This window comes from Bradyrhizobium sp. BWC-3-1, from assembly GCF_032917965.1.
Classification (GTDB): domain Bacteria; phylum Pseudomonadota; class Alphaproteobacteria; order Rhizobiales; family Xanthobacteraceae; genus Bradyrhizobium; species Bradyrhizobium canariense_D.
Map to the genome: position 1 here is coordinate 6,880,652 of NZ_CP136625.1, position 112,539 is coordinate 6,993,190.

Sequence of the window (112,539 nt, forward strand, 5' to 3'; positions counted from 1 at the left end):
GTCTTCGTCGTCGGTGACGACCACGAGCTCACCCCGGGCAAAGGCCTGCAAGACTTCCTGGACGTTATCCGGCATTTCCCAATCTCTATCGGTTATGGCCCGGAGGCTTAGCCGGACTTGAGCCGGGGCGCTAGTGTCCCCGGCGCAACCGCATATGCCGGACCGCAGCCCTGCCCGACGGGCGGCTCGCGTCGGGCCTAAGCCCGGTGAGAAGCCGGCCGGGAGCGGTCAGGGCAGCACTTCGCGCCGCTCGCCGAGCCGCTGATCGAGCTCGGCCCGCTTGTCGGCCAACAGGCCGGCCTGGGCGGCCTCGATCACCGTGAACAGCTCATGGGCGTCGCTGAGCCGGGTCACGGTGACATAGCTGGCGCCAGCCGCGTAGAGTTCGTCTACATCCGACAACAGATCGGCCGTGGCAATGATCATGGCGGTCGGGTTGAGGGTGCGGACGTGGCGGACCAGCTTCTCGTTGCTGGCACCCTTCAGAAGCGCATCCGGGACGCTGAGGATGATCATCTCGGATTTGCCGACGCCGGCATGGAGCAGCGTGTCGGCGCTGCTGATATCGCCATAGATCACGTGCAGGCCGCGCGACAGCAGCGTCTGGTACACATTGGGATTGAAGTCGATCACGGTGATCTGCTCGAGCAGCACCGGTGCCTGCCGCTCGATCTCGGCCAGCAGCGCGCTCGCCGCACGGAAAAAGCCGAGGATGACGATGCGGCGCGCCTCGCCATGGCCCTCGTGTCCTTCCTCGCCGTGGCCATTGCCGTGGTCGAGATCGCGCAGGCCGATCCGCTTCAGGGGACCGATCGCCCAGCGGGTGATCTCGTCGCTGCGGGTCATCACGAAGGTCGAGAGCACCGCCAGCACCACGAAGGCGAAGGAGGCCGCGTTCGCCGTCTGGGCTGCGATGTGGTGGTCGGCAACGCCGGTCTGGATCACCACCAGCGAGAACTCGGAGATCTGCGCGAGATTCAGGGCCGGCAACAGGCTGGCGCGCAGGCCCTGCTTCATCAGATAGAGCGGGACGAAGGTGGTCACGAGGCGGCTCACCACCGTGAACGCCGCGATCATCAGGGCAAGTCCGATCACGGAGAGGCCGGGCACGGGAATGGTCATGCCGAGCGCGACGAAGAACAGCGTGATGAAGAAATCGCGAAGCGTGGTGACCTTGGCCGTGACATCGAGCGCATAGGGAAAGGTCGAGAGCGAGACGCCGGCGATCAGGGCGCCCATCTCGCGCGACAGCGACAGCCGCTCGGCGGTCTCGGCGACCAGGAAGCACCAGGCGAGCGCGCCGAGCAGGATCAACTCGGGGCGGCGGGCGATCTGGTGAAACAGGCGCGGCAGCACGTAGCGGCTCACCAGCAGTGCCGCGGCGACCAGCACTGCGACCCGCCCGATCGAGAGCAGGATCACGCTGATTTCCAGATTGGCAAGGCTCGGCTGCACCGCCAGAAACAGGATGGCGAAGATGTCCTGGAGCACCAGCACGCCGAGGGTGATGCGGCCGGGCAGCGTGTCGAGCTCGCGCTTCTCGTAGAGCACCTTGACGATGATGACGGTGCTCGACAGCGCGCAGGCGACACAGAGGTAAACCGCATCGAACTGTCCGCCCCCGAGCGACAGGCCGATGCCGACGAAGAACAGCACCCCGAGCAGGCAGCCGCCGAGGAGCTGGCCGCCCGCCGCGAACAGGATGACCTTTCCGGCCCGCACGATCTTCTTCAGGTCGATCTCCAGGCCGATCATGAACAGCATGAAGATCAGGCCAAGCTCGGAGATGACGCTGATCGATTCCTGCGACTTGACCCAGCCGGCGCCAAATGGACCAATGCAGAAGCCGGCGATAAGATAGGCAAGGATCAGCGGTTGCCTGGAGAAGTGGGCAAGCAGGCCCAGCATCCAGGCAAACAGGATACAGAGAGTGATGTCGCGAATGAGCTCGTGCATGCCAGATTGGTCCGTTTTGCCGCACCCTAGTGATCGAGTGCGGTGCGGCAAGCAAGCAATTCGTCACATGCGGATGGGGCTCGCCACTGCACTGCTGCTATGCCCCCTCGCCTGCTCCGTGCCCGCAGCCGCTCAATCCAAGGTCAATATCGAACAAAACTTTGCAGATTCCCTCACCGCGCTGCCGAAAGAAGAACTCGCCGTCGCCGGCGGGTTCTACGTGCCCGCCTATTCCAGTGTCGCGATGAGCCAGGGCAAGCTGCGCGTCGACTTCTCGGTGACCTTGAGCGTGCACAACGCCTCCGAGACCCAGCCGCTGGTCGTCAAACGCATCGCCTATTTCGACACCGCAGGCAAGCAGGTCGAGAGCTATCTGAAGGCGCCCGTCGCGTTGAAGCCCCTCGCCACCGTCTCGATCTTCATTCCGACCGACGACGTACGCGGCGGGACCGGAGCCAATTTCCTGGTCGATTGGGCCGCAGCAAGCGAGATCGCCGAGCCTGCTGTCGAGGCCTTGATGGTTGGCGGCGTCGCCAATGCGCATTACGCTTTCATCAGCCAAGGCCGTCCGACCCGGACGGCCGGCAAGAACTAAGGCCGTCTGTCCGCCGGATGCGGGCAAAAGAAATAGGCATGGCCGACGCAACGCCGGCCGGCTCAAAAAGAAAACAACGAGGAACGCTCCCATGACGTCCAGCTTCGATTTTGCGCCCCTGTTTCCCGCAGGGCTGCCGGCCCCCTCTGCGCGCTGGACGGGCCTCGCCAAATACAGTTTTGTCGGCGGCAACAACGACTCCGAGCAGGTGCCGCTCGATGATCTGATCGAGGCGGCCAATCTGGCTCTGCAACGCGAAGGCCGCTCGCTCGCCACTTACGGGCTGGCACATGGTCCCCAGGGCTATCTGCCCTTGCGCGAATTCCTGGTGGCAAAACTCAAGCGCGATGCCGGCATCAACTGCACGGTCGACGATCTCCTGATCGTGTCCGGCTCGCTGCAGGCGCTCGACCTCGTCAACGCCACGCTGCTGACGCGCGGCGACACCGTGATCTTCGAGCAGGATAGCTATCAGGGCTCGCTGACCCGCCTGGCACGGCTCGGAGTCAACGTGATTGGCATTCCCCTCGACAACGACGGCATGCGCATGGACGTGCTGGCCACGACGCTGGCCGACCTCAAGGGCCGCGGCATCCGTCCGAAATACATCTACACCATTCCGACCGTGCAGAACCCGACCGGCAGCATCATGCCGGAGGGCCGCCGCACCGAGCTGTTGCGGCTGTCGGCAGACTACGGCGTGCCTGTTTTCGAGGACGATTGCTATGCCGATCTGGTCTGGTCGGGACAGCGGCCGCCGGCGATCCATGCGATGAGCCCGAACGGCGGCGTGATCCATATCGGCTCGTTCTCCAAGTCGATCGCGCCGGCGCTGCGCGTGGGCTTCATCGTCGCGCCCTGGGATCTGATGTCGCGGATGCTGGCGCTGAAGACGGACGCCGGCTCAGGCGCGCTGGAGCAGATGGTGCTCGCTGCCTATTGCAAGCCGCATTTTTCGACCCACGTGCCGGCACTGACGAAGGCGCTACGGACCAAGCTTGATACGCTGATGGAGGCCGTCAACGAGCAGTTCGGGACGGCCGCCGAGTTCGAGGAGCCCAAGGGCGGCATCTTCCTGTGGGTGAAGCTGCCCGATCAGGTGGATACGCTGAAGCTGTATCAGGCCGCGCTTGCCGCCGGCGTATCGATCAATCCCGGGCCGGAATGGTCGACTGACAAAAACCACTCCAGATCGCGACTGCGGCTGTGCTTTGCGAGCCCCTCGCATCAGCAGATCCGCGAGGGCGTCGCCGTGCTGGCCGAGGTCTGCCGCAGGGAGTTCGGCGTCCCGGCCCGCAGCGCCAATGTGGAGAAGCGAGCCTGAGCCTTCAGACGATCTGGGGCTGGCTGCCGTGGATCGCGGAGGCCAGCCGCAGCAGCAGCACGATCGAGACGTTGCCTTTGCCGGCCTCGATCTGGGCGATGTAGCGCTCGGATATCCCGGAGCGGCGGGCGAGCTCCCGCCGCGACAGGACGCAGCGCATGCGCGAGGACTTCAAGCGGTCGCCCAGCTCGGCCAGAAACGCGCTCTCGGAATAAGGCGGCACGGCGCAGCTCCCCGGCAGCACCTCGCCTGCGAAATCCCTGACTTGATTCAGCATCGGTTTATCCAATTTCCCTTCGGGAGCGCCATCCTACCGGGGAAACGGGCTGCCTCATTGACGCGGATCAAATTCGCGCGCGAATGGCGGTCAGCGTGGACGATGGCGCGCGGGATGCTACACTTCGGAATTCTTTGCAGGTGGGGCCTTTCAGGACATGAGACGTTGTTTGTGCCGCTCTATCGCGGCAGCAGTGCTGTGAGTTGCGTTCACGCCCGCGGCCGGTGCCGAGTCGCTTGCGGCGACCGTCGAGCAATGGGGCCTGCTCGGCTCATGGGCGGTCGATTGCGCCGGCCGGCCCGACCGCGAGAAGGGCGCGCTCTTGACTTACGAGATCCGGAAGGACGGAAGGGTGATGTACCGGCGCAATTTCGGCGAGGCCAAGGACGAAAACGAAGTGGTATCGGCGATGGTCAGCGCCGACGGCCTGCTCAATGTGATGGTGTACTTCCCCTTGCTGCAGCAGACCCGCGAGTTCGGCCTCCTACTCTCGAAGCAAGGCAGCTTGCGCGCAATCTACAATCGCAGTGAGCGCGGCGAATACACGATCAGGGACGGCAAATACGTCGCCACCGGCGCGCCAACACCTGCACAACAGCGCTGCGATTAACTCACCTGAACAGGCGTTCAGAATTCTCCTGCGATTCCTCCGGAACGTTCCCGCGAATGCGCCGTTTAGATTTGCATTCCATTGGAGGAGGACATCATGAAGAAGATTGGTTATGTGCTTGCCGCTGTCGGCGCGCTCGCGGTTGCAATGCCGACGCTCGCCAGCGCGGAGACGGTAGTGATCAAGCGCGGTGGTCATCATCACGGCATGTATGGCGCCCGCGCCGAATACGGCATGCATCGCGATCACGGCTGGCATCGCGGCTGGCGCCATCGCGACCGCGTCGTCGTGATCAAGCGTGGTCACCGTCATCATTGGGACTAATGCGCAACGCAATATGGAAATGGCCCTTCACGGGGCCATTTTCTTTGCGTGCCTTCTTCCTTCTCCCCTTGTGGGAGAAGGTGGCGCGAAGCGCCGGATGAGGGGTATCCCTCGGCGAATTCAAACTGACAAATGTGCGCGCGGAGAGAGACCCCTCACCCGTCTCGCCGCTGCGCGGCGAGCCACCCTCTCCCACAAGGGGAGAGGGTCCGGCGGTGCGGCCCAGCGTCGACTCTCAGTCCCATGCCGGCGCGAAGCCGGGATTGACGCAGCGCCTGTCCTTCGGCAGCGCGGCGATCTTGTTGCGGTCGGCATCGTCGAGCGTGATCTTCAGCGCGTCGAGATTGGCCTGCTGGCTCTCTCGGCGCGAGGCTTTCGGGATCGCGGCGACACCGTCCTGGTCCAGCAGCCGTTTTAGCGCGACCTGCGCCGCAGTTGCATTATGCTTGGCGCCGATCTCGGCCAGCACCGCATCTGACGCGATGCGTCCCTGCGCCAGCGGGCAATAGGCGACCAGCGGGATCGACTTGGCGTTGAGATAGGCCAGCACCTTCGATTGATCGAGCATGGCGTGGTATTCGATCTGATTGCATGCGATCGGCGCTTTGATGTCCTCGACCGCGATCTTCAGCAGCGCCGTGGTGAAATTGGCGACGCCGATCGCCCGCGTCCGCCCCTCCTGCTTCAGCGTCATCAAGGTCTCGAACACAGCACCCCAGTTCGCCGCCTTGGACGGCCAGTGCACGAGATAGAGGTCGACATGATCGAGCCCGAGCTTGGTCAGGCTGGCGTCGAAAGAGCGACGGATGGCGTCGGGGCTGAGGTTCTCGTGCCAGACTTTCGTCGTGACGTGCAGCTCGCCCCGCGGCAGCCGGGCCGCGGCGAGCGCCGCGCCGATCGGTTCTTCGTTGCCGTACATCTCGGCGGTATCGATATGGCGATAGCCGATCGACAGTGCGCTCTCGACCGCCGCGCGGCAGGTATCGCCCTGCATGCGGAAGGTCCCGAGGCCGAGCTTGGGCATGCTGATGCCCTGTGTCTTGAGATTATCCATGAACAAGTTCCTGACATCGTTCGGCCCGCCGGAGGCCAGCAGCGATGCTGCGTGAGCAGACTCTTCGGGGATGGAAAAGAGGTGGCGGGAGCGGACAGCATAGTGCGGCAGACGCACGGCGGCCAATCAAGATCGGGTTAGGTGCTTCCTCACCGTCCCCCGGCTTACGGTTTCTTGACCGCGGGCCTACGGTTTTGCAACGTGCCGGATGACGGCTCGGAGCTGACCTAGTGCTTCCAGTTGCAGATGCCGCCGCTGCGGCACGGCCAGGTCTGGATGCGGGTGTCCATCGCCTGCGCGTCGAGCGGATTGCCGTGGCGATGCGCGAGCTTGGTGCGTGCCGCGCCGCGTGGCTGCGCGGGCTTGACGTGCGCGACCTTCGGCTCCGACACGCGCACGCGTTCGGCGGCGACCTTCTTCGGCACGTCGACCGGCTCGGCGCGCGCCTGCGCCTCGTTGCCACCGCGCGCCTCCAGCGCGACAGGCGCGAACCGGGTTTCGGGCCCGAGCCGCTTGGGCGACAACACCGCCTTCGAAAGATCGAGGCCGAGATAGTCGTCGGGCTTGTAGTCGTCAGCGCGCGCGACGCCGCCCCATGCGAGCACGAGGGCAACGGCCATTGCAAAAGGAGCGCTCTTCAGAATCACGGACGCCTCCTGAAATTGATTGTTAAGAGGTAATTTACCTCTATTTAGGAGGCGTCGCGCGCAATTCCAGCGGTCAGCTGCCGCCGTGGTTAAGAAGTTTGGCGGTGTCAGGCGACCTTTCGCGGTGCACCCGTCTCTTCAAGAAACCCCATTAGACGAGTACGGATGATGGTTTCCGCCTCAGCCATGATCCTGTCGACGAGTTCCTTGCAGGTGGGGATGTCGTGGATGAGGCCTGCGACCATTCCGCAGCTCCAGGCGCCGGCGTCCATCTGCCCGTCCAGCATGATCCTGGGATAGACGCCCGCGACCTGGTCGTGGATGTCGTCGATCTTCAGCTTGTCGCCCTTCTCGCGTTCAATCTCGAGCAGGCGGTCGACATTGGCGTTCTTCAGCACGCGCTCGGTGTTGCGCAGGCTCCGCATGATGAGGCGGGTGTCGAGCTCGGTCGCGGCGACCAGTGCATTCTTGACGTTCTGATGCACCGGCGCTTCCTTGGTGGCGATGAAGCGCGTGCCCATGTTCATGCCGGCCGCACCCAGCGACAGCGCCGCGACGAGGCTGCGGCCGTCGGCCATGCCGCCGGATGCGACGAACGGAATCTTCAATTCCTCCGCCGCGCGCGGCAGCAGAATCATGTTGGGAATGTCGTCCTCGCCGGGATGGCCGCCGCACTCAAAGCCGTCGACGCTGACCGCGTCGCATCCGATGCGCTCGGCCTTCAAGGAGTGGCGCACCGAGGTGCATTTGTGGATGACCTTGATCCCGGCAGCTTTCAGCGCCGGCATGTAGGCTTCCGGGCTGCGGCCGGCGGTCTCCACGGACTTGATGCCGCCTTCGACGATGGCGGCGATGTATTCCGGATAAGGCGGCGCGGCGAAGGTCGGCAGGAAAGTGAGGTTCACGCCGAACGGCTTGTCGGTCATATCGCGGCAGCGTGCGATCTCTTTTGCCAGCAGCTCCGGCGTCTTCTGCGTGAGACCGGTGATGATGCCGAGTCCGCCGGCATTGGAGACGGCAGCCGCCAGCTCGGCAAAGCTGACGAAATGCATGCCGCCCTGGATGATGGGGTGCTCGATGCCGAACAGTTCGGTGATCGCGGTCTTCACTTAAATTACCTCCCGGGCTTTTGCTTGACGTTCGCGCCAGTCTAGCCGGACTTTTGCGCCGCGGTCATCCTTTCTCTCTCGCCATTTCTCTCAGAACGGCCGTAGGCTCAATGCCCCCGCGCGGGAGCGCCCAGCTTGATCGGGCGCAGCGCCGCGGCGGTCGGGATCATCAGCACCGCGATGATCGCGAGCGTCCAGAACACGTCGATATAAGCGAGCAAATCGACCTGCTGCTGCAAGGTGCGCCCAACCCAGGCGACCGCCTGCGAGGCTGCATCACTCGCGTTCGAGCCCTGAGCCTGGAAGAAGCGGGTCATCATCTCGATGGTCTGCTGATAGCCGAGGTCCGATGGCGCGGCGTGCTCGATCAGGCGGCTCTGGTGGAATTGCTGGCGCTGCGCCAGAATTGTCTGCGCCAGCGCGACGCCCATGGAGCCGCCGATATTGCGGGCGACGTTGATCAGCGCCGACGCCTGGTTGGTCTTGTCGGGCGGCACACCGTCATAGGACGCGGTCGTGACCGGCAGGAACAGGAAAGGAAGACCGAGCGCGAGGAAGATCCGCGACATCGCGGCATAGCCGTAGGTGATATCGCCGGTAAGGCCCGTGAGATGCCACATCGAGAAGGCGACGATGGCGGCACCGAACATGATGAGATATTTCGGCTGCACGCTGCTGACGAGGCGGCCGACCACTGGCATCAGCACCAGGGTCGCGACGCCGCCGGGCGACAAAGCGAGACCGGCCAGCATGGCGGTGTAGTTCAAATCGCTCTGGAGCAGTTGCGGCAAAAGCTGTGTCGTCGAGATCAGCACCGCGCCGGTCGCAAGCATGACCAGGAAGCAGGCGGCGAACTGGCGACGGCCCAGCAGGCGGAGATCGACGATGGGATCCTCCCGCGTCAGCTCCCACGGGATCAGCGCAAGCAGTGACATGGCCGAAAGTACCGCGAAGAACACGATCATGTTCGAGCCGAACCAGTCGTTGCGCTGGCCCTCGTCCAGCACGTATTCGAGCGAGCCGAGCCCGATCGCGACCAGCAGGAAGCCGACATAGTCGACGCGCAGGCCCTTGCTCAGCAGCTTCTCCCTCTCCTCCTCCGCGCCCGAGGGCTCCTTGACCAGCGTGCCGACCAGGAACAGCGACAGCAATCCCATGGGGACGTTGATCAGGAACACCCAGTGCCAGGTGTAGGTGTCGGTGATCCAGCCGCCGAGCGTCGGACCGATCACGGGTGCGACCACGACGGCGACGCCGTAGATCGCGAAGGCCTGGCCGCGTTTGTGCGGCGGAAAGGAGTCGGCAAGAATCGCCTGCTCGCTGGTCGCCATGCCGCCGCCGCCAAGGCCCTGAAGGATGCGGAACAGCACCAGCGCCTGCAAATTCCAGGCGAAGCCGCACAAAAGCGAGGAGACCGTGAAGATCGCAACGCACATCATGTAGAAGCGCTTGCGGCCGATCACGGTCGACAGCCAGCCCGAGATCGACAGCACGATGGCGTTGGCGACGAGATAGCTGGTGATGACGTAGGTGCTCTCGTCGATGCCGACGGCAAGCCCACCGGCGATGTGGCGCAAGGCAACGTTGGCAATGGTGGTGTCGAGCACCTCCATGAAGGTCGCGATCGAGACGACGAACGCGATGAGATAGGGATTATGACCGCCCGCCGCCGAGCGCTCCGGCGACCAGCCGCCCGCGGATGCACTGCCCTGCGCCGTGTCGGTCATCGCACCCTGGTCCAGGGCACGACCGACATGCCGGGACCAACGGGCAGATCGGCCGGCCAGCTGTCGACCACGATCTTCACCGGCACGCGCTGCACCACCTTGACGTAATTTCCGGTGGCGTTCTCCGCCGGCAACAGGCTGAACGCGGTGCCGGAGCCCGGCTGCACGGAGTCGACATGGCCGGTGAGCTTGCGCGCGGGATAGGCATCGATGCGGATCTCGACCGGCTGACCCGGCCGCATGTCGTTGAGCTGCGTCTCCTTGTAGTTGGCGACGATCCAGACCTCGTCAGGCACGAACATCATCAGGCTCTGTCCGGCTGTCACGAAAGTGCCCTTGGCGCCGCTGAGCTTGACGACGCGGCCGGACTGCGCCGCAACCACGCTGGTATATTGGAGGTTCAGCTTGGCCTGATCGAGCTGCGCCTGCGACTGGTGGAGCTGCGCCCGGGCGCCCTCGAGCTGCGCCTGCAGCGTCTTGATGCCGACCTGCGCGGCCGTCACAGCGGTCTTCGCGCGTTCCGTGTTGGCCTGCTGCGCCTGAAGATCGGAGCGGGTCTGCTGCTGGCGCTGCACGGTGCCGGCGCCCTTCTCGACCAGATCCTGGGCGCGCGCGAATTCCTCCTGCGAGAACTGAAGCTGGGCCTGGGCCTGTTCGAGCTGCGCCTCCGCCTGCTTGATCTGCTCCTGCTGGGAGACGATCTGCGCCTCGACATTGGCGATGTTCGCCCTGGCGACCGCGACCTGCGCATTGGCCTGATCGATGGCGATGCGATAGTCGCGCTCGTCGATCTTGGCGAGAAGGTCCCCGGCTTTGACATGCTGGTTGTCCGTCACGGGTATGTCGGTCACGTAGCCGCCAACCTTGGAGGCCACGGAAAAGCTGCGCGCGGCGACGAAGGCATCGTCGGTGGATTCATAGTGGCGCACCTGGAGCCAATAGAGCACTCCGCCGATAAGGGCCGCGAGCAAGACGATGGTGCCAACGCTTGCCAGCAACCAATGCTCGCGAATCCGCTCTCGCAGCGACGGCGCCTTGGCCGGCTTCGAGTCCGTGGCGTCACGGGCCTGATCAGGAGATATCTTCGGAGCTTCCTTCGCCCTCTGCGGCTGCTCCGCGGACGGTCCACGCTCCCGTGTTTGAGCATCCACGGTGAACACCTTTCTCGGGGATCAAACTGGCGGCAGAGCCGCCAAGGCCGGCACACGCGCCGCGAGCCCAACTGCAACTCCTGATCATGGTTCCGCTTGTTGCGAGCACCATCGCGTTCGTGAACGCCTGCCCAAAAAGCGAGCGCGGCACACTGGGTGCCGCGCCCGCCTCGATATCTCATGGGAAGCGCACCCGGTCTCAGTGCGTTTTCGTCGCGTGCCATTTCTCGAGATCGGGTTTCACCTCGTCCGATCCCTGCTCCTTTTCCGGAGTGCCCTTCCAGGGCTTGTCCGTCTGCTTGTGCGAACCCCAGTCGCTCTGCTGCCGGGGATCGTCGTTAGGCCGTTCCTTGCTCATCGAGCTTCCTTTCGGTGGAAACGCTTACGCGAAGGGGACACCGTAATAGGAGTTGATCCCGCGAACCGCGGCGTCATCACCCCAGTTCCAATCACTCCGTTCGCCGTATTTGGGCGCGCCTTCCAGTTCCTTGGTGGTGATGCCGGTGACGTAACCGCCGAGCTCCGTGTCGTATTTCAGCGACTGCCACGGCAGCGGATAGTGGTCGTTGCCGAGGCCCAGAAATCCGCCGAAGCCGAGCACGGCGTAGGACACCTTGCCGCTGATCTTGTCGATCATCACGCGTTCGATCGAGCCGATTTTGTTGCGATCGGCACCGTAGACCGATGTTCCCTCGACCTTGTCGCTGCCGATCAACCGACCCATCTCGTTTTGGTCCAGTTCACCCTGATTCAACATCTCAATTCTCCGCTCAGCCAGTTGTGGAGACAACCCGAAGAGGTGCGCGATCGTTCCGGCATGTTCCGTCAGACTTGAGGAACATCGCCGGAAACGGGTGGTTCTCTCAACTTCAAATCCCGGAAACCAAATACCGGAAAACGAAGGGCCGCCCTTGATGTCCCAGACCGTCTCCGACTTCATCGTTCAACGTCTGCATCAATGGGGCGTGCGCCACCTCTTTGGCTATCCTGGCGATGGCATCAACGGCGTGTTCGGAGCCCTTCAGCGTGCTGAGGGCAAGATCGGCTTTGTTCAGACCCGGCATGAGGAGATGGCCGCTTTCATGGCGAGCGCCTATGCGAAGTTCTCTGGCCAACTCGGGGTCTGTATCGCAACTTCGGGCCCCGGCGCCTCGCATCTGATCACCGGGCTCTACGATGCCCTGCTGGATCACCAGCCCGTGCTCGCGATCGTCGGCCAGCAGGCACGCAATGCGCTGGGCGGGCAATATCAGCAGGAACTCGATCTCGTCTCGATGTTCAAGGATGTGGCTGGCGCCTACGTCATGCAGGCCTCCTCGCCGGCGCAGATCCGGCATCTGATCGATCGATCGATCCGGATCGCGCTGGCCCGGCGGACGCCAACGGTGATCATCCTGCCCAACGATATCCAGGAGGAGCCCTACGAGGACCCGCCGCGCGCTCACGGCACTCTGCACTCCGGCATTGGCTATAGCGCTCCAAGCATCAAGCCTCGTGACGCTGACCTCGACCGTGCCGCCGAGGTGCTCAATGCCGGCAAGAAGGTCGCGATGCTCATCGGCGCCGGCGCGCTCCACGCCACCGAGGAGGTGATCGCGGTCGCCGGCCGCTTGTCCGCCGGCTGCGCCAAGGCGCTGCTCGGCAAGGCGGCGCTCCCCGACGATCTGCCGTGGGTCACCGGCTCGATCGGCCTGCTCGGCACCGAACCGAGCTACAACATGATGATGGAATGCGACACACTGCTGATGGTCGGCTCCGCCTTTCCCTATGCCGAATTCCTGCCGAAGGAAGGCGCGGCGCGCGGCGTGCAGATCGACATCGACGCCAGCATGATGTCGATCCGCTTTCCCATGGAGGTCGGCCTCGTCGGCGATGCCGCCGAGACGCTGCGCGCCCTGCTGCCGCGACTGAAACCCAAGAGCGATGGCGCCTGGCGCCAGGGTATCCAGGACGACGTCGCGAAATGGTGGAAGACGCTCGATGATCGGGCACATCAGCCCGCAGCACCGGTCAATCCGCAGCTCGTCGCCTGGGAGCTGTCTCCGCGCCTGCCCGACCGCGCCATCGTCACCAGCGATTCCGGCTCCTGCGCCAACTGGTTCGCGCGCGACCTGAAGATGCGCCGCGGCATGACGGCCTCGCTCTCAGGCGGGCTCGCCTCGATGGGTGCCGCGGTGCCCTATGCGCTCGCCGCGAAATACGCCCATTCCGACCGCCCGGTGATCGCACTCGTCGGCGACGGCGCGATGCAGATGAACAACATGGCCGAGCTGATCACCGCCGCCAAGTATTGGCGCGACTGGAAGGATCCGCGCTTCATCGTCTGCGTCTTCAACAACGAAGACCTCAACCAGGTGACCTGGGAGCAGCGCGTCATCAACGGCGATCCGAAATTCGAGGCGTCGCAGCGCATACCAAACGTGTCCTATTCGCGCTTTGCCGAACTGATCGGCCTCTCCGGCATCTATGTCGACAGCCCGCGGCTGCTGGGCTCGGCCTGGGAGCAGGCGCTGGCGAGCGAGATGCCGGTGGTGCTGGAGGTGAAGACCGATCCCGAAGTGCCGCCGCTGCCGCCGCACATCACCTTGCAGCAGGCCAAGAACTTCTCGCTTGCGCTGCTGAAGGGCGATCCCAACGAGAGCGGAGTGATCAAGGGGGCGGCGCGGCAGGTGCTGGAAAAGATCCTACCTGGAAACGAATGAGGTGAAGCATGAGCGATTTCCGCGATATCCAGCACGGCGTCAACGATCCCGTGGATGGCCTCGACGTGAAGCGGCAGATCAACGACAACCGGACGCCGCATGAACGGGCACAACGCCATGCAGACGTGCGTGCCGAGGCCACTGCCACGCCGAGCGAGCCGTTTCTGCCCGAACGGCTTCGGCGCAAGCCTACCGATCCAATCAACCCGCGGAGCGGGCGGAGACCGACGGATTAGCCGTTAGGAACTCCGGCCGCTGCAGTGTGTTGGTGGGCGCAACGTCGCGCGGCGAGAGGCTGCGCGCCCATTCGGAGGGATCGGACCATGAAACGAATGATTATCGCAGCTGCTTGCGTGCTGCTCGCAGGCCCCGCACTCGCCCAGTCGCTCGGCGAGAAAACCGGCGTCAACTCGGCGCTCGGCGTCGCGCCCACCACCGCCGACTTCGTCAAGGAAGTCGCCATCAGCGATATGTTCGAGATCGAGTCGAGCAAGCTCGCCGAGCAGAAAGGCAACGCGCAGGAGAAGACCTTTGCGCAACAGATGGTGACCGACCACACCAAGACCAGCAGCGAACTTAAGGGCCTTGTCAGCGGCGGCAAGGTGCAGGCAACCCTGCCGACAGCACTCGACAGCTCGCATCAGAGCAAACTCGACAAGCTCAAGAGCGCGAATGGCAAGGACTTCAGTTCGGATTACAATTCGTACCAGGTCAGCGCCCATGAGGACGCGGTCTCGCTGTTCGAGCGTTACGCCAAGGGCGGCGACAATTCCGACCTGAAGGATTGGGCCGGCAAGACGCTGCCGGCGCTCAAGCACCATCTCGACATGGCCAAGGAGCTCGGCAAGGCGCCGAGCGTCGGTCAGACCAAGTAAACATCTTACGAGGACGCCGGCCCTACCGGCGTCCTCTCGTTTTGCAACGATGCCTGTCTCCGCGCAGTGAGATCGAAGATCGCGGAGATCGTCATGACACATCACGACAAGACTTCAGTATCCCGCCGGCACGTCGTCCAAGCGGCGAGCGCAACCCTCGCTGCTGCTTCGCTGGCCTCTTCGACAGCGGAGGCATGACGCCGCTCGGCCGTTCCGGCCAGCCCGCCGAACTGGCCTCGATTTATGTGCAGCGTGCCGCGGCCGACGCGAGCAATGCGACCGGCTAGGTGTATGGGTCCGCTGGTGGATCGGGACAGCCGTAGTCGGCGCGGCAGACTTATGCCACGAGGCAGAGCCCAGGAACCTTCTTTGTCTCCGGGCTTTACAAAACTGTCATGAAGGACATCACGCTTGCAGACCGATGGCATTAGTAGAGGTTAAACCTAGCCGGATCGACACCGCGATCGCGGATACGATCGCTGATCACACCAATTCAGGCATCGAGCACACGGCGCAGACATTGACCTGGGCTGCCGACGAGCACGTGCTGCTCGCGCTGGCCGCGGCAGGGTGGCTCTACACTCATATTTGGCAGCCCCAACAGCGCCCCGTTGCAAATCACGTTGTGGCCGTGTCGCTGGCGACTGCCGTCCTCCCGCATGTCCTGAAATCCATATTCGATCAGACCAGGCCAGACCGGCTGACCATACGCGGACACCGACATGGAGTACCCATCTCAGGACAGGCGCGCGACGCCTTCCCGTCCGGTCACGCGGTCCATATGGGCGCACTTGCCTCGGCGGCGGGCCTGCTGCCGAAAACGCCGCGTCGGTTGGTGCGTGCGATTGCGGTCGCACTTTCGCTGACACGGATTGCGGTACTCGCGCATTGGGCAAGCGACGTCGTCGCAGGCTTTGCGCTGGGCGCGGCTGTAGAGAGACTCTTGCGGCCATGGACACTGACGCAATCGTTGCGCAAGCAGCTCACTTGGCGGAAACGGCCATGACCGAATATGTCGTGCGCTTCATCGCCGGTGGCATCATCGTCTCCGCTTTTGCGATCTTGGGCGATATGCTCACACCCAAAAGCTTTGCGGGGTTGCTCGGCGCAGCACCGTCAGTTGCACTGGCGACGCTCGGCATCGCCGTCGTCCAGCACGGCCCGCAATATGCCGCGGCAGAAAGCTGGACGATGATCTATGGCGCGGTCGCGCTCGGCTGCTACAGCGTCGTCGTCTGCCATCTGCTGATCAGATACTGTGTGTCCGCGCTGCCGGCGACCGTCCTTGCTGGTATCGTGTGGCTTGCGGTCGCCTTCGGCCTGCTCGCCGGCTTTGGAGGTGCGGCCTGATGCCGGTCAAGCTGTCGCTCTCCGCGCTGAAGCAGACGCGCTGGTACGAATACGGCATTCGTTTCCTGCTCGGTGGCCTGGCGACCGTGCTCACGGGGGTTCTGGGAGCGCGCTTCGGTGTTTCCGTCGGCGGACTTTTCCTTGCGCTTCCCGCCATCTTCTGCGCGAGCGCAACGCTGGTCGAAAGCCATGAACGCCGCACCAAGGAGAAGGCCGGCCTCAGCGGCACGCGCCGCGGACAAGAGGCCGCCGGGCTCGACGCGGCTGGTGCCGCCTGGGGAAGCATCGGTCTCCTGGCATTCGCCGCCGTCTTTCATGTTACCGTGGCCGCAAGCGTTCCGGGCGCTTTCGCCGCCGCGTTGATAGCTTGGGCCGTGGTTTCGGTGTTGGCCTGGGGGCTCAGGCGCAAGCTGCGCATCGTCTCCCGCAAACCGCCCCGGTCAGCCCATTCGCCATCAGCAAAGGGTTCTCCCCTTACGAAGCGTTAGCCCGCTTTGGCATGCATTGACGGCTGCAATCTCGGCGGTTGAAGGCCCGGGCTGTTGGCCCAGCGCTCGACCTGCTCGATGACCTTCTGGTGGCTGGGGCGCACCGGCCTGGGTGCTTCGCTCTCTTCGACATGTGTGCGAGGCAATCTGACTTCGTTCGTCATGACGTCTCTCCCATTTGCCGGGAGTATACACCTGTCAAAGGATCCTTGCATCACATAAGTTATTGATTTCATTATATTTTCTGGCTAACTTGGCGTCATAGCCGCATCTTGTGGAACCGCGGCCGAATGAGTTCGTTGAGTAAACTACTCAACTTGCTCATTTTGGGTGATTGATCATGAACGACCTTCGCGCCGAGCGGCTCCAGGTCATGCTGTCACCGGAAGAACTGGCCGCGGTGGACGACTTCCGGTTCAAACATCGCATGCCGACGCGAGCCGCGGCCGTGCGCGAGCTCCTGAAGCTCGGACTGGCCACCGCCGCAGTCGATGCAGGGGCGAATGTCAAATCGAGCAGGTTCGGAGTTTTCGGGCGCGGCCCGGACGGCCATACGCAACCGCATCCCGAGCGCGGCTCCGAGGATTAGTCCAGCCTGATGCTCAAGCAAACGGCCCCGGCACGGGGTGCCAGGGCCGTCCTTGGAGATTACTTCCGGATCACCGGGGGCATGACAACCGGAAGCAATCCCTCGACTCTTCGCGTGCGAATTCGTTCCTGAAGGAATTAGCCGCTCGGCGCGTCGCCGGAATCATCGGGCGCCATGCCGGAACCGGGCGTCTTGCTGTTGTCGTTCAGCTTGGGATCGCGCGTGGCCTCACGAGAGGGCGAGCCCTTTGGCTCCGACTTGTGCACGGTCTGCGCACGCTGCTTGTCCCGCGGCTGCTGTTCACCGCGCTGATCTCTGATGATGCCTTGGTCGGAATGGGCCATGATAGCTCTCGCCTCTTTGCTGTCTCGAAGCGCTTACGCGCCGGAGCGTCGAAGGTTCCGACCCGCGAGATCAGACTGCTAACTGTGCGCTGAGTGCACCGGGGTCGATGCATTTTCGTGATGCACCTGCCGCACTGTCGTCACGGTGGCGAACGCGACCGACACGCCAAAGGCGAGGATGAGCGAAAGAAGAGCCAGACGTGGAGCCATTGCAAAAACCTCCTGAAATAGGAAATCAACGCGATCGACTGTTACGAATGATCCTGCTTGTTGTCCGTGCGCAGTCTCACACGCAGATCCACGAACACGACAGAATTACGCATCCTGCTTTTGAGGCCTGCGCGTTGGAACGGGCGGCACCTCGCCGTCGAGCCAATCCTGCTCGTCGGCAAGTGCCGTCCACGCATTCGCCATGCGCAGAAAACGATTGTGTGCCGGCTGTGCTTCGGCCCTCTCGGCGAGCTGGAGGCAGTTGTCGGCGTTATCCCTGAAGATCTCGGACTGTTTCATCAACATGAATTGGGGACGGAACCGACGCGTCGCAACCGCCCTTACCGGATCGTAACATCTGCGGAACTTTCGACCGCCGTCCGCCATTGGACGTCCATGCGGATTCTTCTCGCGATGGTTTTGGCGTTCATCAGCACTGCACCGCTTGCCGACAGCACCGGAGAGCGACGGCCGACCGGCCGCACGCCGACCGCAACCGAGACCATCAGCGACCTCTACACTTTCAGCCGCTTTCAGCAGGGCTTGCTGGAGAGCACCGACCTGAAGGGCAATGCCGAGGTCAAGAACCTCGCCGCCCTGCGCGCCGAAGAAGCAGCCCGGCGCGACAAGGCCCTGAAACAGATTCAGGAGACGATCGGCACCGAACCGCGCGTCGCCAAGACGACCTCGGCGAGCGCGAGCCTGGTCGAGCCCGAAACTTCGGACGGACCGACTTTCGTCAGAAGCTTCTATGCCGCGCAGATTCCCGAGTATGAATCGGTGATCGACCTGCTCGAGCGCTATCTGAAGGCGCCCGACAATGCCGCGCTTGCAACATTCGCGCGCGAGCAGCTCCCACTGTTGCGCTCACAGGTCAAAGACGCCGAGCGCACCATGGCAGACAAGTAGCCGTTTATTTATTGTTCGGATGACTTTGCTGGCTCTCCGGCCGCACGGTGCGGTCGCTCTCCGGCATCCTGTCCCGGCCGGCATCCCCATTGTCATCCTTCCCGCCCGAAGTCGAGGTGCCGCTACCGCTGGGATTGGACCGGGTCGACGCACCCGTAGTTGGTGTGTCCGCGCGTGGGGTGGCGGAGCTTGCGGCGGGGTCGCCGGTCACCGCACCACGGCCGCTGGGCGCGCCGCCTTGTGCGAACGCCGATCCAGCCAACAACATCACGGTGCCGATCACGGCAAATCCTGCTTTCATGTGCGCTCTCCCTGTATTCGAGGCTAACAGCAGGACCAGCGGTCCGTTCCGGAAGCGATGACCGAGGCCCGAAACGGGCCCCAAAGGTGTCTTCCCTCGGCAGAAATCAGGAACCCAATGGAACCATTCCGAGGTATCGCTATTATGTTAATCGGGCTGAGCAAAGCAGGTTCCACGTCCTGGCGCCGTAACGTTGGCGCTTGATTTCGAATTTGGCTGACGCTCTATTTTGATAATCCGCGTCTTGCCTGGGAATCGGCTGACGCCTGCGGGGGACAAATTATGAGCGACCTCGATCCCGGATCTGCATCACGTTCCGGTCGTCGCGTTCCAAAGCCAAAAACCAACGGCATGTCGGAGCCCGATTCCCGGGCAGAATTGCTGCTCGCCCTGCAGGCCATGCGCAACGGCGATTTCTCCGTGCGCATGAGCGGCGACTATCTCGGCATCGACGGCAAGCTCGCCGACACTTTCAACGACATCATCGCCGCCAATCAGCGCATGGCGCAGCAGCTCGAACTGGTCGGCCAGGTGGTGGGCCGCGAGGGCAAGACCCGCCAGCGCGTGAAGTTTGGGCTGGCCTCCGGCTCCTGGGCCGACATGGAAGGCTCGGTCAATACGCTGATCGACGATTTGCTGTGGCCGACGCGCGAGGTGACGCGCGCGGTCGCAGCCGTGGCGCAGGGCGACCTGCTCCAGACCGTCAAGCTCGACGTCGATGGACGCCCCCTGCGCGGCGAATTCCTGCAGTCGGCGACCATCGTCAACACCATGATCAAGCAGCTCGGCGTGTTCACCTCCGAGGTGACGCGCGTGGCGCGCGAGGTCGGCACCGAAGGCAAGCTCGGCGGCCAGGCCCAGGTGCCTGAGGTGACCGGCGTCTGGAAGGATCTGACCGAGAGCGTCAACTCGATGGCGAACAACCTGACCAACCAGGTTCGCAACATCGCCGAGGTGACGATCGCAGTTGCGAACGGCGACCTCTCGAAGAAGATCACGGTCGACGTCCGCGGCGAGATCCTTCAGCTCAAGGAAGCCATCAATACGATGGTGGACCAGCTCCGCTCCTTTGCGTCGGAAGTGACGCGCGTGGCGCGCGAGGTCGGCACCGACGGCAAGCTTGGCGGCCAAGCCATCGTGCCAGGCGTCGCCGGCACCTGGAAGGATCTCACCGACAGCGTCAACGCGATGTGCGGCAATCTCACCGCACAGGTGCGCAACATCGCCAACGTCACCACCGCCGTGGCCCGCGGCGACCTGTCGCGCAAGATCACGGTGGACGTGCGCGGCGAAATCCTGGAGCTGAAGGACACCATCAACACCATGGTGGACCAGCTCAACTCGTTCGCCTCGGAAGTGACGCGCGTCGCGCGCGAGGTCGGCACCGAAGGCAAGCTCGGCGGCCAGGCCCAGGTGCCGGGCGTCGCCGGTACCTGGAAGGACCTCACCGACAACGTCAACTTCATGGCGTCGAACCTCACCGCGCAGGTCCGCAACATCGCCGACGTTGCCACCGCCATCGCGAGCGGCGACCTCTCCAAGAAGATCACGGTGAACGTCTCGGGCGAAATCCTTCAGTTGAAGGAAACGCTCAACACGATGGTCGACCAGCTCAACGCCTTCGCCGGCGAAGTCACGCGCGTCGCGCGCGAGGTCGGCACCGAGGGCCGGCTCGGCGGCCAGGCCAACGTGCTCGGCGTCGCCGGCACCTGGAAGGACTTGACCGAGAGCGTCAACTCGATGGCCTCGAACCTCACCGCGCAGGTCCGTAACATCGCCGAGGTGACGACCGCGGTCGCGGGCGGCGATTTGTCGAAAAAGATCACCGTCGATGTCCGCGGCGAGATCCTCGAGCTGAAAGACACCATCAACACCATGGTGGACCAGCTCAACGCCTTTGCCGGCGAAGTCACGCGCGTTGCCCGCGAGGTCGGCACCGAAGGCAAACTCGGCGGCCAGGCCCAGGTGCGCGGCGTCGCCGGCACCTGGAAGGATCTCACCGACAGCGTCAACTCGATGGCCTCGAACCTGACCGGCCAGGTCCGCAACATCGCCGAAGTCGCGACCGCGGTGGCCAAGGGCGATTTGTCGAAGAAGATTACCGTCAACGTGTCAGGCGAAATCCTTCAGCTGAAGGAAACGCTCAACACCATGGTGGACCAGCTCAACGCCTTCGCCGGCGAAGTCACGCGCGTCGCGCGCGAAGTCGGCACCGAAGGCAAGCTCGGCGGCCAGGCCGAAGTCCCCGGCGTCGCCGGCACCTGGAAGGACCTCACCGACAGCGTCAACTCGATGGCGGGCAACCTCACCGCCCAGGTCCGCAACATCGCCGAAGTTGCGACCGCGATCGCCGGCGGCGACTTGTCGCGCAAGATCACCGTGGACGTGCGCGGCGAGATCCTTCAGCTCAAGGACACGCTGAACACGATGGTCGACCAGCTCAACCGCTTCGCGGGCGAGGTGACGCGCGTGGCGCGCGAGGTCGGCACTGAAGGTCGGCTCGGCGGCCAGGCCAATGTGCCCGGCGTCGCCGGCACCTGGAAAGACCTCACCGACAGCGTCAACTCGATGGCGGGCAACCTCACCGCCCAGGTCCGCAATATCGCCGAAGTCACCACTGCCGTGGCGCGCGGCGACCTCTCGCGCAAGATCACCGTCGACGTCCGTGGCGAGATTTTGGAGCTGAAGAATACCATCAACACCATGGTGGACCAGCTCAACGGCTTTGCCGGTGAAGTGACGCGCGTCGCGCGCGAAGTCGGCACCGAAGGCAAGCTCGGCGGCCAGGCCGAGGTGCCCGGCGTTGCCGGCACCTGGAAGGATCTCACCGACAACGTCAACTTCATGGCCTCGAACCTCACGGCGCAGGTCCGCAACATCGCCGAGGTCGCGACCGCGATCGCCGGCGGCGACCTGTCGAAGAAGATCACGGTGGACGTGCGCGGCGAAATTCTGCTGCTCAAGGACACCTTGAACACCATGGTCGAGCAGCTCCGCTCCTTCGCCGCCGAAGTGACGCGCGTCGCGCGCGAGGTCGGCACCGAGGGCCGGCTCGGCGGCCAGGCCGTCGTGCCCGGCGTCGGCGGCACCTGGAAGGACCTCACCGACAACGTCAACCTGCTGGCCGCGAACCTCACCACCCAGGTCCGCAACATCGCCGAAGTCACCACCGCCGTCGCGCGCGGCGACCTGTCGCGCAAGATCACCGTCGACGTGAAGGGCGAAATTCTCGAGCTCAAGAACACCATCAACACCATGGTGGACCAGCTCAATGCCTTCGCCGGCGAAGTCACGCGCGTTGCCCGCGAGGTCGGCACCGAAGGCGAACTCGGTGGCCAGGCCCAGGTGCCCGGCGTCGCCGGCACCTGGAAGGATCTCACCGACACGGTCAACTTCATGGCGGCGAACCTGACCGAGCAGGTCCGCGGCATCGTCAAGGTGGTGACCGCGGTCGCCAACGGCGATCTCAAGCAGAACCTCACCGTGAAATCGAAGGGCGAGGTCGCGGCGCTCGCCGACACCATCAACAACATGACCGAGACGCTCGCGACTTTCGCCGACCAGGTGACGTCGGTGGCGCGCGAGGTCGGCGTCGAGGGCAGGCTCGGTGGTCAGGCCGACGTGCCCGGCGCCGCCGGCACCTGGAAGGACCTCACCGGCAACGTCAATTTGCTGGCAGCCAACCTCACCTCGCAGGTGCGCGCGATTGCGGAAGTGGCGACCGCCGTGACCAAGGGCGACCTGACGCGGTCGATCCAGGTCGACGCCCGCGGCGAGGTCGCAGAGCTGAAAGACAACATCAACACGATGATCACGAACCTCCGTCTCACGACGGACGTGAACACCGAGCAGGATTGGCTGAAGACCAATCTGGCGAAATTCACCAACATGCTTCAGGGCCAGCGCGACCTCACCACCGTCGGTCGCCTGCTGCTGACCGAATTGTCGCCGCTGGTGAACGCGCATACCGGCGTGATTTATCAGGTCGAGAACGAAGAGAATCCGCGGCTCCTGCTGCTTGCCTCCTATGCCGGCGACGGCGTCTATCCGTATCCGCGCGTGCTGCCATTCGGCGACGGCCTGATCGGCCAATGCGCGCTCGACCGGCGCCCGCGCGTGATTGCGGACATTCCGGCCGACGTGGTGCCGATCAATTCGGCGCTGCTTCGCGTCGCGCCGAAGAACCTCGTGGTGCTGCCGGTGCTGTTCGAAGGCCAGGTCAAGGCGGTCATCGAGCTCGCCTCGCTCACCTCCTTCACCACCTCGCAGATGACCTTCCTGGAGCAGCTTACGGACTCGATCGGCATTGTGCTCAACTCGATCGAGGCGACGATGCAGACCGAGGGCCTGCTCAAGCAGTCGCAGCAGCTCGCCGGCGAGCTCCAGACCCAGCAGCGCGAATTGCAGCAGACCAACGACCAGCTCGAACAGAAGGCGCAGCAGCTCGCCGAGCGCAACGTCGAAGTCGAGCGCAAGAACCAGGAGATCGAGCAGGCCCGGCGCGCACTGGAGGAAAAGGCGACCGAGCTCGCACTGACCTCGAAGTACAAGTCTGAATTCCTGGCCAATATGAGCCACGAGCTGCGCACGCCGCTGAACTCGATCCTGATCCTCGGCCAGCAGCTCACCGACAATCCGGATGGCAATCTTACCGGCAAGCAGGTCGAATTTGCCCGCACCATCCACGGCGCCGGCACCGACCTGCTCAATCTCATCAGCGACATTCTCGATCTCTCCAAGATCGAGTCCGGTACGGTCACGGTCGACGCCGAGGAAATCCTGACCGCGAACCTGCTCGAGACGGTCGGGCGGCCGTTCCGTCACGAGGCGGAGAACCGCAATCTGTCGTTCAAGATCGACGTCGATCCGAATCTCGCGCGCAGCCTCGTCACCGACTCCAAGCGCCTGCAGCAGGTTTTGAAGAACCTGCTCTCCAACGCCTTCAAGTTCACCGCCGAAGGCGAGGTGCGTCTGAAGGTCGCCGCCGCGGTCGGCGGCTGGGGCACCGATCATCCCGTGCTGAACTCGGCGCCGGCCGTGATCGCATTCGAAGTGTCCGACACCGGCATCGGCATTCCCTTGGAGAAACAGAAGCTGATCTTCGAGGCGTTCCAGCAAGCGGATGCCGGCACCAGCCGCAAATATGGCGGCACCGGCCTCGGCCTTGCGATCAGCCGCGAACTCGCAAGCCTGCTCGGCGGCGAGATCCACCTGCGCAGCTTGCCGGGCAAGGGCTCGTGCTTCACGCTTTACCTGCCGCTGAAATATTCCGGCCCGACGCTCGCGCCTCGCGCGGCGCCCCAGCAGAGCCAACCGCCGGCGCTGCAGCCCGCGACAGCCGAACCGCAGCGCGTGATCGAGCAGCTTCCCGACGACCGGCTCAACCTCGAACCCGGCGACAGCATCCTCCTGATCGTCGAGGACGACCCGCACTACGCGCGCGTGCTGGTCGACCTCGCCCGCGACAAGGGATTCAAGGTGCTGGTCGCGGCCCGCGGCGCGGAGGCGCTGGAGCTTGCAAAGCAGTACCAGCCGAGGGCCGTCTCGCTCGACGTATTCCTGCCGGATATGCTCGGCTGGACCGTGCTGAGCCAGCTCAAGCACAATCCGCTGACCCGCCACATCCCCGTGCAGATCATCACGCTCGACGAGGACCGCCAGCATGCGCTGGCGCGCGGCGCCTTCTCCTTCGTCAACAAGCCGACGACGACCGAGGGCGTCTCGGCCGCGCTGACCCAGATCAAGGAATATGCGCGACCGCGGCGCAAGCGGCTGCTCATCGTCGAGGACAACGAGGCCGAGCAGCTCTCGATCCGCGAGCTCCTGCATCACGACGACATCGAGATCGTGACGACCGGCACCGGTGCCGACGCGCTCTCGATGCTGCGTGAGAACCCCTGTGATTGCGTCGTGCTCGACCTGCGCCTGCCCGACATGACCGGCTTCGAGGTGCTGGACCAGATCCGCAATGACGAGGCGCTCTCGAACGTTCCGGTGGTCGTCTTCACCGGCCGCGAGCTGTCGGCCGAGGAAGATGCGGAGCTCCACACCATGGCGCGGAGCATCGTGGTCAAGGGCGTGGAATCGCCGGAGCGCCTGCTTGACGAGACCGCGCTGTTCCTGCACCGCGTGATCACGGAATTGCCGGTCGAGAAGCAGCGCATGCTCGAGAAGCTGAACAGTTCCGATGAGGACCTGATCGGCAAGACCGCCCTACTCGTCGATGACGACGCCCGCAACATCTTCGCGCTGTCGAGCGTCCTGGAGCGGCGCGGCATGAAGGTGCTGACGGCCACGACCGGCAACGAGGCGGTGGCCCTGGTCGAATCGAACCCGGAGATTGCCATCGTACTGATGGACATCATGATGCCGCAGATGGATGGCTATCAGACCATCGGCGTCATTCGTGAAAACCCGACCTTCGCCCGTCTTCCGATTATCGCGTTGACGGCCAAGGCCATGAAGGGCGACCGCGAGAAATGCCTCGAAGCCGGCGCGTCCGACTACCTCGCCAAACCCGTCAACACCGACCAATTGCTGCTTGCAATCCGCATGTGGCTGCACCGCTGAGTTGGATGCCCGTATGGACCACGAAAAGGTCAACATCCTCCTCGTCGACGACCAGCCGGCCAAGCTGCTCGCCTATGAGGTGATCCTGAAGGATCTCGGCCAAAACCTCGTGATCGCCTCATCCGGTCGCGAGGCTCTGGAGGTGCTGCTCAAGACCGAGATCGCGGTGATCCTGGTCGACGTCTGCATGCCCGAGCTCGACGGCTTCGAGCTCGCCGCGATGATCCGCGAGCACCCGCGCTTCCAGAAGACCGCGATGATCTTCATCTCGGCCATTCAAGTCAGCGACATCGACCGCCTGCGCGGCTACGAGATGGGCGCCGTCGACTACGTCCCGGTGCCGGTCGTGCCGGAGGTGCTACGCGCCAAGGTCAAGGTGTTTGCAGAGCTCTATCGCAAGACGCGCGAGCTCGAACGGCTGAATCAGGACCTCGAGGACCGCGTGCGTGCACGCACCGCCGAGCTGGAGAATTCCACAGCAAAGCTGCGCGAGAGCGAAGAGCGGCGCAGCATGGCGATCGCCGCCGGCAAGATGGGCTCCTGGGACTGGGACTGGATCACCGGCGACTGGATGTGGGACGAGGGACAATACCGCATCTTTGGTGTTGGCCCGGAGAGCTTCGAGGTGAATCCGGCCAACGTTCAGGCGCTGTTGCATCCGGATGACGTCGATCAGTTGCGCAAGGCGATCGCCGAATTCAACAAGGGCACGCGCTCCTATGAAACGGAGTTCCGCATCGTGCGGCCCGACGGCGATGTGCGCTGGTGTGTCGGCACGGCCGCCGCCACGGTTGACGATAGCGGTCGGGTCATGCGCGTCAGCGGCGTGACGGTGGACATCACCGAACGCAAGCGCGCCGAGGAACGGCAGACTCTCCTGGCGCGGGAGGTCGATCATCGCGCCAAGAATGCGCTGGCGCTGGCGCAATCGATCGTGCGCCTCACCCGCGCCGACGAGGTCAAAGCCTATGTCAGCGCCGTCGAAGGACGCATCAATGCACTGGCGCGCGTGCATACGATCCTGTCGCTGTCGAGCTGGCAGGGTGCCGAACTGTCGAAGCTGATCGACGAAGAGCTTGCGCCCTATTCCCTCGGCGGCCAGATCAAATTGGCGGGGTCGGAAGTTCAGTTGCTGCCGGCAACCGCCCAGACGCTGGCGCTCGCGCTGCATGAGCTTTTCACCAACTCGGCGAAGTATGGCGCGCTCTCTACCCGGACGGGACGGCTCGCGATCGGCTGGCAGGTCGAGGACGAGCTGCTCACGCTGACGTGGGAGGAGACCGGCGGCCCGCTGGTCATGACACCGAAATCCCGCGGCTTTGGTACGCGGAGCCTGCTTGCGAGCGTCGAGTCCCAGCTCGGTGGGCAGGCGCGATTCGATTGGCGGGCCGAGGGTCTGCTGTGCCGGCTCGAGGTGCCGTTGGTCCGCAAGACTGCCGCGACGACCGCGCCCGGCAACTTCGAAGCCGCCAGCTCCGCCGAATTGCAGCGCGCTTCCGGCTAACCGGAGGCCGCACTCTTCCTGCGCTGCGTCGTTTGCGGCTCGCGCGCGACCCGTCCTTCGAGCCAGGCTTCTGTTTGGGCGAGATCGCGCAGAGCCTTGGCATAGCGGCACGCCGCGCTTCGCTCCGCGCCGCGGGGCAGCTTGCGCGCTTTGCGGAGGATGTCCGCAGCGGCGTTACGATAAGCCAGAGAGCGATAGAGAAAGACCACCTTACCCATATCGAATGTTCCCGTGTTGCGCGGTCATTCTCGCCCACCCGGCATGAACGTCGGATGAAGCGGACGATGACAATTCCTTCATGCGGGTGGAACCGGCGCGTGTCGCAGGCGTTGCATGCGAGATTGGGATAGAGTTCCATGCGCGCGAAGAAGTCGTCTGACCTGATCTCTCCCAGCGGGCTCGTCAAGCTGATGACGCACGCGATGATGGGCGCAGCCTTAGGACTCGCTTTCAGCCTCTTGCTCGTGCTGTCCAATCCCGGCGTCGCCAATTTGCTGAGTCACGGCGGAAGGCAGGCCGTGGTCGTTTTCGCCCTCACCTTGGTGACGACGTTCGCGATCGGCGCGACACTGACCGGCGTCGTATTCATCCTCGCCGAGGACAAGCAATCTTGAACTATGCGTGCTTTACCGGAATTTCTTCGTTCGGAACTCCTGCGACGAATGGCAGTTTGCTGCCTGCGTCAATTCAACTCAGGGAGTTCCCGCAGATGAAGACCACCAAGCTCGCTCTTGCCGTGATGTTGGCAACCGGCCTCGCCGCCGCACCGTTCGCAGTGCAGGCCAAGTCGCATAAGGCAAAACACGGATCATCGATGTCGACGTCGCAGACCACCACGGGCGCCAACACCAAGTCCTCCAAGGGTGCTGATCCCTCCGGTCAGGGCGGCTCCGGCCCCGGCTCCGACCAGGGCGGCACCATGACGAACAACAAGGCCGGTATGAGCAACACCAAGTAGGCGTTCGGCGAAAACACGAAGGCCCCGCGATCGCGGGGCCTTTTGCTTTGGTATTCGAACAGACTTCTCTCGGGCCGCTTCGTCAACATGCGGTATCGACGAGCCCCGCACCTCGCGTTGCGCGCAGGCTTCAGCTACGATGGCTGCCCAGGATGTCAGGATGAACGCCTGCAGGATCTGACTTCACCAGATGGTCGAGTCGTGCGCGCTTGCGCGCGATCAAGAGCTGGGCCGCGGCGTCGTCGAGCCCCTCGCGTTGCAGCTGCCGGATGGCAGAGCCCAGTTCGAGAATCTCGGCGCGCAGCTTTAGAATCCGGTATGCATCCGGGACTTCCTCCACCGTGCGCTCCCAAGGCTCTCAGCGGCGCGCGATCACGCGCAGAGGACTACCTGATGTCTTCGCGGAACGAAGGCGCATCCTATCGCGGACATTCGGCAGGACATCGCCGCCACCTGCAGCCTTCCATTCGCCGATCAGCAGATTGATTTTCCGGCGCAGATCCATCTGCGCCAGGGCCTTCTCCGTGCAGTCCCGATCGCGCTCGACGAGCTCGCGTACGGCCGCCTCGACATCGGCCATTTCCAGCCTCAAGGCGCTGATTTTACGTCGAATTTCATTAATTCTGTTGTCCATGGCTTGTTAGAACAAAATAAGAACATATAGTCAAGTCACGATTTCAGAAGGGAGAAGCGACATGCAGGTTCAAGGTAAATACGATGCCAAGTCTTTCCTCACCGAGCAGATGACGCGGGCGCAGGGCCTCCGGCTGAAACGGCTGAGCGAAGAGGCGTATCAGCCCGCGCAATACGCGCGGGATCTGTCCTCCAGCGAGGCAGCACGGCGCATTCAGGTGCTGGAAGCGGAGATCGAGCTGGCGGATTCGTTCTAGGCTAGGTCGCCCATCCGGAACGTTGCTTGCGCTTTCGGAACCATGCCTGTCCCGGATTGTTTTCCCAGGCCAAGGGAGAACATGCATGGCACGCAAGGCAAAGAAGCGCCGCTACTCGCGCAGCTCCGGCAGCGATGTCGAAGGCGAGATGAAGCGCTACAAGAAGGGGACCGCGAAAAGCGGACCGGGCGGTCGAGGCGGACGCGTGAAGAGCCGCAAGCAGGCAATCGCGATCGGCCTGTCGAAAGCGCGCAAGAAGGGCAAGAAGGTCCCGAAGAAGGCCGCGAAACGAAAGACGTCCAAGAAGACGTCAAAGAAGACATCTCGGAAAACATCCAAGAAGACTTCGAGAAAGAGTTCGAAGAAGACGTCGAAGCGCAAATCCTCCAAACGGTCGCGCTGACCTCAGTCAGATCATGCTGCCCGGCATGAAGCAGCGGATCGAAACGCCGAACGCGGTCTTCACCGGCCACACCATGGTGCGGCCGGCCCGGTTCGGCTCGGTGATCACGGCTTCGTCCGGTACCTCGACCCACTCGCCGTCGAGCCGCACGCGGTAATGTCCATTGTGCGAGTCCCAATCGGGATCGGCGACCGCAAACCCATCCGCATCCGAGCAGCACGGACCGAGATGGCTGCGCAGGCCGTCGAACCACGGCTTGAGAGGTGAGTCCGCGTAGCGGCCGTCGTCGCGCCCGAGAGCGTTTCCACCCCATAGCACGAGCGGCGCTACCAACGGCGCCACAAGCAGCGCACTTCTCAGCGAGAGCTTCAATCGATCCATGTCGGCACCGATCAAATACGAATTGCCGGCCGGCTCAGCGGCGGCAAGTTCGAAGTTCCACGCTTGCAATCCGGCGGCTTCATTGCCGCCGAGTCCGTACGAGATCCGCAATTGTGATGAGCGAACACGGCTTTTTCGGACGAAACCGGGTCATCCTCCCTGCCGTTAACGAGAATGTTATCGGCGATGTGCGGAAATCCTGAAGGCGAACGGGAAAGGCGGCCCGAAGGCCGCCTTTTTGGAGTTGCGCCGATCGACGTTCGCCTTATGCGAGCGGCACCGCCACGAACCGGGTCGTCTGCGCGCTTCTGACCTGCAGCAGCACGCTGCGCTTGCCGGACGATTTCGCCTGCGCCAGCTCCGAACGGACATCGCCGATATTGGCGACGGCGTTGCCGCCCACGTTGAGGATGACGTCGCCGGTCTGGATGCCGCGTTGCGCGGCCGGGCCTTGCGGATCGACTTCAGTGACGACGACGCCCTTCTGGCCGGCGCCCTGCACGTCGCCCGCCGGAGCCAGGCTGAGCCCGAGACGCGGCGGCATGCCGGCATCTGGCTGCGACTTGCCCTCGTCGGCTCTAGCCTGCCGCTCGTTCGGCAACTCGCCAAGCGCCAGTGTCACCGTCTTGCTGTCGCCCTTGTGGACGACATCGAGCTTCACGGACGTGCCCGGCGCCAGGGTGGCGATGGTGCGGGCGAGATCGCGGGAATCCTTGATCGCGGTGCCGTTGACGGCGGTGATGACGTCGCCCGCCTCGATGCCCGCCTTCGCCGCCGGGCTGCCGTCCTGCGGATTGTCGACGATCGCGCCGCGCGCCTCCTTGAGGCCCAGACTGTCGGCGATATCCGACGTCACCGGCTGCACCTGGACGCCGAGCCAGCCGCGTGTGACCGCGCCCTTGTCCTTCAACTGTGCGACGACGAGCTTTGCGGTCGAAGCCGGAATGTCGAAGCCGATGCCGACCGAGCCGCCGGAGGGCGAGAAGATCGCAGTGTTCACGCCGATCACGTTGCCGTTCATGTCGAAGGCCGGGCCGCCGGAATTGCCCTTGTTGATCGGCGCGTCGATCTGGATGAAGTCGTCATAGGGACCATTGCCGATGTCGCGGCCGCTGGCCGAGACGATGCCGGCGGTCACGGTGCCGCCGAGGCCGAAGGGATTGCCGACCGCGACCACCCAGTCGCCGATACGCGGCTTCTGGTCGGAGAATTTGACGAACGGAAAATCCTTCTTGCCCTCGACCTTGATCAGCGCGAGATCCGTCTTCGGATCGGTGCCGACCACTTTCGCGCTGTAGATGGTGCCGTCGTCCATCGTCACTTGCACCGATTCGGCATGATCGACGACGTGGTTGTTGGTCACGGCATAGCCGTCGGCGGAGATGAAGAAGCCGGAGCCCTCACCCGTGATCATCTGGCGGCGCTGGCGCGGCATGCCCTCCATGCCCCCCGGGCCGCGGAAGCCGAATTGCCGCGAGAACTGGTCGAACGGCGTCGCCTCGTCCGAATCCATCCGGTTCTGTTGCAGCATCGCGCTCTTATCATTATCCTGGTCGATCCTGACCCGCACCGAAATGACGGCGGGTTTGACCTTGCTGACGAGGTCGCCGAAGCCCGGCGGTGTCGCGGCGGTCTCCGCGGCCTGGGCGGGCGCAATGAAGGAGGTCGCGCTGAACGGCGAAGAGCCGGGAGCAGTCGCCAGCACGGCCACGCCAAGCGCGGCCACGGTGCCGAGCAGCGCGAGCCGGCGCGGCCTCAGGACCTTGCGGGACGTTGTGGTGTCGGAATTGACGTGATCGCTCATGTCGATATGTCCATGTTGGGTAAGTCGCCTTGCACCCAACATGGTGGTCGCCACCTTACAGCGTCCCGTCCACGCGATTAAATCTTGGCAAAGTAGCCGGGCCGGCGATACGGCCAAAGGTCAAGGCTGCACGTTTGATGCAGCTCAACGCGGGCCATGCGCACCGTGGAAGACTGCGGCCACCGGATGATGTCCATCGGAGGCACGTCATGTACAAAGACATTCTCGTCCACATCCCCACCGAGCGGCCGATCCGCCCGGTGATCGACGGCTCGATCTCGCTCGCAGCGGGCCTCAACGCCCATCTCGATGCAGTTGCGGTTGGCTATGTGGCAACCAGTGCGGCCTATATCATGGAGGGCGGCGCTGCGGTGGCGGCGGTGTTCGAGATGGAGCGCGAGAGTGCAGTGGAGCGGGCCGAGGCGGCGCTCGCGGTATTCAAGAGCAAAGCGATGAACGCCGGCATTTCCTACACATGCCACCCACTCGGGGCGATGCCGGGGGATGCGGTCGGCTTGCTCGGCGAGATCGCGCGGCTGCACGATCTCAGCATCGTGCTCCAGCCGGATCCGGCGCAAGGCTCACTCGACAACGATGTGCCCGGCGAGATCCTGTTCCAGGCGGGTGGCCCGGTGCTTTTCCTGCCCTACACCTTCCATGGAGCGTTCAAGGCGAAACGGATCGGCATCTGCTGGGATGGCAGCCGCCTCGCCGCGCGCGCTATGCGCGACGCCGCACCATTCCTGGCCCGCGCCGAGGAGATCGTGATCATTGCGATCAACGAAACAGATATGGTTCCCGAGGAAGTCTCGACGCGCAATCTGGCAAGGCATCTCGGCCGGCGCGGACTGTCGACCCGCACGGTCAACCTGATTCAGCCGACCATGCTGTCGCTGGCAGCCGATGAGAACCTGGATATTCTGATCATGGGCGGCTACGGCCATTCGCGTTTGCAGGAGCGGTTCCTCGGCGGCGTCACCCGCGCCATGCTGGAGCCATGACCGTCCCGACGCTGATGTCGCATTAATCGAGGGCTTATCCAGGTCGGGCCGGTCACAAGCCTTGTCGTTCGGGCTGACAACCGCGTCCTTGAGCGGTGCCGGCATCGGCAAGTTCAGGTCATATTCGAACACGTTGGACCGTCACGCCGCGGCGGGTCTCTCCCACGCCGTGGCCTCGACGCCGTCCTCGTCTTGTTGCGCATTGCACGCGTCGAAATGCGCCTTGAGTTCGACTTCGGCGAGATGTTCGAAATGTTCGGCCTGGCCGAGCAGTTCCCAGCTCTGGAGCGGCCGGTAGGCGGCCTGCTGACGACAGAGGGACGCTAGCGCGCGGTAGCGACGTACGTTGTCCATGAGACCCTCCCTCGCATTCACAGAGCTTATTGCCCTTATTTGCGTCAGGGCGATGGCGGTTGTGCAAAAGATTTGCTGCGCCCGCCGCGCGCTTGACTCGCTTGTTTCTAGGCAAACGCGTATCGAGGCGAAAGTTCCAATCAGCGCGACTCAACGCTTCGGACCTTACCGCAGGCCAGGGCTAGGGTTGTGGGTCATCCTCGTATGTCTGCAGTGCAAAGGGGCACGCCCTGGCACACCCCATTGCGGTGCCGGCTCGCCCGCCTGTATCCGGCAGTCTACCGGATGAGCGCGGGCTCACCGGCACGCATTGTCTGCGCCGAACTATGTTGCAGCATCGGAACCCTGCCGGCTTCCGCAGCGGCGCGGATGGCCGCGATGTTGCCGGCATAGTCCGCGCTGCTCTTGCCGCGAAACACGGCGGAGCCCGCTACAAGCGTATCGGCGCCCGCAGCGGCCACGGCGGCGGCATTGTCGCGCGTGATGCCGCCGTCAACCTCGAGCCGGATCGGCCGGTCGCCTATCATGCTTCGAATACGCCCGATCTTCTCGAGTTGGGATTCGAGGAAGGACTGGCCGCCAAAGCCCGGATTGACCGTCATCACCAGGACGAGGTCGAGGCGATCGAGCACATATTCGATCGTGCTTTCGGGAGTCGCGGGACACAGGCTGACGCCGGCTTTCTTGCCGAGCGCGCGGATGGCCTGGAGCGAGCGATCGAGGTGCGGACCGGCTTCGGCATGCACCGTGATGACATCCGCGCCGGCCTTCGCGAACGCTTCGAGATAGGGATCGGCGGGCGCGATCATGAGATGCACGTCGAACATTTTCTTCGTCAGCGGCCGGATCGCCCTGATGACGTCCGCGCCATAACTGATGTTCGGGACGAAATGCCCGTCCATGACGTCGCAGTGAATCCAGTCGGCACCCGCCGCATCGATCGCCACGATCTCCTCGCCGAGGCGGGCGAAATTCGCAGCCAGGATTGACGGCGCGATGAGGATTTCTCTCGTCATGGCTTCGCACTCCCCTGCGCGTCCGCACCGCCGCTGAAGACGCGACTCGCCAGGACGTCCATGGGATCGATCGTTTCGAGGTCGGCGATATCGAGCATGCGGTCGAGATCGGACACCAGCCGATCGGCCTGCCGCAGGCGGATGCGGTCGACGGCGTTGCGGATCGAGCGCGCATTGGAGAAGAACGGCTGGGTCCGACGTAGCGCGATGTATTTCTCGAACGCCTCGCGCGCCGCCGCCGAGAGGCGATAACCCCGTTCCTTCAGCATCAGCTCGGCGATGACGAGCAGCTCGGCTTCCGCATAGTCCGGAAAGTCGATGTGATGCGCGATCCGCGAACGGAAGCCGGGATTAGAGGCAAAGAAGCTCGTCATCCGCTCGCCATAGCCGGCAAGGATCACGACGAGGTCCTCGCGCTGGTTTTCCATCACCTGGAGCAGGATCTCGATCGCCTCCTGGCCGTAGTCGCGCTCGTTGTCGGGACGGTGCAGATAATAGGCCTCGTCGATGAACAGCACGCCGCCCATCGCCTTCTTCAGGATCTCCTTGGTCTTCGGCGCGGTGTGGCCGATATACTGGCCGACCAAATCGTCGCGCGTCACCGAGATCACCTGCCCGCGCCGCACGAAACCGAGGCCGTGCAGGATCTTTGCCATGCGCAGCGCGACCGTCGTCTTGCCGGTGCCGGGATTGCCGGTAAACGACATATGCAGCGTCGGTGGCGACGAAGCCAATCCCGCACGCTGCCGGATACGTTCGATCAGCAAGAGCGACGCGATCTGGCGCACGCGGCTCTTCACCGGCTTCAATCCGATCAGCTCCTGCTCGAGCTGCTGCAGCGTGCCCGTGATTCCAGCCTCTTCGGCCTCCTTGCGGAGATCGAAACTGGTCTCGCCGGGCTCAGTGGTCATGGCGTGGGGAACATCCAGCATCGGCACCTCGAAGAAAAGGGCTTCGCCGCGGGGGAGCGGCGAAGCAGTGGTCCGCCAAGGAAACGGAGCAGGGAGTGCTCCGCGCGGAGGAGAATGACTTAGGTTGGTGCGTGCGCGAGCTGCCGGCGCACGGTGGTGTAGCGGATCGCGCGTCCGCTCACCTCCTGCCGCACCAGCTCGAACTCGGCTTCCTGCGGCGGGCGGTTGACGATGAACGAGATCCGCACCGATTCCCAGCCATGGCTGGAGTCGAAGCCGCTGAGGCGGATGTATCGGTCGCCATACACTCTGCGGCATTCGGCGAGCTCCATCATCACGCCGGCGGCGTCCTGGAGATCGAACATCGGCAGGCCCCACATCTCCCAATAGGTGTTGCGGGGATGCGGATCGTCGGTGAACTCGATGTTCACCGCCCAGCCGTTGGTCAGGCAATACTGCACCTGCTTGGTGATCTGGTCGTCGGTCAGATCGGGCAGGAACGAGAAGCAGCCTTGGGTCAGCTTCATGTCAAATCTCCTCAAACGGTTTCGAGCGCGGTCGGCACGAAGTCCGGCGTGTCGGTGGATTCATAATTGAAGGAGACGTCCTTCCAAACCTCAAGTGCAGCTTTCAGCGGCGTACAGGTCTCGGCCGCCCTGGCCAGGATCTCCGGTCCTTCGTGGACGTAGTCGCGGCCCTCGTTGCGGGCGAGGATCATCGCTTCCAGCGCCACACGGTTGGCGATCGCGCCGGCCGCGATGCCCATGGGATGGCCGATGGTGCCGCCGCCGAACTGGAGCACGACGTCCTCGCCGAGCAGGTCGAGCAGCTGGTGCATCTGGCCGGCATGGATGCCGCCGGAGGCGACCGGCATCATCTTGTTCAGGCTCGCCCAGGACTGGTCGAAGAACAGGCCGTGTTCGAGCTTGGCCGGGTTGAAGTCTTCGCGACAGACATCGTAATAGCCGCGCGTGGTGTTGGGATCGCCTTCGAGCTTGCCGACCACGGTGCCGGCATGGATGTGATCGACGCCGGCGAGCCGCATCCACTTGGCGATGACGCGGAACGACACCCCATGGCTTTTCTGCCGCGTGTAGGTCGAGTGACCGGCGCGATGCAGATGCAGGATCATGTCGTTGCGCCGCGCCCATTTCGCCATCGACTGGATTGCGGTGTAGCCGATCACGAGATCGATCATGACGATGCAGGACCCGAGCTCCTTCGCGAACTCGGCGCGCTCGTACATATCCTCCATGGTTCCCGCGGTGATATTCAGGTAGGTCCCCTTGGCCTCACCGGAGGCCGCCTGCGCCCGGTTCACCGCCTCCATGCAATAGAGGAAGCGGTCGCGCCAGTGCATGAACGGCTGCGAGTTGATGTTCTCGTCATCCTTGGTGAAGTCGAGCCCGCCCTTCAGCGCCTCGTAGACCACGCGACCGTAATTGCGGCCCGAGAGGCCGAGCTTAGGCTTGACGGTCGCGCCGAGCAGCGGCCTGCCGAACTTGTCGAGCCGCTCGCGCTCGACCACGATGCCGGTGGCCGGTCCCTGGAACGTCTTCACATACGCGACGGGGAAACGCATGTCCTCCAGCCGCAGCGCCTTCAGCGGCTTGAAGCCAAATACGTTGCCGATGATCGAGGCCGAGAGGTTGGCGATCGAGCCCGGCTCGAACAGGTCGAGGTCATAGGCGATGTAGGCGAAGTACGAGCCTGGCGTGCCCGGCACCGGATCGACGCGGTAGCATTTCGCGCGATACTTCTCGGCGGCGGTCAACCGATCGGTCCACACCACCGTCCAGGTCGCGGTCGAGGATTCGCCGGCGACTGCGGCTGACGCCTCGATCGGATCGACGCCCTCTTGCGGCGTGACGCGGAACAGCGCGATGACGTCGGTGTCCTTGGGCACGTAGTCGGGCTCCCAATAGCCCATGCGCTTGTATTCCATCACGCCCGATCGATATCTTTCCTTGCCGCGGACGGTACCTGCATGTGCATTCATGGCTCTCTCCTGCTCTTCTCTCTCTGAATGATTAGGCCGCGACGGGCTGGCGGGCGTCGACGCGCGGATCGAGATCGCCGGCGCGGTAGCGCCGCGCCATCTCGCTCAAGGGAACGACCTTGATACCGCTGGCGTGGCCTGCGGTGCCGAACTGCTCGAAGCGCTCGCGGCAGAGCTCGCGCATCGCATCCATGGCGGGCTTGAGAAATTTGCGCGGATCGAACTCCGAGCGCGTTTGCGCGGCCACTTTCCGGAACACCGCGGTCATTGCCAGCCGGCAGTCGGTGTCGATATTGACCTTGCGCACGCCGCTCGTGATGCCGCGGACGATCTCCTCGACCGGCACGCCCCAGGTCTGCGGCATCTCGCCGCCAAACTGGTTGAACATGTCCTGGAGCGGCTGCGGCACAGAGGAAGAGCCGTGCATCACGAGATGCGTGTTCGGCAGCCGGCGATGAATCTCCTCGACCACCCGCATCGCCAGAATGTCGCCGTCCGGCTTGCGGCTGAACTTGTAGGCGCCGTGCGAGGTGCCCATCGCGATCGCGAGCGCATCGACTTTGGTGGCGCGGACGAAGTCGACCGCCTGGTCGGGATCCGTGAGCAACTGATCATGGCTGACCGTGCCTTCGACGCCGTGACCGTCCTCCTGCTCGCCGCCCCCATGCTCGAGCGAGCCGAGCACGCCGAGCTCGCCTTCGACGGAGGCACCGACCCAATGCGCGAGATCGACGACGCGGCGGGTGATCGCAACGTTGTAGTCGTAGTCGGCCGCGGTCTTGGCGTCGGCCTTGAGCGAGCCGTCCATCATCACCGAGGTGAAGCCATGGGCGATCGCGGACGCGCAGGTCGCCTCGTCATTGCCATGGTCCTGGTGCAGGCAGAGCGGGATGTCTGGATAGGTCCGCTCCAGCGCATCGATCATGTGCGAGAGCATGAGGTCGCCGGCATAGCTGCGCGCGCCGCGCGAAGCCTGGATGATGACGGGCGCGTCGACCTCGGCCGCCGCCTGCATGATCGCGATGCCCTGCTCCATGTTGTTGATGTTGAACGCCGGCACCGCGTAGCCGTGACTGGCGGCGTGGTCGAGCAGCTGACGAAGAGTGATACGGGCCACGACAAATCCTCCTGTTATTGCTTGCCGGCGCGGGCCATCGCCCGCCGGGTGGCTTCCGCAACGCCTTGCGGCGTGATGCCGAATTCGCGGTAGAGCACCGGGGCCGGCGCCGAAGCGCCGAAGCCGCGCATGCCGACGAATTCGCCCTCGGTGCCGATCCAGCGGTGCCAATCGCCGACGACTGCCGCCTCGATGCCAACCCGCGGCGCGGTGCCGAGCACAGCGGCGCGGTAATCCTCCGGCTGCTCCTCGAACAACGCGAAGCAGGGCGCGGAGACCACGGCCGCACGGACGTGCTCGGTAGCGAGCAGGCGGGCCGCCTCCAGCGCAATAGACACTTCCGAACCCGTTGCGATGAGCGTCACGTCGCGGCCACCGTCCGGCGAGACGATCAGATAGGCGCCGCGTGCGACGCGGTTCCTCCCGCGGACATCGCTGCGGAAGGTCGGCAGCGCCTGACGGGACAGGCACAGCACGGAGGGACGATTTTCAGCTTGGAGCGCGCAGTCCCATGCTTCCAGCGTCTCAACCGCGTCGGCCGGCCGGAAAACAAGCAGGTTCGGAATGACGCGGAGCGCTGCGAGATGCTCGACCGGTTGGTGCGTGGGGCCGTCCTCACCGAGGCCAATGGAGTCATGGGTCATCACATGAATGACGCGGATCCGCATCAAGGCCGCAAGGCGGATCGCCGGCCGGCTGTAATCGGAGAACGCGAGGAAGGTGCCGCCATAGGGAATGAAGCCCCCGTGCAGCGCGAGGCCGTTCATCGCGGCCGCCATACCATGCTCGCGGATGCCGTAATGGATGTAATCGCCGGCGAACGCGTCGCGCTTGACCGGGGTCTGCGCCTTGGCATGCGTCAGGTTCGAATGCGTGAGATCCGCCGAGCCGCCGACAAATCCGGGAATCGTCTCGGCGATGCCGTCGAGCACCTGTTGCGACGCCTGCCGCGTCGCGAGCTTCGGACGCTCGGTGGCAAAGCGCTCGCGCAATTTCGCCGAGGCCTGGGCATAGGCGTTCGGCAGGGCAACCGCCTTGCCCTCGATAAACAGGTCGCGCTGCTCGGGCGTCGCGCATTCATAGCGATCGAGCCAGGCGAGACGCTCGACCTGCCCGCGCTGCCCGATCATCCGCCATGCTTTCAGGATCGTGACAGGCACCACGAAGGGCTGATAGTCCCAGCCGAGCGTTCGCCGCGCCGCGGCCGTCTGCTCCGTGCCGAGCGGCGCGCCATGCGCCTTCTCGGTGCCCTGACGATCCGGCGCGCCGTAGCCGATGACCGTGCGGCAGGCGATCAGCGACGGTCTTGTGCTCTCACGCTCCTCGGCAATCGCCTGCGCAACTGCTTCGGGATCGTGCCCGTCGACATGGCGCACCGACCAGCCGGAGGCAGCGAAGCGCGCGAGCTGGTCATCGGAGGTCGCAAGCGAGGTCGGGCCGTCAATGGATATGCCGTTATCGTCGAACAGCACGATCAGGCGGCCCAGCCCGAGATGCCCGGCGAGCGAGATCGCTTCCTGGCTGATGCCCTCCATCAGACAGCCGTCGCCGGCGATGACGTACGTGAAATGATCGACGAGGCCGTCGCCATGTCGCACATTGGCCATGCGCTCGGCGAGTGCCATGCCGACCGCGGTCGCAATCCCCTGCCCCAGCGGACCGGTCGTGGTCTCGACGCCCGGCGTATGGCCATATTCCGGATGGCCCGGCGTCTTCGAGCCCCATTGCCGGAAGGCCTTGATGTCATCGAGGCTGACGTCGCCGCCGGTGAGATGGAGCAATGCATAGAGCAGCATCGAGCCATGGCCCGCCGACAGCACGAAGCGATCGCGATCCGGCCAATGGGGGTGAGCCGAGTCGAATTTCAGGAAGCGCGAGAACAGCACGGTGGCGACATCGGCCATGCCCATGGGCAGTCCGGGGTGGCCGGACTGCGAAGTCTCGATGGCGTCGACCGCGAGGAAGCGGACGGCGTTGGCGAGATCGCCATGCGATACCGCCGTGAGGTCAGCGTCGGCGTGGACGGAGATGTTCATCGGATCCTCCTCTCGTTCACTTCAGGTTTCGCTTACGCTCGATCAGCTGCATGATCAGCGGCGTCAGGATCAGCTGCATCGCAAGATCGAGTTTCGCGCCGGGACACACGATCGAATTGGCACGCGACATCCAGCTTTGCGGCAGCATCGAGAGCAGATAGGGGAAGTCGATGCCGCGCGGGTTCTTGAAGCGGATCACGACCATCGACTCGTCCGGCGTCGGGATCCAGCGCGCGATGAACGGATTGGAGGTGTCCACCGTCGGCACACGCTGGAAGTTGATGTCGGTCTCGGAAAATTGCGGGCAGATGTAGTGGATGTAATCGGGCATCCGCCGCAGAACGGTGTCGGTAACGGCCTCGGTCGAATAGCCTCGCGCACTGCGGTCGCGGTGCAGCTTCTGGATCCATTCGAGATTGATAACGGGCACGACGCCGATCTTGAGGTCGGCATAACGCGCGACGTTGACCTTGTCGGTAACGACAGCACCGTGCAGGCCCTCGTAGAACAGAAGGTCGGAGCTCTCCGGCAGCCGTTTCCATTCGGTGAAGGTGCCGGGTGCGGCGCCATGCAGCGCGGATTCCTCGGCGTCGTGGACGTAGTGCCGCGTCGTCGCCGTGCCGGTCTCGCCATAGTCGCGGAACGCCCGCTCCAGCTCCTCGAACAGATTGGTCTCGGGGCTGAAATGGCTGAAATGCCTGTTGCCGCGATCGGCCTCCTTCGCCATCTGCGTGCGCATTTCCGCGCGATCGTAGCGATGGAAGGCGTCGCCTTCGATGTAGGCGGCGTTGACCTTCTCGCGGAAGAAGATCTGCTCAAAGGTCTTCTTGACCGACGTGGTGCCGGCGCCGGAAGAGCCGGTGATGGAGATGATCGGATGCTTCCTGGACATCGGGGCGCCTCGCTCAGAGCCGGAAGAAGCCGCGCCGCGCGAACAGCGGTGCGGAGACGCTGGCGACCAGCAAGGGATCGCAATGCAGTTCCTCGACGCGCTGCACCTCGTTGTTCGAACCCATGATCAGCGGCACGCGTTGATGCAGGCTCTGCGCCGAGAGTTCGAGGATACGCTCGCGCCCGGTCGAAGCCGAGCCGCCGGCCTGCTCGACGATGTAAGCCATCGGGTGCGCCTCGTAGACGAGGCGCAGGCGGCCATCGCCATAGCCGGGCCGTGAATCGGAGGGATAGAGGAACACGCCGCCGCGGGTAAGGATGCGATAGGCCTCGGCCACCAGCGAGCCGACCCAGCGCATGTTGAAATTGTGGTTGGCCTGCCCTTCCACACCGGCGAGGCATTCGTCGACGAAGGCGCGCACCGGCTGTTCCCAATGCCGGCGGTTCGAGGCGTTGATCGCGAACTCCTCGCAGGTCTCGGAGATTTGCACGGCGCTACGCGCGAGACGGAAGCAACCGGACCCGCGGTCAAGCGTGAAGATGTCGACGCCCTCGCCGAGCGTCAGCACCAGCGAGGTCTGCGGGCCGTAGGTGACGAATCCCGCCGCGAGCTGCGCCGAGCCGCGCTGATGGAAGGCGAGCGCGAGATCGTCGGGCGCGGGCAGGATCGAGAAGATCGTGCCCACGGTCATGTTGATGTCGATATTGGAGGAGCCGTCGAGCGGATCGATCGCGACGCAGATCTTCGCCGCGCGGTCACCGATCTGCGGTTCACGCATCTCCTCCGACGCCAGTGCCGCGATCGGCAGCTTGCCGAGACAGCGGCGCAGGATCGCATCCGCCTGCACGTCGAGATCGCGCTGCACGTCACCGTCGCTGTTGCGGCCGGTGGTCAGGCCCGACGCATCCGCAAGGTCTCCCGTGGCGATAAGATCGGCGATCTCGATCGCGGCCGCCGCGATGGCATCGACCGCGGCCGCTACGGCCAGCGCATGCGGCGCCGTCTCGGAATACCGCTGAAGGTGGTCGTCCAGCCTGAGTTGCCCGGTCATCTGCGTCCATCCCTTTGCAGGCGCCGCATCCAGTTCCCTCCTCGCTGGAGGTCGGTGCGGTCAGTGCCAACAACGACGAGATTGACAGGGGCGGCTTAATAAGGAAAATTTCTATTCATAATGAGCGCCAAAGAATTATCTTATAATGTCCATTCGACGGCACAGCTCCGGCATCTCACGATCCGGCAGCTTCGCTCGCTTGCGGCGCTCTCGGCAAAAGGCAGCGTCACGGCAGCCTCGACCCAGCTCGGCCTGACGCAGCCGGCCGTGACCCAGCAATTGCGTCAGCTGCAGGATCTCGCCGGACTGCCGCTGCTGCAGCGGACCGGCGACGGCATGCTGCTGACGGAAGCCGGCAAGGAGGTGCTGGCGCTCGCCGAGCGCGTCGAGGCCGCAATCGCGGACTGCCAGGGTTCGCTCGACCTGCTTGCGGGGCGAACCGGCGGCACGGTGCATCTCGGCGCGGTCTCGACCGCGAAATATTTCGTGCCGCACGCGATCGCGGCATTCTCGAAGCGGTATCCGAAGATCGAGATCAAGCTCACGGTCGGCAATCGCGAGGAGATCCGCGGGGCCATGCACGGCTACGACCTCGACTTCGCGGTGATGGGTCGGCCACCGGCCGATGTCAGCGTCGACGTCCGGCAGCTCGGGCGCAATCCGCACATCATCGTCGCGCGCAAGGGGCACTGGCTGGAGAAGGATTCCGGCCTCAACCTCACCGACCTCGTGCACGAGACCTTCCTCACCCGCGAGCCCGGCTCGGGGACGCGGACACTGATGGAAGGCATGTTCCAGAGGTCGGATCTTGAGCCGATCATCGGCATGGAGATGAGCAGCAACGAGACCATCAAGCAGGCGGTCATCGCCGGGCTCGGCATCGCCTTCATCTCGGCCCACACCGTGGCGCACGAGCTCACCGAGGGCCGGCTGATCGTGCTCGACGTCGCGGGCCTGCCGATCGTGCGGCAATGGTACGTGATCCGCCGCAGCGACAAGGTGCTGTTGCCGCCGGCGCAGGCGATGTTCGATTTCTTGGGATCGGAGGGGTCGAACTATCTTCCCGACGTGCCCGAATTCGGCGCGCGATAGCCCGTCGAAATTCAGCCCATCAGCTTCATCGCGACCGTAGCCGCGAGAATGACGATGATCTGGAGCAGGCGCTCGGTCGTGAAGATGCGGTTGAAGGTGGTCATCGCTTGCCCCGGCCGAATTGGGATGTCTCGGTCGGGACGTTGCTAGCACAGACGGGCGACGAGATAACTCCGTAATCGCCCCGTGTTTTCCGTGCACGACCCGACGACCGGCCCTTCGGCGGGCCTGCGCAAGGCCGCGCCGATGGTTAACGATCAGGCCGCGCGCGTAGCGGCGTAGTCCATCCGCGCGGCGAAATAGGCTTCCAGCTCCAGCAGCGCCCGCGCTTCCCAATCCTTCGCCTGCTCGAGCAGCGACCAGCTCTGGTCCGGGCGGAATGCAGCGGTCTGGCGATAGAGCGATGCGATACCGCGGTAGCGGCGCACGTTCTCCAAGATGGCCTGACCGGTAATTTGGCCGTTCATGTGCGAAAACTCCCTCGTCATTCCCGAGGGAGAAATTGCGGCCAAATCTTTTTCGAAAAGTTAGCGCCGCGCAGCAAGCGTGCGAATGGTTTCCGGACTGTTGCCCGCGCGCAACGTGCGCGGCCGCACAAGGCCGATCTATTGCGAATTCGTCGCCGCGCTCTCGCCCCGCGGCTTCAACCCACCGCGGCTGATGATCTCGCGGCAGAGATCGGCAAGGCCGATCACCAGCACAGCGAGCAGGCAGAACAGCTTGATGGAATCGGCATGCGCGCTGGTCAGCGAATTGAACTCGAAGAAGGGCGGCATGAATGCCCACCATACCAGCGGAATGGTGAGTAGTGCGGCGAACGCCGCCGCCGGTGCGCCCGCGATAATGCCGAGCACGAACAGGCTGGGCAGGAACGCCGCGAAATAGAGTTTTGCGCCGAGCGCGACACAGCCGCCCTGGAGCGCAGCCGACATTGCGACAACGATGAATCCAAGCAGAAACGCCTGCCACGACCATGGTCGTACCCGCGGTACGCCAACCAGCCCCGCACGCCTCATCAGCCTCCCCCTGCCGCCCGTTAACCAGGCTCGCTTGCGACCAAAGTACTACAGCGGCAGGAAACTGCGAGGTGGAAATTGCCGACCCGGCGGCCTTGGTAAACGGGCCGGATCGCTAATTGGAGCAACCAGCCCCTACTCGGTGGCCGCATAGACCAGGCCTGCGACGGGCAGCGCGAGCCCAAAGGCCGATGCGAGCGTCCAGCCGCCTTGTGCAAACGCCCACGCGCCGACCGCCGAGCCCGCCGCGCCCGCGGTGAAGAAGGTCGCCATGTAGAGACCGTTCAGGCGGCTGCGGTGCTCATGCCCCAGCGCGAAGATCGCGCGGAAGCCGAGCACGACGTTGCCCTGCACGCCGATGTCGATCGCGATCGCAGCCACGACCAGGCAGGCGAGGTTCAGCACCGATCCGGGCGCGCCGACATGCGTAATCAGGAATCCTACGGCCGCGAGTAGCAGCGCGACCAGCGTGGCCATGCGGCTATGGCCGCGATCGGCAAGCCGTCCCGCGATCGGGGCTGCGAACACGCCGGCGACACCGGCAAGCGCGAACAGCGCGATGCCGCGCTGGGTGAAGCCGAATTCGCTCGCGAGCAGCAGCGGCGTCACGGTCCAGAACAGGCTGAAGGCGCCGAACAGGCTGGCCTGGTACAGCGCGCGGCGGCGCAGCAGCGGCGTGGTCCGCACCAGATGGAGCATCGACAGCAGCAACTCGCCGTAATGCATCCGCGCGACCGGCCTGCGCTTCGGCAGCGTCATCCAGAGTACCGCTGCGAGCACGATCATCAACGCGGCCGAGCAGAAGAACACTGCATGCCACGACAGCATCGCCGTGACGAAACTCGACACCGGCCGCGCCAGCATGATGCCGAGCATCAGGCCGGTCGAGACATTGCCGACGACGCGGCCGCGAATGGCTGCCGGCGCAAGATGCGCCGCATAGGGAATGATGATCTGCACCGCGACCGAGCCGAGTCCGATGAACAACGCGGCGATCAGGAAGGGCAGCGCGTGGGACGCGAACCCCGCGGCGAGCAGGGCTGCCGCGCCGAGCGTGATGACGGAGCAAATCAGGGTACGGTTCTCGACGAGGTCGCCGAGCGGGACGATGAAGAGAAGCCCCACGCCGTAGCCGATCTGCGTCATGGTGACGATCAGTCCCGCCGCTTCATGCGACAGGCCGAGCGCGGCGCTGATCGGGGCGATCAGCGGCTGGGCGTAATAGATGTTGGCGGCGACCATGCCACAGGCCGCGGCAAGCACGAAGGTCAGTCGCTGCGACACCGCATCCGGATCCGGCGCGGTCTCGATCGTGGCATTCATCGTCATTCACAGGCTCTCCAGATATCGGAAACGGTCGTTTCCTAATATGACAAACAATTCAGGCGAGCAGCTTCATCGCGACGGCGACTAGGCGCTTGCCGTCGAGCGAAAGGCCCGCCTTGCCGACCACGCGCAGGCCCTGCGTGATGCAGATCATCAGGCGCGCGGTGTCGGCGGCGGCGACATGGCGGGGAATCGAGCCGTCGGCCTGCCCCTCGCGAATGAGGCCGGCGATGAAGCCTTCGTTGGTCTCGAGCCGCGCGCTGACGAGGGCGGCGACCACCGGATCGACCGCGGACAATTCGACCGCGCTGCCGACCACGAGGCAGCCGCGCCGCCCCTCGCTGCCCTGGGAATGCTCTACATACGACAGCAGCATGTTGCGCAGCCGCTCGCGGCCATTGGCGCCTTTTGCCGCCGCGCTACGCGTCTGCTCCTGGCGCAGAGCCGCGTAGCGCTCGAAGGCGGCGAGAAACACCGCATGCTTGTCGCGAAACGCCTTGTAGACGCTGCCGGTCGCCAGCCGCATCGCCGCGGTGAGATCGCCGATCGAGGCGGCATGATAACCGCGCTCGGAAAACACGCGGACGGCCCTGTCGAGCGCGGTGTCCATGTCGAACTCCCGCGGACGGCCGGGCGAACGGGCGACGGAGCTGGATTTGCGGGCCGCTTTTTGCATTGCGGGATAATAGGGAATGTTTGTTTCCAAACAAAGACACTTGGATGTGATTGGGGCGGTAGGGCCACTAACTCCGGCGTCGCCCCTGGCCAAGGCCAGGACCCATTATCCCAGGGAAGGGGTTGGGCGGACATTCGTTCGGTGGGATTGATACCGCCTTAAATCGATAGACCTCGCGGTATGGGTCCTGGCCTTCGCCACGACGACATTTGAGGTTGTTACGCCTGACTGCCAAGCATCGCCACGGCGCAGGCCACATCGCGGTCCTGCGCACATTTCAACTTGCAGACATGCCTTCTCATCCTCGCGGCTGATTTCGCCCGAGCTTTGCTTGATCGCTCCACCCTCTTGTCCAAGAGGGCGCAGGGAAGGCCGGGTGCCGGCTGGCACCCGCGGTCCGCTGCGCGAAAAGCACACGCAGGAAAACCGCACAGCAGCATACAGGTGTAGCCAATCACTCGGCCTTCCCTGCGCGATGGTTGGACGGCTTATGCCGTGCTCTCCCGGGAGCCGAGTTCTCTTTGGCCTCCCTCGTCCTCGCAGAAGTCACCGGCACCGCGCCGGTTGACGCGACTGCCGCATCCGCAAGAGCTTGACCGTAGCAACGACGGCCAGGACCACACGGTTTTGCCGTACGCACGGCTCGCCATTTCGCCGCAGTTTTCCCAGCCCTGTCGACGGAGCCGGAAACTTACAGACGAGACGAAGCCTAGCAGCGCCGCTCGTCGGCACGCAGCCTTGGGCTCACGGAGAGCAATCCGCCCTGCCCTTAGCCTCTCGCACCCGAACGCTGCCGCGTCCACCGCAAGCCCGGCTCGCGAACATGACGACCACAAGATCGCCCCTCAAGGATGAGCCGGGATGGGCGACACATACGCCCTTTCCGAATTTCGGTAAAGCGGAATATTTTTGTGAGAGCGGATTGACACGGGGGCGACACAGCAAGGTCCCGTAGCCCGGATGAGCGAAGCGATATCCGGGGTCTTGCCACAAGCGACAGCGGTCCCTGGTGTCGCTGCGCTCACCCGGGCTACGAGAGCTCACCGCTTCGTTCGCACCGGCGTTCCGTCGGCCATGAGTGTCACTCCCTTCCGTTCGACAATCATCCCGTAGGCGTGCGGCTGACGGTGAACGTCGAAATTGAAAGTGGTGCGCTTGTAAGAATTGCAGAGATCGAGATCGCAACGGGCGAGCGCGATCTCGTCGCCCTTGGTCGTGCATCGCGAGATGATCTCGCCGGAGGGCGCGATGACGCAGCTTCCGCCGATGTGGTCGACGCCCTCCTCGACACCCGCTTTGGCGACGCCGACCACGAAGGTGCCGTTCTGGTAGGCGCCGGCCTGCATCACCAGATGATTGTGGAACAGCGAGAGATCGTCATGCTCGGGTGCGGGCGGATTGTGCAGCGGCGTGTTGTAGCCGATCATCACCATCTCGACGCCCTGCAGGCCCATCACCCGGTAGGTCTCGCTCCAGCGGCGGTCATTGCAGATCGCCATCCCCATCACGCCGCCAAAGGCCTCGGTCACGCCAAAGCCATCGCCTGGATCGAAATAGCGCTTTTCCAGATGCTGGAATTCGCGCCACGGCTCATGCTCGGCATGCCCGGGCATATGAACCTTGCGATATCTCGCGACGATGGCGCCGCTCTTCTCGACCAGGATCGAGGTATTGTAGCGCCTGACAATTCCGGCCTCGACCGTCAGCTCGGCATAGCCAAGATAAAATCCGATGCCGATCTCGCGCGCGAGATCGAACAGGCCTCTTGTCTCCGGCCCCGGCATCTCGCGCTCGAAGAAGCTGTCGATCTCAGCCTGATCCTCGAAATACCAGCGCGGAAAGAACGTGGTCAGCGCGAGCTCGGGATAGACGATCAGGTCGCAGCCGTTGGCGTGCGCCTGGCGCATCAGGGCCATCAGGCGCGCCACGACCGCGGTTCTGGTCTCGGTTCGCGCGATAGGGCCAAGCTGGCCGGCCGCGATCGTCACAAATCTCGTCACGAATCTTTCCCTCGTCCGCTTCCCGGGTCAGGTCGCGGCAGAGACTATCGCGCGATGCGCCGCGCGCACAGCCTCGCTGTCCGGCACGGTGCCCAACCGAGAGGCAGCCCGACCGTCACGTGGAAAGTACCGAGAACAGATAATCTCGCAAACCTCCGCTCGTGCTGCTCAGGCGATCGAGCATAGGCAGCTACACGCCTACCGGGGGGAAGATGCATCTCACGGAGCGCGACTTACCAACCCGCCGATGCAGGTTCGTTGAAGAACATCGTCTGATCGCGCGCCGCCATGCGCGAGGGCTGGCGTCGACGGTGCCTCTCCGCACTGCGCTTGTTCGGAACGGTCCGAGCTGCTTGCTTCGGCGTCACATCAGGCTGCGCCACCATTGCAAAAGCTTGGCGGGGCTTCTCCTGCGTGGGAAGCGCGTCGGCGACGGCAGGTGCGGGAGTCGGCGGAACCGACTCGGCTTTGGACAGCGATATTTGCCGTACGCTGGTGTCCAGGACGATCTTCTCAGGCCAGGTTTGCGCGGAATGAACGCGCACAATCGACCGATCTGGCTCGGCCGGCGCGGCGGCGCTCACGGGGGCGGTCATGTACCGGTCGGCGAGGAAAAGGAGGGCGAGCAGAGCGCCGCCGGTGAAGACGAAATAGCGGATGAGCGGCATGGGTCCCTCGATCGCCTCGTTGTCGAGGCCCCTGCAGCAACGGGAAAGAGTGGCAATCGTTCCGGTGCGCTGTCGAGCAATCGTGGGAGACGCTCAGCCGCCCACTGGCATTCCGCTTGCTGCACGGGAGTCAAATCCCTCAGACCCGCAGTGGGTCTGTCTCATCGTGAGGCGATCATGCACCCGACGTCCCGTTTCGAAGCGACCATGCCGACACAGCTCCACGCATTGATCTCCGATCTGCGTTGGCGCTTGCAAATGATCGACGCCGACATTCTGGAGGAAGAACGGAAGGCCGGAATCTCCGATCCCCAAAACCTCGCCTACCCCATGCTAGCGCAGAACCTGCGGGCCCGGCGCGACAATATCCGGGTGAGCATCGCGATTCTCGAAAGCCGCCTCGAAAAGCGATCGACGGAGCGGCCGCGCGCGGCCTGATGCGGCGACGGCGATTGGCTCCCGTCGCACCCAGGTTAACGCGAAGGAACTCCCGTTGCCGATCTGCAACGGTTCCCGTCCGTCTGAAGCCGGACAAAAGAAACTCCCATTGCGGCCACGAACCCCTCTCACAACGCCGTGAGACGAGCAGGGGAACGACGATGCGTGCGCAAAGAGTCTGGGTGGTGAATGGGGCCGCCAGCGTCGAACAGTTGCAAACCAGATTGGACGATCTGAACAAGCGGCTCGGTCAACTCGAGACTCAGCACCCCGAGAGCTGGAAGGTCGAAGAGCTCAGATCGACTGCGCTCAGCCTGTCGCGCGAGATCGACGACATCCGCTGCGCCGAGGCGACGGCGGCGCTGAGCGAGCTCCTGCGGAAATAGCTGGCGTTCGCGATTCGCCCGTCGCGCAGGAACCAACGCCGCCTCCCCGCCATTGCCATGCCGAGCATGGAGCAAAATCATGACCAGGCACCTGACGCGGGCCGATCTCGCGCGCGGCGTGGCCGGCGCGGTATCCACGCTGGTCCTGTGCGCGACGATGGCATTCACCATCGCGCGCCACTTCGCTTTGTAAGGCATTTGGCGCTGTGAGGTATTTTCGATGACGTCCGACCCCGAGGAATCGGTCAGGCTGCAAGGCTACGGCGAGATGACCCTGCGTACGGCCGTCACGACGATGATGTTGCTTGCGCCGCGCGAGCGCGCGGATGCCGCCATCTTCCGCGTCCGCGACGGCGTCCGGCTTGCCTCAAGCGAGATTGCCGAACTCGCCTCCGAATGGGGCATCACGCCAACGCCGGAGATCAGGTCTCCGAACCTCGTCCCGGAGCAGCACTGGACCCACGTCGTTCGCGGCATGGTGCGTGAGGCGCCGCTGCCGGCGCTGATGATTGCGTTTATGGTCGGCGTGCTGGTGGCGAGGCGGTAGTCCTCTGACCTAGCTTGCAACGCCGAGTTATCGAAACAGGCAATGCCGAGCCATGCCACCGCGACAGACCGCCCTGTCCGGCCAAATCGGCCGTGGACCCGCCCTGAAAATCGTTGCAAGAAGACGCTCCCGGGCGCCGGCGGCTGGTCCGCCAAGCTTGGGAACGAGCCTCTAGAAAAACGTCGACTTTTGGAAGAATGGTCGGAGTGGCAGGATTCGAACCTGCGACCCCTGCGTCCCGAACGCAGTGCTCTACCGGGCTGAGCCACACTCCGACAAGAGGCCGGCTTATAGCGTCGGGTTTGGCGCACCGCAAGCGGCCGAGCTGAGGAATCTTATCCCTGTGAAAACGGGTCTTGAAACGCTGATTTTACCGGCCGGCGAGGCCGGCGCGGAAGCTGCCGCCCGGACATTGGCAGCCGGCGGGCTGGTCGCGTTCCCGACCGAGACGGTCTACGGGCTCGGGGCGGACGCCGGAAATGCCAGTGCCATCGCCCATCTTTACGCCGCCAAGGGGCGGCCGGCCTTCAATCCGCTGATCGCGCATGTCGCCGACCTCGCGGCCGCGCGCAGGATCGGACGATTCGACGCCTGCGCCTTGCGCCTTGCGGAGGCGTTCTGGCCGGGGCCGCTGACGCTGGTGGTGCCGAAGACGGAAAACTGCCCGGTGGCCGAGCTTGCCACCGCGGGCCTCGACACGGTCGCGATCCGCATTCCGGCCCATCCGGTGGCGCAGGCGATCCTGCGCGCCTTTGGCGGGGCGGTGGTGGCGCCGTCCGCCAACATCTCCGGCCACGTCTCGCCGACGCTGGCGGCCCATGTCGAGAGCGACCTTGCGGGGCGGATCGACCTGATCGTCGACGGCGGGCCTGTTACGGTCGGCGTCGAATCGACGATCGTCGGCTGTTTTGCGGCGCCGATGCTGCTGCGGCCCGGCGGGCTGTCTCGCGAGCGGATCGAGGCCGTGCTTGGTGCAGCGCTGGCGCGACTGCCCGCGGAGACCGACAGCGAAGACAGCCAGCCGCTGGCGCCGGGCATGCTGGCCTCGCACTACGCGCCACACGCCCATGTGCGGCTCAATGCGCTGGACGTCGCGCCGGGCGAAGCGCTGCTGGCGTTCGGCCCGGCGCGCCTGCCTGGTCTGGAGGCCGCCGTCGCCGTCATGAATTTGTCGCCCACCGGCGATCTCGATGAAGCCGCCGCCAATCTGTTCGGCTATCTTCGCGCCCTCGATGCTAGGGGGCCGCGGGCGATCGCCGTGATGGCGATCCCCGAAGAGGATCTGGGCGAAGCGATCAACGACCGGCTGCGCCGGGCGGCTGTGGCGCGATAAGAGCGAAGCAAGAGACAAGACAATGAACATTAATCATCCCGCCACCCCGCCGCTTGCGCCCGAGCTGATCGAACAATTCCGCAAGATCGTCGGCGAGAGGCACGCCATCACCGATGTAGCCGACATCGAGGCCTACGTCACCGAAGAGCGCAATCTATTCCACGGCCGCTCGCCGCTGGTGCTGCGCCCGGGCTCGACCGCGGAAGTCGCCGCAATCTGCAAGCTCGCCTCCGAGCACAAGATCGCGCTGGTGCCACAGGGCGGCAACACCGGGCTCGTCGGCGGCCAGACCCCGCACAATGGCGAGGTGGTGGTGTCGCTGCGCCGGCTCGACAAGATCCGCGAGATCGACACCGCCTCCAACACTATGACCTGCGAGGCCGGCGTCGTGCTGCAGATCGCGCAGCAGAAGGCCGCGGACGTGGACCGGCTGTTTCCGCTGTCGCTGGGGGCGGAGGGCAGCTGCACTATCGGCGGCAATCTCTCGACCAATGCCGGCGGCACGGCCGCGCTGGCCTATGGCGTCGCGCGCGAGATGGCGCTGGGGCTCGAGGTGGTGCTGGCGGACGGTCGCGTGCTCAACGTGCTGTCGAAGCTGAAGAAGGACAACACCGGCTACAATCTGCACAACCTGTTCATCGGCGCCGAAGGCACGCTCGGCATCATCACGGCGGCGACGCTGAAGCTGTTTCCGAAGCCGCGGTCGATCGAGACCGCCTTCGTCGGGCTGAAGTCGCCGGACGCCGCGCTGAAGCTGCTGGCGATCGCGCAAAGCGAGGCCGCCAATGCGCTGACGAGCTTCGAGCTGCTCTCGGAGATGGCGGTCGATTTCTCGATCCGCCACGGCATCGACGTGCGCGATCCGCTCGCGCAAAAGCATGCCTGGTACGTGCTGATGGAATTGTCGTCGCCCGGCGATGACGCCCGGACGCCGCTGGAAACGATCCTTGGCCGCGCCATGGAGGACGAGATCGTCGACGACGCGGTGATCGCGGCCAATCTGACCCAGCGCGCCGGCTTCTGGAAACTGCGCGACGAGATGTCGTCGGCGCAGAAGCCGGAGGGCGGCTCGATCAAGCACGACATCTCCGTGCCGGTGGCCACCGTGCCGGCCTTCATCGCCGAGGCCAATGAAGCCGTGGTGAAGCTGATTCCCGGCGCGCGGCCGGTGCCGTTCGGCCATCTCGGCGACGGCAATCTGCACTACAATGTCAGCCAGCCCATAGGCGCCAACACCGCGGACTATCTGGCGCGCTGGCACGAGATGAACGCGGTCGTGTTCGCCATCGTGCTGCGCATGGGCGGGTCGATCTCGGCCGAGCACGGCATCGGCGTGCTCAAGCGCGACGAGCTGCCCGAGGTGAAGGACAAGACCGCAATTGAGCTGATGCGACAGCTCAAGGCGATGCTCGATCCGCTTGGAATCATGAACCCGGGAAAAGTGCTGTGAGTGCGCTCAAGATCGACGCGATCACCGAGGCCGATGTCGAGCCCGTGGTCGCGCTGTGGCAGCGCTGCGGGCTGACGCGGCCGTGGAACGATCCGCATGCCGACATCGCGCTGGCGCGACGGCGCGACAATTCCACCATCCTGCTCGGCCGCGACAACGGCGCCATCGTCGCCACCGTCATGGTCGGCCATGACGGCCATCGCGGCTGGGTCTATTACGTCGCCGTCGATCCGGATAGCCGGAAGCGTGGCTACGGCCGCGTCATCATGGCCGCGGCCGAAGACTGGCTGCGCGCGGCTGGAATTTTGAAGCTCCAGCTGCTGGTCCGGCGCGGCAATGAGCAGGCCAATGCGTTCTACCAGTCGCTGGGTTTCGAGGAATCGACCTCGGTGATGTTCCAGAAGTGGATCGACGGCCGCACCACAACGCCAAGCAACTGAGATCGAAGCATGACCATATCCGACCGCGTTCGCATCAAGGACGTCCGCGTGCTCTCGGACGGCTGGACCCCCCTCAAGACCACCACGTTCGAGTACCGGCGCGCCAATGGCGAATGGCAGACGCAGCACCGCGAGACCTATGAGCGCGACAACGCCGCCGCCGTGCTGCCCTACAACCGAGCGCGGCGCACGGTGATCCTGGTGAAGCAATTCCGCTTGCCGGCCTTCATCCGCGGTTACGACGATCTCCTGATCGAAGCCGCCGCCGGGGTGCTCGACGACGCCTCGCCCGAGGTGCGCATCCGCGCCGAGGCCGAGGAGGAAACCGGCTATCGCCTGCACCACGTCCACAAGGTGTTCGAAGCGTTTATGAGCCCCGGCGCCATCACCGAGAAGCTGCATTTCTTCGTCGCCGAGTACGAGCCGGAGATGCGGGTCAGCGACGGCGGCGGCCTCGAACACGAAGGCGAGGACATCGAGGTGCTGGAGCTCGGCATTGACGAGGCGCTGGCGATGATCGCGGACGGGCGTATCATCGACGCCAAGGCGATCATGCTGCTGCAGCATGTGGCGCTGCATGTGTTTCGGTAGGTTGTCTTCCTTCCTTCTCCCCTTGCAGGAGAAGGTGGCGCGAAGCGGCGGATGAGGGGTTTCTGTCCGCGCGCGCATCTCATGCAGTTGAGCACGCGAGAGACCCCTCACCCGTCTCGCCGCTTCGCGGCGAGCCACCCTCGCCCGCAAGGGGAGAGGGGAAAAAGCGGACCTGGCTCTATCAGTGCAATTCTGACCTGCATTGCCCCGCCCCCCGTTGAGCTCACCCCCGACTATCTCTAGTCTGTCGCCAACAAGAACCAGGAGACGCGCCCCATGTCCGCTTCGCGCGACGACGAATTCGGCTTTGCGCCCGACTATGACGCCCCCGTTCCCTATATGCAGCGCACGCGGGACTATTACGCCGCGATTGGCTACACCACGGCGTATCGCTGGGCTCACTACACCGAGGCGCCGTTCCAGCCGCTAAAGAAGCCGTTGTCGCAATCAAGCGTCACCATCATCACGACCGCCGCGCCATACGACCCCACCAAGGGCGACCAGGGGCCGGGCGCGGCTTATAATGGCGGCGCGAAATTCTACCAGGTCTATGAGGGCGACACGGCGAAGCCCCACGACCTTCGCATCTCGCATATCGGCTACGACCGCAAGCACACCACGGCCACCGACAACGGCACCTGGTTTCCGCTGCCGCAACTCTTGAAGGCGAGCGCGGCGGAGCGCATCGGCGAGGTGGCCCCGCGCTTCTTCGGCGCGCCGACCAACCGCAGTCATCGCGTCACCCTCGACACCGACGCGCCGGAAATTCTGGCGCGCTGCCTTGCCGACAAGGTCGATGTCGCCGTGCTGGTGCCGAACTGTCCGGTCTGCCACCAGACCACGGCGCTGGTGGCCCGGCATCTCGAGGCGAACGGCATTCCGACCGTGATCATGGGCTGCGCCAAGGACATCATCGAGCACGCCGCCGTGCCGCGCTTTCTGTTCTCGGATTTCCCGCTCGGCAATTCCGCCGGCAAGCCGCACGACATCGCCTCGCAGGCGCAGACGCTCGAGCTGGCGCTCAGACTGCTGGAGACCGCGAGCGGCCCGCAGACCACGATGCAGTCGCCGCTGCGCTGGAGCGAGGACGCTTCCTGGAAGCTCGACTACAACAACGTCGCGCAGCTCTCAGCTGAAGAGCTGGCGCGCCGCCGTGCCGAATTCGACAAGCAGAAGGAGATCGCGCGCGGCAATCGCGCCGCCTGACGTCCTCCGACAACCAAAACAAACAGGGAGAGCGACGTGACGCGACCGTTCGAGGGCGTGAAGATCCTGGACTTCACGCAAGTGCTGGCCGGCCCATATGCGAGCTACCAGCTCGCGCTGCTGGGCGCCGACGTCATCAAGGTCGAGCGGCGCGAGGGCGAGGACATGCGCCGCACGCCGCTGTCGCGCGAATGGGCGGAGCGCGGGCTGGCGCCGTCGTTCCAGGCCATCAACGGCAACAAGCGCAGCCTGACGCTCGATCTGCAAAAGCCCGATGCGATCGCGATCGTGAAGAAGCTCGCCGCGCAAGTCGACGTCGTCATGGAGAATTTCCGCCCCGGCGTGATGGACAGGCTCGGCATCGGCTACGAGGCGCTGTCCGCGATCAATCCGAAGCTGATCTACTGCGCGGTGTCCGGCTTCGGCCAGACCGGTCCGGACCGGCTGCGCCCCGGCTATGACGGCAAGATGCAGGCGCTGTCCGGCATCATGGCGATCACGGGTCATCCCGAGACTGGGCCGACCCGCGCCGGCTTTGCGGTGTGCGACGTGCTGTCGGGCGCCACCGCTGCGTTCGGCGTGTCGAGCGCGCTTTACCAGCGCGACCGCACCGGCAAGGGCCAGCTCATCGACGTCTCCATGCTGGAGGCGACGATGGCGTTCCTGTCGGGGCAGATCGCGGACTGGTCGGTCGCGGGCCATCGCCAGCAGCTGTCGGGGAATCAGGCCGTCAGCCGCAGGACCACGGCGAATTTGTTTAGATGCGGCGACGGTCACATCCTGCTCGCCGTCAACAACGAGAAGCAATATCGCGCACTGATGTCTGCGCTCGGCCGCGAGGACGCGCTCAGCGATCCGCGCTTTGCCGACTGGTTTGCGCGCAACGAGAACGAGCCGGCGCTGCGCGCCATCATCGAAGAGGCGCTCGCGGCAAGGCCTGCGCGCGAATGGGAGACCATTCTGGAAGACGCCGGCGCGCCCTGCGCCAGCATCTGGAAAGTCGAGGAAGTCATCGACCATCCGCAGATCAAGGCGCGCGGCGCGATCCAGCAACTCGATACGCCCTACGGCCGGCTTCGTTTCGCCGGCAGCGGATTCAAGCTCGCGCATGGCGGCGGCAGGCTCGACCGGATGGCGCCGGAGCTCGGCGCGGATACGGATGCGGTGCTGGGCGAGCTGGGATTTGACGCAGCGGAGATCGCAGCACTACGGGCGCGGGAGATCGTGTAAGGGCGAAGCGCCTAAAACAACGACCCCTGCCCGTCATCGGCCGGCCCGGCCGCCGCTTTCCGCGCCACCTTCTTCTTCGGCGCCTCCGCCTCCATGTCCTCCGCGCTGATCGGCAGGAGTAACTGGTCGTCGTCATTGGCGACGCGGTTGACGCGGGTGGAGACCGGGTGCCAGGCGAATTCGCCGATGCGCGGGGCGGTCATCAGCGGCAACACCGCATCGAGGTCATCGCTGCGGCTGTCGAGCCAGCGCTCGAAATCGCGCGGGCTGATGGTGACGGGCACGCGATCATGCAGCGTGACGAGATCCTCGCTCGCCGCCGCCGTGACGATCGCGACCGTGTCGAGCTCCTCGCCGTTCGGCCCGACCCAGGTCTCGAACACCGCTGCAAAGCCGAGCGGCGCGCCGTCGGCGCGATGGATGAAGAAGGGCTGCTTGCGGCCACCCTCCGCCTTCCATTCGTAATAGCCGTCGGCCGGAATCAGGCCGCGGCGCCGGCGAATCGCGTTCTTGAAAGCGGGCTTCTCCAGCACCGTCTCGGAACGCGCATTGATAAGGAGCGAAAATCCCTTGGGATCCTTGACCCAACCCGGCAGCAAACCCCAGCGCATCAGGCGAAAATGGCGCGCGCCGTTCTCGGCCAGCACGACCGGAATCGGTTGTGTCGGGGCCACATTGAACCGGGGTGGGAAGTTCGGCTGCTCAATGTAGCCGAACAGTTGCCGCAAAGCCGCGGGGGCCGAAGTTATGACGAAGCGTCCACACATCCTTGAGGGCCTATATAGGGTCCGTTCAGGTCCTTTTAACCCCGAACGTTAACACTGCGGCAGATGAGCTCAACGGTCTCCCAGCCGGCGCGAATGCATGGACAGACGGGGCCCAAGGCTGCAGCCTGGGCCGAGCGGCTGCGCGTGGCCAACATCAACCCGCGGACCGGGCTTGCCACCGACTATCTCAACCATTTCAATGAAGCCGTGATGCTGCTGGAAATGGTCCCCGACATGCCGGAATGCGCGGAAGATTTTCTGACCTGGTCGCCGCTGTCCTATGCCGAGCATTTCACCGCCTCGAACTTCAAGGCCCGGGATCTGGCGATCGAGGCCTATGAAAAGGCCGACCCGAACGTGCGCGCCCAGTTCGACCACCTCACCGACACCATGACCTCGATCCTGACGGCGGTCGGCTCGGCCATGCGCGAGGTCGAGAAGGACACGACCCGCGTTCGCCTCGCCGAGCAGGCCGCCCACTGGGTCAAGCCGCTGATCGCGGCCTGCGGCGGCATCATCAATGGCGGCGCGGAAGCCGACGTCGACAACATCATGGCGAACTGAGCCCGAGCAGGTGAAGTCATGGCTGCGATCGTTCAGCCCACCCGTCCCCAGATCGCGGTCAGTGCCGCGATTTTTCGTGACGGCAAGGTGCTTCTGACCCGTCGCGCACATTCGCCGGCAAAGGGGTTCTATTCGCTGCCGGGCGGCCGGGTCGAGTTCGGCGAATCGCTGCACCAGGCGCTGGCGCGCGAGATCGACGAGGAGACCGGGCTAGATATCGAAATCATTGGCCTCGCGGGCTGGCGCGAAGTGCTGCCGGCCGCGGCCGGCGCCGGCCACTACCTGATCATGTCCTTTGCCGCCCGCTGGGTGGCCCGGGAGCCGGCTCTCAACGACGAGCTCGACGACTATCGCTGGATCGCCCCAAAGGCTCTGGCGAGCCTTGGCGACCTCAAGCTGACCGGCGGGCTGGAAGAGGTCATCCAGTCCGCTCACCGGCTGATGGGCCCCTGACGGCCCCGCCTTGCGTCTATCGCCCCGAGGAGGCATACACCCGGCCGATGTCGACGCGATTTCTGGCCATTTTTGCCCTGATTCTCGCCTGCGCCTCGGTGCCCACGAGGGCTCAGGACGGGGCAGCGCCGTTTGACGGCGATTTGCAGCGACTGGCGGAGATCCTCGGCGGGCTGCACTATCTGCGCGGCATCTGCGGGTCCAACGAGGGCAACAAATGGCGCAGCGAGATGCAGGCGCTGATCGATGCCGAAACCCCCGCCGGCGAACGCCGCACCCGCATGATCGCCGGCTTCAACCGCGGCTATAACGGTTTTCAGCAGACCTACCGGAGCTGCACGCCGGCCGCGACGGTGGCGATCCGCCGCTATATCGAGGAAGGCGCCAAGATCTCGCGCGATCTCACGGCGCGTTACGCGAACTGAGACAGCGGCGGGAACCCTGTCATCGACTTTGTACACAGCCGTTAACCGTTCCTAAAGATGTGGCCTAGCGGGCGTTAACGTGCGTGCTACACCTCTCGCACAGCGCATCGCCGTGGATTGCGCCCCAGCCCCGACGAGTTTCATGAGCCATCCAGTGTCCTACGCTCCCGCACGCGCGCCGCTGCCCGATCACGAGCAGAAGCAGGCCGCACTGAGTTATCTCAACGAGGCCTGGGCGGAAGCGCGCCATGATGGCGTCGACGGCGACTGCCTGGCGCAGGCGAGCCTGTTTGCGGCCCTTGCCGAGCTCGTCGGCACCTATGGCGAGGACGCGGTGGCGAAGTTCGTCGAAGGCTTTCCCGGCCGCATCCGCAACGGCGAATTCTCGGTCGACATTTCCAGACAGTAAGTCTTTCTCCAGGCAGTAAGCCTTGCAGAAAATGACCCCGCCACGTAGGCGGGGCCAGCTTCCGCTACGGCCGGGAATACGCTCCGAGCCCGTTACGGCTCGATCTTGAGCGTCGCTTTCATGTTGGGATGAAAGCGACAGTAATAATCGATCGTGCCCGCCTTCTTCAGAACCAACGTCCCTGATTTTTTCGCCGGCAGGTTGACGTCGAAATCGCCGTTCCTGGCTGTCGCGGTGTGGACGAAGACGTCCTTGTTGATCCATTCAATGGTGTCGCCGACCTTGGCCGAAGCGTCTTTCGGCGACACTTCGAGATTCTCCATCGTGATCTCGATGGTCGCAGCGTGCGCCGGGACGGCCACCGCCACGAGCAGGACCGCTGTCGCGATCGCGGACAATCGTCCCAGCATCATCGCCTCCCTATTTCAGCTCCGCCGCGACGTGCTCGGCGTGCTGCTGATGGCCCTGGAAGATTTTCAGGCCGGTCTGCAGCAGGCTCTTCAGTTCGGCATTGCTGGCGGACGGAATGAGCTGGGTTTCCAGCGCGCCGTTGACCGTCTTGTGGTAGGCGACCTCGTTCGCGACATAGGCCTTGTCGAAGGCCGCACCGCTCAGCTTGTCCAGTTCGGCGAGCTTCTCGCTCGCCTGCTTTGACAGCGCTTTGCTGGTGTCGTTGTCTTCAGGCGTGACGTTCAGCTTCTTGACCAGCGCGAGCGCCTGCTTGTTGACGGCCTCGTGGTCGCGCAGCATGTCCTCGGCAAACGCCTTCACGTCCTTGTTCTTGGCTTTCTTCTGCGCCTGCTTGGCTGCGTTGATGTCGATCACGCCCGCGGTGTAGGCGATATGGGCGATCTGCGGATCGGTCAGCTTGTCGGCTGCTCTAGCGCCTTGCAGCAGCGCGGGGCTCGACAACAAAATTGCAGCGGCGATCGCCGTGGTCCAACGAACGAACATGGTTTGACACTCCTGTGGTGCCGGACGTTTTGCCGGCGCGTTGCTTCACAGGCGTTGGATGGAATTCTCGCGCAAACGTTCCCGAAAAATTCAGCCGCCGATGCCAAGCCGCTGCAGCACTGACACGGTCAGCCGCTCGCAGCGCCACCCGGCGAACGGGAACGCATCCATCACCACCGGACCGATCTCCTTTTCGACGTTCTCGCGCAGCATGGTCCGCGCACGGTGCAGCCGCGTCTTCACGGTCTCGGGCTTGACGCCGAGCAGCTCGGCGGTCTCCTCGATGTTCATCCCTTCCATGACGCGGGCGACGAAGACCATGCGGAAGACATCCGGTAATTCATCGATGGCGCGCTCGACGACGCGCTGGATTTCACGTTGGGCCATGGTCCTTTCCGGATCGCCTGGGGGAGAAGCGGGAAATTTGATGATCTGCGCCTCGAGCGTCGCTTCGGGCACCGAGCCGAGCTCGACCTGCGGCCTGGCGCTTCGCGCCCGGCCAAGTGCCTCGTTGATGGCGATGCGCGACAGCCACGTCGACAGTCCGGACTCGCCGCGGAAGCCGTCGAGATGGGTGAAGGCGCGGACATAGGTTTCCTGAACGACATCCTCGGCTTCGCTGTCGCTGCGCAGAATTCCGCGCGCCAGACGATAGAGCCTGCGGTTGTTGGCCTGCATGATCTCGCGCAGCGCGGCCTCGTCACGGCCCCGCGCCCGCTCGACCAGTTCGGCTTCCAATGTCCTGATTTCTGAAGTCTTGGCGCCGGCGGACAGGCCGGCTGCGATCCGTGGCATGGCGGTCACCTGCTCGTTTGGCTTCGTTCCGGACATTGGATGCCGCCCCAAGGGAAAGGTTCCCAACTTTCTGTCCCTCCCCTGGGGGAGGGGCCAAGGAATGTCCTAATCCGTCTCGATCGGCAGCGCCGGATCCTTCGCCCACTCCCCCATCGAAGCATCGTACAGCGTCAGCTTGTCGTAGCCGAGCTGCGTCAGCAGCAGCAGGTCGATCGTCGCCGAGATGCCGCCGCCGCAATAGCAGATCACGTTCTTGTCGCGGGTGACGCCTGCCGCGGCGAATTTGGCTTCGGCATCGGCGAGCGTCGTCAGCGTCTTGTCGGCATTGGTGAGAACTGCCGCTGATACGTTGACGCTGCCGGGAATGCGGCCGGGCCGCCCGTAGCGACTCGGCTCGAGGCCGCGATGAAATTGGGGACCGAGCGCGTTGACGATAACAGTCGCGGGATCGCCCAGCCGCGCCTTCACTGCATTCTTGTCGACGAAGAAGCCTGCGCGCGGTGTGGCCTTGAAGGTCGTGGCCGGATAGCCCTTCGGGGCGCCTGTTACGACCGGGCGTCCCTCGTCCTTCCATTTGTCGAGGCCGCCGTCGAGCACCCGCGCGTCGACGCCGAGCGAGCGCAGCATCCACCAGACCCGCGTCGACCACATCATGGTGCCGATGCTGTAGAGCACGACGGACTTGGATGCATCGAGGCCGTGGCGGCCGAAGGCGGCCTCCAGCTGGGCCACATCAGGCATCATGAAGAATTGCTGCGCAGAGGCGTCGGAGAACTCGCCTTGCAGGTCGAGAAAATCAGCCCCCGGAATATGGCCGGCCTCGAACGCCTTATCGCCCGGCACGGCGCGATAGGGCACATCGCTGCCTGGCGGCACCGGCTCGTTGTAGGTCGTGCAGTCGTAGAGGCGCAGGTTGGGATCGCCGAGCTGGGCTGCAAGTTGCTCGGTGGTGATGAGGGGTGTCGGTTCGGTCATTCACTCCTCCCTCAGCGTCTCCAGAAACCGCACCGGCTCACCTTGCGCGGCCGTCACGAGCTCGCCCTGCCACATCACGCGGCGGCCGCGGATGAAGGTGCCTACGGGCCAGCCGGTGACGCGCAACCCGTCATAGGGGGTCCAGCCGGCCTTGGACGCGACCCATTTGTTGGTGATGGTCTCGCTGCGCTTGAGATCGACGACGGTGAAGTCGGCGTCATAGCCGGCGGCGATCCGCCCCTTGCAGGCCATGTTGTAGAGGCGCGCGGGGCCGGCGCTGGTGAGATCGACGAAACGCGCCAGCGACAGCCGACCCGCATTGACGTGGTCGAGCATGAGCGGCACCAGCGTCTGCACGCCGGTCATGCCGGAGGGCGAGGCCGGATAGGTCTTCTGTTTCTCTTCCAGCGTATGCGGGGCGTGGTCCGAGCCGAGCACGTCGATGATGCCCTGCTCGATGCCGCGCCAGATCCCGGCGCGGTGATCGGCGCCGCGCACCGGCGGGTTCATCTGGGCCAGCGTGCCGAGCCGCTCGTAGCATTCGGGCGCAACCAGCGTGAGATGATGCGGCGTCGCCTCGCAGGAGGCGACGTCCTTGTGGTCGCGCAAAAATTCGATCTCTTCCTTGGTCGAGATATGCAGCACGTGGATGCGCTTGCCGGTCTCGTGTGCGAGCTTCACCAGCCGCTGCGTCGCCATCAGCGCGGCGGTCTCGTCGCGCCACACCGGGTGCGAGCGCGTGTCGCCCTCGATACGCAGCGATTTGCGGTCGTTGAGGCGGTATTCGTCCTCGGCGTGGAACGCCGCGCGGCGCCGGATCACCTGGAAGATGCGGCGCAGGCTTTCGTCATCCTCCACCAAGAGCGCGCCGGTCGAGGAGCCGATGAACACCTTCACGCCGGCGCAGCCGGGCGCACGCTCCAGCACCGGCAGGTCCTGCACATTCTCGCGGGTGCCGCCGATGAAGAAGGCGAAGTCGCAATGCATGCGGTGATGGGCGCGCTTCACCTTGTCGGTGAAGGTGGCCTCCGTCACGGTCAACGGCGCGGTGTTTGGCATCTCGAACACGGCGGTGACGCCGCCCATTACGGCGCTGCGCGAGCCGGTCTCGAGGTCTTCCTTCTGCTCCAGCCCGGGCTCGCGGAAATGCACCTGCGTATCCATCACGCCGGGCAGGATGTGCAGGCCCTTGCAGTCGATCACTTCCGCGGCGGAAGCCTGCGACAGCGCGCCGATTTCGGCAATGCGACCGTTGACGACGCCGACATCGCGGGTCCCCTCGCCGTCCTGGTTGACGACAGTGCCGCCCTTGAGGATCACGTCGAAACGCTGGGTCATGGCTGAAGGCCTCTCTCGTCCCCAAGCGCGGGGCTTGAGGTCTTGTCGTTTTTGCCTTGCGGGCTTACGTTCCGGAGCAACATGTCGCAAGAGATTTTCGTATGAAATCAGCGTTTCTTCCGGACCGGGGCGTGATCAAGGTCGCGGGCGAGGATGCGCGCAACTTCCTCAATGGCCTCGTCACGACCGATGTCGACAAGCTGAAGCCGGGCCTGGGCCGATTCGGCGCGCTGCTGACGCCGCAGGGCAAGATCATCGTGGATTTCCTGATCACGGAAGCGCCTGCCGGTCATGGCGGCGGGTTCCTGATCGATTGCCCGAAGCCGCTTGCCGACGGCCTCGCCACCAAGCTGAAATTCTACAAGCTGCGCGCCAAGGTCACGGTGGAAAACCTGTCCGAGGATCTCGGCGTGCTCGCGGCCTGGGACGGCAAGCCTGCGGCCCAGCCCGACCTCGCCTTCGCCGATCCGCGCAATGAAGACCTCGGCTATCGCATCCTGATCCCTCAAGACCTCCAACAGAAGCTGTCCGATCTGATCGGCGCCGAACTCGTCGACGCCGCCGCATACGAGCCCCACCGCATCGCGCTCGGCGTGCCGCGCGGCGGGCTCGATTTCACCTACAGCGATGCGTTCCCGCACGAGACCAACATGGACCGCCTTTCCGGCGTCGATTTCGACAAGGGCTGCTATGTCGGCCAGGAGGTCGTCTCGCGCATGCAGCATCGCGGCACCGCGCGCACCCGCAGCGTCAAGGTGCTACTCGAGGATCTCTCGCCTGAGCCCGGCGTCAGCGTCATGGCCGGCGACAAGCCGGTCGGCACGATGGGCTCGTCGGCGAAAGGAAAGGGTATCGCGCTGGTGCGCATCGACCGCGTCGCCGATGCGCTCGATGCGGGACAGGCGCTGACTGCCGGTGGGCTCGCTGTGAGGCTTGCGGAACCAGACGTCGTGCGCATTCCAACGAAGCAACCCATCGCATGAGCCGTGCCCCTCGCCTGCATCCCGACGGAAAGACGCGTTGCCCCTGGCCCGGCGAAGATCCGCTTTACGTCGCCTATCACGATACTGAATGGGGCGTGCCGGAATATGACGACCGCGCGCTCTATGAGAAGCTGATCCTCGACGGTTTCCAGGCCGGCTTGTCCTGGATCACGATCCTGCGCAAGCGCGACAATTTTCGCAAAGCCTTCGACGATTTCCAGCCGGAAAAGATCGCACGCTACAACGAGAAGAAGGTTCACGCGCTGATGAACGATGCCGGCATCGTGCGCAACAAGGCCAAGATCGACGGCGCGATATCAAGCGCGAAATCCTATCTCGCCATCATGGAGAAGGGCCCCGGCTTCTCGAAATTCCTGTGGGACTTCATGGACGGAAGGCCCAAGGTCAATCATTTCAAGACCACCGCGAGCGTGCCTGCCTCGACGCCGCTCTCCATGCAGATCTCCAAGGAGCTGGCCTCGCGCGGCTTCAAATTCGTCGGCCCGACCATCGTCTATGCCTTCATGGAGGCGACCGGCATGGTCAACGATCATCTCGTCGACTGCCATTGTCACGCGAGCTGCGGCAAGTCGCAGCGCAAGCCGCGCCTCAAGGCCAAATGAGCGCGAAGAAGACGGACCGCGGCGCCGACACCCGCGCCTGGCAACGCATGCTGTCGGGCCGGCGGCTCGATTTGCTCGATCCCTCCCCGCTCGATATCGAGATCGCCGACGTCGCGCATGGGCTGGCGCGTGTTGCCCGCTGGAACGGCCAGACCATCGGCGCACACATCTTCTCTGTCGCGCAGCATACGCTGCTGGTCGAAACCGTGATGCGGCACGAGAATCCCCGCGTGGATCAGCGCATGCGGCTTGCCGCGCTGCTGCATGACGCGCCCGAATATGTGATCGGCGACATGATCTCGCCGTTCAAGGCCGTGCTCGACGGTCATTACAAGGCGGTCGAGAAACGTCTGCTCGGCGCGATTCACATCCGCTTTGGCCTGCCGCCGGTACTGCCGGACGAGATCACGCTGGCGATCAAGGCCGCCGATCGCGGCGCGGCCTATCTGGAGGCAACGACGCTTGCCGGCTTCAGCGAGAGCGAGGCCAAGCGCCTGTTCGGCAAGGATCCCGGCCTGTCCGACAGCGTCCGGCGCGACTATCTCACGCCCTGGACGGCTGCCCGGGCCGAGAAGCAGTTTCTGGAGCGGTTTGGCGCCGTGTTTGCGTGATCGTTGTCGTGGGTTAGAGTCCTGCAGGGCGGGCAAAGGGGCCCTTGCCGCCCACTGTTTTGCGCAATGAGACGAAAGTGGTGGGTACGCTTCGCTTTGCCCACCCCGCCAACGCTCGCTATAATCTGCGGAAAAAGGTCCGCCATGATCCACGTCTGCTCCCTCGCCGCCCTTCCCGAAACCGTCCGCCTCACCAAGGCCAGCCACGTGCTGACCGTGATGGCCAATGTCGAACAGGTGGCGCGGCCGGTGTCGGTGCTGCCGGCCAACCATCTCAAGGTGTCGATGGACGACATCACCGAGGAGATGGACGGCTTCGTCGCGCCGTCGGAAACGCATATCGAGCAGGTGCTGAACTTCGTGCGCGGCTGGGACCGCGACGCGCCGCTGGTGGTGCATTGCTATGCCGGCATCAGCCGCTCCACCGCGAGCGCCTTTGCCGCCGTGTGCGCACTCAATCCGAATCGCGACGAGACCGAGATCGCGAAGAAGATCCGGGCGGCGTCCCCGATCGCCTCACCGAACCGCCGCATCGTCGGCCTTGCCGACCGTGCGCTGGGGCGCAACGGCCGCATGCTGCGCGCACTCGACGAGATGGGCCCGGGCGCGATGATGGTCGAGGGCCGCCCCTTCGTGATCGAGCTCGAATGACAGTTGCGCACCACAGCACAGGTGTGCCCCCTCTCCCGCTTGCGAGCAGAGCAATCGCATGCGAGCCTTTACGCAGACGCCTCCACATCGTCATGGCCGGGCTTGTCCCGGCCATCCACGACCTTTGCTGCGGCACGAAGAACGTGGATGCCCGGGACAAGCCCGGGCATGACCAGTTCACGGCCGCACCGGCGATCGCCATCGCATGAGCGAAAAGCTGCTGACGCCGATCGAGATCGGCCTGACCGCCGCGATCGTCGCGATCGAGGATCACGAACCGCTGATCCTCACCGCGCGCGACAGTGACGGCCTGGCCGGCCTGCCGTTCGGCCCGTTCGATGCGCCGAGCCATCGCACTTTCGAGATCGGGCTGCGGGCGTGGGTCGAGGAACAGACGGGCCTGCGGCTCGGCTATGTCGAGCAGCTCTACACGTTCGGCGATCGCGGCCGGCATGCCGAGGCTGGCGACACCGGCGCGCACATGGTGTCGATCGGCTATCTCGCACTGACGCGCGCCTTCGGCGGCGAACTGGCAGCCACGAGTGCGAGCTTCGCGCCGTGGTATCGCTTCCTGCCTTGGGAGGACTGGCGCGAGGGGCCGCCCGCGATCATCGCGGACAACATCATCCCGGCATTGACCGGCTGGGCCGAAGAGGAGACGCCGGAGACGACGCGCGCATTGCCGCGCAAGGATCGGGTGCGGTTCTATTTCGGTCTCGACGGCGCGTCCTGGGACGAGGAGCGCGTGCTCGACCGCTACGAGCTCCTGTACGAGGCAGGGCTGGTCGAGGAAGCGCGGCGCGACGGTCGCCCTGCGGCATTAGCGCGCAAGGCGCTGTCCGCGCTCGGCACATCCATGCGCTTCGACCACCGCCGGATTCTTGCGACAGCGGTCGCGCGACTGCGTGCAAAACTGAAGTATCGTCCTGTGGTCTTTGAACTTTTGCCCGCCGAATTCACACTTACCGAATTGCAGTATACGGTGGAGGCGATCTCCGGCCGACACCTGCACAAACAAAATTTCCGCCGCCTGGTCGAAATGGAAGCCCTGGTCGAACCGACCGGGGTGATGTCGACACAGACGGGCGGACGTCCGGCGGCGCTCTACCGCTTCCGTCGCGACGTGCTTCAGGAGCGACCCGCGCCGGGCTTGCGCGTACGCTCCCGGCGCTAACCCGAGATATGCGTGATCGGCCCCTGCCCGCCGGTTGCCTGGAGGCTTTATGTCTGACGGCCCGTTTGACGTCTTCGCGCTGATCATTGCGATCATCGCCTTCATCATCGCGATCAAGGCTTCCAGCCAGGCGGCTGAACTGCGACGACGGCTAAGCTCGCTCGAAGAGATGTTCCGCGCGCAACGGCCCGTGCAGCCGCCGCTGATCCCCGCAGATGTGTGGGCTGACGCGCCCCCCACAACTTCCGCAGCGCCACCGCCGCTTGTGCCCCAAGCCGAAGCCAGAGCCGAGGCGCCGCCCCCGCTCGTCACCGAAGATATTTCACCGCCTCCGCTCCAAGCGAGCACCGAGGCCGACGCGACGCCGCCGCTGCCCGCACCCGCGCCCGGGTTCGAGGAACGGCTCGGCACGCGCTGGGTAGTCTGGATCGGCGGCCTGGCGCTCGCGCTCGGCGGCTTCTTCATGGTGCGCTATTCGATCGAGGCTGGCCTCCTTGGCCCCGGCGTGCGCGTGTTCCTTGGCGGCGTGTTCGCGCTGGCGCTGCTGGGCGCCGGCGAATGGTCACGGCGCAAGGAGAGCATCTCCAACATCGCCGCGCTGCCGATCGCCAACATTCCCGCTATCCTCACCGCAGCCGGTACGGCGGTGGCATTTGCGACCATCTACGCGGCGTACGCGCTCTATGGCTTCCTCGTGCCCGCGACCGCCTTCGTGCTGCTCGGCCTCGTCGCGCTCGGCACGCTGGCTGCCGCGCTCCTGCACGGGCCCGCGCTCGCCGGCCTCGGCGTGGTCGGCGCCTTCGTGACGCCGATCCTCGTCTCCAGCGGCAAGCCGGACTATTGGGCGCTCTACATCTATCTCGCCGTCGTCACCGCCGCGAGCTTCGGCCTTGCCCGTATCCGGCTGTGGCGTTGGCTTGCGGTCACGACAATCGCCTTCGCCGTGCTCTGGATCTTTCCGGGGCTCGATACCAGCGACCTGCAGGTCGCGCCGCACGCTTTCCATGTGATCGCAGGATTCGTTCTTGCCGCTCTTCTCGTGGTCTGCGGCTTCATGTTCGGCCCGACGATCGAGGACGGTGAGATCGAGCCGGTCTCGTCGGGCTCACTCGGTGCCTATCTGTTCGGCGCGATGCTGATCGTGCTGTCGAGCGCCCATGCGGACCTGGCGCTGATGGCCTTCACGCTGCTGGTCGGCGCGACGCTGCTTGTCGCCTGGCGCGCGCCGGCGGCCACCGGCGCGCTCGGCGCAGCCGCCGCGACCGTCTTCGTCGTGTTCGCCGAATGGGCGGTGCGCGCCAATCCTGACATGCTCGTGCTGCCGGGCGGTCCCATGGCCGACATCGCACCGACGGCGATCGATAGCGCGGTGACGCTGCATCTGGTGATGGCGGCGATCTTCGCCGCCGGCTTCGGCATCGCGGGCTTCCTCGCGCAGGGACGTTCGAACTCGGCGATCATTCCGGTGGTGTGGTCGGTCGCGGGGGTCGCGACGCCGATCGCGATCCTGGTCGCGCTCTACGCACGCATCGCGCATCTCGATCGCTCGATCCCGTTCGCCATCCTCGCGGTGCTGCTCGCCGCCGCCTTCGGCGCGGCCACCGAAGCGCTTGCACGCCGCGAGACCCGGCCGGGCGCCATGATCTCCACGGCCTTGTTTGCGACCGGCACGCTCGGTGCACTGGCGCTGGCGCTGACGTTTGCGCTGGAGAAGGGCTGGCTCACGATCGCACTGGCGCTGATGTCGCTCGGCACCGCCTGGATCTCGATGCAGCGGCCGATCCCGTTCCTGCGCTGGCTCGCCGCGATCTTCGCCGGCCTCGTCACCGCTCGGATCGGCTATGATCCGCGCATCGTCGGCGACGCCGTCGGAACCACGCCGATCTTCAACTGGCTGTTGTGGGGTTACGGCCTGCCGGCGGCATCGTTCTGGGCGGCGAGCCTGTTCCTGCGCCGCCGCGCCGACGACGCCCCGCTGCGCATGCTCGAGAGCGCCGCGATCCTGTTCACCGCGCTGCTCGCCTTCATGGAGATCCGCCATTTTGCGACCGGCGGCAACATGACGTCAGCACCCTCTCTGCTCGAATTCGCCCTCCAGGTCTGCATCACGCTCGCCCTGGCGATCGGGCTGGAGCGCCTGCGACTGCGCAGCCGCAGCGTCGTGCACAATGTCGGCGCGGTCGTGCTCACGGTGATCGGCGGGCTCGTCGGCGTGTTCGGCCTCCTGCTCCTGGAGAACCCGCTGCTATGGCGCACCGACGTCGGTGGCGCCGTGTTCAACCTGCTGCTGCTCGGCTACGCGCTGCCGGCGGTGCTGATGCTGCTCTTGTCCTATGCCGTGGCCGGCGAACGCGGCAAGGCCTACGCCAACACGATTGCAGGCGGCGCGCTGCTGTTCGCGCTGACCTATGTCACGCTGGAGATCCGCCGCTTCTATCACGGCCCGATCCTCTCCTCCGGGGCGACGACGGGCGCCGAGCAATATACCTATTCGATCGGCTGGCTCGGCTTCGGCGTGGTGCTGCTCGGCGTCGGCATTCTCGTCAATTCGGAGCGGGCGCGGCTGGCATCGGCCGTCGTGATCGCGTTGACGATCCTGAAAGCATTCGTCATCGACATGTCGACGCTGACGGGCGTCTACCGCGCGCTATCGTTCATGTGCCTCGGCATCGTGCTGGTCGCGATCGGCTGGCTCTACCAGCGTATCCTGTTCCGGCGGCAGACCGCACCGCCGCCGGCTCCGCAGACGAGCACGTGAGCGTCAGGCCGCGCGAACCGATTCCAGGAACTGCGCGACCTCGACCTTGAGACGGGTGCTGTCGGTCGCCAGCGATTTCGCCGCCGACAATACCTCGGTCGAAGCCTCGCCGGTCTCGATCGCACCGCGCTGCACGTTGGTGATGTTCGACGAGACCTCCTGCGTGCCGACCGAGGCCTGCTGCACGTTACGCGAGATTTCCTGCGTGGCCGCGCCCTGCTCCTCGACGGCGGCGGCAATGGCCGCAGCCACCTCGGAGAGCCGCTCGATGGTGCCGCCGATCTCCTGGATGGCACTGACCGATTCCTGCGTCGCCGCCTGGATACCCGAGACCTGCGCCCCGATCTCACCGGTCGCTTTCGCGGTCTGCTCGGCCAGCGCCTTGACCTCGGAGGCGACGACCGCGAATCCGCGGCCCGCATCGCCGGCACGCGCGGCCTCGATGGTCGCGTTCAGCGCCAGCAGATTGGTCTGGCCCGCGATGGTGTTGATGAGCTCGACGACGTCGCCGATGCGGGACGCCGCCTGCGACAGCGCATTGACACGGTCGTTGGTCCGCGCCGCTTGCTCGACGGCCTCCGCCGCCATCCGCGCCGAATCCTGCACGCGGCGGCTGATCTCGGTGATGGAGGACGACAGCTCCTCCGAAGCGGATGCCACCGCCTGGACGTTGGTCGAGGCTTCCTCGGAGGCGGCTGCGACGACGGTCGCGAGTTCCTGTCCGCGCTGCGCGGTGTTGGTCAGCGTCGAGGCGGAGGCCTCGAGCTCGGTCGAGGCCGAGGAGACGGTCCCGACCACCTCGCCGATCATGGCTTCGAACTTGCGGGTGATGGCATCGACGCGGCGACCGCGTTCGATCTTGACTTCGGCGTCGCGCGCAGCGGCCTCGTCGGCGGCCTTCTTGGCGATCAGCGCCTCCTTGAAGATCTGCAGCGCATCTGCCATCGAACCGATTTCGGTCTTCTCGCCGCGATGCGGAACGTCGGCCGAGAGGTCGCCCTCGCCGAGCGACTGCATCGGGCGGATGATTGAGGCAATGCCGCGAGAAACGTCGCGCACGAGATAATAGGCGGCGCCGATCGCGATTACGACCGAGAGCACGATGATGCCGACCAGCACGCGGAAGATCATGGCGTAGCTGTCGGCGGCCTGCTTCGTCTCAAGCTCGGCACCGCGGTTGTTGAGCTCGATGCCCTTTTGGAGCAGGGGATCGGCGGCCTGGGCCATCTTCGCAACCTTGGTCTGCAGCAGCTCGTTGGCGTCGACCGGGAAACGGCCAACGCCCTTGCGCGACAGTGCCATCACGTCCTGCACGCCGTTCAGATACTCGGCCCACGCCGTGCTCCATTGCCCATAGAGCGAGCGCTCCTCGGCGGAAGTGATCAGCGGCTCGTAGACCTTGCGGGTCTGGTCGATGCGCGCGCGCAGCGAGGCCAAGCGCTTCTCGGCGGCGTCCTTGCCCTCAACGCTGTCCTGCATCAGATGCAGACGGAGCGCGACGCGCAGCTCGTTGATGTCGGCGCGAAGCGAGCCGAGCGCGCGCACGCTGGGCAGCCAACTCTCCGCGATCTCGACCGTATGGGAATTGATGTTCTGCATGGTGCCGATCGCCGTCACGCCAACGCCGGCGAGCGAAAGGACCAGGACCGACAACACGGCCAGAAGCTTGAAGACGATCGACAATTTCGACATCACGACAAATCCCAATGTTACCTGGCAACGCGCAAATTGTCCGCGCCGCAAACCGCCACGAAGATGGCGAGACGGAGGTCAGTTCAACAATGCTGGCTGGTTCTTGTCCCGTAAGATTGCACACATAGTCGCAAGCAGGCGTTAACAGGGCCCTACGTAAAATTACGGGACAGCGCTGACGGTCGTTATTTCTCCCGCAACCAACTGTGCAGCTGCACAGCCAACTGATGCTGCGACGCGACCTGTCCACTTGCGACGCAATGTGCGGAAGGCGACGGCTGTCACGCCGCCCGTACCGAATCCAGGAAGCGCGCGACCTCGCTCTTCAGCCGGTGGCTCTCCTGCGACAGCGATTGCGCAGCCGAATGCACCTGCGCCGAGGCCGCCCCGGTTTCGCCTGCGCCACGCTGGACATCGCCGATGTTCGCCGAGACTTCGGAGGTGCCATTCGCGGCGTGCTGGATGTTGCGGGAGATCTCTTGCGTGGCGGCACCCTGTTCCTCGACCGCGGCGGCGATGGTTGACGAGATCTCCGACATCCGCGCGATGGTGTCGCCGATCTCCTTGATCGCACCGGCGGAGTCTTCCGTCGCAGTCTGGATCGCGCCGATGTGCTGGCCGATCTCGCCCGTGGCCTTCGCAGTCTGCTCGGCGAGCGCCTTCACTTCGGAAGCGACCACGGCAAAGCCGCGGCCGGCCTCGCCGGCACGCGCCGCCTCGATCGTCGCGTTGAGCGCCAGCAGGTTGGTCTGGGCGGCGATGGTGTTGATCAGTTCGACCACGTCGCCGATGCGGGCGGCGGCCTTCGACAGTTCGGCGACGCGTGCATTGGTGCGCTGGGCCTGCCCGACCGCCACGTCGGCGACACGGGCCGATTCCTGCACCTGACGGCTGATCTCGGAGATCGAGGAGGTCATTTCCTCGCTCGCTGCAGACACCGACTGCACGTTCGCGGAGGCCTCTTCGGAGGCGGCCGCCACGACCGTGGCAAGCCCGTTGCCGCGCTCGGCAGCCTGCGTCAGCGTATTTGACGAGGCCTCCAGCTCGGTTGCCGCCGACGAAACAGTATCGATGATCTCGCCGACCGCGCCTTCGAAAGTATCGGCGAGCCGGTGCATGTCGGCCTTGCGCTGCTGGCGCCCGCGCGCCTCAGCTTCGACCTGCTCGGTGCGCAGCCGCTCGGCCTACGCCATATTGGTCCTGAACACCTCGACGGCACCGGCCATCTCGCCGATCTCGTCTTTGCGCCCGATGCCCGGAACGGATATCGAAAGCTCGCCGCGCGCAAGCCGCGTCATCGCGCCGACCATGCCGGCAAGCGCCTTCGAGATCGAACGTCCCAGAAGGAACCCCACCGCGGCGAGCACGACGACGGCAATGGCGAAGGCGACCATCATCCACATGCGCACGGCATCGCGGGTCGCAGCTTCCGCAACGTCGGCCTTCCTGTAGAGGTCTTCGACTGTGCTGCGCACCTCGATCATGCTCGGTTCTAACCCACGGAACGTTTTCATCATGCTGGCGTCGAGGGCCGCAGTTTGCTGCGCCGTCTCCACCCACGCCGTGAACTCGGATTGATATTTCTGCAGCTTGGCTGTGATGTCGTTCATCACTGCCGTAGGGATTGCGACGACCTCTATCGCCTTGGAGAATTCGACCGCGGCCTTCTTCATCTCGGCGATGTATTTTGGGTCGCGCCGCAGCATGAAGTCCTTCTCGTGCCGGCGCATCATCAGCATCCAGCTCGTGGACCTGGGATCGTCGATCTCCTTGAGCTTGGCCTCAATGTCGTGCACGGCGGCGCGGAGCGAGCCGGAGAGGCCCAGAGTCTCGTTTAGGCCGAGCCGGGTCTCCGCGGCCACCGATGCGCCGAAGTCCGACGCGTATCGCTTGAAGCCGTCCTGAGCCTGCTTCATCCGGTCGGACAGCGCGCCCAAGCCGCCGGCCGACATCAGCCGCTCCACCTCGTCGAAGTCGCGATTGATCGGCCCGATCAATTCGGCATGTGCCTTGGCGTAGCTCTCGTTGCGGCGCTGCTGAAAGTTCTTCTCGTTGCGGCGGGCCTCCAGCATCTCGATCGAGAGCTGCTTGTCGAGGTCAGCGATCGCACGAGCGCGGTTGGCAACCTCGCGGGAGGCGTCCTGGGAGAGACTGCCGATCTCGTAGATCGCGCCGAAGGCGACGAGACCCAACAATCCGAACAGTCCGATCGCCATGACCTTATGGGTGAGACGAATGGAAGGGCCACTCATGGAATGTGCTCCAATACGATTGATACGCAATACGAGGAGGGCGACTCGGCACCCGGAATATTGCGGAGATCATGACTGCATCGGTTTTCCGGAAGGTTAACCGTGCGGCTCATCGCGTCGCGACATCCAACTGCGAACGCATGCGAACCACCGCGCGTCTTCGCGCGGCGGTTGTAGTCGATCGATGATTGGTGACGGCGACCGCGTCATGCTGCGCGCACGGTATCGAGGAAGTTGCCGACCTCGAGCTTGAGGCGGTTGCTGTCGCCAGAGAGCGACTGGGCCGCCGCCAGCACCTGCGACGACGCCGAGCCGGTCTCGTTCGCGCCGCGCTGCACATCGGTGATGTTGGCCGAGACCTGATGGGTGCCTTCCGCCGCCTGCTGCACGTTGCGGGAGATTTCCTGTGTCGCCGCGCCCTGCTCTTCCACGGCAGCCGCGATGGTAGAGGAAATCTCCGAGAGCTTCTCGATAGTGCCGCTGATGTCCTTGATTGCGCCGACCGAATGCTCGGTCGCGGTCTGGATGCTGGCGATCTGCTGCCCGATCTCGCCAGTGGCCTTCGCGGTCTGTTCGGCGAGTGCCTTGACCTCGGAGGCCACAACCGCAAAGCCGCGACCGGCTTCGCCGGCGCGCGCGGCCTCGATGGTCGCGTTGAGCGCCAGGAGATTGGTCTGACCCGCGATGGTGTTGATCAGCTCGACCACGTCGCCGATCCGCGTCGCCGCCCTGGACAATTCGCTGACGCGCTCAGTGGTGACACGCGCCTGGCCGACAGCTTCGTTGGCCACGCGGGCCGATTCCTGCACCTGCCTGCTGATCTCGGTGATAGAAGACGACAGCTCCTCGGTGGCCGACGCCACCGCTTGCACGTTGGTGGACGCCTCCTCCGAGGCCGCAGCAACCATGGTCGTGAGCTGCTGCCCTCGCTCCGCGGTCGATGTGAGGGTCGACGCCGAGGCTTCGAGCTCGGTCGCGGCCGAGGAGACGGTGTCGACGATCTCCCCGATCGCGGCTTCGAAGCCGTCGGCCAGCTTCCGCATCTCCGCCTTGCGCTGCTCGGCTGCCCGCCTCTCGGCCGCAGCGTGATCGCCGCGCATGCGTTCGACTTCGAGGCCGTTTTGCTTGAAGACTTCAACGGTCCGCGCCATCTCGCCGACCTCGTCACCTCGGCAGGTGCCAGGCACGACCGTCGTGAAGTCGCCATTGGCGAGCCCACGCATCGCAACCGAAATGGCTGAAAGCGGCTTGAGGATCCGGCCAAAGGTGATCCAGAAACTGAGGCCAGCGAGCATCACCGAGGCGCAGAGCAACACAACTGTGAAAACAAAATTACGAGTGCTGACCTCTGCCTGCATCGTGGCTTCGCGGTCAGCGGCCGCGCCAATGGCTTCACCGAGCTTCAGCACTGCATTGATGCCGGCGGTGGCCCGCGTGAAGTACTCGGGTCCCGTGATTCTGTAGTCCCCGCCTTCGCCACCGGCGAGCACAGTCACCCGCGTTTCACCGTAGGCACCAAAATAGGATTTCTCGACCTCCGTCATCGCCTCGCCGATCTGCAGGGCGAGGTCCGAACGCAGCCGCACCGGCAATACCGTGTCCCATGCGAGTTCGACCTTGGCCCGCAGCGCCGAAAGGCGCTCATAGCCCTCCATCCCGAGCTTCGCGCGCGCACCGACGACCCCAGCCAGCAGGGCCCGCTCCCTTCCGGCATTCTCGGCCATCTGAGCTGTCAGATGTCGCAAGCCGATGAGCTGGGCCAGCCTTGCCACGGGCGGGCTGGTGAGTGTTTCGAGCGTCAGCCGCAAGCGGTTGCTCGCGACGTCGATCACCTCCGTAATCGTTGGCGCGAAGCCATCTACGAGGTCAGGCTCGCGTTCAACGCGCGAGCGCGACATTCCCGCGTCGGCTTTCTCACGCAGGAGACGCAGCGCCTCGAATTTCGTCGCTGCGTCCGCAATCTGTCTTTGCCCCGCCGTCATTTCGGGAATCGCGCTGATATCGAGGACGGCTTGGCGAAAGGCCTCGTCGGCCGTCGCGCGCGCCTTTGCGATTTCCGCACGGCGCTCGGGACTGACGACATCAGGAGACTTCAGCACGGCGTTGGTCAGCCCGCGTTCAATCGCCCAATGTCCTGCGCTGCGCAGCAGCAGTTGGGCAACTGCATTGACCTTCAGGAATGCCTCGGACTCTCGCCTCTTGAGGACGGCCTCATAGGCGATGAATCCGGCCGAGGCCAACCCAAGCAAGACCAGGGCAGAGATGATGATCGGCAAGATCGTGCCGATCCGAACATGTCCGAGCCGACTCCACGCGCTGGCGGACTGAGTTCGGACCTGCTGATGATGAGCAGGGCTCAACATGGTACGTTTCCCCCAAAGGAAACACGCAGCCAAGTCCTTGCCGGCTGCATGGACGTTGATCGCCCTTGCCGGAGAATCTATTCCTTGGGGTTACTCATTCTGGTTAACGGGAGGGCTCGGAGAAATACTGAGATTTCAACCCAAACAGTTGAAATGGAAGAGATAATCTCGCCAGAAAGTTGTAAATTTCAGCTTGAGGTCGCCACTGTTTGCTTTTGCAGCCGACGTTCGCCGAAGTCATGCGCGAGACGTTCGCGGCGAAGATCAGCATGCAAAAACGCCCGCCTGAGGAGGCAGGGCGTCTTCCGAACTGTCTGGAACGAGGTTCTTAGGCGGCGCGCACGGTGTCGAGGAACTTGCCGACCTCGAGCTTGAGGCGGTTGCTGTCGCCGGACAATGACCGCGCGGCTGCCAGCACCTGCGACGATGCCGAGCCGGTTTCGCCTGCACCGCGCTGCACGTCGGTGATGTTGGACGAGACCTGATGGGTGCCTTCGGCCGCCTGCTGCACGTTGCGCGAGATCTCCTGCGTCGCCGCGCCCTGCTCCTCGACGGCCGCCGCGATCGTGGACGATATCTCGGACAGCTTTTCAATGGTGTTGCTGATGGCGCTGATGGCGGCGACGGAGTCCTGCGTCGCGGCCTGAATGCCGGAAATCTGCTGGCCGATCTCGCCGGTCGCCTTCGCGGTCTGCTCGGCAAGCGCCTTCACTTCGGAAGCCACCACCGCAAAACCGCGACCGGCCTCGCCGGCGCGTGCCGCCTCGATGGTGGCATTAAGCGCCAGCAGGTTGGTCTGGCCGGCGATGGTGTTGATCAGCTCGACCACGTCGCCAATGCGAGCCGCCGCCTTGGACAATTCTCCGACACGGTCGGTCGTGGTTCGGGCTTGGGTAACCGCCTCGCTCGCGACCCGCGCCGATTCCTGCACTTGGCGGCTAATCTCCGTAATTGAAGACGACAGCTCTTCCGTGGCCGACGCCACCGATTGCACGTTGGTCGACGCCTCCTCGGAGGCCGCAGCCACAACTATCGTCAGTTCCTGTGCCCGCTCCGCCGTCGAGGTCAACGTCGAGGCCGAAGCCTCGAGCTCCGTCGCGGCCGACGACACCGTATCGACGATCTCGCCGACGGCGCCTTCGAAACTATCAGCAAGCTTGCGCATATCGGCCTTGCGCTGCTCGGCCGCCACCTGGTCCTGCCGCATCTTGGCTTCCGCTTCCTGGCGCGCCTTCTGCTCCGACACGACCTTGAATTTCTCGACGGCCGCGGCGACACCGCCGACCTCGTCCTTGCGGCCGAGACCCGGCAGGACAACAGAGAAGTCACCACCAGCGAGCTTGTCCATGGCAACCGTGAGCGCGCGGATCGGCCGCGCGATGGTCAGGAAGGACATCAGCCACGAACCGATGAGGACGAGCACGGCGCACGCACCGACCACCATGCCGAGACGCTCGCTCACGGCCATCTCCTGGCTCGCGGCAGCGATTTCTTCATCGCTCTTGTGCTTGGCGAAATCGGCAATCTCGCTGGTCAAATTGTCCAGCTGTGTGGCAAGCGGCAGCGTCACCTCGCGGATCTGGCGCGCGCCTTCCTCGGAAATCTTGGCGGCGCGGACGGGGTCCGTGGCCGCAACCGCAATAGCCTCGCTGCGAACAGAGGCGTTCTGCTGCGCGCCCTTCAGGTAATCGGCCGACGTAGACTTGAGCTTCTCCATCCGCGCGCGGTTTTCCGGGGCGTGCGACAACCTGAGCATGGAATCGACAACGCCGTTCAGTGCTTTCGACCGCTCCAGCAGAAGCTCGCTCGCCTTTTGCAAGTCACCCTGATTGTTGGCGAGACGCATGTCCCGTACGGCGAGTTGCAAGCCGCGTATCCCAAGCTTGGCTTCGGTAGCCTCGCGCACCAATTCCTGCTGCGCAAGCGCGGCCTGGTTGGAATGCCGCACGTTGTTGTTGCCGATGACCTGGCTCGCGATCATGGCGCCGACGAGAACAACGCCGAACGCCGAAGCTAGCGCGAGCTTGGTACCGATTTGCAGATTCTGGATGAGTCTCGACATGAGGGCGTTTCCCGGGTTGCGCGGCCAAGTCATTGTCGGCCGCCCTCGGCGTTGATCGCCCTTGCCTAAAAACTGAGCTTCAGGTGTGGTGATCTGGTTAACGATCCCCCGGACAAATACCGGACTTACCGGAAAATCCCTTGAAAAACGGCACGGTCCGCGCGCTTAACAGGTTAACCACACGCGGCGGTAGGATGCCCGATTTCTAGCCAGTGCGACCAAGGGCCTTTTGGCTCTCGCCAATCAAGCTGATCCGGAACACCGGCTCCTTGTTCTCGTCGAGCAGCTCCATGCGCCATTCGGCGTTCTGTTTCAGGCCGCGCGAGATGCCGCCGAGCAAATTGGCACAGACTTCGGTCATCTCGGTCCAGGCCGCGGCGCGGTCCTCGAACTCATATGGCTGGTCGGCAACACCGGAATAGCGGCCCGTGCTGATTCGGAAGAAGTACAGCGACATCGTTGAACCCTTTTATCGGGCCGCGCCCCCGGCCGTACGCAAACTGGGCGCGAACAGCTACCAACGCATGAAAGCCGCCGTCCGTATGACTACGGCGCGGCGGCTTCGTGTCTGATGGCAGCTCTCAACGACAAAGTGCGCGGACGCGCGCAGCCAACTCACTGGGTCGAGCGGCGCAGCTCCAGCGGGGCGTCGTCCCTGGCGGGCTCCGATCTAACTTGCGGCTTCACCGGCTCGAGCCGGCTACTCTCGACGCGCGGGGTCTCGACACGCGCGGCGACTTCGGTGTTGGGCGTGCCGACCGAACCCGTGTGTTCCGAGGTGCGCAGCGAGCGCGGCCGCGCGACGGCCCGCGCCATCAGCATCTGGTTGCCGCCCTGGTGATGGAAGTCGCAATAGGCGAAGCCCATCCCCGATACCGAGCCGCGGAAACTGCGATCGTCGGTCTTTTCAAGGTTGAAACAGGGCTCGAACGGAATGCCCTTGATCGAGGCGCAGACGTTCTGGCCGCGGATCTGCAGCGTGTTGCCGGGCAGGCGGAGATGTTTCACCGGACCTGCACCCGAGAACTGCACGGCGCCGGCGGCGCCGAGGTCGTCCATGATGCGGCCCGCGCCCCGGGTGCCGTCAAAGCAGGTGAAAGCAAACACCTTCCCGGCGACGAAGCGGCGCGCCTCATCGGCGTTCATGCTTCCAGCAATGGCCGGCGTAAGCGTCGCTACCGCCGTGACCGCCCCCAACACAATACGCGCAAGCATGCTCAACTCCGAACCAACCCCGCAGCGGGCTATGCCTTATCTCTTTACCTGCTGCTTACCATACTAACCATGGCGACATTGAAGCAGCATGGTTGGTAAAGTCTGAACGCCGTTAGACAATTTTTACAACGGTGCGACCGCGGACCTGGCCGGCGAGGATTTTCGCGCCCCACTCCGGAACTTCAGAAAGCGGAATTTCGTGAGTAATTTCAGCTAGTTTTGACCGGTCCAGATCGGACGCCAGGCGTTGCCAGGCAGCTTTCCGCGGCTCGATCGGGCACATCACGGAATCGATGCCGAGAAGGCACACCCCGCGCAAAATGAAGGGTGCGACGGAAGACGGCAGGTCCATGCCGGCAGCCAAGCCGCAGGCCGCGATCGCGCCGCCGTACTTCGTCATCGACAGCAGGTTTGCGAGCGTGGTCGAGCCGACGCTGTCGACGCCGCCCGCCCAGCGCTCCTTGGCGATGGGCTTGGCGGCCGCCGACAATTCGTTGCGGTCGATCACCTCAGCCGCGCCGATCTGTTTCAGATAGTCCGCTTCGGACGCACGTCCGGTGGAGGCGATGACGTGATAGCCGAGCTTCGAGAGCACGGCGGTCGCAACCGAGCCGACGCCGCCTGCAGCCCCCGTCACCACGACCGGACCGCTGTTCGGCGACACTCCGTGCTTCTCCAGCGCCAGCACGGACAGCATCGCGGTGAAGCCGGCAGTGCCGATCGCCATGGCGTCGCGCGCCGATAGGCCCTGCGGAAGAGCGACCAGCCAGTCGCCTTTCACCCGCGCCTTCTCGGCATAGGCGCCAAGATGGGTCTCGCCCATGCCCCAGCCGGTGCAGACGACCTTATCGCCCGCCTTCCATTGCGGATGCGAGGACTGCTCGACGGTGCCGGCGAAGTCGATGCCGGCAATCATCGGGAAGCGGCGCACCACCGGCGCCTTGTCGGTGAGCGCAAGGCCGTCCTTGTAGTTCAACGTCGACCATTCCACGCGGACGGTGACGTCGCCCTCCATCAGTTCGGCTTCGTCGAACTGCGTGAGCTGCGCGGTGGTGCCCTTGTCCGCCTTGTCGATCCGGATCGCCTTGAACGTCGCCACAGCAAAACTCCCTGACTTGTTTCAGGGGATGTTTAGCCGATCAGGCAGGCTGCGCAACCGTCCGCTGGACCGGTTTCTCCACGATCGGAAGATTGATCAGCGCCGAGAGCACGCCGAACAGGATCGAGAGCCACCAGATCGGCGTGTAGGAACCGAACCGCTCGAACACGATGCCGCCGAGCCAGACGCCGAGGAAGCCGCCGACCTGATGGCTGACGAAGGCGAAGCCATAGAGCGTGGCGAACCAGCGCGTGCCGAACATGATCGCGACCAGTGCCGAGGTCGGTGGCACGGTCGACAGCCAGGTCAGGCCGGAGACCGCGCCGAACGCAATCGCCGAGAACGGCGTGATCGGAAACGAGATGAAGGCAAGCGTCGCAAGCGCGCGGGTGAAATAGATGGTCGAGAGGATGTAGCGCTTGGGCAGGCTGTTCTGGAGATAGCCGACGCTGAGCGATCCCATGATGTTGAACAGGCCGATCGCCGCGATCACCCAGCCGCCGATCTGCGTGGAGATGCCGCTATCGACCAGGAAGGCCGGCAGATGCACCGTGATGAAGGCAAGCTGGAAGCCGCAGGTGAAGAAGCCGAGGACAAGCAGCACGTAGGAGCGATGGCCGAAGGCTTCCGCGAGCGCTTTGGTGAAGGTCTGCTGGTCCGCAGGCGCCGCATTTGCCGCGCTTGCGACCGGCGGCGTCGAGAGCGCCAGCGACAACGGGATGATCAGCAGCATCAGGAAGCCGAACACGGTGAGCGCCTGCTGCCAGCCGAAATTGTCGATCAGGGCCACACCGATCGGCGCGAACAGGAATTGCCCGAACGATCCCGCCGCAGTGCCGGCGCCGAGCGCAAGGCCGCGCTTCTCGGCCGGCAAGAGCTTGGTGAAGGCCGAGAGCACCAGATTGAACGAGCAGCCGGCGAGACCGAAGCCGACCATGACACCAGCGCCGATGTTGAGCGACAGCGGCGTCGATGAGTAGCGCATCAGGAGCAAGCCCCCGGCATAGAGCAGAGCGCCGACGCACATCACCCGGAACAGGCCGAAGCGATCGGCGACCGCGCCGGCGACGGGCTGGCCCAGTCCCCACAGCAAATTCTGAAACGCGATCGCGAGGCCGAACACGTCGCGGCCCCAGGCATATTCATGGCTCATCGGCTGTACGAAGAAGCCCAGCGCCGAGCGCGGGCCGAACCCGAGCATCCCGATCGCGCAGCCGCAGAGAATGATGATCGCCGGCGTGCGCCAGGAGGAGGAACGGGAGACCGAACCGAGCTCACCCATCTGTATCGACATGCTGTTCCTCGTGCGTGGTCGCGGATTCGCAAATGGCGGCCGCGAGCCAGCTCGTTTAATGCATCTGCATGGAAACCCCAAGTCAAAAACGATTGCATTCCGCGAAGAGCTGGCGCGGGAGCATTGCATTTCCTCGCGGCCTCAGCCGACGCGCCGGGCGCGACTTAACGGAAACGTGTGCGGCAAGATCTGGCGGCTCCCAACACGACGTGTTATTTTATATTTGCTCATATCGAGCATATCGAATGATCCCCCGGCCTGTCGGCCGGATTTCTCAGGCTTTATATATGCTCAAAATGAGTACAAATGACATGCACGGGAGGCTTGGATGCCGCTAACTGGAATTTACGGCCCCGACGACTTTGCCAACCGGCCGCAGGGCCACGTCATCACCCCGGCACAGGCCAAGCAGTCGCGAACCGGACCTTCGCTGCCGATGCCTTCACTGGAATGGACGCCGGAGGTCGAGCGAGCCACCGCACCGCTTTACGAGCGCGTGAAACGTGTCATCCCGCCGATCGAATGGCCGCTGATGGCCCCGACGATCAAGGCGATCAACGAGCTGAAGCAGGCCCGGGGCGCGGTGATCCTCGCGCACAATTACCAGACGCCGGAGATCTTCCACTGCGTCGCCGACATCGGCGGTGATTCGCTCCAGCTCGCGGTCGAAGCCACCAGGGTGAAGGCCGGCATCATCGTCCAGTGCGGCGTGCACTTCATGGCGGAGACGTCGAAACTGCTCAATCCGGACAAGACGGTGCTTATTCCTGATACGCGCGCCGGCTGCTCGCTCGCTGCCAGCATCACCGGCGCCGACGTCCGCCTGCTCCGCGAAAAATTCCCCGGCGTGCCTGTCGTTGCCTATGTCAACACCTCCGCGGAGGTGAAGGCCGAGGTCGATATCTGCTGCACCTCGTCGAACGCGGTGCAGGTGGTCGAAAGCCTCGGCGCACCAAGCGTGATCTTCCTGCCCGACCGCTATCTCGCCACTTACGTGGCCTCGAAGACCGACGTGAAGATCATTGCCTGGAAGGGCGCCTGCGAGGTGCACGAGCGTTTCACTGGCGCCGAGCTGCGCAGCTACCGCGAGGCCGATCCCTCCGTGCAGATCATCGCTCATCCCGAATGCCCGCCGGACGTGCTGGCCGAGGCCGATTTCACGGGCTCGACCGCGCACATGATCAACTGGGTGCGCGAGCGGCGGCCGCGGCGGCTGGTGATGATCACGGAATGCTCGATGGCCGACAATGTCCGCGCCGAGCTGCCCGATGTGGAGATGCTGCGCCCCTGCAACATCTGCCCGCACATGAAACGCATCACGCTCGCCAACATTCTGGAGAGCCTGCTGACGCTTCGCGAGGAAGTGACGATCGATCCCGCGCTCGCGGAACGCGCGAGGCGCTCGGTCGTGCGGATGATCAATTTGAAGAATTGAGATAAAGCCATGACAAACAACATCAACACGCTCCCCCGCTCCGACGACGTCATCATCGTCGGCGGCGGCCTTGCCGGATTGTTCTGCGCGCTAAAACTCGCGCCGCGGCCGGTGACATTGATCTCGGCTGCGCCGCTTGGACAGGGCGCGTCGTCCGCATGGGCGCAAGGCGGCATCGCCGCGGCCGTGGCCGACGGCGATACGCCGGAAGCGCATGCCGCGGATACGATTGCGGTCGGCGGCGGCATAGTCGACGAAGCCATCGCACTCGGGATCGCGCGCGAGGCGGCACCGCGAATTCACGACCTTCTCGCCTATGGCGTGCCGTTCGACCGCGATCTCGAAGGCAGGCTCGCAGTCGGGCGCGAGGCCGCACACTCGGCGCGGCGTATCGTACATGTGCGTGGCGATGGCGCGGGCGCCGCCATCATCGCGGCGCTGAGCGATGCCGTGCGGCGCACGCCGTCGATCCGGCTGATCGAAGGATTCGTCGCCGAAGCGCTGTTGACCGAGGACGGCGCCGTCACCGGCCTTCAGTTGAGCGAAGCCGACAATTTCGCCGCACGGCCGATCCTACTCGCCGCGCGGACGGTGGTGCTGGCCACGGGCGGCATTGGCCATCTCTATGCTGTCACCACCAATCCGCGCGAGGCCAGCGGATCCGGCCTTGCGATCGCCGCACGCGCGGGCGCGGTGATCGCAGATCCCGAGTTCGTGCAATTTCACCCGACCGCCATCATGGTCGGTCGCGATCCCGCGCCGCTCGCCACCGAAGCGCTGCGCGGTGAAGGCGCGACGCTGATCAACGGCCGTGGCGAGCATTTCATGGCGGCGCGCCATCCGCTCGCCGAGCTCGCTCCGCGCGACATCGTGGCCCGCGGCGTGTTCGCGGAGATCTCGGCCGGGCGCGGCGCCTTTCTCGATGCGCGGCAAGCGCTGGGCGCACGTTTTGGCGACAGATTCCCGACGGTTCATGCAAGCTGCATGGCCGCTGGCATCGATCCCGCCACGCAGGCCATCCCGATCGCACCGGCGGCGCACTACCACATGGGCGGCATCGCGGTCGACCATCGCGGCCGCAGCTCGATCGACGGGCTGTGGGCCGGCGGCGAGGTGTCGTCCACCGGCGCGCATGGCGCGAACCGGCTTGCGTCGAATTCGCTGCTCGAGGCCGTGGTCTACGCCGCACGCATCGCCGATGACATCGCCGGCCGCACCAGCCCCTCGCCCGCCCGCCTTGCGGACGCGGCGACGCCGCGCGGCGGCGCACCGGATGCTGCGGCCGTGAAGCGGCTGCGGATGCTGATGAGCGCGCATGTCGGCGTGATCCGCGACGGTTACGGGCTTGCGGACGCGGTTCGCAGCTTCGCCGCGCTCGAACGAGAGGCCACGAGCATCGCGGTCCGCAACATGGCAACGGCAGCCCTGCTCGTGGCGGCGTCGGCCTGGAACCGGCGCGAGAGCCGCGGCGCGCATTTCCGCTCCGACCATGCCGCGGACGTACCCGCCCTCGCGCAGCGCACGATGACGACGCTCGCAGCAGTACGCGAGGTCGCGGACAGCCTGAGCGAACGCCCGACACCGCGCACCGCACAACCCATGATCGCCTGACGGAGTCTGCCATGATCACCCCGACCTCTCTGCTCTATCCCGACGCCTTTCTCTCCCCGCTCGCGATCGACGAGGCCGTGCTCCGCGCGCTCGATGAGGATCTCGGCCGCGTCGGCGACATTACCTCGCTTGCGACGATCCCCGAGGCAACGAAGGCGCAAGCGATCCTGGTCGCACGGCAGTCCGGCGTGATCGCCGGCTTGCCGCTGGCGCTCGCCACCTTGCAAAAGCTTTCGCCCGACATCGAGGTACGCGCACATGTTCGCGACGCCGCGCGCGTCGCCCGCGGGCAGCAGGTGCTGACGATCTCGGGGCCGGCACGCGCCATCCTCACGGCGGAGCGGACCGCGCTGAATTTCGTCGGCCGGCTGTCGGGCGTCGCGACGCTCACGGCGGACTACGTTGCGCGCGCCGAGGGCACCCGGATGAGAATCTGCTGCACGCGAAAGACCACGCCCGGGCTGCGCGCCTTGGAGAAATACGCGGTACGCTGCGGCGGCGGCTTCAATCACCGCTTCGGGCTCGACGACGCGATCCTGATCAAGGACAACCACATCGCGGTCGCCGGCGGCATCCGTCCCGTGCTGGAGCGCGCCCGCGCCCAGGCCGGCCATCTCGTCAAGATCGAGATCGAGGTCGACACGCTTCCGCAGTTGCGCGAGGTGCTCGACACCGGCCTTGCCGACGCCGTGCTGCTCGACAACATGGATATTGCGACGCTGCGCGAAGCCGTCAGGCTCAACGAGGGACGCCTCAAGCTGGAGGCATCCGGCGGTGTCACCCTGGACTCGATCCCAGCCATCGCTGCGACCGGCGTCGACTACGCCTCATCCGGCGCGCTGACGCATTCGGCGCCAAATTTCGACTGCGCGCTGGATATCGAGGCGTGAGGCGCTACCGCCGCTCGGTCGCGCCCATCTCGGCGGAGCTCTTGGCTTGCTGAGTGAGCTCGGCGGAGAGCGCGGCGGTCTGCGCCGGGGTGCCCCAGCTCGGCTCTTCGCTGCCATCGCCCCAGGCGCGTGGGCGATAGAAGGTGTGGACGCCGGTCTTGTACATCTTCTTCATCTCGGCGACCCAGGACGGGCGCACCCAATAGGCGTGGTAGTGCGTGGACTTGCCGACCTCGGGCAGCCAGATCTGGCCGTCGAGCATGGCCTTCGAGATCTTTTTCGCACGGTCCCACATCTCGGGCTCGCGGATCACGTCGGCATTGTTGTCGCAGGCAAAGGTGAACTGGCAAGCGAGATGGCGGTGCTTGTTCTGATAGACGGCGCCGCACACAGTGTCCGGGTATTTGCCGGAGAACACGCGGTTCATCACCACCTGCGCAACCGCCATCTGACCGCGCACGGCCTCGCCGCGGGACTCGAAATAGACGGCCTCCGCGAGGCATTTTTCGGACTTCGCGCGCGACTTGTCGTCGAGCGCGAGCCGTTCCGCCGGCGATCTGGCGCGCTGATTGTCGACGTTGACCTCACCCTTCGGCGCGACGCTCTCGCCGCTTTCGATATCCTTCGCAATATCCTCCGACGGCGGCGATAGCGACGCCGTCACCTTCATGTCGGGGTCGGGCATCACGATCAGCGGCTCCGCACCGGGTTGCCAGCTCTCGATGCTCTCGACGTTGCCTCCGAGCGAGGAGCTGCCGAAGAACAGGCTCGAGGTCTTGACCCGGAACGGATCGCGCGGCGGTGCAGCCGGAATGGTGGCCTGCTTCAGCGCTTCGAGCGGCTGGAGCGCGAGCGAGCGCGCAGCGTCGCTGGCTTGTGGCGCATTGGTGTATTGCGGCAGCGGCGGCGCACGCAGCGCCTCCGCGAGTTCGGGATCCAGCGCGGCCGCGGATTCCGGCGACATCGCCTGCGGCAGCGCGACGGTCTTGGCGCCGAACACCGAGCTGTTCGACGTCGCGGGATCCTCCTGCGTCGGCGCTGCCGTCGGCGCGCCCGCTTCGGGAGCCTGCGTCGGTGTGACCGTTGCGAGGCGGTCACCCTTCATGGAGCGATCGACCTTGGGAAAATCGGCGGCCTGGTAGCGGGGCGGCGCCTGCAGCGCCGGATTGCGGCTGATCGCGCCGGTGACGTCGAGGCTCGCGAGACGAACCATCGCGCTCTGCGGAGCCGAAGTGCCGATCGGCCGGGAAAAACTGTAAGTGGCCAGTTGTATGGAGGACGCAGCAGAGAAAACCTGCTTCTGCCAACGCTCCGCGACGCCGGGTTGGCGCGCCAGCAGCGAGGCAATGTCCTGATAGCCGGTCTCTCTCGGCATCAATGCGAAGATGCAGAGACCGATGCCGAAGGACGCGAACCGCGCGCCCTTCGGATGGGTACGCAACAAAAACATCGATACGCTCACGCTACGCTTACGCTAGAAAAATCGAGCCGCAGTACATCCGTGCAATTCGATCTTTATCGTGAGTATCTAATTTAGGTTGCTGGGGCGTTAATCGGCGTTGAGCATGCGGCACACGCAAGCAATCGCAGGTGTTTTCACGGGGCGATGATGCGCCTTGGTAAATGCGCCCTCACGCGAAGGGGTAAACAACTGGTCAACGCGAATGGTGAAGGAACTCTTGCGCGCACGTGTCATTACGGGACGCGCGCGGTTCCATCGCCACTTCGACCACAGCCGCCATGCCCGCGAAGGCGGGCCATCCAGTACGCCGCGGCTCCTTCCCTATCACGTCACCGCCTCTGGAATACTGGATCGCCCGCTTACGCGGGCGATGACACTGAATGTGTGGCAAGAACGTCGCCTCAAAAGAAAGAGGCGGGGTTTTGGCCCCGCCTCTTTCGCTCTCAACATTCAACTCGCCGCTTACCTTACGCTTGGCTCGCGATCGCCTTGCCGAGCGCGGCTTGCGCGGCGGCGAGGCGGGCGATCGGGACGCGGTAGGGCGAGCAGGAGACGTAGTCGAGGCCGATCGCGTGACAGAAGGCGACGGAGGCGGGATCGCCGCCGTGCTCGCCGCAGATGCCGACCTTGAGCGAGGGGCGCGTCTTGCGACCGCGTGCGACGCCGATCTTGACGAGCTCGCCGACGCCTTCCTGGTCGAGCGCGACAAAGGGATCGATCGGCAGGATGCCCTTGGACACGTAGGTGCCGAGGAAGCTTGCGGCATCGTCACGGCTGATGCCGTACGTCGTCTGCGTGAGGTCGTTGGTACCGAATGAGAAGAACTCGGCGCTCTCCGCGATCTCGGCCGCGAGCAGGCAGGCGCGCGGCAGCTCGATCATTGTGCCGACCTGATAGGTCAGCTTGGTGTTGGTGTCGCGCATCACCGCCTTCGCGGTGGAATCGATGCGCGCCTTGACGAGGTCGAGCTCCATCTTGGTGGCGATCAGCGGCACCATCACCTCGAGGCCGACGGCCTTGCCGGTGCGCTTCTCGGCCTCGACCGCCGCTTCGAAGATCGCACGTGCCTGCATCTCGGCGATCTCGGGATAGGCTATCGCGATACGGCAGCCGCGGAAGCCGAGCATCGGATTGAACTCCGACAGCTCCCGCGCGCGGTCGGCCAGGCGCCGCGGGTCGGTGTTCATGGCGCGCGCCACTTCCTCGACCTCGGCATGGGTGTGCGGCAGGAACTCGTGCAGCGGCGGATCAAGCAAGCGGATCGTGACGGGCAGGCCCTTCATGATCTCGAACAACTCGACGAAGTCGGCGCGCTGCATCGGCAGCAGTTTTGCCAGCGCAGCGCGGCGCGACTGCTCGTCCTCGGAGAGGATCATCTCGCGCACCGTGCGGATGCGCGTCTCCTCGAAGAACATGTGCTCGGTACGGCAGAGGCCGATGCCTTCCGCGCCGAACTTGATCGCAGTGTGCGCGTCCTCCGGCGTGTCGGCGTTGACGCGCACGCCGATCTTGCGGACCTGGTCGGCCCATTTCATCAGCGTGCCGAACTCGCCGGACAGCTCGGGCTCGATCATCGGCATGCGGCCGGCGAGCACCTGGCCGAGCGAGCCGTCGATGGTGATGACGTCGCCGGTCTTGAAGGTGCGTGAGCCGATGCTCATGGTGCCGCGGCCGTAATCGACGCGGATGGTGCCGCAGCCGGAGACGCAGGGCTTGCCCATGCCGCGCGCGACCACCGCAGCATGCGAGGTCATGCCACCGCGGGTGGTCAAAATGCCTTCGGCGGCGTGCATGCCGTGGATGTCTTCGGGGCTGGTCTCGATCCGGACCAGAATCACCTTGCGTCCGTCGGCCTGAAGCTTGGCCGCTTCGTCCGAGGAGAACACGATCTCGCCGGAGGCCGCACCCGGCGAGGCCGGCAGGCCGGTCGCGATCACGTCGCGCTTGGCGTTGGGGTCGATGGTCGGATGCAGCAGCTGGTCGAGCGAGGCGGGGTCGATCCGCGTCACCGCTTCCTTCTTGGTGATCAGGCCTTCATTGGCGAGTTCGACCGCGATGCGCAGCGCCGCCTTGGCAGTACGCTTGCCGCCGCGGGTCTGGAGCATCCAGAGCTTGCCCTGCTCGACCGTGAACTCCATGTCCTGCATGTCGCGGTAGTGCTTCTCGAGCAGCGTGTAGATCCGCGTCAGCTCCTTGAACGCCTCCGGCATCGCCGATTCCATCGATGCCTTGTCGGAGCCCGAGTCCTTGCGCGCTTCCTCGGTGATGTCCTGCGGTGTGCGGATGCCCGCCACCACGTCCTCCCCTTGCGCGTTGATCAGGAACTCGCCGTAGAGCTTGCTCTCGCCGGTCGAGGGATTGCGCGTGAAGGCAACGCCGGTCGCCGAGGTCTCGCCCATGTTGCCGAACACCATGGCCTGCACGTTGACCGCGGTGCCCCAGGATTCCGGAATGTCGTGCAGCCTGCGGTAGGTCACCGCGCGGGCGTTCATCCAGGATGAAAACACCGCGCCGATCGCGCCCCAGAGTTGGTCGTGCGGGTCCTGCGGAAAATCCTTGCCCGTTTCGCGCGCGACCGCGTCCTTGTACTTGCCGACCAGATCGACCCAGTCGTCGGCGGTGAGATCCGTGTCGAGCGTGTAGCCCTGGCTGTCCTTGAAGGTATCGAGGATTTCCTCGAAATGATGATGCTCGAAGCCGAGCACCACGTCCGAATACATGGTGATGAAGCGGCGATAGCTGTCATAGGCGAAGCGGCGATCGCCCGACAGTTCCGACAGCGCTTCCACCGTCTCGTCGTTGAGGCCGAGATTGAGCACCGTGTCCATCATGCCCGGCATCGAGGCGCGGCCGCCGGAGCGCACGGAAACGAGCAGCGGATTCCTGGAATCGCCGAAGATCTTGCCGGTCAACTTGCCGACATGATCGAGCGCCTTCTCAACCTGCGACTTCAATTCCTTCGGGTAGGATTTGTCATGCGCGTAGAAATAGGTGCAGACCGAGGTCGGGATGGTGAAGCCCGGAGGCACCGGCAGGCCGAGATTGGCCATCTCGGCGAGGTTGGCGCCCTTGCCGCCGAGCAAATCGCGCATCTCCGCTTTGCCCTCGGCCTTGCCGTCCCCAAAGGTGAACACCCACTTGCCGGCCTTGGCCGCAACAGGCGCAGCCTTGGTTGAAGCAGTCTTGCTCGGTACCGGCTTCGCGGCGACCTTCGGCGCAACCGGCTTCGTCGCTGCCTTTGCAACAGCCTTGGAAACCGACTTGGCGGCAGGCTTCACAGCCGGCTTGGCAGCGGCCTTGGCCACGGGCTTCGGGGCGCGCTTGGCAAGTGCCTGGCGGGCCGCCGGCGCGGCTTTCGCCTTGGCGGAGGACTTTGATTTCGCTGGAATTTTCGCTGGAGTTTTCGAGGCGGCTTTGGCCATAGCTTGCACACAACCTGCGAGAGGAATGGGTAATTGCGCGCCTTACACCACTTTGGGCAGGTCCGCGCAAGTCGAAGAGTTCCCTAGAATGAAGGCCTAGAGATGGAGCCACTTCAACAATCCGAGCCCGATCGCACCATTTATGATGAGAAAAATCGCGACGATCAGGTTCAGGAGGCGCGGCATGATCAGGATGAGCACACCCGCAAGCAGCGACAGGATCGGCGAGATGTGGGCGACGGTGATGTGCATGAATTTTCTTTCCGTGGGTGGGGCGAATCGCGGCGGGATCATAGCGGACTGGGTTCCGCGGGTAGAGACGCACCGGGGGCGCGCGAGTTCCCGGCTTCGCGAAAACTGCCCGAAAATGCCGCGAATGCGGCGGGCGTTTTCCGGAACATCGCGGAGACGCATGCATTGGCAACCGGTCGCGCCAGTGGCGCTTCCCGAAAACCTTCTCGAAGGAGTTGCCCATGCGGAACAGGATTCTTGCTCTTGCAGCGCTCGCGGCCTCGATCGGCTCGCCCCTTGCGGCGCACGCGCAAAGCAGCGTCACCGTGGGACGCGCGCCCGTCGTCGTCGAGAGCGGCCCGACCATTGCGGTCGAGCAGCGGCCGGCTTTCCGCGACTATGTCGTCGAACAACGTGTGCCGGCTTTCCGCATCCCGGATCGCGTGGTGGTCGGTGCCACCTTACCTGAAAGCGGCGTCACCTATTATGACGTGCCGCAACGTTTCGGCGCCACCACCTATCGCTACACCGTCGTAAACGGCGAGACCGTGCTGGTTGAGCCGCGCTCGCGGCGCATCGTCGAGGTGATGGACTAACGTTTCCGGTATCAACTAGGTGTCCGGCGCGTCACATCAATCAGGCTGACGCGAGCAGTATAGTCGGACATCAGGCCCCGCCCGGTCCTCCCCCCGCCGGGCGGGGCTTTTTGTGTGGGCACTCTTCGCGCACAGCAATTGCGGCCACCAACTCCGTCGTCATGGCCCGGGCTTGTCCCGGCCATCCATGCCTCTCCGCGAGCGAAGAAGGACGTGGATGCCCGGGACAAGCCCGGGCATGACGGGGTCCAGTTGCGCCAAGACGCGCTCAATCCTGGATCTTCGAGAAATCCGCCACCGCACGCGTGGCGCTGCGGATCTCGTTGAGCAGTTTTAGCCGGTTCTCACGCACCTTCGCATCCTCGTCGTTGACGCGAACTTTCTCGAAGAACGCATCGACCGGCGGACGCAGCTTGGCCATCGCACTCATCGCGGCAGCGAAGTCTTCCTTCGCGACAGCAGCGCTTGCCTCCGCCTTCACTTCGCCGATCGCGTTGGCCAGCGCCTTCTCCTCGTCGAGGCCATAGAGCGCAGCGTCGGGCGCGCCCTCGAACGCGCGCTTGTCCTTCTTCTCCTCGATGCCGAGGATATTGCTGGCGCGCTTGATGCCGGCGAGCAAATTCTTGCCGTCCTCGGACTCGAGGAATTTTCCAAGCGCCTCGACGCGGCGGACGATCATCAGAAGGTCGTCCTGGCCACCGAGCGCGAACACGGCGTCGACCAGATCGTGCCGCGCGCCCTGCTCGCGGAGCTGCACTTTCAGCCGGTCTGCGAAGAAGGCGAGCAGGTCGCTCGGAAGCTTCTGCGCATCGGCAGGCTTCAAGGACAAGCCGGCGAGTGCGGACGCCGCCATCTTCATGATCGACATACGCAGTGCGTTCTCACCGATCAGCCTGATCACACCCAGCGCCGCGCGGCGCAGCGCATACGGATCCTTCGATCCCGTCGGCTTTTCGTCGATCGCCCAGAAGCCGACAAGCGTGTCGAGCTTGTCCGCGAGCGCGACTGCGACGCTGACCGGATCGGTCGGCACGCGATCGGCAGGCCCTTGCGGCTTATAGTGCTCCTCGCAGGCGGCAGCGACGGAGGCGTCCTCGCCCTGGGCCAGCGCGTAGTACTTGCCCATCAGGCCCTGCACCTCGGGGAATTCGCCGACGACTTCGGTCAGCAAATCCGCCTTCGCCAGATGCGCGGCGCGCGTCGCCTTGGCGACATCGGCGCCGACGAGCGGCGCGATCTCTGCGGCGAGACGCTCGATTCGCTTGATGCGCGCAGCCTGGGTGCCGAGCTTCTCGTGGAACACGATCTGCTCGAACTTCGGCAGCCGGTCTTCCAGCTTCGTCTTCAGGTCCGTCTCGTAGAAGAATTTCGCATCCGACAAGCGCGGACGAATCACACGCTCGTTGCCGGCGACGATGGTCTTGCCGCCGTCAGGCGCCTCGATGTTGGCGGTGAGCACGAACTTGTTGGTCAGCTTGCCCGTCTTGGGATCTTTGACGACGAAGCACTTCTGGTTGTTGCGGATGGTGGCGCGGATCACCTCGTCGGGGATCGCGAGATACTCCGCTTCGAACGATCCCATCATGACGACGGGCCATTCGACGAGACCCGAAACCTCATCGAGCAGCACCTGATCCTCGACCAGTTCGAACCCTTGCGCAAAGGTCAGCTCCTTGGCGTCGGCAAAGATGATGTCCTTGCGCGCCTGCGGATCGAGGATGACTTTTGCGGCCTTCAGCTTCGCTTCGTAGTCCTCGAAGCGGCGGACGGAAATCGCGCTAGGAGCCATGAAGCGGTGACCGTAAGTGGTCTGGCCGGCCTCGATGCCGTCCACCGAGAATTTGACGACATCGGGCTCTTCGGTCTCGAGCCCGAACGTCGCGGTGATCGCGTGCAGCGGACGCACCCAGCTCAGCGAGCCCGGCTTGCCGGAGCGCGCGCCCCAGCGCATCGATTTCGGCCAAGGGAAAGTGCGGATGATCACGGGGAGGATTTCCGCGAGCACGTCGATGGCGTCGCGGCCGGGCTTCTCGATCAGCGCGATGTAGAAGTCGCCCTTCGGATCGCGCTGGATCTTGGCCTCGTCCAGCGACGTCAAACCCGTCGCTTTCAGAAAACCCTGCACGGCCGCGTCGGCCGCACCGATCTTCGGTCCGCGGCGTTCGGTCTTCAGGTCAGGCTGGCGCGCAGGGATGCCGTGCACGGTAAGCGCAAGGCGGCGCGGCGTCGCGAACGCCTTCGCGCCTTCGTAGACGAGACCCTCGGCGACGAGCTTGTCGGTGACCATGCGGCGCAGATCGTCCGCCGCCTTGGCCTGCATGCGCGCGGGGATTTCTTCCGAGAAAAGTTCAAGCAAAAGATCGGGCATCAGGTCGCTCCGCCCGCTTCAGTATGTATCCAGGCCTCGCCGCAAGCTTTTGCCAGTTCGCGCACGCGAAGAATGTAGCTCTGCCGCTCCGTCACCGAGATCACGCCGCGCGCGTCGAGCAGGTTGAACACATGGCTTGCCTTGATGCACTGGTCATAGGCCGGAAGCGACATCAGATGCGCCTCGCGCTTGCCATCTTTCCAACCCGCATCGAGGTATTTCCGGCAGGCGGCTTCCGCCATCTTGAACTGCTCGAACAGCATCGCGGTGTCGGCGACCTCAAAATTGTGCTTCGAATATTCCTGCTCGGCCTGCAGGAAGACGTCGCCATAGGTGACCTTCGCGTCACCGTCGCGGCCGTTGAAGTTGAGGTCGTAGACCCGGTCGACGCCCTGCACGTACATCGCGAGGCGCTCGAGCCCGTAGGTGAGCTCGCCCGCGACCGGCGCGCATTCGACACCCGCGACCTGCTGGAAATAGGTGAACTGGCTGACTTCCATGCCGTCGCACCAGCACTCCCAGCCGAGGCCCCAGGCGCCCAGCGTCGGGCTCTCCCAATCGTCCTCGACGAAGCGAATGTCGTGCACGGCGGAATCGATGCCGATCGCGGCGAGCGACTTCAGGTACAGCTCCTGAAGGTTCGCCGGCGACGGCTTCATGATCACCTGGAATTGGTAGTAGTGCTGCAGCCGGTTCGGATTCTCGCCGTAGCGGCCGTCCTTGGGCCGCCGCGAGGGCTGCACGTAGGCCGCATTCCAGGGCTTTGGCCCGAGCGCGCGCAGCGTGGTCGCCGGATGGAAGGTACCCGCACCCATCTCCATGTCGTAGGGCTGCAGGATCACGCAGCCCTGCTCGGCCCAGAACCGCTGGAGCGCGAGGATAAAGCCCTGGAACGAGCGTTCCGGGCGCATATGGGCGGGCAAGGAGGCGTCCATCGTCAGATCGGGCTCTCGCGGGGGGTTGAATCGCGCGGGACCGTATCGACGGCAGGGGTGGGAATCAAGGTGAAGGGGTGATTCGGGCCTAGTTCTCCGTCATGGCCGGGCTTGTCCCGGGCATCCACGTTCTTCGTGCGGTGAGACAAGGCGTGGATGGCCGGGACAAGCCCGGCCATGACGTCTGCAGCAACTAACCCGGCCGATAGGCTCCGGTGACGGGATCCTGCTTCAGCGTCTGGACGGCCCCCATATGGGCGGCTTCGGCGACGCGCGAGAGGCGCATCTCCTCCAGCTCCTGGTTGATCCTGACGGCGGTCTTGTAGGCCCAGCGGACCACGGCAAGCCCGCCCAGGACGCCCGCGAATGCGACGAACGGCGGCATCGGTCGTTCCTTGTTCACAATGCTCAGCCCCCACGCGCATTCTTGCGCAGACCGGGCCGCGCCGCAATTGGCACGGCTTCAAGTCTCCTTGGGGCCAAATGGCGCGGAGGGGCTCCGTCTAAAACCCGAATTTCGCCCAGATCGCGCGCGTCTCGACCGCCGAGATCAGGTCGTCCGGCAGGCTGGCCATTGATTCCATGGCGGAAAGCTGCCCCGCGCCGGGCGATTTCCGGCCCAAAAGGCCGGAGAGCAGACCGGTCGGCTGGGCAATCACGGGGGTGAGAACCTTCTCGCCATAGCGGGCACGAAGAGTTGAGCGGAGATCGCCGATGCTGTCGGCGAGCCCCAGCGCGATCGAACTCTCGCCGGCCCAGTATTCGCCCGTGAACAGGGTGTCGTCGGAGCCCTTCAACCGCGCGCCGCGGCTCTCCTTCACCAGCGCGATGAAGATCTGGTGGATCTCGCGCTGGAGCGCCTTGAGCTTGGCGACGTCGTCGGGGTTTTCAGGGAGAAACGGATCGAGCATCGCCTTGTGCGCGCCGGCGGTGTAGAGGCGCCGCTCGATGCCGAGCCGCTTGATCGCCTCCTGGAAACCAAAACTGCCGCCGACCACGCCGATCGAGCCGAGGATCGAGGACGGATCGCAGATGATCTCGTCGCCGGCGCACGCGATCATGTACCCGCCCGAGGCCGCCACGTCCTCGACGAACACCAGCACCGGCAGCTTCTTCTCCGCCGCAAGCTGCTTGATGCGCAGATAGATCTGGCGCGACTGCACCGGCGAGCCGCCGGGCGAATTGATCACCAGCGCCACCGCCTTGGCGTTGCGCGTCGAAAACGCCCGCTCCAGAACCCGCGAAACCGTCGCGAGCGTCATGCCCGGGCGCAGCGGCGTCACTGCGCCGATCACACCGGACAGCCGCACCACCGGCACCACGGCCGTGCCGGGACGGAAGCGCGCCGGCAGATATTGCATGAGCTTGTCGGCCAGGCCGGAACTCTCACGATCGTTCAATTTTTCGGCCATGCCGTTACCTCTGATTAACCGTTTCTTATCACGCGACTGTCATTGGAAGGGCCCGGAACGTGTTTTGCAGAAAACCCGTTGAGAGGCTGCAATGGGCCAGCGGAGAACACCATGAAAATCTATCTGCTGATGCTGCTGATCGGTGCGCTGTTCATGGCGATCCGCCTGACGACTCCGCAAGAGCAGCAGTCGGAATCGCTTCCGCAATAGCTCAGCACGGTTCCACCAGGGGTAGAACCGCCCTTCCCTCCAGAATATCCATCACCTCTTTTTTCGACACGCGTGACTCCTCGTTAAGCATGAGGCCCGGCAACAATCGCGCCGGGGCCCTGCCGCCCTTGACCGCGCGCACCAGCACGCGGATCGCGGGCCGCCCGGCTTCACCGTGAACCGGCAGAATCGCGAGACTGCCGAAGCCGCGCGACAGCGCCGCCAAAACCTCAGCGATCCCATCTGCGCGCCAAATCAATGTCAGCGCGCCATGCGATCGGAGGATGCGCCGCGCCGCATGCACCCAGGCACTCAGCGTCTCATCCGTCGCCACATGCGCGATCTGGCGCGCCTGATCGGGCGAACCGCGATGACGAGCGGGATCGTTGAAGGGCGGGTTCATCAGCACCACGTCGACGCTGTTGGGCGGGAGCCCGCTGGCCGCGAAGGCCTGCGCGTCCGCGGTGACGTCGAGCACGATCGTCTCGGCGGCAATCGCATTCGCGGCCGCATTGGCGCGCGCAAGCTCCGCCAGCTCCGGATCGATCTCGAGCAGGCCGAGCCTGATCCCGGCGACGCGCCGAGCCAACGCAAGGCCCGCCGTGCCGATGCCGGCGCCGAGATCGACGACACGGTCGCCCGCCCTCGCCTCCGTCGCCGCCGCGAGCAGAATGGCGTCGTGCCCGGCGCGATGGCCAGACCGCTTCTGCTTCAGCCGCAATTGCCCGCCGAGAAAGGCGTCCTCGGTGAGGTCTGTCAGGGCTTCACTCATCGCCGCGCAGTTCGTGGCTGAGGCCGGCCTCGGTCAGAAGCTGCCGGGCCTCGATGGCGTCGTCCTCGTGGACCAGGATCCGCCGCGGCAAAATGCCGAGCGAGCCCTCAATGATGCTCATGTTCTGGTCCAGCACCAGATGATGGATGTTGGCGCCGTCGAGCAGCGCGCCGATCGCCGACACCAGCACCATATCGTTGGTCCGAACCAGTTCTCGCAAAACACAGCCTCCTGCCTGACGGGGATTAAGCGCCAAATGTCAATGGTTCCACGGCCCTTGCCGCATCCCCGTCCAGTTTCTATTGTCTTTCCATCAGAATAGCCCTTCCGGGGCAAATATTGGAGACCGGCGTGGCCGTCATCGTACCTTTCGAAACTCCCGGCGCGTCGATCGAAGAGCTGGTTGCCCTTGTCGCCGGTGACATGGAGCGCGTCAACGCCACGATCCTGTCGCGGACCGGTTCGGACGTGACCATGATCCCGGAGGTCGCGAACCATTTGATCTCCTCCGGGGGCAAGCGCCTGCGGCCGATGCTGACGCTGGCCATGGCCAACCTCGCCGGTTACACCGGCGACGGCCATATCAAGCTCGCGGCAAGCGTCGAGTTCATGCATACCGCCACCCTGCTCCATGACGACGTCGTCGACGAGAGCGAGATGCGTCGCGGCAAGCTGTCGGCGCGCATGCTCTGGGGCAACGAGGCGAGCGTGCTGGTCGGCGATTTCCTGCTCGGCCAGGCCTTCCGCATGATGGTCGAGGTCGGCTCACTGCGCGCGCTCGACATTCTCTCCGCGGCCGCCGCCACCATCGCCGAGGGCGAGGTGATGCAGCTTGCCGCCGCCAAGAACACCGCGACCACCGAGGACGAATATCTCGCCGTGATCCGCGGCAAGACCGCCGAGCTGTTCGCGGCCGCCTGCGAGGTCGGGCCCGTGATCGCCAACCGCCCGAAGGCGGAGCAGACCGCCTGCCGCTCGGTCGGCATGAATCTCGGCATCGCCTTCCAGCTCGTCGACGACGTGCTCGACTATGGCGGCAAGAGCGCCAAGCTCGGCAAGAACACCGGCGACGATTTCCGCGAGGGCAAGATCACGCTGCCCGTCGTGCTCGCCTTCCGCCGCGGCAACGACACCGAGCGCGCCTTCTGGATCCGCGCGCTGGAGCGCGGTGAGATCGGCGACACCGACCTCGACCACGCCATCGGGTTGATGAACAAGCATCGCGCGCTCGAAGACACGCGCAGCCGCGCCCAGCACTACGGCGCCATGGCCGTGGACGCGCTGGCGCTGTTCCCGTCCTCGCCGATGAAGAGCGCGCTGGAGCAGGTCGTGGCGTTCTGCCTGGCTCGGTCGCATTAGCTACCTGCATCCTTAGCGCTTGCTGGTAGCCACACCTTCAGTGTCGTCCCGGCGAAGGCCGGGACCCATTACCCCGGTCAGCGTTGTCTTAGCGCCTGTAGCAACCATCGTGCACCACAACAACAGTCGTGGCTATTGGGTCCCGGCCTTCGCCGGGACGACATCGTTGAGATACGCGCCACCACCGCATTAACAGCGTCATTGCGAGCGCAGCGAAGCAATCCAGAATCTTCCCGCAAAGGGACTCTAGATTGTTTCGCTTCGCTCGCAATGACGAGCTAGGTGTGCGAGGGCCGCCTTCCAACTTGCATTCAAATCCTGTGCGCCATCTTGCGGCACACCTCCGTCGGAGTGTTCCAACGGTTCGCCTACTAACTTGCATTTTGCAAGCTACTCACCTACCTTCCCCTCATGCAGCCCAAATCCCCCTCCATTCAGGAATGTCCGGTCGGCCGCGCCGTGGAGACGGTCGGCGAATGGTGGAGCATTTTGATCCTGCGGGATGCATTCCAGGGCGCAACGAGGTTCGACGAATTTTCGCAAAGCCTCGGGATCGCGCCGAACATCCTGTCGCGGCGGTTGGCCCATCTCACCGAAAGCGGCATGTTCGTCCGCCGCCGCTACAATGAACGGCCGCCGCGCTACGAATATGTGCTGACGGACAAGGCCCGGGACTTCTTCCCCGTGGTCGCAACCCTGCTCGCTTGGGGCAACAAGCATCTCGCACCGATGGGCGAAGCGATCCTGCTCGCGAACCGGCACGATTGTCGTCCGTTCAATCCGGTCGTGGTCGATGCCGCCGACATGCAGCCGATCACGCTCACCAATGCGGTCGTCGTCGCAGGCCCCCGCGCCAGCCGTGTCATGCGTAAACGGCTGACCTCGCTCAAAGCCATGAACCCGGCCGTCGCGCCGGCTGGAGACTGACATGCGTCGTATCGTCGTGACGGGAATGGGCGCGGTGTCGCCGCTTGGCTGCGGTGTCGAACTTTCGTGGCGCCGGCTGCTGGCCGGCCAAAGCGGGCTGCGCCCGCTGCCGGAATGGTCGCAGGCGCTGCCCGCACGTATTGCCGGCCTCGTGCCCGACAAGGCCGATGACGCGGAGGGCGGCTTCGATCCCGCGCAGGCCGCCGCGCCGAAAGACCAGCGCAAGATGGACCGCTTCATCCTGTTCGCGCTGCTCGCCACCGCGGAAGCGGTTGCGCAGGCCGGTTGGACGCCGCAGGACGCGGCGGCGCAGGAACGAACTGCGACGATCATCGCCTCCGGCGTGGGCGGTTTTCCGGCAATGGCGGAGGCGGTGCGCATCACCGAACAGCGCGGCCCGCGCCGGCTGTCGCCGTTCACGATCCCCTCCTTCCTCGCCAATCTCGCGGCTGGCCACGTCTCGATCAAATACGGCTACAAGGGAGCGCTGGGCACACCGGTCACGGCGTGCGCCGCCGGCGTTCAGGCGATCGGCGATGCCGCGCGCATGATCCGCGCGGGCGAGGTTGATGTGGCGATCTGCGGCGGCGCGGAAGCCTGCATCGACATCGTCAGCCTCGGCGGCTTTGCCGCGGCCCGCGCACTGTCGAGCGGGTTCAACGACGCGCGCGCCTCGCGCCCGTTCGATCGCGACCGCGACGGTTTTGTCATGGGCGAAGGCGCCGGCATCCTGGTGATCGAGGAGCTGGAGCATGCGTTGGCGCGCGGCGCGACGCCGATCGCCGAGATCGTCGGATACGGTACGACCGCGGACGCCTATCACATGACATCGGGTCCGCCTGACGGCGACGGCGCCCGGCGCGCCATGGAGATCGCGCTCCGGCAGGCCAAGCTTGCGCCCGCGGATTTACAGCACCTGAATGCGCATGCGACCTCGACGCCGGCCGGCGACGAGAGCGAGCTTGGCGCGATCGCGGCGCTGTTCGGCCGCCACCGCGGCATCGCGGTGAGCGCGACCAAATCGGCCACCGGGCATCTGCTCGGCGCCGCCGGTGGCCTCGAAGCGGTCTTCACCGTGCTCGCCCTGCGCGACCAGATCGCGCCGCCGACGCTCAATCTCGAAAACCCTGATCCCGCCGCTGACGGCATCGACATCGTCGCCGGTGTGGCGCGACCGATGCCGATGCAGCACGCGATCTCGAACGGGTTCGGCTTCGGCGGGGTGAATGCCAGCGTGATCTTCCGCCGGATGGGCTGAACGACGGGCCTTAGTCGACGGGCCTTGCAATCGCGGCAAGCATCGCTACCAAAGCAGGATGATCAACACGAATTTCTGGCTGTTCCTGGCCGCCGCTTGTCTCATCGCCGCCGTTCCCGGCCCCGGCATTTTCTACGTCGCGGCACGGACCCTATCGGAAGGGCGCGGCAGCGGTTTTGCATCGACCGCGGGCACCGCGCTCGGCGGGCTGGTTCATGTGGTCGCGGGCAGCTTCGGCATCTCCGCGATCATTCTTGCCAGCGCCGAGCTGTTTGCCGCCGTGAAATTCGTCGGCGCACTTTATCTCGTCTGGCTCGGCATCAGGACTTTTCGCAGCGCCAGCCGCGCGCCGTCATTCGACAGCAAGCCCGTCGGCGACAAGCGCGCCTTTCGCGACGGCGTGCTGGTCGAGGCGCTGAACCCGAAGACCGCCGCCTTCTTCCTCGCCTTCATTCCGCAGTTCCTTGACCCGGCGGGATCGAACCCGACACTGCAATTCATCACGTTGGGCGCGCTCTCGGTGACGCTGAACACGCTCGCCGATATCGTGGTGGTGCTGATGGCCTCCGCGACACGTACGCAGTTGATCGGACGCCCGCATTTGATGCGACGTCTCAGCCAGGGCTCCGGCGTCTTCATCGCAGGGCTCGGCCTGTCGCTCGCACTGGCGCGGCGGCCCGTGAATGGATAGCGCCACCATGCCCGCCCCGCAAAGCCGCATTTACGAGTCTCACGGCCTGCGGCTGCACTATGCCGACTGGGGCAACGACGGCGCGCCGGTCGCCATCCTGGTTCACGGCGGCCGCGATCACTGCCGGAGCTGGGACGTCATCGCCCGGTCGCTGCAGCCGCATTTTCACGTGCTCGCACCGGACCTGCGCGGTCACGGCGATTCCGACTGGACCAGGGGCGGCAGCTACGCGCTGACGGAGTATGTGTACGATCTGGCCCAGCTCGTCCGTGCCATCGCGGCGCCTCAAGTCACTCTCATCGGCCATTCTATGGGCGGCATGGTCAGCCTGATCTTTACAGGGGCATTCCCCGAACAGGTCTCGAAGCTGGTCGTGCTCGACGGCGTGACGATGTTGCCGGATACACCAAAACCGCCGGTGCATGAGCGGATCGGCAATTGGGTCGGTCAGCTCGACAAGTTGCACGACCGCGCACCGCGCCGCTATTCGACCCTCGAAGACGCGGCGGCGCAGATGGTCCTTCACAACAAGCGGCTGTCTCGCGAGCTCGCGCTGCATCTCGCCACCCACGGCGCGCGGCAGAACGAGGACGGCACCTATAGCTGGAAGTTCGATCCCTACCAGCGCGCCTCTGCGCCGCACCGGCTCTGGCCGGACGATCACATCGCGCTGTGGTCGCGCATCACCTGTCCGACGCTGCTCTTGAATGCCGGCGAAAGCTTTCTGGCTGGCGCGAGGGCCGCGGGGCTGGAGCGCTACTTTCCGCAGGCGCGCGTCGAGACCATTGCAGGGGCCGGACACTGGCTGCAGCATGACAAGCCGCAGGAGGTGTTGGGTGAGATCCGGCGGTTTCTCGGGCTTGGCGAGGACGCTGCGGGCTAGCTCCGCAACATCCGCGTCATTGCAGATCTAGCTCAGCGTTCCCGAGTGCACCCACCAGCCGGAATGATCCCTGCGGATATTCTCGGCGGCGGCATGCGCCTCGGCAGATGCGCCATAGATCGCAAAGCACGTCGCCCCCGAGCCGGACATGCGGGCGAGCTTGACGCCGGCGGAGCCACGCAAGGCTTCCAGCACGTCGCCAATCACCGGCTTGATGCGCATCGCAGGCGCTTCGAGATCATTGGCGACGGTCTCGAGAGTATCGATCCAGTCGGCGATGGAGGCGCCCTCGCCTGGCCAGGCCGGGCCGTCGAAGACGGACGTGGCGCCGACCAGGAGTTCGCCGTTGCGCAGGCCCAGCTCCTGGAACACGTCCTTTGTCGCGACCGGCACGCGTGGATTGACCATCACGCAGGGCATGCTCGGCAGCATCAAGGGCAGCAGCTGCTCGCCGACACCGGTCATGTCGCAGGCGCGCGAGAACAGACACACCGGCACGTCGGCGCCGGTCGCAAGCGCAACCTTCTGGAGGCGGGCGTCGTCGAGCGACAGATCGTTGAGGCGCGCCAGCAACCGCAGCGCCGCCGCGGCGTCGGCCGAGCCGCCGCCGATGCCGGCGGCGACCGGGAGCACCTTGTCGAGCGCGAAGGCGCCCAGCTTCAGGTTCGGGACGGCTTCGGCCAGGAGCTTGGCCGCCTTGAACACGAGGTTGTCGGCCATATTGCCGCAGGCCGCGGCGAGCGGCCCCGTCGTGGTGAGCTTCAGCTCGCCGCCGGGCTCCAGCGTGAGCCGGTCGGCGCAGTCGGCAAAGGCGACCACGCTTTCGAGATCATGATAGCCGTCGGCACGACGGCCGACCACGCGAAGGCTCAGATTGACCTTCGCGCGCCCTTCTTCAATCAACGCCGGCATTGACGACACGCCCCCAACTTCAACTCACTCAGCCGCCCTTGCCGTCGTCCTTCTTCTTCTCCTTCTCCGCCTGCGCAGCCGAGGAGTTCGAATTGTCGTCGGTCATACCGTTTGCAATCTTGGCCTCGATCTTCGGAAGCTCATCCGCTTCGGGCTTGAGATCGCGGGCGTGGGCCCACTGGAACTTGGCTTCCAGCGTGCGGCCGACGCGCCAATAGGCGTCGCCAAGGTGATCGTTGATAGTGGGATCCTCGGGCTTGAGATCAATGGCGCGCTCGAGGTTCTTCACCGCGTCCTCGTAATTGCCGATGCGGTAATAGGCCCAGCCAAGGGAGTCGACGATGTAGCCGTCATCCGGGCGCTGCTCGACTGCCCGCTTGATCATCTTCATGCCTTCGTCGAGATTGATGCCCTGGTCGATCCAGGAATAGCCGAGATAGTTGAGGACGTGCGGCTGGTCGGGTTGCAGCTCGAGCGCCTTCTTCATGTCGGCTTCGGCCTTGCCCCACTGCTTGGAGCGCTCCTCGCAGATGCCGCGATAATAATACCAGACGCTGTTGGCCTTATCGTTGCCGGCCGGCAGCACGTCGACGCCTTGCGAATAGGTCGCGCCGCATTCGCCGAACTTCTTGCGGCCGCGCTCGATGTTGCCGAGCGCCATGATGGCTTCGAGATCCTTGGGATCCTCAGTGGTGACGCCCTTGAGGATCTTGATCGCCTCGTCGGTGCGGTCGGCGGAATCCAGATCGATGGCGAGCTGGATTTGGGCGTTGCGCTTGAGTGGAGAGGACGACGGCACCCGCTCGTAGACCTTGATCGCCATCTGCGGCCGCTTCACCGATTCATAGAGATCGGCGAGCGAGAGCAGCGCCAGGGGATGGGTGGGCTGCAGGTAGAGCGAGAGCTGGAGGTAGACCAGCGCCAGATCCTCGCCGCCGCGGCGGGTCAGTGTGGCGCCGATGCCGTAGAGTGCTTCTGCGGCGCCGGCTTGCGCGCTATCGACCAGCGGCGGCATCTTCTTGCCGGCCTTGGTGTCGCGCAACCCTTCCACGATCAGCGGATGGCGGGCGAGCTTCTTGTCGAAAGCCTGGTAGACCGTGGTCGCGGCGGCCGAGTCCTTGTTGCGAGATAGCCAGCGCGCATAGGCCTCGGTGACACGCAACATGGAATCGTCGAGCTTGTAGGCACGCTCGAACCGGGTGCCAGCGTCTTTCTCCTTGCCGGCGAGTTCGAGGATCATGCCGGCATGGAGATCCTTGAACAGCGGATACCATTCAGGACCGGCCAGCTTGTCGATGGTGGCGACGCCGCCCTTGGCATCCCCCGCACCATAGGCGGCCCAGCCCGACAGCAGCGTGGCGACGAGATCGGTGATCGGACCGCGGATCGACTGGTTGATGTTGGTCTGCGCGGTCGCGTACTTCTTGAACTTGAGATCGTGCACGCCAACGACGAGCCGTGCAACGCGGTTGGTCTTGTCGATGGTCAGGATGCGCTCAGCGAGCTTGACAGCCTCGTCGATGTCACCGTCGGCGACCGAGGAGATGAAGGCGCGGTCGAGCAGCTCGTTGTTCTTGGGGTCGGTGCGCAGGGCCGAGCGATAGAATGCAGCGGCGGAGGCCGCGTCGCGCTCGACGCTGGCGTGGCGGGCGGCGAGATAGCTGCCGGAGGTGGTCAGCGCCTTCAGATCGTTTCGGGTCGGAAACTGCGCCGCCGTGTCGGACGGATGGTCCGGCGTCTGCGCCCGGACCGCGCCGGGGACCGTCGCCATCGCTGAGCCCATGAGGGCAATGGCGGCAACAGTCCAACGGTTGAAACGATTTGAAAGCATCGGGGCTCGCCTTGAGTTGGTAGTGCCTGGGTTTGCAGAAGGCCGTATCGCAAGCGAACGCGGCCGGTGGCATGGGGACCCGGAACCGTCAGGCCGACAATGCCGCTTTTGGCGCTTCACCGCAAGGATTCGGACCGGGCGATCCCCTCCGCACGGCACAAATCGGCCAAGTGACCCGTCAAGAGCGCCCCAAGACGCCGCCAGTATGGCCTTATCGTGACCACGGGGACCGCGGCCGGGTTCTCACGCGAACGTGCGTCACAGGGCGAAGATCACGCAACTCTGGTCACATTGGCCTTGTCACATGGATTGTGGCTTGCTGACCCCGCCTACATCGCCTCGTAGTTCGGACCGCCGCCGCCCTCCGGGGGAACCCAGGTGATGTTGCCGTTGGGATCCTTCACGTCGCAGGTTTTGCAGTGAACGCAGTTCTGGGCGTTGATCTGGAAGCGCGGGCCCGAACCTTCCTCGATCCACTCATAGACGCCGGCCGGGCAATAGCGATTCGAGGGACCGGCGAACACGTCGTGCTCGGAGGTCTTCTGGAGGTTCATGTCTGTTACCTTGAGATGGACCGGCTGGTCCTCCTCATGATTGGTATTGGACAGGAACACCGACGAGAGCTTGTCGAAGGAAATCTTACCGTCCGGCTTCGGGTAGGTTCTCGGCGCGTGGGTCTTGGCCGGGTCGAGCGTCGCGCGATCGGGCTTCGCGTGCGACTGGGTGCCAAACAGCGAGCCGCCGAACAGCGTGTTGCACCACATGTCGAAGATGCCGAGCCCGGCGCCAATGAAGGTGCCGAACTTCGACAACAAGGGCTTGGCGTTGCGGACAGGATAGAGGTCCTTACCGACGACGGAATCGCGCCAACCGTTCTCGTATTCGACCAGCTCATCATTGGCGCGGCCCGCAGCGAGAGCCACGTTAACATGTTCGGCCGCGAGCATGCCGGTGCCCATGGCATTGTGCACGCCCTTGATCCGGGGCACGTTGACGAAGCCGGCCGCGCAGCCGATTAGCGCACCGCCCGGGAAGCTCAGCCGCGGCACCGACTGGTACCCGCCTTCGGTGATGGCGCGCGCGCCGTAAGCCAGCCGCTTGCCGCCTTCAAGCGTCGCGCGGACGGCCGGATGGTTCTTGACGCGCTGGAATTCGTCGAATGGCGACAAATAGGGGTCGTTGTAGTTGAGATGAACGACGAAACCGATCGACACCAGGTTCTCGTCATAATGGTAGAAGAACAGGCCGCCGCCGGTGTTGTTGTTCAAGGGCCAGCCAACCGCGTGCTGCACGAGGCCCTTCTGATGCTTGGCCGGATCGATCTGCCAGACTTCCTTGAGCCCGATGCCAAATTTCGGCGGCTCACTTTTGGTGTCGAGCGCGTATTTCGAGATCAACTGCTTGGTCAGGCTGCCGCGCACACCTTCGGCGAACAGCGTGTACTTGCCGAGCAATTCCATGCCACGGGTAAAGGAGTCCTTCGGCTTGCCGTCCCGGCCGATCCCCATGTCGCCGGTGGCGATGCCGCGCACCGCGCCATTGTCGTCATAGAGCACTTCGGCCGCGGCAAAACCGGGATAGATCTCGACGCCTAGCGCTTCCGCTTTGCGCGCCAGCCAGCGGCAGACATTGCCGAGCGAGCCGATATAGCAGTGATGATTGTCCATCAGCGGCGGCATGATGAAGTTCGGCAGCTTGATCGCGCTGGTCTCGGTGAACCAGAAGAAGCGGTCGTCCTTGACCTGCGTCTTGAGCGGACAATCGGAATCCTCGCGCCAGTCCGGGATCAGCTTGTCGAGCCCGGCCGGATCGATCACGGCGCCGGAGAGAATATGCGCACCGACCTCGGAGCCCTTCTCCACCACGACGACATTGAGATCGGCATTGATCTGCTTCAGCCGGATCGCCGCAGCCAGGCCCGAGGGGCCGGCGCCGACGATGACGACGTCGAATTCCATGGATTCGCGCGGGGGAAGTTCTTCGGTGCTCATCTGATCTCAGCCCTTGAGACGGTCCTTGGTCGATTGCGCCCTCTTGTTTCCGATTTTTCCGGGTAGGACAACCTCGGAAATGCGTTTCGCCGGGGTGCAAGGCGCCCCAAACTGGACTAATAGTCAGACTTTCCGATGATCCCAGAACCCGCACCCACGGTCCGAGAGCTTCTCGCCTTCTATCTGGAGGCCGGAGTCGATTGCACGCTCGCGGAGGAACCGATCGACCGCCTGGCGGAATTGGATGTTCCACCTCCGGCCCCGCGCGCGCCACCTCCAGTCGAGGCCCCACGGCCGGTCGCCGCGCCCGCGGTGATGCGCGGCGAGGCGGCACCTGCGCCCGACATCGCGATCGCCTCGGCGCGCGAGGCCGCACGCACCGCGCCAAGCTTGGAGGCGCTGCGCGAGCTGATGCAGAGCTTTGACGGCTGCGCGCTGAAGCACACGGCGACACGTTTGGTTTTCGCCGACGGCAATCCGCAGGCACGCATCATGTTCGTCGGCGAGGCACCGGGCCGCGACGAGGACATCGAGGGGCTGCCCTTCGTCGGGCGCAGCGGCAAGCTGCTCGATTTGATGATAGGAGCCATAGGCCTCAACCGCACCACGGCCTACATCGCCAACGTGATTCCCTGGCGGCCGCCCGGCAACCGCACGCCGACGCCGCAGGAGACGCAAATCTGCCTGCCGTTCATCCAGCGCCAGATCGAGCTGGTGAATCCGGATGTGCTGGTGACACTCGGCAATCCCTCGACGCAGACGCTGCTGTCGACCCGCGAAGGCATCATGCGTACCCGCGGCCGCTGGTTCGACTACGAGACGGGCGGGCGCACCATTCGCGCGCTGCCGACCTTCCATCCCGCCTATCTGTTGCGCTCGCCGTCGTACAAGCGGCTGGCCTGGCAGGATCTGCGCGCGATCGCGAAGGTGCTGGCGGAGGCGTGAGGGGCCGTACAGCCTTTCGCCGTCATTGCGAGCGCAGCGAAGCAATCCAGAATCTTTCCGCGGAGGGGCTGTGGATTGCTTCGTCGCAAGGGCTCCTCGCAATGACGACCGAAAGAGCGAGCAACTAAGTCCCCTTCGGCCGCACGATGGCCCAGCCGATGCGCAGGAGTTGCTGGCGTCCGGTCACCAGCCATTCGAAGGCGCGCGGGACTTCCGGCACGATGCCGGGAAAGCGCGCGAGGATGTCCGGCGGCGGCGTGCCGGCGGTATCGGAAGCGCGCCAGACCACGACGCCGCCGGTCTCGCTGAATTTGGCCTGATTGATCCAGGGTGTACGCGCGGGCTCGGCATCGATGAAGAGATGCGGCCGGCCGGAATGCAGCGTGATCAAGCTCGCAAGCTGGGTCTCGCCGGCGACCGCGCGCAGGCGATGATTGGTGCGGCGGGCAAAGCTCTCGTCGAAGAAGTCCGAAATCGCGCGGGCCGGCATCGAGGTCGCGATCTCGTTGGCACCGGTCCACGGCAGCAGCAGGACGGCGAGCACGACGCCGATTGCGGGCGCCACGACGGCAGCCGCCCAGACCATCCGCAGCATCCTCGCGCGGCGCATCGCGATGAGATCGCCGGCCCCCACGACCACGGCAAGCCCCGACGACACCAGCACGACGCCGGCGCCGCCGACGACGGCGTCGAGGCCCAGCAGGCCGGAGATCAGCACCGCGCCGAGCGCCGGCGCCAGCGCGAAGAAATAGACGAAATTACGTGCGAGCGGCTCGACCGGCGGGCGGTAGATGATCGGCGCCTCCTCGCTCTTGGGCACGAACAGGCCGGTGTTGAGGACGGTCAGCGCCGGGATCGCCGCCGCACCGAGCAGGAGCCCCCCGAGCAGCCAGGCCGCGTGCAGCGCGCGGGCATTGAGCTGGGCGACCGCAGGCAAGGCCGGCAGGACGAGCGCCTCGGCGCGCATCAGCCAGACGGCATAGGGCAATGCCAGCACGGCGACGACCACCAGCGCAAACAGCGGGTCGAAGGCACGCAACGTGCGGCGGCCGTCCGCGGTTGCGAGCGCGAAGACGACGATCAGCAGCAGCAGGAAGATCGCAGCCGGCGTCGTCAGCAGCAAGAGGCCGGCCTCGATCGACCAGGCAAACCAGGCGTTGCCGCGGCGCTGTCCGATGATCTGCCAGGAATGCAGCAGCAGCAGCGCCCAGAGCGGTCGCGCCAGCACCAGAGGGCCGAAGTCGAGTGTGGGCGAGGAGAAGGCCAGCAGCGTCATGGTCAGCAGCACGGCCAGCACTGCCTGCTGGGGACCGACCACCGCGCGGGACAGATGATAGAGCGTGATCAAAGTCGCGATCCCGCAGAGCTCGGCCAGCACGTAGACACCGAACAGGTGGCCGCCGGCAGCGCGATAGGCGATGTCGGCGAGCCAGACCGGCAAGGGCGGCCCGAGATCGGTGCCGACCTGGTATTCGCGGCCGAAGGCCAGCAGGGTCGCGAGACTGCCGGGCGGGCTGCGATAAAACACGAGCGCCACGAACAGCCACATCGCGGCCTGGAGCAGCACGGCGATCCAGACGATCAGCCGCGGCCGCGCGCGAATGAGCTCGATGACCAGGGAGGTAAACCGCATGCAACGTCCGAAAGATGCAGCCAACCCGTGAAGCCGGCCCTATTCGCTCACGACTGTTTTGATAAAGGGCGTGACGCGTCGTGGCAACTGAGTCTCGTCTAGAGATTTGCCGACGCGTCGACTTCCAGGCTCGTGTCCACCTGCAACTCGATCTCGGTCACCGCAAACAGATCCTGCGCCGGCTCGACCGTCCAGGGCATGTGCTTGGCGCGTGCGGCGGCGACGGGGGCGAAGAAGCTGCGGTGGTGGACGGTGGGACCGAGGCGGTTGAGCGCGTCGAGGTGCTCGGGCACGGCGTAGCCCTTATGCTGCTCGAAACCGTAGCCGGGACAGTCCTGCGCCAACGCGCACATCAGGCGGTCCCGCGTTACCTTGGCGATGATCGAGGCCGCTGCGATCGACAGGACGATGCCGTCGCCGCCGATCACGGCTTCGCAATCGCATTCCGTGTCGAGCCGGTCGCGGCCGTCGACGAAGACGTGCCGCGGCTGCTGGGGGCAGCGCCACCACGGCGCGCTTCAGCGCCCACAGCGAGGCGCGCAGGATGTTGTCGCGGTCGATGCGGGAGCGCGAGGCGACGGCCACAGTGGCCCGCGGCCCGCCTCATCGCAGCCCGCTACCGGCCAGACGCCACGCTTGATCAGCGCGCGCTCACGGCGGAAGCTTGGGGCGACGATGATGGCGCTCTTTGTGCCGGCCAGCGCCTTGGCGATTTTTTTGGGCGCAGCTTTCTTGTTCTCAGGCGCAGCCTTCTCGCTCTTAGGCGCAGCCTTTGTGGGCGCGCCTTTGGCCGGCTTCTTGGCGGATTGATCCCGAATCATGGCCGGGATCGTGCGCAAGCGGCATGGCCTGCGCAATCGGGAACCTCGAACAATTCCCGTTATTCAAGCCAGCCGCCCTATTCCGCCAGATGCACCCGCCGGTCCTCGCCGACGTCGATGCCGGGCGCGACCACGACTTCCCAGGGATGGCCGTCAGGATCGGCGAAATAGCCGGAATAGCCGCGGTAGTCGGTCTCATGTGCTGCCTTCAGCAGCGCGGCTCCCTTGCCGACGGCGAAGGCCAGCACCGCATCCACCTCCTCACGCGCGCGGCAATTCCAGGCGAGCGTCATGCCGCGGAACGTCGATGGCCTCGGATGATCAGGCAATTTGGCGTCGACCGCGAGTTGATCCCAGGGAAACAACGCGAGCACCGGACCGCCGGTGTCATAGAACGCAACGGTCTCGCCGGTTACCTTGAGCCGGCGCGAGAAACCGAGCGCGTCGTAAAAGGCAATGCTGGCGCGGATGTCGTTCACGCCCAGCGTGATGACGGTCAGCCGCGGGATAGGAGCTGGCGGTTCCTTACTCATACGACGCCTCTCTCACTTCGTCCCTCAGAACAGGCTGAGCTGATCGCCGTTCCGCTTCGGCTTGGCAAAATGATCCGTCGTCAGCTTGGCGCGCCGTTTGTTCAGCCCGAGCCTGTCGCAAGCGATCTCGAAGCGGCGGCCGATGGTCCAGGCCATCGGGCCGGTGCCCTTCATGCGCTCGCCCCATTTCGCATCGTAGTCACGGCCGCCGCGCATGTCGCGGATCAGCGTGAAGACGTGGCGATACCGGTCCGGATAGTTCGCCATCAGCCATTCCCGAAAGAGATCGCGCACCTCGAGCGGCAACCGCAGCAACACGTAGGAGGCCTCCTTGACGCCGGCATGGGCGGCGGCATCCAGGATGCGCTCGATCTCGGAATCGTTCAGCGCGGGGATCACGGGCGCGACCATGACGGTGGTCGGAATGCCAGCCTCGGAAAGCTGCTTCAGTGCCTCCAGCCGCTTCGGCGGCGTGGACGCCCGCGGCTCCATGGTGCGCGCTAGTTTCGGATCGAGCGAGGTCACGGAGATCCCGACCTTGGCGAGGTTGCGTTTGGCCATTCGCGCGAGAATGTCGATGTCGCGCACGACCAGCGCCGACTTGGTGACGATCCCGACGGGATGGCCGGCGCGCTCCAGCACCTCCAGAATGCCGCGCATGATTTTGCGCTCGCGCTCGATCGGCTGATAGGGATCGGTGTTGGTGCCGATCGCGATCATCCGCGGCTCGTAGCCCGGCGCCGCAAGCTCCTTCTCGAGCAACGCCGGCGCCTCGGGCTTCACGAACAGCTTCGACTCGAAGTCGAGCCCCGGCGACAGGCCAAGATAGGCATGCGTCGGCCGCGCGAAGCAATAGACGCAGCCGTGCTCGCAACCGCGGTAGGGATTGATCGAGCGATCGAAGCCGATATCGGGAGATTCGTTGCGGGTGATCACCTTGCGCGAGGTGTCGATCCCGACCGTGGTCTTGAACGGGGGCAGTTCTTCAAGGCTCTGCCAGCCATCGTCGAATGCGACGCGCGCCTCGGCCTCAAACCGGCCGCTGGCGTTGGACTGCGCGCCCCGGCCTCGCCTGCGCTGGCGGTCGATGGCGACCGCCAGCTCAGGGAAGTCAGAAGGCGCACCCGCCGGCTCGGAGGGCGCCGTGACCGGCGGGTGCTTGAGAGCATGAGAGGATGCTGGACTCATGAAGCCAAGATAGCATGTCAAAGGAACAAATCAAGAACACAAATAAAAAACGTGAAAACAACCCCATGCACAGTCGAGCTGCCCAAATTTCGGGCGGGGGTTTTTGACTTCACGCAACACCAGCGTGACCACGATTCCGTTTGATCACGGGAGGGATCGATCGTCGCGGAACATGGTTGATGACGATCGTTGGGTGAAGGTCGGCAAGAACATGACAAATCAACAACAATTGGCCGCAGCGAGCAGCAACCTCGATCTGCTCGACCGCTATTGGCGCGCCGCGAACTATCTCTCCGTTGGGCAAATCTATCTCCTCGACAATCCGCTGCTGCGCGAGCCCTTACGGCCCGAGCACATCAAGCCGCGTTTGCTCGGCCATTGGGGCACGACGCCCGGTTTGAACTTCATTTATGCCCATCTCAACCGCGTCATCCGCGCGCTGGACCTGAACGTGATCTATGTCTGCGGTCCCGGGCACGGCGGCCCCGGCATGGTCGCCAACACCTATCTCGAAGGCAGCTACAGCGAGCTCTATCCCGATATCGCGCGCGATACCGAGGGGTTGCGCAAGCTGTTCAGGCAATTCTCCTTCCCCGGCGGCATCCCGAGTCACGCGGCGCCGGAAACGCCGGGCTCGATCCACGAAGGCGGTGAGCTCGGTTACGCGCTGGTGCATGCCTATGGCGCGGCCTTCGACAATCCCGACCTGATCGTCGCCTGTGTCGTCGGTGACGGCGAGGCCGAGACCGGCCCGCTCGCCGCGTCCTGGCACTCCAACAAATTCCTCAATCCTGCGCATGACGGCGCGGTGCTGCCGATCCTGCATCTCAACGGTTACAAGATTGCCAATCCGACCGTGCTCGGCCGGATGCGCGACGACGAGATCCGCGATCTCTTCCGCGGGCTCGGCCACGAGCCGCTGTTCGTCGAGGGCGACG

The 112,539-nt window shown here is 64.7% G+C and carries 111 protein-coding genes, 1 tRNA gene and 4 pseudogenes (2 of these 116 only partly in view); 51 read left to right on the plus strand and 65 right to left on the minus strand.

Features of this window, described 5'->3' with window-relative positions:
- Positions 1–75 carry the start of a 3,4-dihydroxy-2-butanone-4-phosphate synthase gene (ribB, locus tag RX329_RS33155; RefSeq protein ID WP_317244864.1) on the minus strand. 1,002 nt of this gene lie to the left of the window's left edge, so the window shows 75 of its 1,077 coding nt (coding positions 1–75); it begins with the start codon at positions 73–75; the stop codon falls past the left edge of the window.
- A gap of 153 nt (positions 76–228) precedes the next feature.
- On the minus strand, positions 229–1,956 hold the full coding sequence (locus RX329_RS33160; RefSeq protein WP_085352555.1) for a cation:proton antiporter: 1,728 nt from the start codon (positions 1,954–1,956) through the stop codon (positions 229–231).
- A gap of 67 nt (positions 1,957–2,023) precedes the next feature.
- On the opposite strand from RX329_RS33160, the gene RX329_RS33165 reads away from it, so the two are divergent.
- Together RX329_RS33165 and RX329_RS33170 are read left to right on the plus strand one after the other, a co-directional pair.
- Positions 2,024–2,551, plus strand: a complete 528-nt coding sequence (locus RX329_RS33165) for a DUF3124 domain-containing protein (RefSeq protein ID WP_204513887.1) — start codon at positions 2,024–2,026, stop codon at positions 2,549–2,551.
- Positions 2,552–2,642: 91 nt separating this feature from the next.
- Positions 2,643–3,875 carry a PLP-dependent aminotransferase family protein gene (locus RX329_RS33170; protein ID WP_317244865.1) on the plus strand — a complete coding sequence of 411 codons (1,233 nt, stop codon included), beginning with the start codon at positions 2,643–2,645 and terminating at the stop codon, positions 3,873–3,875.
- 4 nt (positions 3,876–3,879) lie between these two features.
- Here RX329_RS33170 and RX329_RS33175 read toward each other — a convergent pair whose 3' ends face one another.
- Positions 3,880–4,152: a helix-turn-helix domain-containing protein gene (locus RX329_RS33175; RefSeq protein WP_018456224.1), complete on the minus strand. Its 273-nt coding sequence runs from the start codon at positions 4,150–4,152 to the stop codon at positions 3,880–3,882.
- 355 nt (positions 4,153–4,507) lie between these two features.
- Between RX329_RS33175 and RX329_RS33180 the strand changes: the two genes are divergently transcribed.
- On the plus strand, positions 4,508–4,762 hold the full coding sequence (locus RX329_RS33180) for a hypothetical protein (RefSeq protein WP_317244866.1): 255 nt from the start codon (positions 4,508–4,510) through the stop codon (positions 4,760–4,762).
- A gap of 96 nt (positions 4,763–4,858) precedes the next feature.
- Positions 4,859–5,086, plus strand: a complete 228-nt coding sequence (locus RX329_RS33185; RefSeq protein WP_026233110.1) for a hypothetical protein — start codon at positions 4,859–4,861, stop codon at positions 5,084–5,086.
- 235 nt (positions 5,087–5,321) lie between these two features.
- Here the strand turns inward: RX329_RS33185 and RX329_RS33190 are convergent, their stop codons facing one another.
- From RX329_RS33190 to RX329_RS33220, 7 genes are all read right to left on the minus strand, one after another.
- Positions 5,322–6,140 (minus strand): aldo/keto reductase, encoded by an 819-nt coding sequence (locus tag RX329_RS33190; RefSeq protein WP_085352693.1) that lies wholly within the window; start codon positions 6,138–6,140, stop codon positions 5,322–5,324.
- A 227-nt stretch (positions 6,141–6,367) separates the two neighbouring features.
- A complete protein-coding gene (locus tag RX329_RS33195; RefSeq protein WP_026233109.1) occupies positions 6,368–6,787 on the minus strand; it encodes a hypothetical protein in 420 nt (139 codons plus the stop codon).
- A 107-nt stretch (positions 6,788–6,894) separates the two neighbouring features.
- Positions 6,895–7,896: a nitronate monooxygenase family protein gene (locus RX329_RS33200; protein WP_317244867.1), complete on the minus strand. Its 1,002-nt coding sequence runs from the start codon at positions 7,894–7,896 to the stop codon at positions 6,895–6,897.
- Positions 7,897–8,003: 107 nt separating this feature from the next.
- Positions 8,004–9,623 carry a DHA2 family efflux MFS transporter permease subunit gene (locus RX329_RS33205; protein ID WP_317244868.1) on the minus strand — a complete coding sequence of 540 codons (1,620 nt, stop codon included), beginning with the start codon at positions 9,621–9,623 and terminating at the stop codon, positions 8,004–8,006.
- The gene (locus RX329_RS33210) at positions 9,620–10,774 is read right to left on the minus strand and encodes an HlyD family secretion protein (RefSeq protein ID WP_317244869.1); all 1,155 of its coding nucleotides are present in this window, start codon (positions 10,772–10,774) and stop codon (positions 9,620–9,622) included. Before RX329_RS33210 ends, RX329_RS33205 begins: the two co-directional genes overlap by 4 nt.
- 199 nt (positions 10,775–10,973) lie before the next feature.
- On the minus strand, positions 10,974–11,132 hold the full coding sequence (locus RX329_RS33215) for a hypothetical protein (protein ID WP_007594751.1): 159 nt from the start codon (positions 11,130–11,132) through the stop codon (positions 10,974–10,976).
- A gap of 24 nt (positions 11,133–11,156) precedes the next feature.
- Positions 11,157–11,531, minus strand: a complete 375-nt coding sequence (locus RX329_RS33220; RefSeq protein WP_007594753.1) for a PRC-barrel domain-containing protein — start codon at positions 11,529–11,531, stop codon at positions 11,157–11,159.
- A gap of 157 nt (positions 11,532–11,688) precedes the next feature.
- Between RX329_RS33220 and RX329_RS33225 the strand changes: the two genes are divergently transcribed.
- The 7 genes and pseudogenes from RX329_RS33225 to RX329_RS33255 all read left to right on the plus strand — a co-directional run bounded on the left by RX329_RS33225 (position 11,689) and on the right by RX329_RS33255 (position 16,189).
- Positions 11,689–13,476, plus strand: a complete 1,788-nt coding sequence (locus tag RX329_RS33225) for a thiamine pyrophosphate-requiring protein (protein ID WP_317244870.1) — start codon at positions 11,689–11,691, stop codon at positions 13,474–13,476.
- Between the two features lie 8 nt (positions 13,477–13,484).
- Complete coding sequence (locus RX329_RS33230; protein ID WP_018456212.1) at positions 13,485–13,712, plus strand: hypothetical protein; 228 nt, start codon at positions 13,485–13,487, stop codon at positions 13,710–13,712.
- A gap of 87 nt (positions 13,713–13,799) precedes the next feature.
- Complete coding sequence (locus RX329_RS33235) at positions 13,800–14,351, plus strand: DUF4142 domain-containing protein (protein WP_317244871.1); 552 nt, start codon at positions 13,800–13,802, stop codon at positions 14,349–14,351.
- Positions 14,352–14,539: 188 nt separating this feature from the next.
- A pseudogene (locus RX329_RS33240) lies at positions 14,540–14,638 on the plus strand (NAD(P)-dependent oxidoreductase); the annotation flags it as partial.
- 134 nt (positions 14,639–14,772) lie between these two features.
- Positions 14,773–15,357, plus strand: a complete 585-nt coding sequence (locus RX329_RS33245; protein ID WP_247298602.1) for a phosphatase PAP2 family protein — start codon at positions 14,773–14,775, stop codon at positions 15,355–15,357.
- Complete coding sequence (locus RX329_RS33250) at positions 15,354–15,701, plus strand: DUF3147 family protein (protein ID WP_317244872.1); 348 nt, start codon at positions 15,354–15,356, stop codon at positions 15,699–15,701. The genes RX329_RS33245 and RX329_RS33250 overlap by 4 nt, the downstream gene beginning before the upstream one ends.
- Positions 15,701–16,189 (plus strand): DUF3147 family protein, encoded by a 489-nt coding sequence (locus RX329_RS33255; protein WP_247369254.1) that lies wholly within the window; start codon positions 15,701–15,703, stop codon positions 16,187–16,189. The genes RX329_RS33250 and RX329_RS33255 overlap by 1 nt, the downstream gene beginning before the upstream one ends.
- On the opposite strand, the gene RX329_RS33260 is transcribed toward RX329_RS33255, so the two are convergent.
- Positions 16,186–16,353, minus strand: a complete 168-nt coding sequence (locus RX329_RS33260) for a hypothetical protein (protein WP_162847273.1) — start codon at positions 16,351–16,353, stop codon at positions 16,186–16,188. The two genes, RX329_RS33255 and RX329_RS33260, sit on opposite strands and share 4 nt — an antisense overlap.
- Before the next feature lie 176 nt (positions 16,354–16,529).
- Between RX329_RS33260 and RX329_RS33265 the strand changes: the two genes are divergently transcribed.
- Positions 16,530–16,778, plus strand: a complete 249-nt coding sequence (locus RX329_RS33265; RefSeq protein ID WP_018456205.1) for a hypothetical protein — start codon at positions 16,530–16,532, stop codon at positions 16,776–16,778.
- 137 nt (positions 16,779–16,915) lie between these two features.
- On the opposite strand, the gene RX329_RS33270 is transcribed toward RX329_RS33265, so the two are convergent.
- Both RX329_RS33270 and RX329_RS33275 read right to left on the minus strand, forming a co-directional pair.
- Positions 16,916–17,122: a hypothetical protein gene (locus tag RX329_RS33270; protein WP_007594775.1), complete on the minus strand. Its 207-nt coding sequence runs from the start codon at positions 17,120–17,122 to the stop codon at positions 16,916–16,918.
- A 315-nt stretch (positions 17,123–17,437) separates the two neighbouring features.
- The gene (locus RX329_RS33275; protein ID WP_026233106.1) at positions 17,438–17,632 is read right to left on the minus strand and encodes a hypothetical protein; all 195 of its coding nucleotides are present in this window, start codon (positions 17,630–17,632) and stop codon (positions 17,438–17,440) included.
- Positions 17,633–17,728: 96 nt separating this feature from the next.
- Between RX329_RS33275 and RX329_RS33280 the strand changes: the two genes are divergently transcribed.
- The gene (locus RX329_RS33280; protein ID WP_085352567.1) at positions 17,729–18,241 is read left to right on the plus strand and encodes a DUF4142 domain-containing protein; all 513 of its coding nucleotides are present in this window, start codon (positions 17,729–17,731) and stop codon (positions 18,239–18,241) included.
- Positions 18,242–18,245: 4 nt separating this feature from the next.
- Here RX329_RS33280 and RX329_RS33285 read toward each other — a convergent pair whose 3' ends face one another.
- Positions 18,246–18,542: a hypothetical protein gene (locus tag RX329_RS33285; RefSeq protein ID WP_085352568.1), complete on the minus strand. Its 297-nt coding sequence runs from the start codon at positions 18,540–18,542 to the stop codon at positions 18,246–18,248.
- A gap of 282 nt (positions 18,543–18,824) precedes the next feature.
- On the opposite strand from RX329_RS33285, the gene RX329_RS33290 reads away from it, so the two are divergent.
- Both RX329_RS33290 and RX329_RS33295 read left to right on the plus strand, forming a co-directional pair.
- On the plus strand, positions 18,825–25,112 hold the full coding sequence (locus tag RX329_RS33290) for a HAMP domain-containing protein (RefSeq protein WP_317244873.1): 6,288 nt from the start codon (positions 18,825–18,827) through the stop codon (positions 25,110–25,112).
- 13 nt (positions 25,113–25,125) lie between these two features.
- Entirely contained in the window at positions 25,126–26,616 is a 1,491-nt protein-coding gene (locus RX329_RS33295) for an HWE histidine kinase domain-containing protein (RefSeq protein WP_317244874.1), read from the plus strand.
- On the opposite strand, the gene RX329_RS33300 is transcribed toward RX329_RS33295, so the two are convergent.
- A complete protein-coding gene (locus tag RX329_RS33300; protein ID WP_018456200.1) occupies positions 26,613–26,834 on the minus strand; it encodes a hypothetical protein in 222 nt (73 codons plus the stop codon). The two genes, RX329_RS33295 and RX329_RS33300, sit on opposite strands and share 4 nt — an antisense overlap.
- A 138-nt stretch (positions 26,835–26,972) precedes the next feature.
- On the opposite strand from RX329_RS33300, the gene RX329_RS33305 reads away from it, so the two are divergent.
- Both RX329_RS33305 and RX329_RS33310 read left to right on the plus strand, forming a co-directional pair.
- Positions 26,973–27,230 (plus strand): hypothetical protein, encoded by a 258-nt coding sequence (locus RX329_RS33305; RefSeq protein WP_018456199.1) that lies wholly within the window; start codon positions 26,973–26,975, stop codon positions 27,228–27,230.
- Positions 27,231–27,325: 95 nt separating this feature from the next.
- Positions 27,326–27,574 carry a hypothetical protein gene (locus RX329_RS33310; RefSeq protein WP_085352571.1) on the plus strand — a complete coding sequence of 83 codons (249 nt, stop codon included), beginning with the start codon at positions 27,326–27,328 and terminating at the stop codon, positions 27,572–27,574.
- A gap of 130 nt (positions 27,575–27,704) precedes the next feature.
- On the opposite strand, the gene RX329_RS33315 is transcribed toward RX329_RS33310, so the two are convergent.
- Complete coding sequence (locus tag RX329_RS33315; protein WP_085352572.1) at positions 27,705–27,914, minus strand: hypothetical protein; 210 nt, start codon at positions 27,912–27,914, stop codon at positions 27,705–27,707.
- A gap of 18 nt (positions 27,915–27,932) precedes the next feature.
- A complete protein-coding gene (locus tag RX329_RS33320) occupies positions 27,933–28,154 on the minus strand; it encodes a hypothetical protein (RefSeq protein WP_018456196.1) in 222 nt (73 codons plus the stop codon).
- 115 nt (positions 28,155–28,269) lie between these two features.
- On the opposite strand from RX329_RS33320, the gene RX329_RS33325 reads away from it, so the two are divergent.
- Positions 28,270–28,464 carry a DUF3072 domain-containing protein gene (locus RX329_RS33325; RefSeq protein ID WP_018456195.1) on the plus strand — a complete coding sequence of 65 codons (195 nt, stop codon included), beginning with the start codon at positions 28,270–28,272 and terminating at the stop codon, positions 28,462–28,464.
- Between the two features lie 85 nt (positions 28,465–28,549).
- Entirely contained in the window at positions 28,550–28,867 is a 318-nt protein-coding gene (locus tag RX329_RS33330) for a DUF6496 domain-containing protein (RefSeq protein ID WP_018456194.1), read from the plus strand.
- A 6-nt stretch (positions 28,868–28,873) separates the two neighbouring features.
- On the opposite strand, the gene RX329_RS33335 is transcribed toward RX329_RS33330, so the two are convergent.
- Both RX329_RS33335 and RX329_RS33340 read right to left on the minus strand, forming a co-directional pair.
- Positions 28,874–29,248: a hypothetical protein gene (locus RX329_RS33335; protein WP_026233103.1), complete on the minus strand. Its 375-nt coding sequence runs from the start codon at positions 29,246–29,248 to the stop codon at positions 28,874–28,876.
- 265 nt (positions 29,249–29,513) lie between these two features.
- Positions 29,514–31,052, minus strand: a complete 1,539-nt coding sequence (locus RX329_RS33340) for a Do family serine endopeptidase (RefSeq protein ID WP_204513875.1) — start codon at positions 31,050–31,052, stop codon at positions 29,514–29,516.
- Between the two features lie 209 nt (positions 31,053–31,261).
- Between RX329_RS33340 and RX329_RS33345 the strand changes: the two are divergent.
- A pseudogene (locus RX329_RS33345) lies at positions 31,262–32,079 on the plus strand (universal stress protein).
- A 115-nt stretch (positions 32,080–32,194) separates the two neighbouring features.
- Here the strand turns inward: RX329_RS33345 and RX329_RS33350 are convergent.
- The 9 genes from RX329_RS33350 to RX329_RS33390 form a co-directional block, all read right to left on the minus strand.
- Positions 32,195–32,407, minus strand: a complete 213-nt coding sequence (locus tag RX329_RS33350) for a hypothetical protein (protein ID WP_018456190.1) — start codon at positions 32,405–32,407, stop codon at positions 32,195–32,197.
- Between the two features lie 278 nt (positions 32,408–32,685).
- A complete protein-coding gene (rpe, locus tag RX329_RS33355) occupies positions 32,686–33,423 on the minus strand; it encodes a ribulose-phosphate 3-epimerase (protein WP_018456189.1) in 738 nt (245 codons plus the stop codon).
- Positions 33,420–34,355 (minus strand): CbbX protein, encoded by a 936-nt coding sequence (cbbX, locus tag RX329_RS33360; RefSeq protein ID WP_018456188.1) that lies wholly within the window; start codon positions 34,353–34,355, stop codon positions 33,420–33,422. The genes rpe and cbbX overlap by 4 nt, the downstream gene beginning before the upstream one ends.
- Before the next feature lie 98 nt (positions 34,356–34,453).
- Entirely contained in the window at positions 34,454–34,861 is a 408-nt protein-coding gene (locus RX329_RS33365) for a ribulose bisphosphate carboxylase small subunit (protein WP_018456187.1), read from the minus strand.
- Between the two features lie 11 nt (positions 34,862–34,872).
- A complete protein-coding gene (locus tag RX329_RS33370; protein WP_085352576.1) occupies positions 34,873–36,333 on the minus strand; it encodes a form I ribulose bisphosphate carboxylase large subunit in 1,461 nt (486 codons plus the stop codon).
- 31 nt (positions 36,334–36,364) lie between these two features.
- Positions 36,365–37,450 (minus strand): class II fructose-bisphosphate aldolase, encoded by a 1,086-nt coding sequence (gene fba / locus RX329_RS33375; protein ID WP_247369263.1) that lies wholly within the window; start codon positions 37,448–37,450, stop codon positions 36,365–36,367.
- Between the two features lie 14 nt (positions 37,451–37,464).
- Entirely contained in the window at positions 37,465–39,486 is a 2,022-nt protein-coding gene (gene tkt, locus RX329_RS33380) for a transketolase (protein WP_317244875.1), read from the minus strand.
- Between the two features lie 16 nt (positions 39,487–39,502).
- Positions 39,503–40,378 carry a phosphoribulokinase gene (locus RX329_RS33385; protein WP_063993396.1) on the minus strand — a complete coding sequence of 292 codons (876 nt, stop codon included), beginning with the start codon at positions 40,376–40,378 and terminating at the stop codon, positions 39,503–39,505.
- Positions 40,379–40,391: 13 nt separating this feature from the next.
- A complete protein-coding gene (locus RX329_RS33390; RefSeq protein WP_085352578.1) occupies positions 40,392–41,429 on the minus strand; it encodes a class 1 fructose-bisphosphatase in 1,038 nt (345 codons plus the stop codon).
- A 120-nt stretch (positions 41,430–41,549) separates the two neighbouring features.
- On the opposite strand from RX329_RS33390, the gene RX329_RS33395 reads away from it, so the two are divergent.
- Positions 41,550–42,521, plus strand: coding sequence for a LysR family transcriptional regulator (locus tag RX329_RS33395; protein ID WP_247298573.1), 972 nt, complete (start codon positions 41,550–41,552; stop codon positions 42,519–42,521).
- 257 nt (positions 42,522–42,778) lie between these two features.
- On the opposite strand, the gene RX329_RS33400 is transcribed toward RX329_RS33395, so the two are convergent.
- From RX329_RS33400 to RX329_RS33425, 6 genes are all read right to left on the minus strand, one after another.
- Complete coding sequence (locus tag RX329_RS33400) at positions 42,779–42,988, minus strand: hypothetical protein (RefSeq protein WP_317244876.1); 210 nt, start codon at positions 42,986–42,988, stop codon at positions 42,779–42,781.
- A gap of 138 nt (positions 42,989–43,126) precedes the next feature.
- Positions 43,127–43,537, minus strand: coding sequence for a hypothetical protein (locus tag RX329_RS33405; RefSeq protein ID WP_026233102.1), 411 nt, complete (start codon positions 43,535–43,537; stop codon positions 43,127–43,129).
- Positions 43,538–43,672: 135 nt separating this feature from the next.
- The gene (locus tag RX329_RS33410) at positions 43,673–44,866 is read right to left on the minus strand and encodes an MFS transporter (protein ID WP_018456177.1); all 1,194 of its coding nucleotides are present in this window, start codon (positions 44,864–44,866) and stop codon (positions 43,673–43,675) included.
- A gap of 52 nt (positions 44,867–44,918) precedes the next feature.
- Positions 44,919–45,539 carry a TetR/AcrR family transcriptional regulator gene (locus tag RX329_RS33415; RefSeq protein WP_317246456.1) on the minus strand — a complete coding sequence of 207 codons (621 nt, stop codon included), beginning with the start codon at positions 45,537–45,539 and terminating at the stop codon, positions 44,919–44,921.
- A gap of 1,040 nt (positions 45,540–46,579) precedes the next feature.
- Positions 46,580–47,539 carry an N-carbamoyl-D-amino-acid hydrolase gene (locus tag RX329_RS33420; RefSeq protein ID WP_317244877.1) on the minus strand — a complete coding sequence of 320 codons (960 nt, stop codon included), beginning with the start codon at positions 47,537–47,539 and terminating at the stop codon, positions 46,580–46,582.
- 233 nt (positions 47,540–47,772) lie between these two features.
- Positions 47,773–48,207, minus strand: coding sequence for a hypothetical protein (locus RX329_RS33425; protein ID WP_317244878.1), 435 nt, complete (start codon positions 48,205–48,207; stop codon positions 47,773–47,775).
- Between the two features lie 258 nt (positions 48,208–48,465).
- Between RX329_RS33425 and RX329_RS33430 the strand changes: the two genes are divergently transcribed.
- The 3 genes from RX329_RS33430 (at position 48,466) to RX329_RS33440 (ending at position 49,578) form a co-directional block, all read left to right on the plus strand.
- Positions 48,466–48,645 (plus strand): hypothetical protein, encoded by a 180-nt coding sequence (locus tag RX329_RS33430; protein ID WP_371258555.1) that lies wholly within the window; start codon positions 48,466–48,468, stop codon positions 48,643–48,645.
- A 161-nt stretch (positions 48,646–48,806) separates the two neighbouring features.
- Positions 48,807–49,031 (plus strand): hypothetical protein, encoded by a 225-nt coding sequence (locus RX329_RS33435; RefSeq protein ID WP_026233665.1) that lies wholly within the window; start codon positions 48,807–48,809, stop codon positions 49,029–49,031.
- Between the two features lie 220 nt (positions 49,032–49,251).
- A complete protein-coding gene (locus RX329_RS33440) occupies positions 49,252–49,578 on the plus strand; it encodes a hypothetical protein (RefSeq protein WP_085352582.1) in 327 nt (108 codons plus the stop codon).
- 198 nt (positions 49,579–49,776) lie between these two features.
- On the opposite strand, the gene RX329_RS33445 is transcribed toward RX329_RS33440, so the two are convergent.
- Positions 49,777–49,853, minus strand: a tRNA-Pro gene (locus RX329_RS33445).
- Between the two features lie 68 nt (positions 49,854–49,921).
- Here RX329_RS33445 and RX329_RS33450 point away from each other — a divergent pair.
- From RX329_RS33450 to RX329_RS33475, 6 genes are all read left to right on the plus strand, one after another.
- Positions 49,922–50,911 carry an L-threonylcarbamoyladenylate synthase gene (locus RX329_RS33450; RefSeq protein ID WP_026233666.1) on the plus strand — a complete coding sequence of 330 codons (990 nt, stop codon included), beginning with the start codon at positions 49,922–49,924 and terminating at the stop codon, positions 50,909–50,911.
- Positions 50,912–50,933: 22 nt separating this feature from the next.
- Positions 50,934–52,361 carry an FAD-binding oxidoreductase gene (locus RX329_RS33455; RefSeq protein ID WP_317244879.1) on the plus strand — a complete coding sequence of 476 codons (1,428 nt, stop codon included), beginning with the start codon at positions 50,934–50,936 and terminating at the stop codon, positions 52,359–52,361.
- Positions 52,358–52,801, plus strand: a complete 444-nt coding sequence (locus RX329_RS33460; protein ID WP_247298947.1) for a GNAT family acetyltransferase — start codon at positions 52,358–52,360, stop codon at positions 52,799–52,801. The genes RX329_RS33455 and RX329_RS33460 overlap by 4 nt, the downstream gene beginning before the upstream one ends.
- 9 nt (positions 52,802–52,810) lie before the next feature.
- Positions 52,811–53,392, plus strand: coding sequence for an NUDIX domain-containing protein (locus RX329_RS33465; RefSeq protein WP_085352586.1), 582 nt, complete (start codon positions 52,811–52,813; stop codon positions 53,390–53,392).
- Between the two features lie 276 nt (positions 53,393–53,668).
- Positions 53,669–54,598 (plus strand): glycine reductase, encoded by a 930-nt coding sequence (locus RX329_RS33470; protein WP_317244880.1) that lies wholly within the window; start codon positions 53,669–53,671, stop codon positions 54,596–54,598.
- Between the two features lie 36 nt (positions 54,599–54,634).
- Complete coding sequence (locus tag RX329_RS33475) at positions 54,635–55,828, plus strand: CaiB/BaiF CoA transferase family protein (RefSeq protein WP_317244881.1); 1,194 nt, start codon at positions 54,635–54,637, stop codon at positions 55,826–55,828.
- 11 nt (positions 55,829–55,839) lie between these two features.
- Here the strand turns inward: RX329_RS33475 and RX329_RS33480 are convergent, their stop codons facing one another.
- Positions 55,840–56,595 (minus strand): SOS response-associated peptidase, encoded by a 756-nt coding sequence (locus tag RX329_RS33480; RefSeq protein ID WP_247473549.1) that lies wholly within the window; start codon positions 56,593–56,595, stop codon positions 55,840–55,842.
- Between the two features lie 63 nt (positions 56,596–56,658).
- On the opposite strand from RX329_RS33480, the gene RX329_RS33485 reads away from it, so the two are divergent.
- The 4 genes from RX329_RS33485 to RX329_RS33500 all read left to right on the plus strand — a co-directional run bounded on the left by RX329_RS33485 (position 56,659) and on the right by RX329_RS33500 (position 58,446).
- Entirely contained in the window at positions 56,659–57,159 is a 501-nt protein-coding gene (locus RX329_RS33485; RefSeq protein ID WP_317244882.1) for a hypothetical protein, read from the plus strand.
- An 18-nt stretch (positions 57,160–57,177) separates the two neighbouring features.
- The gene (locus tag RX329_RS33490; RefSeq protein ID WP_317244883.1) at positions 57,178–57,612 is read left to right on the plus strand and encodes an NUDIX hydrolase; all 435 of its coding nucleotides are present in this window, start codon (positions 57,178–57,180) and stop codon (positions 57,610–57,612) included.
- A gap of 47 nt (positions 57,613–57,659) precedes the next feature.
- Entirely contained in the window at positions 57,660–58,037 is a 378-nt protein-coding gene (locus RX329_RS33495; RefSeq protein ID WP_007607220.1) for a TIGR02301 family protein, read from the plus strand.
- Between the two features lie 142 nt (positions 58,038–58,179).
- Positions 58,180–58,446, plus strand: a complete 267-nt coding sequence (locus RX329_RS33500; protein WP_007594892.1) for a hypothetical protein — start codon at positions 58,180–58,182, stop codon at positions 58,444–58,446.
- Positions 58,447–58,538: 92 nt separating this feature from the next.
- Here the strand turns inward: RX329_RS33500 and RX329_RS33505 are convergent, their stop codons facing one another.
- From RX329_RS33505 to RX329_RS33525, 5 genes are all read right to left on the minus strand, one after another.
- Positions 58,539–58,856, minus strand: a complete 318-nt coding sequence (locus tag RX329_RS33505) for a cupredoxin domain-containing protein (RefSeq protein ID WP_018458822.1) — start codon at positions 58,854–58,856, stop codon at positions 58,539–58,541.
- Positions 58,857–58,866: 10 nt separating this feature from the next.
- Positions 58,867–59,400 (minus strand): DUF4142 domain-containing protein, encoded by a 534-nt coding sequence (locus RX329_RS33510; protein WP_085352592.1) that lies wholly within the window; start codon positions 59,398–59,400, stop codon positions 58,867–58,869.
- Between the two features lie 90 nt (positions 59,401–59,490).
- The gene (locus RX329_RS33515; RefSeq protein WP_317244884.1) at positions 59,491–60,195 is read right to left on the minus strand and encodes an RNA polymerase sigma factor; all 705 of its coding nucleotides are present in this window, start codon (positions 60,193–60,195) and stop codon (positions 59,491–59,493) included.
- A gap of 105 nt (positions 60,196–60,300) precedes the next feature.
- Entirely contained in the window at positions 60,301–61,170 is an 870-nt protein-coding gene (locus RX329_RS33520; protein ID WP_317244885.1) for a sulfurtransferase, read from the minus strand.
- On the minus strand, positions 61,171–62,508 hold the full coding sequence (locus tag RX329_RS33525) for a dihydroorotase (RefSeq protein WP_018458826.1): 1,338 nt from the start codon (positions 62,506–62,508) through the stop codon (positions 61,171–61,173).
- Between the two features lie 101 nt (positions 62,509–62,609).
- Between RX329_RS33525 and RX329_RS33530 the strand changes: the two genes are divergently transcribed.
- The 6 genes from RX329_RS33530 (at position 62,610) to RX329_RS33555 (ending at position 69,308) form a co-directional block, all read left to right on the plus strand.
- Positions 62,610–63,491 carry a folate-binding protein gene (locus tag RX329_RS33530; RefSeq protein WP_317244886.1) on the plus strand — a complete coding sequence of 294 codons (882 nt, stop codon included), beginning with the start codon at positions 62,610–62,612 and terminating at the stop codon, positions 63,489–63,491.
- The gene (locus RX329_RS33535; protein ID WP_085361347.1) at positions 63,488–64,114 is read left to right on the plus strand and encodes a DNA-3-methyladenine glycosylase I; all 627 of its coding nucleotides are present in this window, start codon (positions 63,488–63,490) and stop codon (positions 64,112–64,114) included. The genes RX329_RS33530 and RX329_RS33535 overlap by 4 nt, the downstream gene beginning before the upstream one ends.
- The gene (locus tag RX329_RS33540; RefSeq protein WP_085352596.1) at positions 64,111–64,725 is read left to right on the plus strand and encodes a YfbR-like 5'-deoxynucleotidase; all 615 of its coding nucleotides are present in this window, start codon (positions 64,111–64,113) and stop codon (positions 64,723–64,725) included. The genes RX329_RS33535 and RX329_RS33540 overlap by 4 nt, the downstream gene beginning before the upstream one ends.
- Positions 64,726–64,869: 144 nt before the next feature.
- Positions 64,870–65,376, plus strand: a complete 507-nt coding sequence (locus RX329_RS33545) for a tyrosine phosphatase family protein (protein WP_007607206.1) — start codon at positions 64,870–64,872, stop codon at positions 65,374–65,376.
- Between the two features lie 205 nt (positions 65,377–65,581).
- Complete coding sequence (locus tag RX329_RS33550) at positions 65,582–66,550, plus strand: NUDIX hydrolase (protein WP_317244887.1); 969 nt, start codon at positions 65,582–65,584, stop codon at positions 66,548–66,550.
- A gap of 49 nt (positions 66,551–66,599) precedes the next feature.
- Positions 66,600–69,308, plus strand: a complete 2,709-nt coding sequence (locus RX329_RS33555) for a DUF2339 domain-containing protein (protein WP_317244888.1) — start codon at positions 66,600–66,602, stop codon at positions 69,306–69,308.
- Between the two features lie 3 nt (positions 69,309–69,311).
- On the opposite strand, the gene RX329_RS33560 is transcribed toward RX329_RS33555, so the two are convergent.
- From RX329_RS33560 to RX329_RS33595, 8 genes and pseudogenes are all read right to left on the minus strand, one after another.
- Positions 69,312–71,000 (minus strand): methyl-accepting chemotaxis protein, encoded by a 1,689-nt coding sequence (locus tag RX329_RS33560; protein WP_166517499.1) that lies wholly within the window; start codon positions 70,998–71,000, stop codon positions 69,312–69,314.
- A 281-nt stretch (positions 71,001–71,281) separates the two neighbouring features.
- A pseudogene (locus RX329_RS33565) lies at positions 71,282–73,252 on the minus strand (methyl-accepting chemotaxis protein).
- A gap of 206 nt (positions 73,253–73,458) precedes the next feature.
- On the minus strand, positions 73,459–75,528 hold the full coding sequence (locus tag RX329_RS33570) for a methyl-accepting chemotaxis protein (RefSeq protein ID WP_247298958.1): 2,070 nt from the start codon (positions 75,526–75,528) through the stop codon (positions 73,459–73,461).
- Positions 75,529–75,943: 415 nt separating this feature from the next.
- Entirely contained in the window at positions 75,944–77,677 is a 1,734-nt protein-coding gene (locus tag RX329_RS33575; protein WP_240543332.1) for a methyl-accepting chemotaxis protein, read from the minus strand.
- 205 nt (positions 77,678–77,882) lie between these two features.
- Positions 77,883–78,134: a DUF6894 family protein gene (locus RX329_RS33580; protein WP_317244889.1), complete on the minus strand. Its 252-nt coding sequence runs from the start codon at positions 78,132–78,134 to the stop codon at positions 77,883–77,885.
- 158 nt (positions 78,135–78,292) lie between these two features.
- Positions 78,293–78,892, minus strand: a complete 600-nt coding sequence (locus RX329_RS33585; RefSeq protein ID WP_247298962.1) for a hypothetical protein — start codon at positions 78,890–78,892, stop codon at positions 78,293–78,295.
- Between the two features lie 112 nt (positions 78,893–79,004).
- Positions 79,005–79,991, minus strand: a complete 987-nt coding sequence (locus RX329_RS33590; protein ID WP_317244890.1) for an MDR family oxidoreductase — start codon at positions 79,989–79,991, stop codon at positions 79,005–79,007.
- 40 nt (positions 79,992–80,031) lie between these two features.
- On the minus strand, positions 80,032–81,285 hold the full coding sequence (locus tag RX329_RS33595; RefSeq protein ID WP_085352605.1) for an MFS transporter: 1,254 nt from the start codon (positions 81,283–81,285) through the stop codon (positions 80,032–80,034).
- Between the two features lie 328 nt (positions 81,286–81,613).
- Between RX329_RS33595 and nadA the strand changes: the two genes are divergently transcribed.
- Genes nadA through nadC form a run of 3 tightly spaced genes read left to right on the plus strand, consistent with a single transcriptional unit; the run spans position 81,614 to position 85,221 of the window.
- A complete protein-coding gene (nadA, locus tag RX329_RS33600) occupies positions 81,614–82,720 on the plus strand; it encodes a quinolinate synthase NadA (RefSeq protein WP_247384304.1) in 1,107 nt (368 codons plus the stop codon).
- A 9-nt stretch (positions 82,721–82,729) separates the two neighbouring features.
- Positions 82,730–84,331 carry an L-aspartate oxidase gene (locus tag RX329_RS33605; protein WP_247338843.1) on the plus strand — a complete coding sequence of 534 codons (1,602 nt, stop codon included), beginning with the start codon at positions 82,730–82,732 and terminating at the stop codon, positions 84,329–84,331.
- 11 nt (positions 84,332–84,342) lie between these two features.
- Positions 84,343–85,221, plus strand: coding sequence for a carboxylating nicotinate-nucleotide diphosphorylase (gene nadC / locus RX329_RS33610; RefSeq protein ID WP_247299531.1), 879 nt, complete (start codon positions 84,343–84,345; stop codon positions 85,219–85,221).
- A 4-nt stretch (positions 85,222–85,225) separates the two neighbouring features.
- On the opposite strand, the gene RX329_RS33615 is transcribed toward nadC, so the two are convergent.
- From RX329_RS33615 to RX329_RS33625, 3 genes are all read right to left on the minus strand, one after another.
- Positions 85,226–86,671, minus strand: a complete 1,446-nt coding sequence (locus tag RX329_RS33615) for a cell wall hydrolase (protein WP_085384909.1) — start codon at positions 86,669–86,671, stop codon at positions 85,226–85,228.
- A 479-nt stretch (positions 86,672–87,150) separates the two neighbouring features.
- Positions 87,151–90,105 (minus strand): pyruvate, phosphate dikinase, encoded by a 2,955-nt coding sequence (gene ppdK, locus RX329_RS33620; protein ID WP_317244891.1) that lies wholly within the window; start codon positions 90,103–90,105, stop codon positions 87,151–87,153.
- Positions 90,106–90,201: 96 nt separating this feature from the next.
- On the minus strand, positions 90,202–90,357 hold the full coding sequence (locus RX329_RS33625; RefSeq protein WP_007594951.1) for a DUF3096 domain-containing protein: 156 nt from the start codon (positions 90,355–90,357) through the stop codon (positions 90,202–90,204).
- A gap of 221 nt (positions 90,358–90,578) precedes the next feature.
- Here RX329_RS33625 and RX329_RS33630 point away from each other — a divergent pair, with 221 nt between their 5' ends.
- Positions 90,579–90,932 (plus strand): DUF1236 domain-containing protein, encoded by a 354-nt coding sequence (locus RX329_RS33630; protein WP_317244892.1) that lies wholly within the window; start codon positions 90,579–90,581, stop codon positions 90,930–90,932.
- Positions 90,933–91,200: 268 nt separating this feature from the next.
- Here RX329_RS33630 and glyS read toward each other — a convergent pair whose 3' ends face one another.
- The 6 genes from glyS to RX329_RS33660 form a co-directional block, all read right to left on the minus strand.
- Positions 91,201–93,300 (minus strand): glycine--tRNA ligase subunit beta, encoded by a 2,100-nt coding sequence (gene glyS / locus RX329_RS33635; RefSeq protein WP_204513856.1) that lies wholly within the window; start codon positions 93,298–93,300, stop codon positions 91,201–91,203.
- Positions 93,300–94,235 carry a glycine--tRNA ligase subunit alpha gene (locus RX329_RS33640; RefSeq protein ID WP_317244893.1) on the minus strand — a complete coding sequence of 312 codons (936 nt, stop codon included), beginning with the start codon at positions 94,233–94,235 and terminating at the stop codon, positions 93,300–93,302. Before RX329_RS33640 ends, glyS begins: the two co-directional genes overlap by 1 nt.
- 193 nt (positions 94,236–94,428) lie before the next feature.
- The gene (locus tag RX329_RS33645; protein ID WP_085352613.1) at positions 94,429–94,620 is read right to left on the minus strand and encodes a hypothetical protein; all 192 of its coding nucleotides are present in this window, start codon (positions 94,618–94,620) and stop codon (positions 94,429–94,431) included.
- Between the two features lie 118 nt (positions 94,621–94,738).
- Positions 94,739–95,647 carry a S49 family peptidase gene (locus RX329_RS33650; RefSeq protein WP_317244894.1) on the minus strand — a complete coding sequence of 303 codons (909 nt, stop codon included), beginning with the start codon at positions 95,645–95,647 and terminating at the stop codon, positions 94,739–94,741.
- Positions 95,648–95,858: 211 nt separating this feature from the next.
- A complete protein-coding gene (locus RX329_RS33655; protein ID WP_317244895.1) occupies positions 95,859–96,629 on the minus strand; it encodes a tRNA1(Val) (adenine(37)-N6)-methyltransferase in 771 nt (256 codons plus the stop codon).
- Positions 96,622–96,849: a DUF2007 domain-containing protein gene (locus RX329_RS33660; RefSeq protein WP_007607161.1), complete on the minus strand. Its 228-nt coding sequence runs from the start codon at positions 96,847–96,849 to the stop codon at positions 96,622–96,624. Before RX329_RS33660 ends, RX329_RS33655 begins: the two co-directional genes overlap by 8 nt.
- Before the next feature lie 131 nt (positions 96,850–96,980).
- Here RX329_RS33660 and RX329_RS33665 point away from each other — a divergent pair, with 131 nt between their 5' ends.
- The 5 genes from RX329_RS33665 to RX329_RS33685 all read left to right on the plus strand — a co-directional run bounded on the left by RX329_RS33665 (position 96,981) and on the right by RX329_RS33685 (position 101,747).
- The gene (locus RX329_RS33665) at positions 96,981–97,988 is read left to right on the plus strand and encodes a polyprenyl synthetase family protein (RefSeq protein ID WP_007594965.1); all 1,008 of its coding nucleotides are present in this window, start codon (positions 96,981–96,983) and stop codon (positions 97,986–97,988) included.
- A gap of 411 nt (positions 97,989–98,399) precedes the next feature.
- Positions 98,400–98,915: a winged helix-turn-helix transcriptional regulator gene (locus RX329_RS33670; protein ID WP_018454901.1), complete on the plus strand. Its 516-nt coding sequence runs from the start codon at positions 98,400–98,402 to the stop codon at positions 98,913–98,915.
- Between the two features lies 1 nt (position 98,916).
- Entirely contained in the window at positions 98,917–100,173 is a 1,257-nt protein-coding gene (gene fabF, locus RX329_RS33675; protein ID WP_317244896.1) for a beta-ketoacyl-ACP synthase II, read from the plus strand.
- A 58-nt stretch (positions 100,174–100,231) separates the two neighbouring features.
- Positions 100,232–100,864: a LysE family translocator gene (locus RX329_RS33680; protein WP_317244897.1), complete on the plus strand. Its 633-nt coding sequence runs from the start codon at positions 100,232–100,234 to the stop codon at positions 100,862–100,864.
- A 7-nt stretch (positions 100,865–100,871) separates the two neighbouring features.
- Positions 100,872–101,747: an alpha/beta hydrolase gene (locus tag RX329_RS33685; protein ID WP_317244898.1), complete on the plus strand. Its 876-nt coding sequence runs from the start codon at positions 100,872–100,874 to the stop codon at positions 101,745–101,747.
- Between the two features lie 27 nt (positions 101,748–101,774).
- Here the strand turns inward: RX329_RS33685 and RX329_RS33690 are convergent, their stop codons facing one another.
- The 3 genes from RX329_RS33690 to RX329_RS33700 all read right to left on the minus strand — a co-directional run bounded on the left by RX329_RS33690 (position 101,775) and on the right by RX329_RS33700 (position 106,481).
- Positions 101,775–102,659, minus strand: a complete 885-nt coding sequence (locus tag RX329_RS33690) for a 4-(cytidine 5'-diphospho)-2-C-methyl-D-erythritol kinase (protein WP_018454905.1) — start codon at positions 102,657–102,659, stop codon at positions 101,775–101,777.
- 28 nt (positions 102,660–102,687) lie between these two features.
- Positions 102,688–104,490 (minus strand): tetratricopeptide repeat protein, encoded by a 1,803-nt coding sequence (locus RX329_RS33695; protein WP_026232840.1) that lies wholly within the window; start codon positions 104,488–104,490, stop codon positions 102,688–102,690.
- Between the two features lie 329 nt (positions 104,491–104,819).
- On the minus strand, positions 104,820–106,481 hold the full coding sequence (locus RX329_RS33700) for an electron transfer flavoprotein-ubiquinone oxidoreductase (RefSeq protein ID WP_317244899.1): 1,662 nt from the start codon (positions 106,479–106,481) through the stop codon (positions 104,820–104,822).
- Between the two features lie 135 nt (positions 106,482–106,616).
- Here RX329_RS33700 and RX329_RS33705 point away from each other — a divergent pair, with 135 nt between their 5' ends.
- The gene (locus RX329_RS33705) at positions 106,617–107,426 is read left to right on the plus strand and encodes a uracil-DNA glycosylase family protein (RefSeq protein ID WP_247372693.1); all 810 of its coding nucleotides are present in this window, start codon (positions 106,617–106,619) and stop codon (positions 107,424–107,426) included.
- 124 nt (positions 107,427–107,550) lie between these two features.
- Here the strand turns inward: RX329_RS33705 and RX329_RS33710 are convergent, their stop codons facing one another.
- From RX329_RS33710 to RX329_RS33725, 4 genes and pseudogenes are all read right to left on the minus strand, one after another.
- Positions 107,551–109,059 (minus strand): glycosyltransferase family 39 protein, encoded by a 1,509-nt coding sequence (locus tag RX329_RS33710; protein WP_247391673.1) that lies wholly within the window; start codon positions 109,057–109,059, stop codon positions 107,551–107,553.
- 98 nt (positions 109,060–109,157) lie between these two features.
- Positions 109,158–109,880, minus strand: a pseudogene (locus RX329_RS33715) (ribonuclease HII).
- Positions 109,881–109,957: 77 nt separating this feature from the next.
- Positions 109,958–110,413 (minus strand): VOC family protein, encoded by a 456-nt coding sequence (locus RX329_RS33720; protein ID WP_317244900.1) that lies wholly within the window; start codon positions 110,411–110,413, stop codon positions 109,958–109,960.
- A gap of 24 nt (positions 110,414–110,437) precedes the next feature.
- Positions 110,438–111,601, minus strand: coding sequence for a PA0069 family radical SAM protein (locus RX329_RS33725; RefSeq protein WP_018454912.1), 1,164 nt, complete (start codon positions 111,599–111,601; stop codon positions 110,438–110,440).
- Between the two features lie 211 nt (positions 111,602–111,812).
- Here RX329_RS33725 and RX329_RS33730 point away from each other — a divergent pair, with 211 nt between their 5' ends.
- On the plus strand, positions 111,813–112,539 hold the 5' portion of the coding sequence (locus RX329_RS33730) for a phosphoketolase family protein (protein WP_317246457.1). 1,688 nt of this gene lie beyond the right edge of the window; 727 of the gene's 2,415 nt are visible here — the first part of the coding sequence; its start codon is at positions 111,813–111,815; the stop codon falls past the right edge of the window.

Bases quoted from the DNA above. Each gene is read 5' to 3' on its own strand.
- RX329_RS33515 (WP_317244884.1), bottom strand. From the start codon at position 60,195: ATGCCACGGATCGCAGCCGGCCTGTCCGCCGGCGCCAAGACTTCAGAA.
- RX329_RS33725 (WP_018454912.1), bottom strand. From the start codon at position 111,601: ATGAGTCCAGCATCCTCTCATGCTCTCAAGCACCCGCCGGTCACGGCG.
- RX329_RS33365 (WP_018456187.1), bottom strand. From the start codon at position 34,861: ATGAAGCTGACCCAAGGCTGCTTCTCGTTCCTGCCCGATCTGACCGAC.
- fabF (WP_317244896.1), top strand. From the start codon at position 98,917: ATGCGTCGTATCGTCGTGACGGGAATGGGCGCGGTGTCGCCGCTTGGC.
- RX329_RS33185 (WP_026233110.1), top strand. From the start codon at position 4,859: ATGAAGAAGATTGGTTATGTGCTTGCCGCTGTCGGCGCGCTCGCGGTT.
- RX329_RS33325 (WP_018456195.1), top strand. From the start codon at position 28,270: ATGCAGGTTCAAGGTAAATACGATGCCAAGTCTTTCCTCACCGAGCAG.
- RX329_RS33400 (WP_317244876.1), bottom strand. From the start codon at position 42,988: ATGAACGGCCAAATTACCGGTCAGGCCATCTTGGAGAACGTGCGCCGC.
- RX329_RS33390 (WP_085352578.1), bottom strand. From the start codon at position 41,429: ATGACCGGGCAACTCAGGCTGGACGACCACCTTCAGCGGTATTCCGAG.
- RX329_RS33220 (WP_007594753.1), bottom strand. From the start codon at position 11,531: ATGTTGAATCAGGGTGAACTGGACCAAAACGAGATGGGTCGGTTGATC.
- RX329_RS33550 (WP_317244887.1), top strand. From the start codon at position 65,582: ATGAGCGAAAAGCTGCTGACGCCGATCGAGATCGGCCTGACCGCCGCG.
- cbbX (WP_018456188.1), bottom strand. From the start codon at position 34,355: ATGCTGGATGTTCCCCACGCCATGACCACTGAGCCCGGCGAGACCAGT.
- RX329_RS33290 (WP_317244873.1), top strand. From the start codon at position 18,825: ATGAGCGACCTCGATCCCGGATCTGCATCACGTTCCGGTCGTCGCGTT.
- RX329_RS33395 (WP_247298573.1), top strand. From the start codon at position 41,550: ATGAGCGCCAAAGAATTATCTTATAATGTCCATTCGACGGCACAGCTC.
- RX329_RS33560 (WP_166517499.1), bottom strand. From the start codon at position 71,000: ATGTCGAAATTGTCGATCGTCTTCAAGCTTCTGGCCGTGTTGTCGGTC.
- RX329_RS33470 (WP_317244880.1), top strand. From the start codon at position 53,669: ATGTCCGCTTCGCGCGACGACGAATTCGGCTTTGCGCCCGACTATGAC.
- RX329_RS33555 (WP_317244888.1), top strand. From the start codon at position 66,600: ATGTCTGACGGCCCGTTTGACGTCTTCGCGCTGATCATTGCGATCATC.
- glyS (WP_204513856.1), bottom strand. From the start codon at position 93,300: ATGCCCGATCTTTTGCTTGAACTTTTCTCGGAAGAAATCCCCGCGCGC.
- RX329_RS33190 (WP_085352693.1), bottom strand. From the start codon at position 6,140: ATGGATAATCTCAAGACACAGGGCATCAGCATGCCCAAGCTCGGCCTC.
- RX329_RS33370 (WP_085352576.1), bottom strand. From the start codon at position 36,333: ATGAATGCACATGCAGGTACCGTCCGCGGCAAGGAAAGATATCGATCG.
- rpe (WP_018456189.1), bottom strand. From the start codon at position 33,423: ATGACGAGAGAAATCCTCATCGCGCCGTCAATCCTGGCTGCGAATTTC.
- RX329_RS33385 (WP_063993396.1), bottom strand. From the start codon at position 40,378: ATGTCCAGGAAGCATCCGATCATCTCCATCACCGGCTCTTCCGGCGCC.
- RX329_RS33480 (WP_247473549.1), bottom strand. From the start codon at position 56,595: ATGTGTGGACGCTTCGTCATAACTTCGGCCCCCGCGGCTTTGCGGCAA.
- nadA (WP_247384304.1), top strand. From the start codon at position 81,614: ATGCCGCTAACTGGAATTTACGGCCCCGACGACTTTGCCAACCGGCCG.
- RX329_RS33695 (WP_026232840.1), bottom strand. From the start codon at position 104,490: ATGCTTTCAAATCGTTTCAACCGTTGGACTGTTGCCGCCATTGCCCTC.
- RX329_RS33640 (WP_317244893.1), bottom strand. From the start codon at position 94,235: ATGGACGCCTCCTTGCCCGCCCATATGCGCCCGGAACGCTCGTTCCAG.
- RX329_RS33320 (WP_018456196.1), bottom strand. From the start codon at position 28,154: ATGGCCGATGTCGAGGCGGCCGTACGCGAGCTCGTCGAGCGCGATCGG.
- RX329_RS33250 (WP_317244872.1), top strand. From the start codon at position 15,354: ATGACCGAATATGTCGTGCGCTTCATCGCCGGTGGCATCATCGTCTCC.
- RX329_RS33700 (WP_317244899.1), bottom strand. From the start codon at position 106,481: ATGAGCACCGAAGAACTTCCCCCGCGCGAATCCATGGAATTCGACGTC.
- RX329_RS33645 (WP_085352613.1), bottom strand. From the start codon at position 94,620: ATGCCGCCGTTCGTCGCATTCGCGGGCGTCCTGGGCGGGCTTGCCGTG.
- RX329_RS33280 (WP_085352567.1), top strand. From the start codon at position 17,729: ATGCGGATTCTTCTCGCGATGGTTTTGGCGTTCATCAGCACTGCACCG.
- RX329_RS33265 (WP_018456205.1), top strand. From the start codon at position 16,530: ATGAACGACCTTCGCGCCGAGCGGCTCCAGGTCATGCTGTCACCGGAA.
- RX329_RS33520 (WP_317244885.1), bottom strand. From the start codon at position 61,170: ATGACCGAACCGACACCCCTCATCACCACCGAGCAACTTGCAGCCCAG.
- RX329_RS33230 (WP_018456212.1), top strand. From the start codon at position 13,485: ATGAGCGATTTCCGCGATATCCAGCACGGCGTCAACGATCCCGTGGAT.
- RX329_RS33625 (WP_007594951.1), bottom strand. From the start codon at position 90,357: ATGCACATCACCGTCGCCCACATCTCGCCGATCCTGTCGCTGCTTGCG.
- RX329_RS33505 (WP_018458822.1), bottom strand. From the start codon at position 58,856: ATGCTGGGACGATTGTCCGCGATCGCGACAGCGGTCCTGCTCGTGGCG.
- RX329_RS33465 (WP_085352586.1), top strand. From the start codon at position 52,811: ATGACCATATCCGACCGCGTTCGCATCAAGGACGTCCGCGTGCTCTCG.
- RX329_RS33235 (WP_317244871.1), top strand. From the start codon at position 13,800: ATGAAACGAATGATTATCGCAGCTGCTTGCGTGCTGCTCGCAGGCCCC.
- RX329_RS33335 (WP_026233103.1), bottom strand. From the start codon at position 29,248: ATGGATCGATTGAAGCTCTCGCTGAGAAGTGCGCTGCTTGTGGCGCCG.
- RX329_RS33165 (WP_204513887.1), top strand. From the start codon at position 2,024: ATGCGGATGGGGCTCGCCACTGCACTGCTGCTATGCCCCCTCGCCTGC.
- RX329_RS33410 (WP_018456177.1), bottom strand. From the start codon at position 44,866: ATGACGATGAATGCCACGATCGAGACCGCGCCGGATCCGGATGCGGTG.
- RX329_RS33305 (WP_018456199.1), top strand. From the start codon at position 26,973: ATGCGCGCGAAGAAGTCGTCTGACCTGATCTCTCCCAGCGGGCTCGTC.
- RX329_RS33680 (WP_317244897.1), top strand. From the start codon at position 100,232: ATGATCAACACGAATTTCTGGCTGTTCCTGGCCGCCGCTTGTCTCATC.
- RX329_RS33285 (WP_085352568.1), bottom strand. From the start codon at position 18,542: ATGAAAGCAGGATTTGCCGTGATCGGCACCGTGATGTTGTTGGCTGGA.
- RX329_RS33180 (WP_317244866.1), top strand. From the start codon at position 4,508: ATGTACCGGCGCAATTTCGGCGAGGCCAAGGACGAAAACGAAGTGGTA.
- RX329_RS33595 (WP_085352605.1), bottom strand. From the start codon at position 81,285: ATGTCGATACAGATGGGTGAGCTCGGTTCGGTCTCCCGTTCCTCCTCC.
- RX329_RS33650 (WP_317244894.1), bottom strand. From the start codon at position 95,647: ATGGCCGAAAAATTGAACGATCGTGAGAGTTCCGGCCTGGCCGACAAG.
- RX329_RS33690 (WP_018454905.1), bottom strand. From the start codon at position 102,659: ATGCCGGCGTTGATTGAAGAAGGGCGCGCGAAGGTCAATCTGAGCCTT.
- RX329_RS33330 (WP_018456194.1), top strand. From the start codon at position 28,550: ATGGCACGCAAGGCAAAGAAGCGCCGCTACTCGCGCAGCTCCGGCAGC.
- RX329_RS33490 (WP_317244883.1), top strand. From the start codon at position 57,178: ATGGCTGCGATCGTTCAGCCCACCCGTCCCCAGATCGCGGTCAGTGCC.
- RX329_RS33255 (WP_247369254.1), top strand. From the start codon at position 15,701: ATGCCGGTCAAGCTGTCGCTCTCCGCGCTGAAGCAGACGCGCTGGTAC.
- RX329_RS33535 (WP_085361347.1), top strand. From the start codon at position 63,488: ATGAGCCGTGCCCCTCGCCTGCATCCCGACGGAAAGACGCGTTGCCCC.
- RX329_RS33540 (WP_085352596.1), top strand. From the start codon at position 64,111: ATGAGCGCGAAGAAGACGGACCGCGGCGCCGACACCCGCGCCTGGCAA.
- tkt (WP_317244875.1), bottom strand. From the start codon at position 39,486: ATGAACATCTCCGTCCACGCCGACGCTGACCTCACGGCGGTATCGCAT.
- RX329_RS33495 (WP_007607220.1), top strand. From the start codon at position 57,660: ATGTCGACGCGATTTCTGGCCATTTTTGCCCTGATTCTCGCCTGCGCC.
- RX329_RS33500 (WP_007594892.1), top strand. From the start codon at position 58,180: ATGAGCCATCCAGTGTCCTACGCTCCCGCACGCGCGCCGCTGCCCGAT.
- RX329_RS33440 (WP_085352582.1), top strand. From the start codon at position 49,252: ATGACGTCCGACCCCGAGGAATCGGTCAGGCTGCAAGGCTACGGCGAG.
- RX329_RS33430 (WP_371258555.1), top strand. From the start codon at position 48,466: ATGATCGACGCCGACATTCTGGAGGAAGAACGGAAGGCCGGAATCTCC.
- RX329_RS33525 (WP_018458826.1), bottom strand. From the start codon at position 62,508: ATGACCCAGCGTTTCGACGTGATCCTCAAGGGCGGCACTGTCGTCAAC.
- RX329_RS33655 (WP_317244895.1), bottom strand. From the start codon at position 96,629: ATGAGTGAAGCCCTGACAGACCTCACCGAGGACGCCTTTCTCGGCGGG.
- RX329_RS33435 (WP_026233665.1), top strand. From the start codon at position 48,807: ATGCGTGCGCAAAGAGTCTGGGTGGTGAATGGGGCCGCCAGCGTCGAA.
- RX329_RS33405 (WP_026233102.1), bottom strand. From the start codon at position 43,537: ATGAGGCGTGCGGGGCTGGTTGGCGTACCGCGGGTACGACCATGGTCG.
- RX329_RS33295 (WP_317244874.1), top strand. From the start codon at position 25,126: ATGGACCACGAAAAGGTCAACATCCTCCTCGTCGACGACCAGCCGGCC.
- RX329_RS33310 (WP_085352571.1), top strand. From the start codon at position 27,326: ATGAAGACCACCAAGCTCGCTCTTGCCGTGATGTTGGCAACCGGCCTC.
- RX329_RS33685 (WP_317244898.1), top strand. From the start codon at position 100,872: ATGCCCGCCCCGCAAAGCCGCATTTACGAGTCTCACGGCCTGCGGCTG.
- RX329_RS33205 (WP_317244868.1), bottom strand. From the start codon at position 9,623: ATGACCGACACGGCGCAGGGCAGTGCATCCGCGGGCGGCTGGTCGCCG.
- RX329_RS33260 (WP_162847273.1), bottom strand. From the start codon at position 16,353: ATGACGAACGAAGTCAGATTGCCTCGCACACATGTCGAAGAGAGCGAA.
- RX329_RS33175 (WP_018456224.1), bottom strand. From the start codon at position 4,152: ATGCTGAATCAAGTCAGGGATTTCGCAGGCGAGGTGCTGCCGGGGAGC.
- RX329_RS33580 (WP_317244889.1), bottom strand. From the start codon at position 78,134: ATGTCGCTGTACTTCTTCCGAATCAGCACGGGCCGCTATTCCGGTGTT.
- RX329_RS33340 (WP_204513875.1), bottom strand. From the start codon at position 31,052: ATGAGCGATCACGTCAATTCCGACACCACAACGTCCCGCAAGGTCCTG.
- RX329_RS33160 (WP_085352555.1), bottom strand. From the start codon at position 1,956: ATGCACGAGCTCATTCGCGACATCACTCTCTGTATCCTGTTTGCCTGG.
- RX329_RS33485 (WP_317244882.1), top strand. From the start codon at position 56,659: ATGAGCTCAACGGTCTCCCAGCCGGCGCGAATGCATGGACAGACGGGG.
- RX329_RS33425 (WP_317244878.1), bottom strand. From the start codon at position 48,207: ATGCCGCTCATCCGCTATTTCGTCTTCACCGGCGGCGCTCTGCTCGCC.
- RX329_RS33170 (WP_317244865.1), top strand. From the start codon at position 2,643: ATGACGTCCAGCTTCGATTTTGCGCCCCTGTTTCCCGCAGGGCTGCCG.
- RX329_RS33215 (WP_007594751.1), bottom strand. From the start codon at position 11,132: ATGAGCAAGGAACGGCCTAACGACGATCCCCGGCAGCAGAGCGACTGG.
- RX329_RS33245 (WP_247298602.1), top strand. From the start codon at position 14,773: ATGGCATTAGTAGAGGTTAAACCTAGCCGGATCGACACCGCGATCGCG.
- RX329_RS33275 (WP_026233106.1), bottom strand. From the start codon at position 17,632: ATGAAACAGTCCGAGATCTTCAGGGATAACGCCGACAACTGCCTCCAG.
- RX329_RS33630 (WP_317244892.1), top strand. From the start codon at position 90,579: ATGCGGAACAGGATTCTTGCTCTTGCAGCGCTCGCGGCCTCGATCGGC.
- RX329_RS33225 (WP_317244870.1), top strand. From the start codon at position 11,689: ATGTCCCAGACCGTCTCCGACTTCATCGTTCAACGTCTGCATCAATGG.
- RX329_RS33710 (WP_247391673.1), bottom strand. From the start codon at position 109,059: ATGCGGTTTACCTCCCTGGTCATCGAGCTCATTCGCGCGCGGCCGCGG.
- RX329_RS33300 (WP_018456200.1), bottom strand. From the start codon at position 26,834: ATGGGTAAGGTGGTCTTTCTCTATCGCTCTCTGGCTTATCGTAACGCC.
- RX329_RS33670 (WP_018454901.1), top strand. From the start codon at position 98,400: ATGCAGCCCAAATCCCCCTCCATTCAGGAATGTCCGGTCGGCCGCGCC.
- RX329_RS33585 (WP_247298962.1), bottom strand. From the start codon at position 78,892: ATGCTTGCGCGTATTGTGTTGGGGGCGGTCACGGCGGTAGCGACGCTT.
- RX329_RS33615 (WP_085384909.1), bottom strand. From the start codon at position 86,671: ATGTTTTTGTTGCGTACCCATCCGAAGGGCGCGCGGTTCGCGTCCTTC.
- RX329_RS33720 (WP_317244900.1), bottom strand. From the start codon at position 110,413: ATGAGTAAGGAACCGCCAGCTCCTATCCCGCGGCTGACCGTCATCACG.
- RX329_RS33455 (WP_317244879.1), top strand. From the start codon at position 50,934: ATGAACATTAATCATCCCGCCACCCCGCCGCTTGCGCCCGAGCTGATC.
- RX329_RS33530 (WP_317244886.1), top strand. From the start codon at position 62,610: ATGAAATCAGCGTTTCTTCCGGACCGGGGCGTGATCAAGGTCGCGGGC.
- RX329_RS33350 (WP_018456190.1), bottom strand. From the start codon at position 32,407: ATGGACAACGTACGTCGCTACCGCGCGCTAGCGTCCCTCTGTCGTCAG.
- RX329_RS33510 (WP_085352592.1), bottom strand. From the start codon at position 59,400: ATGTTCGTTCGTTGGACCACGGCGATCGCCGCTGCAATTTTGTTGTCG.
- RX329_RS33270 (WP_007594775.1), bottom strand. From the start codon at position 17,122: ATGGCCCATTCCGACCAAGGCATCATCAGAGATCAGCGCGGTGAACAG.
- nadC (WP_247299531.1), top strand. From the start codon at position 84,343: ATGATCACCCCGACCTCTCTGCTCTATCCCGACGCCTTTCTCTCCCCG.
- ppdK (WP_317244891.1), bottom strand. From the start codon at position 90,105: ATGGCCAAAGCCGCCTCGAAAACTCCAGCGAAAATTCCAGCGAAATCA.
- RX329_RS33545 (WP_007607206.1), top strand. From the start codon at position 64,870: ATGATCCACGTCTGCTCCCTCGCCGCCCTTCCCGAAACCGTCCGCCTC.
- RX329_RS33575 (WP_240543332.1), bottom strand. From the start codon at position 77,677: ATGTCGAGACTCATCCAGAATCTGCAAATCGGTACCAAGCTCGCGCTA.
- RX329_RS33415 (WP_317246456.1), bottom strand. From the start codon at position 45,539: ATGCAAAAAGCGGCCCGCAAATCCAGCTCCGTCGCCCGTTCGCCCGGC.
- RX329_RS33705 (WP_247372693.1), top strand. From the start codon at position 106,617: ATGATCCCAGAACCCGCACCCACGGTCCGAGAGCTTCTCGCCTTCTAT.
- RX329_RS33605 (WP_247338843.1), top strand. From the start codon at position 82,730: ATGACAAACAACATCAACACGCTCCCCCGCTCCGACGACGTCATCATC.